The following is a 115,343-nucleotide window of genomic DNA, read 5'->3' on the forward strand; positions in this document are numbered from 1 at the left end:
TGATGTAGTCGCCATGCTCAATTTCTCCACTCTCTATCCTGTCCAACAACCCTTTTAACTGGCCGATCCGGGCGTTTGCACCACGGAATGCACTGATCCCCTTGTCGATAACGGTTTCGACCACGGGGACGCCTGTGACCTCTGTAAATGCTTGGAGTGGGGTGGTTTGACGGTCGTGGCTGTCTCGGCCTTCTTCGCCTTGCGAGGCGGTTGACCATCTGACGTATGCGTATGCCTTGGGCATTGAATCGGCTCCGGGTAGGTTCTATCTCATTTTATTAGAAAATAGCTTACCGTGGTCGGCGGGTAATCTGGACAGCATTGATGTGGTGCGTGGCGCCGGTTCGGTGCGTTACGGGCCGCAGAACGTGGGCGGTGTGATCAACTTTGTGACTCGCGCCATTCCCGAGACGTTCCAGGGTGAAGTCGGCACCACGCTTGAAACCTCCGAGCGCGGCGGTTGGAAGCACATGGAAACGGCCTTTTTGGGCGGCACGGCAGACAACGGCATCGGTGCCGCGCTGTTGTACTCCGGCGTCAAGGGCGATGGTTACCGCGCGCGCAATAATGACAACGACATTGACGACGTGTTGCTCAAAACCCACTGGGCCCCGACCGATCAAGACGATTTCAGCCTCAATTTTCACTATTACGATGCGACCGCTGACATGCCTGGCGGTCTGACGCACAAGCAATTTGATGCCGACCCGTATCAGTCAGTGCGCGACTATGACGGTTTCAGCGGACGGCGCAAGGACGTGTCCTTCAAGTACCTGCGCCAGATTGACGATCAGACCCAGTTTGAAGTGCTGACCTATTACACCGACAGTTTTCGTGGCAGCAACATTGCCGCGCGCAACCTTGAAACGCTGGCCTCGTATCCGCGCAACTATCACACCTACGGCATCGAACCGCGGCTGTCCCATGTGTTTACGCTGGGGCCGGTTACGCAGGAAGTCGGAGTCGGTTATCGCTACCTCAAAGAAGCCATGCATGAGCAGGCCAGCCAACTTCAGTTGGTCAACAACGTGCCCGTGGTGGGGCCAAAAGGCGACGGACATGTGTATCAGGACCGTACCGGTGGCACGGAGGCTAACTCGTTCTACATCGACGACAAAATTGATGTAGGTAACTGGACCGTGACCCCCGGCATTCGCTTTGAGCGCATCAGTACGCAATGGCACGACCGCCCGGTGTTGGACGCCAAAGGCAAGCCGGTGCAGGAAAAGAACCGCAGCATCGACAGCAACGAAGCGTTACCGGCGTTGAGCGTGATGTACCACCTCTCGGACGCCTGGAAGCTGTTTGCCAACTACGAAACCTCGTTTGGCAGCTTGCAGTATTTCCAGTTGGGGCAGGGCGGCACCGGCGATCAGACCGCCGCCGGTTTGCGACCTGAAAAAGCCAAGACCTATGAGTTGGGCACGCGCTATGACAATGGCGTGTGGGGCGGTGAAGTCACGTTGTTCTACATCGACTTTGCCGATGAACTGCAATACATCAGCAACGACATCGGCTGGACCAACCTGGGCGCGACCAAACACCAAGGGCTGGAAACCTCGATTCACTACGACTTGGCAAGCCTGGACCCGCGCCTTGACGGCTTGACCGCCAATGCAGGTTTTACCTACACCAAGGCCACTTCTGAAGGCGACATTTTGAACTTCAAAGGCCGTGACTTGCCGTTGTATTCGCGCCAGGTGGTCAACCTGGGGCTGCGTTACGCGGTCAATCGCTGGACCTACAACGTGGACATGTTTGCCCAGTCCAAGCAGCGCGCACCGGGAACGGGCGGAGTGTACATCACTGAGCCGACCGCAGACGGCCAGTACGGCGACATTCATGGTTATGCAACGTGGACCACGCGCGTGGGCTATGACTTCGGGCCAGAAGCGTCAAACCTGAAAGTCGGAGCGGGGATCAAAAACCTGTTCAACCAGGAGTACTTCACCCGTTCCAGCGACAACAACTCAGGGTTGTACCTGGGTGAACCGCGTACGTTCTTCGTGCAGGCCAGCGTCGGTTTTTAACCCGCCGAGTGCCGGGTAGCGCAGGCGCTGACCAGCCGTGCGCGGTAGCGATCGTCAGCGCCTACGGGGGATGTGCAGTTAAACCCGCAAAATGCGTCCGCTGATGGCCACGGCCATCAGCAGGGCGGTGATCAACAGGAACGCGGCACTCAAGCTGCTGGCATGCGCGATAAAGCCGATAGCGGCCGGGCCTGCCAGAATGCCTGCGTAACCCAGGGTCGTGATGGCTGGCACGGCAATGTGCTCGGGCATCACGGTTTGCTTGCCCACGGCGGAGTACAGCACCGGCACAATGTTTGAGCATCCCGCCCCGACCAGTGCATAACCGAGCAGCGCCACTTCCCAGCCCGGCGCCAGCGTGGCCAGCCCCATCCCCAGCGCGGCGAATAATCCGCCCATCACAATCACGCGTGTCGGCCCCAGGCGCTTGACCACAGTGTCACCGAACAAGCGCCCGGCAGTCATGGTCAAGGCAAACGCCGCGTAGCCAAGCCCGGCATAGGCATCACCCATGCTTTTTTCAGTGGTTAAAAACACCGCGCTCCAGTCGAGCATCGCGCCTTCGGCCAAAAACACGATAAAGCACAGTGCACCGATAAACAGCACCACGCCGTGGGGGATGGCAAAGGCCGGGCCGCTGCTTTCACTGCCATAAGGCAGCAGGTGCGGGGCGGCTTTGGCCAGTGCGCCGAGGATGAGCACAATCACCACTGCAATCGCCCACAGTGGCGACAAACCCAGCGCGAGCAAAGCGCTGACCCCCGCAGCACCGGCAATCCCGCCGACACTGAACAGGCCATGAAAGCCCGACATCATGTTGCGCCCACTGGCGCGCTCGACGATGACGGCTTGCAGGTTGACCGTGGAGTCGACCCCGCCCAGCCCGGCACCAAAAATAAACAGCGTGGCAATCAATAAGGGAATACTGCTGGCGGTGGCCAGCAGCGGCAAGGCCAGACAAATCAGCAGCGTGCCGCCAATGGTGACTTTGCGACAGCCAAACCGCGTGGCCAGCAGGCCCGCAATCGGCATCGCCAGAATCGAGCCTGCGCCTAGGCACAACAGCAACAGCCCAAGCGTGGCCTCATCCAGCCCGGCACGGGCTTTGGCATAAGGCACCAACGGTGCCCAGGCGGCCAGACCGAACCCGGCAATAAAGAAGGCAATGCGGGTCGAGCTCTGTTCGAGCCGGCCCGGCACAAAGGGCTTTTGGGTGTTGGCGGCAGTCATGGGCTTCCTTGTCGTTCGAGGGTGCTGTACGCGGTGATGTTCGAAGAGAATGTGCGGGGGGGAGACTCTCTGTAGTCGCTGCCGCAGGCTGCGATGGACAGTATCGCAGCCTGCGGCAGCGACTACAGATCAAGGGTTAAACCTGTAACAAGCGCTCGCGCAGTTTGCCAATTTCGTCGCGCATTTGTGCCGCCGCTTCGAACTCCAGATCGCGGGCCAGTGCGTACATCTTTTCTTCCAGCTGGCGAATGCGTTTGCTGATTTCGCTCGGTGAACGCAGTTCGTTTTCGTACTTGGCGTTTTCTTCGGCGGCCTTGGCCATGCCTTTGCGCTTCTTGCTGCGCGAACCCGGCACGGTGGCGCCTTCCATAATGTCGGCCACGTCCTTGAACACGCCTTTTGGCGTAATGCCATTGGCCAGGTTGAAGGCGATCTGTTTTTCCCGGCGTCGTTCGGTTTCGCCGATTGCGCGTTCCATCGACCCGGTGATGCGGTCCGCGTACAAAATCGCCCGGCCATTGAGGTTACGTGCGGCTCGGCCAATGGTCTGGATCAGTGAGCGTTCGGAGCGCAAGAAACCTTCCTTGTCAGCGTCAAGAATGGCTACCAGTGACACTTCTGGCATGTCCAGACCTTCGCGCAGCAAGTTGATGCCCACCAGCACGTCAAACACCCCCAGGCGCAAGTCGCGGATGATTTCGACCCGCTCCACGGTGTCGATGTCGGAGTGCAGATAGCGCACGCGCACGCCGTGGTCGGCCAGGTAATCGCTCAGGTCTTCAGACATGCGTTTGGTCAAGGTGGTGACCAATACCCGCTCGCCCAGCGCGACACGTTTACCGATCTCTGACAGCAGGTCGTCGACTTGGGTCAGCGCCGGACGGATTTCAATTTGCGGGTCTACCAGGCCGGTGGGGCGCACCACTTGTTCAACCACCCGACCCGCGTGCTCGGCCTCGTAGTTGCCGGGGGTGGCGGAGACGAAAATGGTTTGCGGGCTGATGCGTTCCCATTCGTCGAAACGCATGGGCCGGTTATCCAGCGCCGAAGGCAGGCGGAAGCCGTATTCCACCAACGTTTCCTTGCGTGAACGGTCGCCTTTATACATCGCACCGACTTGCGGCACGCTGACGTGGGATTCATCAATCACCAGCAGCGCATCGGCCGGCAGGTAGTCAAACAGGGTGGGCGGTGCGGCACCCGAGTCGCGGCCCGAGAGGTAGCGCGAGTAGTTTTCGATGCCGTTGCAGTAGCCCAGCTCCATGATCATTTCCAGATCGAAGCGGGTGCGCTGCTCCAGTCGTTGGGCTTCCACCAGTTTGTTGTTGGCGCGCAGGTAATCGAGGCGCTCCTTGAGTTCCACCTTGATGCCCTCCACCGCATCGAGCAGGGTTTCGCGCGGTGTGACGTAGTGGCTCTTGGGGTAGAAGGTGAAGCGTGGCATTTTGCGAATCACTTCGCCGGTCAGCGGGTCGAACGCACTGATGCTTTCGACTTCATCGTCGAACAGTTCGATGCGCACGGCTTCCAGGTCGGACTCGGCCGGATAGATGTCGATCACGTCGCCGCGTACACGGAAGGTGGCGCGGGCAAAATCCATGTCGTTACGGGTGTATTGCAGGTCAGCCAAACGGCGCAGCAATTCACGCTGGTCGAGTTTGTCGCCGCGATCGATGTGCAACACCATCTTTAAATACGTTTCGGGGCTGCCCAAGCCGTAGATGCACGACACCGTGGTGACGATGATCGCGTCTTTGCGCTCCAGCAGCGCTTTGGTCGCCGAAAGTCGCATCTGCTCAATATGGTCGTTGATCGACGCATCCTTCTCGATGAACGTATCGGAGGAGGGCACATAGGCTTCGGGCTGGTAGTAGTCGTAATAGGAGACGAAGTATTCGACCGCGTTATTGGGAAAGAACGACTTGAACTCGCCATACAGCTGCGCGGCCAGGGTTTTGTTTGGCGCGAGCACCAATGTGGGACGGTTTACGTGCGCGATCACATTGGCAATGCTGAAGGTCTTGCCCGACCCGGTTACCCCGAGCAGGGTCTGGTGCGACAAACCGGCCTCGATGCCTTCGATCAATTGGCGAATGGCTTCGGGTTGGTCGCCTGCCGGCTCAAAGCGGGTAACGAGCTGAAAATCGGACATATCTGACCTCTGGTTGCGCGTCTATAAAGGCATGGACCTCAGAGTCGCGAGAAAGACTGCACACGACGCAAGCCGCAGGAAAAAACAGGATACGGGTAAATATGGTGCTGGTGGCCGACTGTTTCAAGGCGTGCGTCTGACGCGGCTATTTGGATCAAGATTGCAATTAGACCAGTGGCCGGTAAATAAACTGAAATACTTGGGCAAATCCGGGAATCGGCTGTTGCCCGAATCCTGATCGCGCTTATACTTGCTCCCCGTTTGTGCACCGCTCTAGTGCAATCGGCTGGAGCGTTGTCACCCCCTCCATTCCTTATTCAGAGCCGCCGTAATAATGAGCCTGTTCTCCGCTGTCGAAATGGCACCCCGCGATCCTATCCTGGGCCTCAACGAAGCATTCAACGCCGATACCCGTACCAGCAAAGTGAATCTGGGGGTCGGTGTTTACTGCAACGAAGAGGGACGAATTCCGCTCTTGCGTGCCGTTATTGAAGCCGAGACGATTCGCGTTGCCCAGCATGCCTCGCGCGGTTACTTGCCCATTGATGGCATTGCGGCTTACGACCAGGCGGTTCAAACGCTGCTGTTTGGCGCCGAGTCGCCTTTACTGGCTGCTGGCCGTGTCATCACCACCCAAGCGGTTGGCGGCACCGGCGCGCTGAAAATCGGCGCAGACTTCCTCAAGCAACTGCAACCCGGTGCTGTGGTCGCGATCAGCGATCCAAGCTGGGAAAACCATCGCGCCCTGTTTGAAACCGCAGGCTTCCCGGTCCACAACTATCGTTATTACGATGCCGCGACCCACGATGTAAATCGTGCGGGCATGCTCGAAGACCTGAACGCGTTGCCAGCCGGTTCTATCGTTGTGCTGCACGCCTGCTGCCACAACCCGACCGGCGTTGACCTGACCCCGGCCGACTGGCAGAACGTACTGGACGTGGTAAAGGCCAAAGGGCTGATCCCGTTCCTGGACATGGCATATCAGGGCTTTGGCGATGGCATCGCAGAAGACGCCTCGGCCGTGCGTCTGTTTGCCGAATCGGGCTTGAGCTTCTTTGTATCCAGCTCGTTCTCCAAGTCGTTCTCGCTGTACGGCGAGCGTGTGGGTGCACTGTCGATCATCACGCAATCGAAAGACGAGAGCGCGCGCGTGCTGTCTCAGGTCAAGCGTGTGATCCGCACCAACTATTCCAACCCGCCCACTCACGGCGCAAGCATTGTGGCCGCGGTGCTCAACAGCCCGCAATTGCGCGCGATGTGGGAACAAGAACTGGCCGAAATGCGCCTGCGTATTCGTGGCATGCGCCTGCAAATGGTCGAGCTGCTGGCCAAAAAAGCCCCTGAGCATGATTTCAGCTTTGTAGCGCGTCAGCGCGGCATGTTCTCGTACTCGGGCCTGAGCGTTGAGCAAGTGACGCGCTTGCGTGCCGAGTTCGGTATTTACGCGCTCGACACCGGCCGAATCTGCGTGGCTTCGTTGAATCAGCGCAACATTGAAGCCGTTACCGATGCGATTGTTCAGGTCATCTGAATAATCCACAGAGAGGTCATCCAAAGTGTTGACTTCTCTTTTTATATCAGTAAGATAGACGCCATTCCGCGATAGCTCAGTTGGTAGAGCAAATGACTGTTAATCATTGGGTCCCTGGTTCGAGTCCAGGTCGTGGAGCCAGATACAAAAAAAGCCGCTAGCAATAGCGGCTTTTTTTTGCCCGCGATTTGTCGAGCGGGTGGGGTGCCTCTTCGGTTGTCTGTTCTCAAGCCTTGCTGCCGTCTGCCGATAAACCGGGCTGCGGCCCCGTGCCCAGAATAAATGGAGTGTCGCTCAGGCTTTTCTGAGCGTTAAGGAGAGCACCTTGAAACGCATAGGTTGTGTGGTTGGTTTGACCGTTCTGTTGTCAGGCTGCGGTGTTTACAGCGACGTCAAGATTTCGATGGCCCGTGATGCTTTGCGCCAGGAGTGCATGGGCAACTTCACGAACAGTTGTGTGAGTAAAACCATCGACTACAACATCATGCTGCTGGAGCAAGTCAAAGCCGGGTGGCTGGCTCAAGATGACGCCTTGGTCGAGTCGTTGGGCAAAGAGGCTGGCCCGCTCTGGACTGACCTGGTTGAGCAAAGAACCGAGCAATTGATCGACAAGCTGGAGTCGGTGCGCCCCGGGTTTTTCTCACGCTGGTTTCTGGGTGACGCCCAACCGTTTAGCGGCAAAGGCATGATGGAGTTCTCGGAGCAGGACCTTAAAGAGATGCAAGGCGCGCTGATGGCCGAGTTCGTGGCCAAGGGCAAAAAGCAGGGCCTTAGCCTGACGGAAAAAGGTGCGGCCAAGTACGCGCCAACGGCTGATGCAACTGCGCCGGTAATCGCTGCGCCCACCGTTGCCGCACCTGTCGCCGGTCAGGTCGATCATGTGCTGCAAATGGCAATCGAGGAGCTGACCTCTACGCTCACCACTCAGGACGGTGGCGCTGAGTACACCGAAGGTCGCCAGGTGATTTACATGGACCTCAATGGCGACGGCCAGCCGGATGCGGTGGTGCTGTTTACGATTGAGGGGCAAGGTGGCGGCAATGGCTCTTTCCAGAGCCTGGCGGGTTTTTACCACTCGGGTGCGGGCTGGGAGTATCAGGGGCATTCGGCAGTGTCAGGCGCTGCGACCGATATCACGCCGGGTGGTGTGCAGCGTGTCTCTGTAACGACACTGAGCAGTGGGCCGGATGACCCTCGTTGCTGCCCGAGCATTGAAACCGTTGAAAGTTACAGCTGGAATGGGCGTGGTTTTGAACTGAAGCAAGGTTAAAACACGGCCCGACCTAAACGCCGCCAAATCCACAGGGTTTGGCGGCTTTTTTTTGAACTGGGCAGTCAGTCGCTTACTGGGCTGGCGTGTCTTGCAGTGCTTTTTGCAATTGCTCAGCGCTGGTGAAGGTGTGTTGTGACACCACTGTGCTGCCTTGCAGTTGCAGCCACAGCACTTGGTCTTCTGCGCCGGGGTACTGAGCGGCAATGCTGCCATCACGGTCCAGCACTACGCGGTAGGTGTATTTTTGCATGGCTGGAATGGCAAACCATTTGCCGATCAACGAAGGCATGCCATGCACATCGGCCAGAAACACCGCATTGCGCGCTTCCAGATAGCCTTTGGGTTGGTCTTTGAGCGCCGCTTTGACCAGCTTGGCGCCATCCATGTTGCGCGCCACCAGCAGAATGCGGGTTTGCTCGTTCAGGGTGTAGGGCTGATCGTATTGGTCGTTCAGCGTCCAGGGCGTCAACGACTCACCGATGTCAGCTGCCTGGGCCAGCATGGAGAGCGCGCTTAGCAGCAGCACAAATACAATTTTCACCGTTCAATCCCTCTGTTCATCAATGTTGACTCAGATCGCTAACGGCCGATGGCCATGAGTCGCAGCGCGGCATGTTAGCCCGCAAGCCCGCGCAGTAGAACCTGAGACTCGGTCGTGTTGTGTCTAATGTGTGACAAAGAGTGAGAGCTTGCCTGATGGCTTTGTCGGGCAGTTTTTTTGTGCCTGACTTATCATCGTCGGCGATTCAACGATTAATGGCAGTAATCAGGGTAAAGGCGTTATGACTGACTGGCTTCAACACGATGGCGCAATGGTTGGGCGAATCAGACAGTATGATTGGGCCAGCACGCCGCTTGGCCCGCTGGCTGATTGGCCGGACGTGTTGAAAACCAGCGTGGCATTGATGTTGGCCTCACATTTTCCGCAGTCAATTGTGTGGGGCGAGGATTTAATCACCCTCTACAACGATGCTTTTGTGCCCATTCTTGGGAGTAAGCCTGAGGCGCTGGGCCGACCGTTCAATGAGGTCTGGAAAGAAGCCTGGAGTGAAATCAGCGCAATCGCCGACGCTGCATTTGCCGGTGAAGCGACGTATATCGAAAACTTCTCGCTGATGATTGAGCGCAGCCAGCAGCCTGAGCGGGCGTATTTCACCTTTTGCTACAGCCCGATCCGCGACTCGCATGGCGCGGTCGTCGGCATGCTGGATACGGTGACCGAAACCACTGCCACTGTGTATATGACGCAGCGTCTGGCTGTACTGGACGGCATTGGCCATGCGGTGGCCAACGCCACAGATGCGCAGGAGATCCTGGCCACGACCATGCAGATGCTGGCGCAGCATTTACACGTCACGCACTGTGCGTATGCCGAAATGGAAGCGGACCAGGATGCCTTCTTTATTCGCGACAACTGGCTGTCAGAGGGCGCCACGACCATCGTCGGCCAGTACAGTCTGGCTGATTTTGGTCAGCAGGCCGCCTCTCAATTGCAGGCGGGTAAGCCGCTGGTCATCAATGACGTGGTGAAAGAGTTTTCGGCGCAAGATGCTGCCAGTTTTACCGCGCTGGGCGTGAAAGCGACGATCTGTTTGCCTTTAATCAAGGGTGGGCGCTTAACCGCTTTAATGGCCATTCATGATCGGTCACCCCGTCAGTGGTCAGCCCATGAGTTGGCGTTGTTGCGTGAGGTGACGGAGCGTTCGTGGGCGCATATCGAGCGCGCCAGGGCTGACGCTTCGGTGCGCGAGGGGTTGCTTGAGCTGGCGCAGCTCAATACCACACTGGAGGAGCGGGTGCAGGAGCGCAGCGCGCGTTTGCTCCAGATCGAAGCGGCCCTGCATCAGTCGCAAAAGCTTGAAGCGATCGGTCAGCTCACCGGAGGCGTGGCTCACGACTTCAATAACCTGTTGACGATCATTCGCTCCTCTGTGGATTTTCTACGCATGCCGCACCTCTCGGATGAGCGCCGGGCGCGCTACGTAAATGCGGTGTCTGACACGGTTGAGCGCGCCAGTAAGCTGACCAGTCAGCTATTGGCGTTTGCCCGTCGCCAGCCGCTGAACCCGCAGGTGTTTGATGCCGGTCAGCGTATCCAGAACATCGGCGACATACTGGACACCATGACCGGCGCGCGGATCAAGGTGGTGGTCGACTTGCCGCAAGGGGCCTGTTACATCCGCGCGGACGGCAGTCAGTTTGAAACGGCGCTGATCAATATGGCGCTCAACGCGCGTGATGCCATGGCGGGGCAAGGCACGTTGGTGCTTCGTCTCACCGAAAGCGCCGCATTGCCGACGATCCGCGGGCATGCAGGCTCCAACGAGCGTTTCGTGGCCATTTCATTGGCGGACACCGGCTGCGGCATGTCGAGCCGGATGCTGAGCCAAATCTTCGAGCCGTTTTTTACCACCAAAGCAGTGGGCAAGGGCACCGGGCTGGGTTTGTCGCAGGTCTTCGGGTTTGCCAAGCAATCGGGCGGCAACGTTGACGTCACGAGCGTGATCGACCAGGGCACGGTCTTTACGCTGTACCTGCCGCTGGCCGATGCAGAGGATCGCAGCGAACGTGAGCATGAGGCGGGCGCACCTGCCTTGTTGACGCATCCCGAAAACAAGCCCCGGGTGTTGATTGTTGAAGACAACCTGGAAGTGGGGCATTTCGCGAGCCAGATCTTGCAGGATCTGGGTTACGAGACGGCTTGGGCCACCCATGCCGAAGAGGCTTTGCGCATGGTCGGGCCTGATGCGATGACATTTGATGCAGTGTTTTCTGATGTGGTGATGCCCGGCATGACGGGTGTGGCGATGGCCAAGGAGCTGCGCAAGCGGCGACAGGATCTGCCGATCATTTTGGCGTCCGGTTACAGCGAAGAGCTGGCGCTGAGTGGCTACGAGGGCTTCGAGTTTTTGCCTAAACCCTACTCAATCGAACAAATTTCACGGCTTTTAGAAAAGATAACCTTCAAAGGCTGACTCCATGTTTATCGGCGCCCCAGATGTACGAAAAGTACTTCAAACTTGTAATCCCTATCTTCATCCGTTATAGCTAAAAAGGAATCCATAACCCAATAAGAGGCTAACCAAGCCCGATGCATGAGACCACACGTATCTTTGACTCTCTAGGCCTTCATCCTGCGCAACGCAGCGATGGAACAAGGCCCTCCCGTCATTCGGCGCTGCCTGTGTTAGTGACCACTTTTTGTCATTCGCTGGCCACGCGTTTTCACCTGCCACCTACTTCGTTGCGTGACGCCCTTGTAACAGGCAAACGCTGCCGCGCGGTGCCTCCACCTTCAGTTTGATCGCCTGAATTTTTACCCTGCCAGCGCCATTTTTACGGGGCTCGCATCAGGGGTTTGCGTTGTTCAGTGTTCAATTTGTTGAGGGAATTCGATGTCTATTCGTGTCGCAATCATTGGGGCCGGCCCTGCCGGACTGGCGCAGCTGCGTGCCTTTCAATCCGCCCATGAGCAAGGCGCACCCATGCCGCATGTGGTGTGCTTTGAGAAACAGGCCGATTGGGGTGGCATGTGGAATTACACGTGGCGCACCGGGGTGGATGAGCACGGCGAGCCGGTGCACGGCAGCATGTACCGCTACCTGTGGTCCAACGGCCCCAAGGAGTGTTTAGAGTTTGCGGATTACAGCTTTGATGAGCATTTTGGGCGCCCAATTTCTTCATATCCTCCTCGCGAAGTGCTATGGGACTACATTCAAGGGCGCGTCAAAAAGGCGGGTGTGCGTGATTTAATTCGTTTCAAAACGGTGGTCAAAAGCGTCACCTTTGAACCGGCTTTGCGCCAGTTCAGCCTCACGGCGCATGACTATGCCCAAGGTCTGAGCACGACTGAGACGTTCGATTACGTGATTGTCGCCAGTGGCCATTTTTCAACGCCTCAGGTGCCCGAATTTTCTGGTTTTGAGCGTTTTTCGGGGCGCATTCTGCATGCCCACGACTTTCGCGAAGCCACTGAATTCAAAGGCAAGGATTTGCTGATCGTGGGTAGCAGTTACTCGGCCGAAGACATTGGTTCGCAGTGTTACAAATACGGTGCCCGCTCCATCACCAGTACCTACCGTTCGCAGCCTATGGGCTACACATGGCCCAAGGGTTGGGAGGAGCGCCCGTTACTGCGCAAGGTTGAGGGCAACATCGCGTATTTTGCCGACGGGTCCAGCAAGCGGGTGGATGCCATCATCCTGTGCACCGGGTATCAGCACCATTTTAGCTTTTTAGCGGATGAACTGACGCTCAAAACAGGTAATCGTCTGTGGCCGCTCGGGCTGTACAAGGGAGTGATTTGGGAGCGCAACCCGCAGTTGATTTACCTGGGCATGCAGGACTTGTGGTACAGCTTCAACTTGTTCGACGCGCAGGCCTGGTTTGTGCGCGACTGCATCCTGGGCCGCATCACGTTGCCTGAAAAAACCGAGATGCAGGCTGACAGTGCGCGCTGGCGTGAGGTTGAAGAGGGGCTGCAATCCACCGCGTCGATGTACGAGTTTCAAGGTGAGTACATCAGGCACTTGATTGAGCACACGGACTATCCCGCCTTTGATATCGACGCCGTAAATCAGATATTCCTCAAATGGAAGGCTGACAAGAAGCGGGACATCATGGGCTATCGCGATAAATCCTACCGCTCTGTCATGACGGGTACGGCAGCAGTGCCGCATCACACGCGCTGGTTACAGGCATTGGATGATTCGATGCAAGAGTACCTGCGCGAAACGTCGGGCAAAGGTGACGTTAATGCGTTGCATCAGCGCTGATTTGGGCGATTGAACGACGCGCCATCTGGCGCCTTAAAGCGCCAGGCACGGTTTAACCTTTCTTTTTTTGCAGGCTTTTCAGGCGCGCGGTGGCGCGTTGTACCGCGGCCATTTTTTCAGGCCGCTTCATGCGCCGCCAGGCCCTGATGTCTGCTTTGTTGCGCCCGCAGCTGACGCACACATCGCCGCTCAACTGGCACGTGGCCACACACGGGTTTTCAATGTCCTTGGCCACGGCTTATTTTTTCCGATTGGCGCCCTTGCGCGCCATGCGTTGCGGCCAATTACCCGAGTCGGTGCGCTGGCATTCTTCTTCTGAGTCGTAATACACGTAGGTGGCCACATTGCGCACTTTGACATCGGCGTTTTTCAGCGCCTTTTCTGTCAGGTCGACCATGTAGCCGGCGGCGCCATCAGCCAGTGCGAAGTCTTTGTTGTCTTGCGTGTCGAAAACCCACACCACTTTGAAGCCGGCAGGGAAGGTTTCGTAATCGGCCGCGTGGGTCAGCCATACAAACCCTTCGATGTGCTTTTTGGCGGTTTCACAGGCTTTGGTCAGGGCTTTAATCAGGCGCTGTTCAACCTGTGACTGATTACGTTTGTTGGGCGGCATGCAGGTTCCTGTTGGCTGGCGGTGCTTGAAAGCCGGCCATCATACGCAAACATCACGCCCGGTCACGGGAAATAATGCGTTACCACTTGCCCGTGCCGTAGGCGGCCCTGGCGGTCAGCACCACCATGGTTTCGTAATACACACGGCCATTTTTCTTCGGAATTTTGTACACAGAGCACAGCAGTGCGTTGGAGGTGGGCGGTTTTTGCGCAATGATTTTGCGTTTGCGGCTGTGGTAAGTGTCGAGCGGGGCTTGTGCCATGACGTGGCTCTGGATGCCCACGACTTCATAGGGCAGTTTTTTGTTGACCGGGCCAAAGGGGGCACTTCGCCCACCGATATAAACCAGTGTGACCTTGAAGGCAGCCATACAGGCTTTGTCCAGCTCTGCACTAAGGTTCATCGGTTTGTCGGGGTATTGGGTAAACCCTTTGCGGCTGCCGACCTGTTTGTTTTGCTCGCTTAACTCGACTTCGGGCAAATGCGTTGAATGTACGCCCTGGCCTTCAAGTATGTAGCGCCGTGTAGAGGGAAACACCCAGTTCACTTCTTTGGGGGAGTGGTGCTTCACGTACGCTTTGATGTCGTCCAGTTCATACCAGCGCGACTCTACGAACACTCTGTCTTTTTCGGCGCTCGCCACTGCGCAGGTGGCGACGAACAGCAGGGGTAATACTGCGAAGGGGCCGTTGAGGCGCACAGTTCATTCCTTGAAGGGGGCAGATAAGTGGCGCAATGCTACCGCTTGCTCGCGGGTTAAAAAAGCCCTTTGCAGACACTGCAGTTGAACAGTGGGCAGACAGTTTGATGCCGCCAAAGCATCGCGCCCAAGGTCGGGGGCGTGACTGATCAGTCATTGACGTTGAATCACGCAGGCAACCCTGCGCCAAATCACGCTCGCAATCGATTCAGCCGTGACAAAAAACGCGAAAAGATGCGTTTTCGTCTCAAGGGCTACCTGAGGTAGAATGTCGCGGTTTTGAGGCTGGCCACCCCCGGATGGATAGGTTCACGCAGGTTTCTGGGAGGAAACCGCGGGGCGGTCAGATGGCAAGGGAATCGCGAAAAGGTCAGTGGGCGTGAAGGAGCTGGGCAGATTCACTCTGCTGTTGGCCGCGTTCACTGATAGCTGACACACCACATACATGTCACCCAAGTAGCTGAAGCCAATAATTAATAAGAGATCAGCACCCAAGGTACATAAACGTGAGGTCTATAGTGTGCATAGGCCTTTATCGATCTACCCGTTCCAGGCCTGAGGGCTCGATTACAGGCAGACCGCCTGTGATGAGTCGAAATCGCTCATGAACCGCGTGCCGGGTAGATGATGTTTTATCTTAGGTACTCCAACATGTTAAAAAAAATGAACAAGGGCCTATTGGGCCTTGCGCTGACCATGGGGTTAACCTCCGTGCACGCAGCCGAGACCAAACAGGTCGATGTCTTGCTGATCGGCGGCGGCATCATGAGTGCCACATTGGGCGTATGGCTCAATGAACTGGAACCCGGCACCTCGATGGAGATGATTGAACGTCTCGACGGTGTGGCGCTGGAAAGCTCCAACGGCTGGAACAACGCGGGTACAGGTCACTCGGCGCTGGCTGAACTGAACTACACCCCGGAAGACAAGAACGGCAACGTTGAAATCCCGAAAGCCATTGAAATCAATGAAGCCTTTCAGATTTCCCGTCAGTTCTGGTCCTGGCAGGTCAAGAACGGTGTTCTGAAGAACCCGCGTTCGTTCATCAACTCCACACCGCACATGAGCTTTGTGTGGGGCGATGACAACATCAAGTTCCTGAAGAAGCGCTACGAAGCACTGCAGGCCAGCCCATTGTTCGCTGGTATGCAGTACTCCGAAGACCCGGTTCAGATCAAGAAGTGGGTACCGCTGATGATGGAAGGGCGTGACCCGAACCAGAAAATCGCAGCCACCTGGTCGCCGATCGGCACTGACGTGAACTTCGGCGAAATCACACGCCAGTTCGCCGCTCATTTGCAGGCACAGCCTAACTTTTCGTTGAAGCTGTCGAGCGAAGTCAAAGACATCAAGCGCAACGAAGATGGCAGCTGGCGCGTGGTGTACAAAAACCTCAAAGACGGTACTGAGTCCCAGACCGACGCCAAGTTCGTGTTCATCGGCGCGGGCGGCGGTGCACTGCACTTGCTGCAAAAGTCCGGCATTCCTGAAGCTCAGGAATATGCAGGCTTCCCGGTGGGTGGTTCGTTCCTGGTGACCGATAACCCGACGGTGGCCCAGCAACACTTGGCCAAAGCGTACGGTAAGGCTTCGGTTGGCGCGCCACCGATGTCGGTGCCACACCTGGACACCCGTGTGCTGGATGGCAAGCGCGTGATCCTGTTTGGCCCATTCGCGACTTTCTCGACCAAGTTCTTGAAAGAAGGCTCCTACTTCGACCTGCTGACCAGCACCACCACGCACAACTTCTGGCCAATGACCAAAGTCGGTATCGAACAATACCCGCTGGTTGAGTACCTGGCCGGTCAGCTGATGCTGTCGGACGAAGACCGTTTCAACGCCCTGAAAGAATACTTCCCGAATGCCAAGTCTGAAGACTGGCGCCTGTGGCAAGCCGGTCAGCGCGTACAGATCATCAAGCGTGACGAAGAGAAAGGCGGCGTGCTGAAACTGGGCACCGAGATCGTCAGCGCCAAAGATGGCAGCATTGCCGGCCTGTTGGGCGCTTCGCCTGGTGCATCCACCGCGGCACCGATCATGCTGACCGTGCTGGAAACCGTGTTCAAGGACAAGGTTGCCACACCTGAATGGCAAGCCAAGCTGCACCAGATCGTGCCGAGCTACGGCACCAAGCTGAACGGCTCGCCAGAGCGCGTTGCACAGGAATGGGCCTACACGGCCGAAACCCTGCAACTGACGCCGCCACCGGCTATTCCGGCGGCAACCGCAGCACCACAAGCACCTGCTCAAGCGCCGGCTACACCTGCGCCAAGCAACCCAGCGGCTGACATGGCCCTGTAAAAAAGCAGCCCCGCCCAACGATGTTGGGCGGGGCTACTGTTTTCGTTACGCCCTCGCTACACCTTCTCTTCTTTTGACCGTGCGCCCACTCACTGCGTACCGAACACGGCCGTCCAGTAAATGGCGGCATCACTTTTAGGGTCGACGGCATAGGCCGCACCCAGCTCACGAAATTGCGCGTTCATCAGGTTCGCACAATGGCCGGGGCTGGCCAGCCAACCCTCTACGACCTTGTTCGGGGTGTCTTGCCCGGCGGCAATGTTTTCACCGATCTGCTGACCGATAAAGCCCGCTAGCTCAGCGCGATCACCGGGTGTGCCGCCATTACGATCCTTGTGATCAAGGTAATTGTTATTGGCCATGTCTCGTGAGTGAGATTGGGCAGCGGTTGCCAGTGTGGCATTCCAGGTTAATGCCTCAGCGGCGGTAAATGCTTGGGTGCCGCATTGACGAGGCTGAGTGCGTGCGGTGTTGATCAGGTCCAGTACCTTTTGCCCTTCGACCTGCCAATCGCCCAGGCGAGCGGTCAGCAATGGGCGCGCCAGCACAATTCTCCATTCCCGCTGATCGCGGCTGATACCGATGTCGACAAATTGCGGGTCGAGCACCACTTTGCAGAAGCTCTCTTGCACGGCTTTCATTGCGGCCTGAGCATCTCTGGGGCCAGACAGGCTGATGGCCTGCACGTTGACCAACGGATATGCAGCGCGGCTCAGGGCTTGTTGCAGGTCGCCAAAACTGTTGGAGGGCAGGATCAGGCGTGGATCAACGGCGAGCGGTGGTAACTCCAGAGACACCTGGCCCGCGCAATTCTGACTTTGACTGCGATACGTATTGATCAACTCGGCCAGCTGCGACGTTTCACTGGCCATAGCCGGGACGGCCAGCCCCAGCCCCAGAGTGAGTACTGCCAAACGGGTAAGTGTGAAGTGAACGCGCATGAGCAATGCCTCTGAACGGAATGCGCACATGATGCGGTATGTGGCGTGGGTACAGGCAAGGGGAGATTGGCTTTTATGGCGTCACTGACGCATGAGCCAACACTCAGGCGCGATGACACGCGCCTGAGCAGGGAGCAGTTACGCGTGCCCCAGCCGTTCGGCCACGAAAGTGCGGGCTTTGAGCGTCAATAGATCGATCTGGCGATCACGCTTTTTTTCGGCCTCCACCATCGCTTTTTTACCGTTGCGATTGAGCAGGTACGTGTGAATCTGTCGCACCTCGGTAGAGCTGTAGACCGCCGACACATCCAGCACGGCCATCAGCCCGTCCGTGCAATGATCGCGGGTGTTCATCAGCACACGTGGGCCACGGGAGCCTAGTACTTGAAAGCCCATCGCTTCGTATTGCTCCACGTTGCGCACACTGCACGTGAGTTCGGTGTGCGGGTAACGTGCAATGACCTGCTGCACCATGGCTTGCGTGACGGCAGGGGTGCTGGCGGCCATGTACGCGATACCGCAGGCCTGAGGATCATCCTTGACCGGCAGGTACAGGGCGAAGCCGGTCACGGTATCCGGGGCTTGAGCATCGGTCGCGACGATCAGCTCCACACTTATTCCTTTAGTGCCGTCCAGCGCTTGCAGGTATAAGTGCACTTCGTAGCCGATGGCGTACTGGTAAAGGTTGTACAGCGGGTTGCTCGGCGTGATTTCCATCATGCTCAGCTCGGTAAGCTGGTCCACGACCCGTTGCAAAATCTGGCTACTGATCGGTTCACTGACCGGCGTATCAAAGTGAGTAAGAAGCGTCATGGGGCCTTTATCTGCGGGGCGTGAAGTGTTGGGGCACGCTGGCTCAGCCAATAGTCATGCAAGGCGCTCACCGCCGGAGCCAGTTCAGCGACCTGTTGTTGGTGAGAGGCGACGTCCAGATCGGCCGGCAGTTCAAAGTTGTCTTGTTCGGCGCAGTCAGAAATGGCGCCCAGTAATTCTGCCTGCGGGGTAGGCAGAGGCGGCCAGTTGGCAACCTGCACCCCGCGCAAGTAGCCGAAACACCACTCTTCGGCCAGGGTCACGGTGTGGCCCTGGTGTTCGGTCTGCTCGCAACGCGGCACAAACGCGTGCGGCTCTTCAGCCAGTTGGCGTGCCAGCGTGTTGATGTGGCGCACGCACAGGTCGAAGAACTGGCGGGCTTCTTCGGGGCTTTCCCAGTCAGGATGCTGCCCGCCCCAGATCGCCGGGAACCACGCCTCGATCTCTACGTGTTTGGGCCCTGAAACCAGAGCCGTGAAATAGCCGTCGAGCTCACTGGGATTGAGGACGCTATGGTCGTTGCCGTGTTTGAGCAGCGTGTCTTCGATAAGCGTGAAGTCGGCAGCGTTCAAGGGTTGAACTTGCATGGACGGTTTCCTGTGCCGGGCGCGGTGGGTTGCGCTTTGAAAGGGCGCGCAGGATGGCGCTTGAGGCAGCGTTAATCCAGTGCGCGTGCCGAATGGCTCAGTCGACTTTAACGATCGAGACCAATTCGTAATATTTGAACCTGGCTTTGGCCAAGGCTTTTTTGGCTTCCTGCTCAGCATCGAAACGGCTCAGGGATTTCGAGTCGTGAATGAACTGGGTCACTTCGCCATCGTATTCTTTGCTCACGTTCATCGTGACGCGCAATACCGGACCTCTGCGTTTTACAGGCGCGCGCTCAGCAGCCTTGACGGGCTGAGGGGCGATTTCAGGCAATTGGGGTTCAGGCTTGGATGCAGGGGTAGCAGGGGGTGTGGGTGTATCAAGGCCGAGTGCTCTGCGCATTTCGTCCTCGGTGAATCCGGTGCTCATGGGATGACTCTATTAATGTGAAAGACGGGCTTATATTTCAGCGTTGACACATAGGCAAGTTAAATCTTCCAGCACAGGGCAAATAACGGTTTTTTTGTGAATGAGTATCGAATAGCGATTTAGGTGTCGCGCAGCAAGTCGTGGTCATCGAGCAGTCTATAAGCAATCTCAGGACGTCTTTCCAGGGCACGACGGATGGCCGCGGGGATTGTTTGACGGGTTTTTCGGCACAGCCCGGGTTGATCGGCCAGCCGTATGGCGATGCCGCGCATGGTCCTCACCTCATTAAAGCCGGGTTCCAGGGTCAGCATAATCCCCAGCTGTTCTTGTAGACGGCGGCGTAAGTGTTCGAGTTCATCCAGGCTTTGCACATTTTCCAGACGCTCCAACAACTCTTTTTCAGCCTGACGGTTGAGCTTGAGAATGCGCAGGTCTGCGCCAACTTCGGCCAGCAACTGTTCGCGCTCGCAGATGCAAACACCCGGTGGGCAAGGTTGGCGGATGGCTAAAGGTGGAGTCATGCCATTGAGCATAGCCAGATTGAGGTGCTTTGCCGAGCGCCTGATTACGCGGCAGCAGTGGCCTGCGGGTCATGGCTCAGGCATCGAAACCTTCACTCAAAATCCCTGCATACAACTGCCGATCGATATTGGCACCGCTCAAAATGACAGCCACGCGCCGACCTTGTTGCTGCGACTGTTCTTTGATCAAGCCCGCCAGCGCGGCTGCTCCGGCGCCTTCTGCCGTGTTGTGGGTGGTTTGATGACAGACGCGTATCGCCTGCGCAATCTCGCGGTCAGACACCCGGATGATTCGCGCTGCGCCGCGAGCAATGATCGCCAACGCTTCAGGCAATGGCTGACGGCAGGCCAGGCCGTCGGCGAACGTGTGGGCGGTGTCGGTACACACCACCTGACCTTGCTCGACACTTTGCGCAAATGCATCGGCATGCTGGGACACCACGCCCACTATTTCGGTGTTTAGCCCCAGCAGATCGCGGGTCTGGATCAGCCCGCAAATGCCCGATCCCATGCCGATGGGCACATACACGGTGTGCAAGTCAGCCACGGCTTCAAACAGTTCCAGCGCATAGGTGGCGACACCGCGAATCAAGTCAGGGTGAAACGCCGGTACCAGATGAAGCAGATGGCGCTCAGCCAGTGCCGCGGCTTCGGCGCGGGCTTCGTCAAAGTCCTTGCCGAATTCGATCACGTTGGCCCCCAAGGCCCGCATGGCGGCGTTCTTCTCCCGCGAATTACCGTCAGGCACCACGATGCTGATGGTCAGGCCCATGTGCCGCGCCGCCAGTGCCAGGCTTTGCCCGTGATTGCCGCGTGTAGCCGTCACCAGGCCGGTCGTGGCGGGTTCGCGCGCCAGTAAACCCTGCACATACAGCAACCCGCCGCGCACTTTGAAAGCGCCGGTCGGGGTGTGATTTTCGTGTTTGACCCACACCGTTAAGCCCAACTGCTCAGCCAATAACGGCCAGGCCAGTTGTGGGGTGGGGGCAATGCTTTGGTGAACGGTATGCGCAGCGAGGCGAAGAGCATTCAAATCAAACATGGCGGGCACCGTTATCGAAGATTTGACTCGATTCTAGGCACGAAGCATTGTATGGGCCGATCCTTATATTGCATGGCCGACAATAAATGTGGATGCCCACCCTGATTGACCCCCAGCAGCCGCGTTATCTGGCGTTGGTCGATGCAATGACCCAAGCCATTGCCACTGGCGAGTTAGCCGCCGGCGAGCGTTTGCCGCCGCAACGACGTTTGGCCTGGGCATTGGGCTGGAACCCCAGCACCACCCTGCAAGCCTATCGCGAAGCGGCGCGGCGTCATCTGGTGTCGGGTGAAGTGGGGCGCGGCACTTATGTACTGGCCGGCAGCAAAGAAGCCACGTTGTTCAAATTGCAGCATGCCGACGCTCAGCCCGAGCGTCTGGACTTACGCACCAACGTGCCGGCGATCAATCACGCCAGCGAAGAGGATGCCCACGCGCTGTCATGGCTGCTCGAAACGGGTCAGGCCACGCGTTTACAAGGGTATTTGAGCGCTGACGATCTGTTGATGGCGCGAGCACAAGGTGCAGCGTGGCTCACCGCGCGCGGCCTGCAACTGCCCGTTGAGCACATCATGTTGTGTACCGGCGCGCAGCAGGGTCTGTTTACCGTGTTGCTGTCGCTGTGTCAGGCGGGCGAGCCGGTGTTGGTCGAAGCCTTTACCGCGCCGGGAATAAAAGCGGCGTGTGCGCAATTGCGCTTGCCGATGCACGGCGTACTGCTTGATCAGCAAGGCATCGTCCCGGAGGACTTTGACCGCATGATTCGCGCCACCGGAGCGCGCATTGCCGTACTCACGCCCACGCTGCAAAACCCCACCTCCGCGGTGATGAGTGTTGAACGCAAACAGGCGATTGCCCGGATTGCCCTGCATCACGGGGTCACGGTGATTGAAGATGACGTGTACGGTGCGCTGACCCACAGCCCGCCGCTGTGCCACTACTTGGCGCAACAGGGTGTATTGATTAGCAGCTTGTCCAAGACCGTTGGCGCGGGTTTGCGCTTGGGCTGGATCGCGGCCAGCCCCGATCTGCTTGCACGCATTGATCCTCACGCTCAATCGGCGCACTGGGGGCTTTCGTCCATCAATCTGGCGATTGGTTGTCACTGGATCAGCCAAGGCATCGCGCAACAGCGCGTCGCGTGGCAAACCGGCGAAGTCACGCGGCGTTGGCGGTTAGCCAAAAAACTGTTGGGCCCGATGATGGAACAAACCCACAGCCCATCGCCGCACATCTGGCTCCAGCTGGCAGACGGTGACACACCGCTGGTGCACACGTGGCGTGCGGCAGGTATAGAGGGGGTGCCCGCGCAAGTGTTTGCGGTTAAATCCACCACCGCCAATGCCGTGCGCATCAGCTTGACGGCAGCCCCCAATGCCCAAAGCCTGAGTGTGGCGCTGCATCGCGTGGCTGCACGCTTGAGTCACCGCTGAACAGCAGGGCACGCAGCGGTCGAACACCCTGTGATCTGGCGCATCTGGCACAACGCGGTCATCGGGTTTACGATCGCTTCGCAATCGAACCTTACCTTCGGCAACGGCTACGCAAGCCGTTGTCACCTTTGCAATTGATCCGTCACAAGGCCCTTATGCGCAGAGAAATTGGTTACTGGCACCGTGAAGGTCGCGAGCTGTTTTATTACCTGGAATTCAAGCCCGACACCGCTGAGTTTTACCTGACCTGCGAGCACACCCCCAGCACCGGCGAAGGCAGCGTGCGCTCGGTATTGCTCAGCGAGGCAAGAGGCGAGCGCTACTACGAAGATGCACTGCTGATCATCAAGGAAGAGTTGTTCAAGCAGTACACGTTGTGACCAAGGCTATTTGAGGGGAGCGGCCGCGGCACGTGTCATACAGCGCTGGCGCCGTTCATCGACCCGTTTGGCAAACCAGGCGGTGGTCAGGTTGCGGGTGATTTTTGGGCTTTGCAGCGTAATGCCCGGCAGCACGGCGCGGGGCAGCGGGGTGCCTTGTTGGCGGTCCGCCAGCGCAAAGACCTGCCGGTACAGAGCGGTGTCATTGAACGCTAGGCTGTCGCCTTTCTCCAGTTGACGCCGAATCGCATTGTCATTGAGGCCCAGCTGTTTACCCAGCAGCCGTACGGCCCGCTCAGTCGATCCCACGGCGTAGGACCCCGGAATGGTCAGATCACCATCCAGCGCCAGCGGTAAACCTGAAACCTGGCTCACCGCAGCCTGAAAGGCCGCATTGCGACTGGCGTACCAGCCCGCATTAAAGTCAGCAAAGCGATACAGCGACTGGGTGTAATCGACGGGGTAACCCAGCAAATGGGCGATGCCGAAATACACACCGCCGCGCCGGGTGAACACTTCGTGACGAATCGACTGTGCCACCGGGTACGGGTATTCCTGCGCGTGTTGCTCGGCAAAGGCGATGCTCACTTGCATCGGTCCGCCTGTGTGCACCGGGTTGAGGCTGCCAAACAGCGTGCTGCCCAGCGGCACCATGCCAATGAAATCATCGAAAATGGCGCTTAACTGGCCTTCGGTACGGGCCGCATCCAGGCGCTGGTTGTAGGTTTTGCCTGTCGGTGAGGTGATGTTCAGCGCGCTGCGCACCAGAAATTCGGGAATGTGCAGTTTGCTGGCGCGGCGGTTGATTTCAGTGCGGGCGATTTTCGCCAGCCCCGGTACGGGCGGATCGGCCTGAAACGTCGACTCCTGTTCGGTAACCGACAGTACCGAGCACAAGTTCTCGTCGGAAGGGGCCAGTGCTTGTGCAACAAAGGCGACCTGGATATCGGCTGCCCACCCCTGACGGTCCGGGACTGTAGACGGCATGAGTTGCACGACTCGCGCCCGCGTTTGTTCAGGCGTCAGGTGGGGGCCTGTCTGCGTGCTCTGGCTGCTACAGCCTGCAATTACAGCTAACGACATCAGTGACAAAAAATGCAGGCTAAATCGATTCACCAAGCACTATCTCCCTAAAAGGCATAAAACCTGCTGCTGCGTGTCAGTCGTCGCGCGTCAGCACTTCGAGCAGTTCGATCTCAAAGGTCAGATCAGAGTTCGGTGTGATATGCGCGCCCATGCTTCTTTCACCATAGGCCAAATGCGCAGGCACCTTCAGTGCACGCTTGCCGCCGACCTGCATGCCCATCAGTCCCAAGTCCCAGCCCTTGATTACGCGCCCCGTGCCGATGACGCATTGGAAAGGCTTGCCGCGCGAGTGGGAGGAGTCAAACACCGTGCCGTCTGCGAGCCAGCCGGTGTAATGGGTGGTGATCAGTGCACCTTTAACCACGGTTTTACCGTCGCCCACTGCGAGATCAGTGATGTGTAGTTCGTGGGTCATGCTGTTTTCTCAAAAAGTGGGAAGGGTGTATTGCCGATGTCGTGAGGAAACGCAATCAATACACAAAATGTAACAACTTTGCAGTTCGTCTTCCTTAGCGTGAGCAGGAGGGCGTTTTCTCAGACTTGGCGTGCCCCAGCAACCTTTTTTATCGGGCAAAGGTGTGAATCGAGTGAGGGCTAGGGAACTTAATAATGAGTTGCATTGTCATTCGCGCTTTACTCTCAAATGAGACTGGTTATTATTAGTGCCCTGGCAGCGCCGGGAAAAGCTCATCTGCATTAGGCCCTTTTAGAGCCTCGCGCATGCGATTCCAGTCTTACGCCTGCTGAGCACACTCCATTGTTAAGGGATCAACTGGACATGTCGTCTCGATTCAAACGCAGTCAAATGTCACTCGCTTTTGTGGCCGCTCTGGCATCACCCACGTTACTCGCCGATGTGCTGGAACGTGATCGCGATGAGGTCCCGGTACAGGCGACTGATTTACCGGTCGATGGCACAAAGCAGGCGTTGGAGCTGGAAGAAACTCGCGTTCTGGGCACCGCCGCCCAAGAGCTCAAGCAAGCCCCTGGTGTGTCCATCATTACCGCCGAAGACATCAAGAAGCGTCCGCCCGCCAATGACCTCTCCGAGATCATGCGCCGTGAGCCGGGCGTCAACCTGACCGGCAACAGCACCAGTGGCAGCCGTGGCAACAATCGCCAGATTGATCTGCGGGGCATGGGCCCTGAAAACACCTTGATCCTGATTGACGGCAAACCGTCGTCGTCGCGCAACGCGGTGCGTTATGGCTGGAGCGGCGACCGCGACACCCGTGGTGAAACCAACTGGGTGCCTGCCGAAGAAGTCGAGCGCATCGAAATCTTGCGGGGTCCAGCTGCTGCACGCTACGGCTCGGGCGCGATGGGCGGGGTGGTCAACATCATCACCAAACGCCCTACCGATAAGCTTAAAGGCTCGTTGACCGCCTACTACCTGGCCCCGGAAGACGACGCTGAAGGTATCAGCAAACGTACCAATTTCAACCTCAGCGGGCCGATCACGGACGATCTGGTGTTTCGCGTCTATGGCGGGATGAACAAAACCGACGCGGATGACGCGGCTATCAACACTGCCGAGCAGGCTTCGCGCGACAGTGTGGTTGCAGGCCGTGAAGGCGTGCGCAACAAAGACATCAATGGTTTGCTCAGCTGGCAGTTCACCCCCGAACAATCGCTGGATCTTGAAGCCAGTTACAGCCGTCAGGGCAACATCTTTGCCGGCGACACCATGCTCAACAGCGGCGGTGATTACGTAAACAGTTTGACCGGTAAAGAAACCAGCATCCTGCAACGCAGCACATTCTCGGCCACTCACAACGGCTCGTTTGACTGGGGATCGACCAAAGCCTCGTTAACCCATGACTTGACCCGTAATGCCCGTCTGAACGAAGGTCTGGCCGGGTACGGTGAAGGCGCGCCGTCCGAGAGTGCGGGTAAGTTCGAGTCACGCTTGCGCAACACGCGCGCAACGGGCGAGGTCAACGTGCCGTTGAGCGTGTTGACGGAGCAGGTGCTGACCGTAGGTGGCGAGTACTTGTATGAGTCATTGAATGATCCAGGTTCGTTGCGTCCTCAGAGCTGGGATCCGGGCAGCGATGGTACGCCAGGTATTGCGGGGCAGGACCGTACGCAAACCAAAACCACCGCCAACAGTTATGCATTTTATGTGGAAGACAACATTGAGGCCGGTGCCAAAACCATCATCACCCCAGGTGTGCGTTTCGACCATCACAGCGAATTTGGTGGTAACTGGAGTCCGAGCCTCAATGCTTCGCATCAAATTACCGACGAGCTGAGCATTAAGGGCGGCATTGCGCGCGCGTACAAAACCCCGAACTTGTATCAGTCCAACCCCAACTACCTGTTGTACAGCCGCGGAGGCGGTTGCAGCTCGGTCGAAGTCAATATCGGCGGGTGTTACCTGGTGGGTAACCCGGACTTGAAACCTGAAATCAGTGTCAATAAAGAAATTGGCCTGGCCTTCGACAAAGGCACATGGCGTACCAGCGGTACTTATTTCCGCAATGACTATCAGAACAAGATCAACGCCAGCAACGAAGCGGCTTACCGTTTGCCCAATGGTCGCCGTGTCTACCAATGGGATAACAGTGGCAAAGCCATCGTTCAGGGGATCGAAGGCAACCTGTTCGTGAATCTGCGGGAGGACCTGGACTGGAACACCAACCTGACCTACATGATCGAGAGCAAAGACAAGGAAACCGGCGATCCGTTGAGTATCATTCCCAAGTACACGGTCAACACGACGCTGGACTGGTACGCCACCGAGAAGCTGTCGTTTCAGGTCAGCGGGACGTACTACGGCAAACAGGAAGCCCCTAAACGTAATAACCGCGCCAATGAAGAACTCAACAAATCAGTTCAACAACCGATCGACCCCTACGGTCTTGTGGGGTTGAGCGGGGGCTATGAGTTCAACAAAAATCTCAGCGTGCGATTGGGCATCAATAACCTGTTCGACAAACAGCTGTACCGCAAAGGCAACTCGGATGAAGCGGGCGCCCAAACTTACAACGAGCCGGGTCGCGCTTACTTCGCATCGGTGACCACCTCGTTCTGATCATCCCAATCGCCTAACCACTGTGCTTGCGACAGTGCCGGCATTTAAAGGCGCGACACCTTTTTACGGGTGCCGCGCCGTTGTCACATCTGGCACTGGCAAAACCGTGGCTGGCGCGCAATGAAGGATTTAACACGATGAAACTCGCAACATCGGCCTGGGTACCCATTGTTTCTCGCACACTGGCAGCACTGGTGGGCGGTTATGTTTTTACCTATGCCTTTACGGCGGCGTTGGCCCGGTTATTACCACTGGACAACGTGGACGCGTTGATCGTCGCCAGTCTGTTGTCATTCGTCATTTACACCTTCGCCATCCTCTGGGCCTTTGCTGCTAAACGGCAATGGTCGGCGTGGATGGGCGCGGTGCTTGCACTGCCGTTGGCGGCCATCGGGTTTTGGCCACAACTGCTGGAGCGCCTTGCATGAAACAGACCCTGACTCAATCCATGGCCTGGCTGCACACGTGGGGCGGCCTGATCGTGGGCTGGTTGTTGTTTGTGATTTTCCTGACCGGCAGCCTGGCCGTGTTCGATCAGGAAATTGACAATTGGATGCAACCCGAACTGCCCGCGCATCACTTAACTGACGTACAAGCGGCCGAGCGCGCCTTGGGCTATTTACGTGAGCACACGCCTGACGCCAAACAGTGGGGCATCAGCTTGCCGAATGAACGCACGCCGGCCCTGCAAGCCTCGACCGGTGGGCGCCGCGACGGGGTGTCGGTGACGCTGGACCCGAGCACTGGCGAAGTGTTGCCGGTGCGTGAAACAGCAGGCGGTTTTTTCTTTTTCTTCTTTCATTTCACCTTGCACATGCCGGGCATGCTCGGGATTTATCTGGTGGGTGCGTTGGCGATGGGCATGCTGGCGGCACTGGTCAGCGGTATTGTGATTCACAAAAAATTCTTTAAGGAGTTCTTCACCTTTCGCCCGGCCAAGGGTCAACGTTCGTGGCTGGACGCTCACAATGCCAGCGCGGTGTTGTTGCTACCGTTCCACTTAATGATTACGTACAGCGGGCTGGCGATTTTCCTGGTGATCTACATGCCCGCGGCGATGGACGCGCTGTTTGATGGCAACCGCGAGGCGTTTTTCAAAGCCCAGGACCGCACGCCACCCGCGCTTGAGGTCAAGCACGCGGCGGCGATTGAGCCCGCACCTTTGGTGGCCCTGGGGCCGTTATTGAGCAAGGCCCGTGAGGTGATGGGGCCTTTGAGTAGTGTCAGCATTACTAATCCCGGGCAAAGTAACGCAGAGATTCAGATACGCCCCCTGCTGGGTAACCGCATTGCGTTGGCCAAAGGTCAGGGCATGCGGTTCGACGGGGTCAGCGGTGAGCCGTTGTCCGGCCCGACCGACATGCGTTCCAGTGTCCTCACGCACAAGGTTATTTCCGGTCTGCACTTCGCTCAATTCGGCGGCTACCCGATGCGCTGGCTGTACTTTATTTGCGGCGTGATCAGCAGTGCGATGATCGCCAGCGGACTGGTGCTGTTCACCGTCAAGCGTCGGCGCAAATACGCCAGTGAAAACCAGATCGCGCAGGTGCTGTATCGCTTGGTCGAAGCCATTAACGTCACGGTCATGGCTGGCTTGAGCCTGGCCTGTATCAGCCTGCTGTGGGGTAATCGTCTGTTACCGGTCAGCCTGGCCGAGCGCAGTGATGCTGAGCTGAATGTGTTTTTTGGCGTGTGGGCATTGAGTCTGGGCCACGCGTTGTTCAGGCCACGCATGCAGGCGTGGCGTGAGCAATTGGGGTTGGCCGGTGGGATGTGCATGGCATTACCGCTGCTGAGCCTGCTCACCGTCAATCAGCCCTGGACATTGCCCAGCCGCCTGGGTGTTGAGCTGGTGGCTGTCGTGATAGGGGCATTGTTGTTGTGGGCCTGCTGGAAAGTCGCGCAACCGGTTGTTGAGCGCGTTCCGCGCAAAAAGGCGGCGCAATTGGCCGAGGTGAATTAAGATGCTGGCGCATTACTTTGCAGCTTTCGCCTTTGCCTATATGGGCATGCTTGCCTTGTGTCAGGGGCTGGAGCGGCACTACAAACAAGTGTGGAAAAAAGTCCCTCCTGAGGGGTTGAGGCATCTGTTGCGGGCAGCAGGTTGGTGCAGCCTGGCGCTGAGCTTTTACTTCTGCGGGCTTGCCTGGGGGTGGGCGATGGGACCGATAGGGTGGTTTGGCATGCTTTCGCTCAGTGGCTTTGGCTTGCTGATGGTGCTGCCTTATCGACCGCGTTTGGCCGTTTGGCTGCCTTTGGGCTTTGTGCCGGTGTGGGCAGTAATTGTAACGGTTCTTTGATTATTGAGGGCGCCCCGTATTAATAAGATCGGGCGCCAACTTTATATAACGGTTCCAATAACCGGCGCGCAGCATAAACGGTGTGGACGATGGCTGTAGTATGTGTCTGCTGCTGAATGTGGTTTTTGTAGTAAAAGTCGGCGTTGAGTATTATTTCGTTGTTCGTATGCTTGTTTTGATACCGTGGTCTAAAAAGACTACGCAGTTATATGCGTTGTCTGCGTGATTTGAGGGGGATGTCTGCTTGAACTGAAGGTGGCCAAGTGTTGATGCAGGATTTCTGCTGGGTCGTCTTTGTTTGGTGAGTATTCAACTTGTTCTAATCTGGTGTTTATACACGCTGCGCAGTTGATGTGACGGTGTCTTTCGGTGATTTGCTGAGGGGCGGTTCTAATCAGGCAGCGTCATTCAAACATAAGGATACGGACAGGATTGAATATGGATATTAACGCAGGGCCAGAACAGGCAGAGGTATTGAATACTTCGTTTGATGAGCGCCTTCCCTCCTCGAGGGATGTCGCCCCCTCGCCAGGTCACGAACAGTGGGAGGCGGTAAAAGACTTCCAGATCATCACCGCTAACGGTGGAAACACGCTCTATGGTAATGGACGCCAGCAAGTGAAGGTGCGGGTGCTTATTCGTGTGACCAATGCACTGAATATGCCGGTTGATATTGATGAACAGAGTTTGGCTTCTCTTACGTTGGTGGACACCCACACCCATAAACCTCTGGAATGGGGTGTGGTGCAATCAAGGGATGATGAAGTCTGGGCGTTTGTGTATGACCACGATCCCCGCTTCACGCCATTCCCTTATCATGGGCCCATCAAGGGCGGGCTGGAGGGGGGGAAATTCTCCGTGCGAGAGTTTTACGTCAGCACCAATGCCTCGTCTTCTATTTCACTGTCGGCCTCTATTACACGGCACGACGGTAAAGTGTTTTATTCGGGATTAAAAACCGAGTTTGGAACCCTGACACTGAATGCCGTGTTACCTGCTGTGTATCAGGCCCATCACGTTAATATCAAACACGTGGCTCAAAGGCCCTATCGTTCGGCCAATATTGCGAAGGTGGATGTTTATGCGCTTCGGATGGTGGTGGACAATCAACGTATTGGCATCGCAAGGATATACGAAGTGTATCCCTCTACGTTTTTAAAACTGAGCGAGCACCCTGATTACTTGGGTTATTATGCGACGGCTTACTTAAATGCGAGCCCTGGTTATTATGGGCGGTACCAGAACTTCGAAATGCCACATGCGGTCGCTAAATATTATGACGTTCCCGGCGAACTGACGTTGCTGGTGAGCTATGCGAAGAAAGGTGGGCGCTCTCAAGTCAGAGAAGAACATGACCATTGGCGACTGGACCTCATTGACATATACGGCAATCTACACACGGTCCGAATTGTGTCCTCTGATGAGTCGCCACCCAGGTTAATAGTTCAAGCGTGAGCGGTTAGGCAGAGGCATGACTTTAAGGCACACGGAAGTAATCAATGAATACATCAAACAAAGGGTCGGGAACGCTGCATTCTGGTGCGTTCAATTTTTCGAGTTTTATTCAAAGCGGTGTGGACCCTCGCACCGGTTCTTATAGTTGCAACCTGGCGTTGAATGAAGTACTGGGCAATCGCTTATGCGGGCCGACCGTACCGCTAGCGCTGGTTTTCAGCGCGTTTAATAGCCGAAACTCAGGATTGGGAACGGGCTGGTCTTTGCCATTGAGTTCGTACAACCGGACGAACCACAAACTGTCTTTGTCTTCAGGGACGTGTTACCACGTACATACCCACGGCACGACGGTCAGTCTGTTAGACAAGAAGCTCGATACCGTCAAGGTTCATGTGCATGAAGACACCTGGGTCATTGAACATAAAAATGGCACGGTTGAAGAACTGACGCGCCCCAGTGAAGACGATGACGAGTGGCTGCCTTCAAGAATCTTCTCTCCCGAAGGGCGTTATATTTCTTTCTTCTACAGCATTGTTCAGGGCCAACGGGTACTGCGAGAACTTCGCGATCAACATCAGTCTTTGTTGAGGCTTGAATATGAGAGCGATAACAACTGGGATAGCCAGCCTGGCCTTACGCTGTGGCCCGACAGTCAGCCACAAAGACGTAAATTTCACTTTGTTATCCGCGATAACTGGCTGCGTCAAATATCACTGACCACGCCCCACGGCAGGGAAGCGGCCCACTGGGTATTTGACTATCAAACCAGCGAATCGGCCGCGCTGCTGATGACGCATGTGCAGACACCGGCTGGGGCTGTGGAAACGCTGAGTTATAACCTTCATGGTCATGCATTACCTTCTGGCGCGCCGGTTGAGACCGTGCCTGTTGTGACGTCCTGGCGTATTGCTCCCGGCGCCGGGCAACCCGCGGTCGTTCGTCAGTATGAGTTTTCAAGGCATAATTATTTTGGTTATGGCGCGGGATATGTCTGGAGCGACAACGAAGATTATCTTTACCAAAACGCCAGTGACTATGTGTATACGTCGACTGAAACCGTGGTTGCAGGGGCACAGTCCACGCGTATTGAGAGGTGTTATAACCGGTTTCACCTGATGATCTCGCAGGTGACAACAGTCGGCACTAAGGTGCAGCGCAAGCTGATTGATTACCACGATGCAGAAGGGAGAAGTTTTAACGAACAACCGGCTATTTTCCAACTGCAAAAAAGCCTGTCGGTTTCCTACTACGATCTTCGCAGTCCTCAAGACGTACGTACCGAGATCACCCGGACGACCTACGATTCGTCAGGTAATTTATTGGAAACTCAGAACCCGACAGGCGGCAGAGAGATCAATACCTATTACGCCGCTGCGGGAGAGGCCGGTTGCCCGGCGAACCCCGGCGGGTTTGTGCATTTCCTCAAAAGTAAATCAGTCATCCCCTCACCTGACTTCAGAGCTGCCCCCACCACGCGAATCTTGCACACCTACGCGGATCTGCCTTCTCTTCAAGGCGGTTCTAAGCGTTTTCTAGTGTTGCTCAGTGATGAGTTGTACGAAGTCGGCACGGCTGACCCCCTGGTGCGCACGACGTACCGCTATGTGAGTGATCCAACGCAACTCCAATACGGCAAAGTCAGTGCCAAGACCGACACTATGGGCGGCGCCTCAACCACCTTTACGTTCACTTACACCCAGGATCAGGACTGTGTGCGGGTCAGTCAGGGTGTGGAGGCCGATGCTCATTCATGTATCCAGCAGGTCTGGTACAACGAATTGAGCGGTCAAGAAGTCAAAGTCTGTGACCACGACCGCAGCGTGCTTGAATCGACCTACGATGGATTAGGCCGTTTGAAGTGCGAAACCGTGGCCTCGCCAACGCATCCGGCCTCCCGGCAATACGCCTATCACTTGCCAACCGATGCAGAAGGGGAGGCGCACCAAACGCTTTTAAATTCGCGTGGTGCGCAGCACATCACCACCGTTGATGGCCTGGGTCGTAAGGTGCATGTGGCGGTGCAAGACCTTGACCATGGCGGTGCTGAAAAACCAATGCGCGAGGTTTATCGCGCGGTGTACACAGAGGCGGGGCAACTCAGTGAAGAGTTCACCACAGATTGGTTTGAGGGAGTGGCGCAAACAGTGCGCACTGCGTTCAGGTATGACGAGTGGGGCAATGTTTCACAGATAACAGGCCCCGATGGCACGGTGACCCACGAAGCGCATGATCCTGTAACCCGCACCCACACTCGATGGCTGGAGGGGGCAGGTAAAACTGTCACGGTCAATAACGTCTTCGGTAAGCCTGCGAGTGTTGAACGTATTGATACCCAAGGCCGCTCGCTGGGCCAAACACGGTTCACTTATGACGGATTGGGCCGGTGTGTGGAAACGCTCAGCCCGCCAGGGCTGATCAACCAGTTCAGTTATGACGTCTTTGGGCGTTTGATTCAGTCGGTATTGCCCGAGGGAACCGTGATCACGCGGCTCTACTCGCCACGCAGTATTGGCCCTTACCCCACGCAGATAAAAGCCAATGACTATGTATTGGGCACACGCACTTACGATGCATTAATGCGCATCAGCAGAACGACAGTCGGTGGACGAACCGAGCGTTTTACTTACGAACGCGGGCGCGCAGAGCCATCGAGCAAAACCTGTGCTAGCGGGAAAATAATCCACTTCACACTTGATCCGCTTTGCAAAGGAGAGGTGGCCCGGCGTTCCGTGGAGGGGGATTCGGATTTGACCACCATCTTCAATCGAGCATCGCCGCATGGCCAATTGCTTCAAGCGTCCAACCCCTATAGCCAGGAAAATTTGTCTTACTTCGCATCGGGCAAGCTTGAGAGCAAAGAGTATGTGATCGGGGACAAGCGCTTTGAATCCTCATACACCTATTCGCTAATGGGTAAGCCGATCAGCTTCACTGATATCACGGGGAGCACTCGTCACTCTCGTTATGACCCTTTTGGGCGGTTGTCTGAAGTTGAACAAGGCCCCGTTAAAAGTGTTTATGGCTACGATGCGCGTGGGGCGCTCAAGACCTTGAGCGTCGACGACACTCAGGCAGGGCGCAGACTGGTGACCGAGCTTGTACAGGATGATTTCGCACGGGAAATTCGTCGTACGTTCATCCTGGAACACAATCGCCGGTTAGTCCTTGAGCAAGCCTTTACTGTGCAGGACAAACTCCAGCGGCGAACCTTGAGTGAAGGCCCAGCGGTGCTGCGCGATGAAACCTATGAGTATGATTTACGCGGGCGCTTGAAGAGGTACACGTGCAGCGGCCCGCAAGCTCCGGTCGACCCTTTGGGCAACGTCATTGTGTCCCAGGACTATACCTACGATTACCTCGACAACATTCGTTCGTTAACCACCTGCTTCGAGGGCGATGAGGATGTCACAACGTTTAGTTATGACTACATCGATCGAACCCAGCTCAGCCAATTGACCCACAGTCATCCTGACTACACGTTTATGAACCGTCGATTTGAATACGACGCTGACGGTCATCAGCTCACTGATGAATGGGGTCGCGTGCTGACGTATGACGCATTGGGTGGCTTGTGCTCGGTGGGGGTGGATCAATTGCCGGAATCGAGCAAGCTGGTGGAATACAGCTACAGCCCAATGGACAAACTTCAGAGTATTCAACCAGGGCAGGGCCTGATCAAGGAGTGCTTCTACCATGAGGGCTCACTGGCCAATGAGGTTCAGGGTGAGCAGACGTGCAGTTATTTTCATCAGGGGAGCCACGCGATGGCTCAGATGAGCGCAGATGATTGCGCGTTACTGGGCACCGATAGCCAGGGAAGTGTCTTGCACGTACTTTCACATCGAGGGGATGCTCACTTGGCCTACACACCTTATGGCAATAGGCCGCTTGATGATGGCATGAGTTCATTGCTTGGGTTCAATGGCGAGTTACCCGACCCGGTCACCGGCTGTTATCTGCTGGGCAATGGTTACCGTGCTTACAACCCGATACTGATGAGGTTTCACTCCCCCGACAGCTTGAGCGTATTTGATGGTGGCGGGTTCAATGCCTACGCGTATTGCCTGGGCGACCCGATAAACTTCAGCGATCCGACCGGCCATATTACGACGGCGCAAGGCGTGAAACTCGGTATCACCATCGCGCTTTTACTGGCCTCCCTGGCACTCACCCTGTATACGTTTGGCGCCGCGTCGTCCTCGCTCGTACTTTCGCTGAAGTCGATCATCAGTGTTATTTATGAGGTGGTGTCCACTAGTATTTCGATTGCTTCAGCTGTGCTCGACGAGTTGGCTCCCGATACAACCGTGGCTAAAGTCTTCTCCTACGCCAGCCTGGCCTTAGGCGGTGTATCGGGTGCCAATTGGGTGATAGGGAAAGCCTTTAACAAGGGCATCGGTGTTGCGCTGACTCAAACAATTGATCGAGTGGGCAAGGCCGCCACCCACACAACATGGTCAGGTACGATCGCGACCAGCGCTGTGCGGCCGATTGCAAACACCAGCACGGTTGTGCGGGGTAATGGGGGGCTTAAACATTTGAATAAGCTGCATAAGCAGTTGATCGCAGTTTCACACGCCAAGACCGTTGTCGATTACGCACGCTATTCGTTCACCGGATTCAAGGCTGCACATAAGCACTATGGCAATATCAGTGAGTTTGTGACGAGCCATGAGGCGCCAAGAACCTTGGGACAGTTGGGCACTTGGGTGACGGACGCGGGAGCTCATTTTTCTGGCGACAACCCGTCCGGCTCGGATAAAACGCTGCCCCTGGTGGCATTTTTTGAAGACCTTGAAGATCGGGCAGATACCATCAGGCATGCCCTTTAACGCCCGTGAATGGAGCACGCCAATGCCCTTGCGGGGTTGGCGTGCACGGCCTGTCAAGCGTGAGAAGGCTTTTTGGTGTTGACCCAGCGATTGGCGATGATGTCCAGGCTGCTGCAAAACACGAAATACACCAACGCCACAAACAGGTAAATCTCGGTCGGGTGCACCATCACCCGATTACTCACTTGAGTGGCTACGAACGACAGCTCGCCGACGCCGATGACATATGCCAGTGAGGTGTCCTTGATCAATGAGATCCATTGATTGAGGAAGGAGGGCAGCATCATGGGCAGGGCTTGCGGCAGGATAATCAGGCGCAACACCTGCCAACGGCTCAAACCCAGCGCTTTGCCCGCTGCCCACTGCCCAGCCGGCAACGCGCTGATACCGGCATAGACCGAGTGCGCCAGGTACGCGCCGCCGATCAACGACAGCGCACACACCACCGTGGCCAGCGCAGGCACATCCACCTTGAACACAATGGGCAGCAGAAAGTAGCTCCAGAAAATCAGCATCACCACCGGGATCGCGCGCAGAAACCCCAGTACGCCCAGCAACACCCAGCGCCCCCCGCCGCGCATCATCACCAGCGCTACACCCAGCACCAGCCCTAACAGCGCAGAAATAGTGCCTGACAGCGCACTCAACACCAGCGTGAGAGCGGCACCGCCCAGCGGGCCGTCGGGGTAAGCCCCGAGCAAAAAGTACGACAGATTGTCGCTAATGACCGAGAAGTCCATGACTTACACCACTCCCTGCTTGTACCACTTGCTGCGGGCGACCCTTTGGCCGATCACTTCGATCAACGCAATGCTCGCCACATACAAGAGGGTGGCAAAACCAAACGCTTGAAACGTTTTGAAGGTTTCAGTCTCGACCTGGCGCGAGGCGTAAGACAGTTCGGCCAAGCCAATCGCCATGGTCAGTGATGAGTTTTTCAGTGCATTCATGTATTGCCCCAACAAAGGCCCCAGCGCGGTGCGCAAAGCCTGTGGGAACACGATGTAACGCCACACTTGCGTGCCGGTCAAACCCAGGGCCAGCCCGGCAGCCCGCTGCTCGATGCGCACTGAACTGACCCCCGCGCGAAACTCCTCGCAGATAAAGGCCGCGGTGTAGAGCATCAACCCCCAGAACCCGGCCAGAAACTCAAACGATGGCCATTCAATCTCAAACAGCCCCACAGAAAGGCTGCGCGGCTGGTTGAGCCACATCACCAGGCCTTCGGGCAGCATCGCCGTGACGCCGAAATACCAGAAAAACAACTGCACCAGCAGCGGTGTGTTGCGAAACAGTGAGAGATAAGCACGGGCTGGCCATGACCACAGCCGTGAAGGCGAAAGGCGCGCCAGGCACAACAAAAACCCAAGGCCGGTGGCGACGATACAGGTGAGCAGTGAAAGGATCAGCGTCAGCACGAAGCCATCAAGCAGCCAATGCAGGTAATGCGGGGCAAGCAGTTCACCGAACATAAACAACGTCCATCCAGAAACAAACAAACCCGTCCGGTTGACCGTGACGGGCTTAACGATACAACGCGCAGGTTTTAGCGCTTGTCGCCGATTGTGTACAGACGGGTCAGCGGAGTTTTGGTGGTTGGGCCAAACCAGGCGTCATAAATGGTTTGCGCCTGACCTTTGCCTTCCAGTTCGAGCAGGGTTTCGTTGACCACGTTGGTCAACGCCGTTTCGCCTTTGGGGATGCCCACGCCAATCAGGTCGTTGGAAATAGTGAAGGGCGGGACTTCGTATTTGTCCTTGTCCGGCACGTTGGCCAGCAAGCCGATGAGTTTGGGGCCGTCCTGGGTAATGGCTTGCACGTTACCGTTGCGCAGCGCAGTGAACGCAAACGGGGTGTCATCGTAAGCCACCACTTTTGCGCCGGGGTACTTGGCCCGCAGCACGCCTTCGTTGACCGTGCCTTTGTCGACACCTACGCGCCAGGTGTTCAAGTCTTCGGGGGATTTGAGCGTACCTTTTTTAACGATGAACTGCTGGCCGGACGAAAAATACGGAATGCTGAAATTCACCTGCTCGGCACGCTCCGGCGTAATGGTGAAGTTGGCCAGCACCAAGTCCACTTTATTGGCCACCAACAGCGGTACACGGTTGGCCGGGTTGGTTGGCTGCAACTGCAACTTCACGCCCAGTTTGTCGGCGATGGCTTTGGCGTAATCGACGTCCAGACCTTCGATTTGCTTGCTTTTGGCATCCACAAAACCGAACGGCGGGTTGCTGTCGAACGACGCCACACGCAGCACACCGGCCTTTTTGATGTCATCCAGACGATCAGCATGGGCCAGGCCAGACAGTACAGCCAGGGTCAGAGCGGTGAGGGCAGTGATTTTCTTCATTTCGTTCTCATCATGAGTTGGAATCGTTATGAGGAGAGTGTTACAGGAAATTTATCTTTTAAAAAAGAATATAAAACGATTTGAATATTCCATTTTTGAATATGAAGATTGTGAGAAAAGCAAGCAGCAAGGCGCAACGATCATGCGGTGCTTAACACACACCGCATTTCGCAGCCTCCTGCCTCGTCAGTTACAGAGCACCTGCGGGGTATGACTCACCCCGGTGGCCAATGTCATTGGCTTCAAGCTGCTGGCCTCTAACAGCGCTTGGGTATACGGATGTTGAGGGTGGTTGAAGATCGTCCGCGCATCCCCTTGCTCCACGACTTTGCCGTCCTTGATGACGATCATGTCGTGGGCCAGCGCATGCACCACCGCCAGGTCGTGGCTGATAAACAAGTAGGTCAGGCCGTGGCGCAGTTGCAGGTCGCGCAACAAGTCCACGACTTGTTTTTGCACGGTGCGGTCCAGCGCCGAGGTCGGTTCGTCGAGCAGGATCAAGGCGGGCTCCATGATCAGTGCCCGGGCGATGGAGATGCGTTGGCGTTGCCCCCCCGAAAACTCATGGGGGTAACGATGGCGGCTTTGCGGGTCCAGCCCCACTTCTTGCAATACCCGAATCACGGCCTCTTCGCGTTCCAGGGGCGTGCCGATGCCATGCGCCAGCAAACCTTCGGCGATGATTTGCTGCACCGACATACGCGGGCTGAGGCTGCCAAACGGGTCTTGAAACACCACCTGCATTTGCCGGCGCAACGGGCGCAGCAGGTTCTGGTTCAGCAGGTTGAGCTGCTTGTTGCCAAAACGAATGTCGCCCTCGGAGTCCACGAGCCGCAGGATGGCCTGACCCAGGGTGGATTTGCCCGAACCCGACTCACCGACAATGCCCAGGGTTCTGCCTTTTTTCAGCTCGAAACTGACCCCGTCCACGGCCTTGACGTACTGACGCTCGCGGCTGAACAGCGGCGTGGGCAGCGCAAACCATACCCGCAGGTTGTCGACTTCCAGCAGGTTGTGCCGGTAGTCGCTGGGCACTGGCGTACCGCTGGGTTCGGCTTCAATCAGCATGCGGCTGTAAGGGTGCTGCGGTGCGCGAAACAGGTCTTCGCACCGGGCTTGCTCAACGATTTGGCCGCCGCGCATCACGCACACGCGCTGGGCGATTTTGCGCACCAGATTCAGGTCGTGGCTGATGAGGAGCAGGGACATGCCCAGGCGCTGTTGCAGGTCGATCAACAGTTCGAGGATTTTTTGCTGCACCGTGACGTCCAGTGCGGTGGTGGGTTCGTCGGCGATCAGCAGCTCAGGTTCATTGGCCAGCGCCATCGCAATCATCACCCGCTGGCGTTGGCCGCCCGACAGTTGGTGCGGGTAAGCTTTCAGGCGGGTTTGCGGGTCGCGGATGCCCACCAGTTGCAGTAACTCCAGGGTGCGTGCCCGTGCCGCGCGGTTTTTCAGGCCCTTGTGGGTGAGCAACACCTCGCTGATTTGCTTTTCAATGGTGTGCAGCGGGTTGAGTGAGGTCATCGGCTCCTGAAAAATCATGGCGATGCGGTTGCCGCGCAGACCGCGCAGTTGGGCGTCGCTGGCACTCACCAGGTCGATGCCGTCATAGCGGATGCTGCCTTGGGTCTGCACGTCTTTGCCCGGCAGCAAGCGTAGGATCGAGTGCGCGGTCACGGACTTGCCAGAGCCGGACTCACCCACCAGCGCCAGGCATTCGCCACGGCGGATGTCGAGGTTGACCCCGTGCACCACTTCGCGCCCGGCAAAGCCGACGCGCAGATCACGTATTTCAATCAATGTGTTGGTCATCTCAGCTCCTAGGGTCAAATGCATCGCGGCAGGCTTCGCCGATAAACACCAGCAACGACAAAATCAGCGCCAGGGTGAAGAAGGCTGTGAGTGCCAGCCAGGGCGCTTGCAGGTTGCGTTTGGCCTGGCCAATCATTTCGCCCAGCGAGGCGGTGCCGGGCGGCATGCCAAAGCCCAGGAAGTCCAGTGCGGTGAGGGTGGCGATGGCGCCCGTGAGGATGAACGGCAGGTAGGTGAGGGTTGAGGTCATGGCGTTGGGCAGGATGTGTCGGCGCATCAGGGCACCGTCGGTCAAACCCAGTGCGCGGGCTGCTTTAACGTATTCCAGGTTGCGTCCACGCAAGAACTCGGCGCGCACCACGTCCACCAGTGCCAGCCAACTGAACAGCGCCATGATCCCCAGCAACCACCAGAAGCTCGGCGCCACAAACCCCGACAAAATGATCAGCAAGTACAGCACCGGCAAACCGGCCCACACCTCTTGCACGCGCTGCCCGAAAAGGTCGACCAAGCCGCCGTAAAAACCTTGCAAAGCGCCAGCGGTGATCCCGACCACGGCACTGATGGCGGTCAGGATCAGGGCGAAGAGGATGGAAATCCGTGCCCCGAAAATCACCCGCGCCAGCACATCGCGGGCCTGATCGTCGGTGCCCAGCCAGTGGGTGGCGCTGGGTGGGCTGGGGGCGGGTTCCTTGAGGTCGTAATTGACCGTGTCGTAACTGAACGGGATGGGTGCAAAGAGCATCGAGCCGCCCTGATCAGTGATCAGCTTGCGCACATAGTCGCTGCTGTAATCCGGCTCGAAAGGCAGCTCGCCGCCAAAGTCGGTTTCGACGTAGTTGGCCACTATCGGGAAGTACCAGCTGTCTTTGTAGTGAATCGCCAAAGGTTTGTCGTTGGCCACCAGTTCCCCACCCAGGCACAGGATGAAGAGCGCGACAAACAGCCATAACGACCACCAGCCGCGGCGGTTGGCCCTGAAGTGTGCGAGACGGCGCCTGCCAATAGGAGAGAGGGTAAACATCAGACAGTCCTCGCCGAGAAGTCGATACGGGGGTCGAGCAGGGTGTAGCACAGGTCGCCGATCAGCTTGATCAACAACCCGAACAGGGTGAACAGAAACAGGGTGCCGAAGACCACGGGGTAGTCACGCGACACGGCGGCTTCGTAGCTCATGCGCCCGATGCCATCGAGGTTGAAGATGGTTTCTATCAGCAGTGAACCGGCGAAAAACACCTCGATCAGCGCCTGCGGGATACCGGCGACCACCAGCAGCATGGCGTTGCGCATCACATGACCGTAAAGCACCCGGCGCTCGGTCAGGCCCTTGGCGCGCGCCGTGACCACATACTGACGGCTGATTTCGTTGAGAAAGCTGTTTTTCGTGAGGATGGTCAGGGTGGCAAAGCCGCCAATCACCAAGGCAGAGACCGGCAGCACCATGTGCCACAGGTAGTCACCGATCTTGGCGAAAAAGCTCAGGTTATCGAAGCCGTCCGAGACCATGCCTTGCACCGGAAACCAGCTCATGTAGCTGCCGCCCGCGAACACCACGATCAACAGAATCGCAAACAGGAATGCGGGCATGGCGTAGCCAATGATGATCGCGGTGCTGGTCCACACATCGAATGCACTGCCGTTGTGAATGGCTTTGCGAATGCCCAGGGGGATTGAGATCAGGTAGGTGATTAACGTCGCCCACAACCCGAGCGAAATCGAGACCGGCAGCTTTTGCAGGATCAGGTCCGTGACCTTGGCCCCGCGAAAAAAACTGTTGCCAAAATCCAGTTGCGCGTAGTTCTTGAGCATCAACCACAGGCGTTCGTGCATGGGCTTGTCGAAGCCGTAGTGCTTGGTGATTTCTTCAACCAGCGCCGGGTCCAGGCCGCGGCTGCTCCGGCTGGCGCCACCGCTGCTGGCCGCCATGTCCCGCGCGCCGCCGCCCACTGATGCCCCGCTAAAGCCTTGCAAGCGTGCGATGGCTTGTTCCACCGGGCCACCGGGTGCGGCTTGTACGATCAGAAAGTTGACCACCAGAATGCACAGCAAGGTGGGGATGATCAGCAATAAACGTCGACTCATGTAATGCAACATTTCAATGGCCCTCCGACGACGTACTGGCGGCGCTCAAGGCGGCGTTGGTTTGCGCGGTGGTGCTGACTTGCCACCAGGTGTCCAGCCCTTCGTCATACATCGGCTCCTGTGCCGGGCGGCCGAAGCGGTTTTGGTACACGGTGGGGGTGCCGACTGAGTAGTAGTTGGGAATCATGTAGTAGCCCCATTGCAAGACCCGATCCAGCGCACGGGCGTAATGCACCATCTCTGTACGGCTGTTGGCCTGCACCAGGCCGTCGAGCAGGGTGTCTACGGCCGGGTCGCGCAGCACAAAGGCGTTAGAGGCGCCGACCTGGGTGGCGCTGCGCGAGCCGTACATGTCGTACATCTCGCGGCCTGGCGAGACGATGGGCTGGCCACTGCGCGGAAAGCCCACCACGATCATGTCGTAGTCACGCGCGTTGAGCCGGTTGATGTACTGCGCCGAGTCGATCTTGCGAATGTCCATCGTGATGCCGATCTGCGCCAGGGTGCGCTTGTACGGCAAAATCATGCGGTCAAAGCCGCCTTGGCCATCGAGGAAAGTGAAGCGCAGCGGTTCGCCCTCAGCGTTCACCAGCGTGTTGTTTTTGGCCGTCCAGCCCGCTTCTTTGAGCAGCGCCAGCGCTTGCAGTTGTTTGTCGCGGATGTAACCGCTGCCATCGGTCTTGGGGGCCTGATAGACCTGCGTGAAGACCTCATCCGGGATTTTTCCGCGCAGCGGTTCAAGGATCTCCCGTTCGCGGGCATCGGGCAGGGCGGTGGCGGCCATTTCACTTTTCGGGAAGTAGCTCTGCTGGCGCACGTAGAAGCTGCGCATCATCTGTTTGTTGGTCCACTCAAAGTCCCACAGCAGACTCAGCGCCTGACGCACGCGGCGGTCTTGAAAGAACGGGTTTTGCAGGTTGAACGCAAAGCCTTGCGCGGCCCCCGGTTTGTCTTTGGCGAACACGCCTTTTTGCAGGCGGCCATCGTTGAGCGAAGGGCTGTCATAGCCGATGCTGAAACCGGTGGCCGAGAACTCGCGGTTGTAGTCGAAAGCCCCGGCCTTGAGCAGTTCGCGGGCTACATCGGTGTCGCCGTAAAAATTCACGGTCAGGCGGTCGAAGTTATACATCCCTTTGCTGACCGGCAGGTTTGCGCCCCACCAGTGCTGATTGCGCTCAAAGGTGATGCTGCGGCCAGGGTCAACCTTTGAGACGGCATACGGGCCACTGCCCAGCGGCGGTTCGAAGCCGCCGCCATTGGTAAAGTCGCGGGTCTTCCACCAGTGTTGCGGCAGGATGCGCATGCTGGCCAAATCCAGTGCCAGCGTGCGGTTCTGGTTGTTCTTGAAGTCAAAACGCACTTGCAACGGGCCTTCGATCGCGATGTCTTTGACCTCGCCATAGAGCATGCGGTAGCTCAGGCTGCCTTGGGTCATCAGCGTGTGGTAAGTGAACGCCACGTCTTGTGCCGTGATAGGGGTGTCGTCAGCGAAACGGGCTTTGGGGTCCAGGTTGAAGCGCACCCACAGGCCATCGGGGTCGCGCTCCATGGTTTTGGCCACCAGGCCATACACCGTGTAGGGCTCGTCCAATGAACGAAAGGCCAGCGGGGCATACACCCACTGATCCACCTGCGCCACGCCGGTGCCTTGGTCAACATAGGGCGTGAGGTAATTGAACTGGCCGATTTCCATCGACGCGCGGCTCAAGGAGCCACCTTTGGGGGCGTTCGGGTTGACGAAGTCGAAGTGCTGGAAACCGGCCGGGTATTTGGGCGCCTCGCCGTAGACCGTCATGGCCTGGCTGGGCGCGGCACTGACGCCGATGCTTACGCACGCGAGTACGGGCACCAACAACGAGCGGATCAGGGGCAGGAAATATGAAGACATGTGTGGGGTTTCCTTGTACCGCGTGTAGAACCATTGAGTACCGTGAAAAATCCCCACAGCCTTGCGCGTGAAAAGGCCGTGGGGTCGCGATTTCGCAGTTATGCCGACGCAAGCTGGAGGAGGCTTGCGTCGGTGATCACTCAGAAGTGGTAGGTGGCACGGGCGAAGAAAGTACGGCCCATTGGGTCGGCATACCGTGGATCGAAACCACTCTGGAAGTTATAGGCCTGATTGGAGAACGGCGGATTGCGATCGAACATGTTTTTCATGCCCACATCCAGGTCGACGGTTTTGTTGAAGGTGTAGCCCGCAGACAAGTCCCACAGGGTGTAAGAGGCCACTTTGGCATGGGTGCTTGGGTCGTAGTCGTTGTAGCCGCTGGTGAAGCGGTTAACCAGCGAGGCACGGTATGGCCCCAGGTTCCAGGTGCCGTTGAGCACATGTTTCCAGCGTGCCACCACCCCGGTGCCTTCAAAGTCACCGACGTTATCGGTGTACGTACCGCCGATCGTGCTCTGGAAGTCATAGCGGGTGACGTAGGTGCCTTGCAGGCCCAGGCCGAATTGGCCGTATGGGGTGTTGGGGAAGCGGTAGTCCATGCTCACGTCAATGCCGCTGGTTTTGACTGCACCCAGGTTGGCGAGGCCGGTTTGCACGTAGTTAAGTGAACCGTCGGGGTTACGCACATAGCGGTCGGCATACAGCGCCGGGTCGTCAAATACGGTGGATTCCGGGAACTCGGCGATCTGGTTGGCGATGTGAATCCACCAGAAGTCCAGGCCCAGCGACAGGTCGCGCACGGGTTGATAGACGAAGCCCAGGGTCACGTTGCGGGCTTTTTCGGGCGAGAGCTGGGTGTTGCCGCCGGTGCGGTTATGGAACTGCTGGCCGCAATCGCGCCCGCTGTTGCCGCCCGGTTGCACCACGCCGCCGGCGCACAGCACCGGGTCGTTGTAGTAACCCTGGGTGTACGTGGTGTATTGGGGGTTGTACAGCTCATACAGCGACGGTGCACGGAACCCTTCGCTGTAAGCGCCACGTACCACCAGCTCTTTGACGGGCTGGTAACGGAACGAGTATTTCGGGTTGGTGGTGCTGCCAAAGTCGCTGTATTTGTCATGACGTACAGCGGCCGAGAGTTCCAGGCTGTCGAGCACCGGTACGTTCAGTTCGGTGTACACCGCCTTCACGTTACGGTCACCTTTGACGCTGCCGTCCGGGTCAACCCCCAGGCTGCTGACGTCAGCCGCATAGGCTTCGTAGCTCTGGTGGAATTTTTCCTGACGGTATTCACCGCCGATGGCCAGACCGGCCGGGCCTGCGCCGAACCAGTCACCGACCTCGCGGCTCATGCGCCCGTCGATCCCGCTTACACGGCCCACTGAGGAGGAGTATTGGCCGTGGTATTGGTTGGCGTCGATGTAGGCCTGGCCGGCCGACGTTTGTGGGCCGAAGGGGTTGATGATGCCGTCTGCGATGCCGTTGATCATGGCCGCATCACTGACATAACCCCCGGTCAGGCTGGAGATGACCTGGTTTTGGTTGTACGAGGCGCCAACGTTGTAATCCCAGCCCTTGACCATGCCGTCGAAGCTCAGCACCAGACGCTGACTGGTGTTCTGGTCTTTGGACTGACGACCGCCTGCGGCTGTTTCACGCCAGTTTAGGCCAATCGGCTGGCTGGGGTCGAAGGACGGATCGTTGGTGCCCGGCGTGATGCCGTTGCCGGGGAAGTAAGGCGAAGAGGGGTCCATCGTCAGGCCGAGCAGGGGGGCGGGCGCCACCGAGGTGGCGTTGTTATTTCGGGCCCAGAAGTATTCGAGGTTAACGTTGTCATCGTCGGTGAGCTTGCCGGTGGCCTTGCCGAAAAACGAGGTCTTTTCGGTTTCGGGCAGCAAGTCGATGTAGTCGCGGGTGTCATAGCGGCATACGCCCTGACGCAGTACCAGGTTGGCACCGCTGCAATTGCTGCCGGCCAGCGGGCTGGTGTTGATATTGCCCTGGCTCCAGTTGGCCGGGTAAGAGGTGCCGGAGGTTTGGTCCAGCCCACGGCCCGGCGCGTAGTTGGTGGTAAAGGTGCGGTCCTTACTTTGCAATGCGCGTTGTTTGTTGTAGCCCACCACGCCCATGACGTTGAAACGGTCTTTGTCCAGGTCGCCATACCCCCAACTGCCGCTGATGTCGTGGCTGCTGCCACCACCGCTGGCATCGGTCCCTTCGCCGCCCAGCGAGAGCGTGCCGTCGGTCAGGGATTTTTTGGTGATGAAGTTGATTACGCCGCCAATCGCGTCGGTGCCGTACAAAGCCGAGGCGCCGTCGCGCAACACTTCAACCCGGTCAATGGCCGCAAACGGGATGGTGTTCAAGTCAACTGCCGAGCCGTCGATGGCGTTGTTGCCCAGACGGCGACCGTTGAGCAGCACCAGGGTTTTGTTGGCACCAATGCCGCGCATGTCAGCGAAGGTCGACCCCCCGGTGGCAGAGCCAACGGAGCTGGCCGAGTTGCGGATCGACTGGTTACCGGTCACGCGTTGCATGATTTCAGCGGTGGTGGTCACGCCTTCATTGCGCAGCTGTTCGGCACGCAGAATGGTGATCGGCACAGCGGTTTCGGCATCGACCCGGCGAATCGCCGAGCCGGTCACTTCCACCCGTTGCAGTTGCGTGGTGGCGGGTGCCGCCACGGCATCTGTGCTGACTGTTGCGGTGCTCACCGCACTGCCAGAATCGTGCGCAGGGGCCGCTTCGGCTGCGTGTAACTGGCCAGCGCTCATCCCCAGAGCAACCAGATACAGCGGCACAAAACGATGGCGTTGCAGGCTCGCAACGAGCGGTTTGAGGGTAAAACCTGAACTCTTCATCTGCATGGTTATTTCCGACTTTTTCAGACGTTTATTGGAATGGCCTTGTGAGCCCTCATGACTCCAGTTGGGTTGTGTCGACCCTGGCAAAACACGTTTTTCAAGCCAGCCGCTCCCCTGCAAGGGCCAAAGAGCCCCTGCGCGACGTGGGTACTGCGTGGTTACAGCGATTGCACAGTGATCTCTGAAGTCGCTGCCAACGGCGGCGACTACAGGGGCGTTATTTGGCGGTCATCACCGAGATTTTGGTGATCCCCGAACGTTCGATTGACGCCATCGCTTTGGCCACCTGGCCGTAATTGACCCCCTCGTCTGCCTGAAGCTGCACGCGCACTTCGGGGTCCTGGTTTTTTACGTCTTGCAGGCTTTTTTCCAGCAGCTCGGGGGCCACCTCGTTTTTGGCCAGGTAGAACTTGCCGTCCTGATCGACGCTGACCACCACCGGGTCTTTCTTTTGCTGACTGGCCACCGCGTCGGTCTTGGGCAGGTTGATCTTGATCGCGTTGGTCATCATCGGGGTGGTCACGATGAACACCACCAGCAGTACCAGCATCACGTCCACCAGCGGGGTGACGTTCATTTCACTGAGTACTTCGTCGCTGTCCTGCGTTGAGAAAGACATCAGCTTGCCTCCCGCACCGGGGTGCGCTTGGTGGAAATGGCCTGGCGATCAACGGCGAAGGCGCTGCGTTGGGCGAGGGCGTCGAAGTCATGGGCAAAATCGTCCATGTTGGCCGAAGCCAGTTTCAGGCGACGCAGGAAGAAGTTGTAAATCAACACCGCCGGGACGGCGACCGCGATGCCGACGCCGGTGGCGATCAAGGCGTGGCCGATGGGGCCAGCAACGGTTTCAAGGCTGGCCGAGCCTGTAGCGCCGATGGTTTGCAGGGCTTCCATGATTCCCCAGACAGTGCCGAACAAACCGATAAAGGGCGCGGTGCTGCCGATACTGGCGAGGATGGCCTGACCGCTTTCCAGCGCGCGGCGTTCTTTCTGGATTTGCTGGCGCAGGTTGCGCTCCAGACGGTCGGAACGGTTGATGGTGTGGGCCAGCTGTTGGGTCGTGCGCGGGGTGTCATCGACAATCATGGCTTCAAAGCCGCTGTTGGCGATGCGCGCCAGTGCGCCGGGGTACTGGCTGGCGTGTTCGGCGGCGGTGAGCAAGTCCGGGGCGGCCCAAAACGCTTTGCTAAACAACTTGTTTTGTTTTTTCTGACGCAAGTACTGCGAAGACTTGATGAGCAATAGTGCCCAGCTCACCACTGAAAACAGCACCAATGCCCACAACACTCCAGGGACAATCATGGAAGACAGAGACTCGTTCATGGCTACACCTCACACGCGACTAAATGAAAGTAAATGTCGGCCCCTGAAGGGTTATGCCGGCAATTTGAAAGCGATGGTCTGGGTTGCAAAACCTTCAATGGGTGTATCCCCACGTTTGGCCGGGACAAACTTCCAGTTGCGCACGGCGGTGACGGCGGCTTCATCCAGCGCTTGCTTGCCGCTGGACTTGGTCACCTCGACCGTTCCGGCGCGGCCGTTGGGCAGCACCTTGATGCGCAACACCACCGTGCCTTCCCAACTGCGGCGCAGGGCCAGCGACGGGTATTCGGGTGGCGGGTTGCCGAGGCTGGCCAGGCCTGACACCGCGGCGGTTTCCTTGACCGGGCCAGGCGCTGCCGCAGGGGCCGCCGGCGCTGTTGGCACTGTTGGCGCAGTAGGAGCGGCAGGGGCTGGGGGCGCAGGTTTGACCGGCTGTGGTTTTGGCACAGGTTTAGGCTTGACCACCGGCTTGGGCTTTTCGATCGGCTTGGGTTTTTCTACTGGTTTGGGCGGCTCCTTGACCGCGTCTTCATCCTCCTGAGGCACTTCAGGCTCGGGCGGCGGGGGTGGCGGTGGCGGCTCTTCCACAGGCGGTGCAGGAGGGGCCGGGCTGGTAAGCTCGACGGTCATTTCCGGAATTTCGGGCGGGGTGATCACAGGTTCTGCTTGGGCTTGCTGGAACACCCACCAGGCACCGGCATGCAACAGCGCTGCCACGCCGATTAGCAGCAACACGCGCGGCGCACTCAACCCGCCGGGCGTTGAGGTGTTGGGCACATGGGGAATATGCGTCCATTGCTGCACACGCTCAGCGTCGAGTGGCGGCGCGGGCCGCGCTTTGTTCTTTACCTCGTCACTCATTAAGAGTCCCTCGACTAAAAGAAGGGCAATAAGGCTCCGTTCGCCCTTGCATGCAGGGACGACAACTGTCTTTAAAACGGTGATCTGCCAATCATGTCGATCCGTGATACTTCGCGGATCGACATGACTTAAGGGCTAATGGGATAAGACGTCATACAAACTCCTTGGTGCACGCCAACGCCAGTCATGACGCGTTATTTTTAGAACGTTAAATCCATTTCAATTTATTACTAGCAATGGCTATGCCAACAGTGAAGTTTAAGAAGGCTGGCGCCCCATTCATTGAACAATGCGCCAGCCTTTTAATAAAAAGTACAGGAGCAAACCTTAAGACTTCTGCACAACTCGCCTCGGTTTAACCCGGCGAACTGCAAAAGACATACGCACACTTAATTAACATTGTTAGACAATCATACGAGCGGCTTAAGGGGGGTTGTTTAATGCACCAAAGTGACCAGTTGCTGTATGAAATGAGTGCACTTTTATGCGCGTGATAATTACAGCGTGAGCGTCAATGCACTGAAGAGTGCGCCGGGCATTACATAACGGCTGACCTCGCGGCGTTCATAGGTGCTTGTCGTAGTGAATAACGTCTGTTCTCGGGTCAGGGTCAGCAAGTTGGAACCCGGCATGCTGTACAGCGTGACATCCCGGTGAGGCGCGCGGCGCTTTGATCCGAGGAGTTCAGGTACCACAGATTACTGATGTACAGCGCCGTGCCGAGTGCGTTCAGCACCTCGTCATCGAGTAAGTCGCCAGGTTAGATGTTCGTCGCTGATAGGGGGTGGCTCGATGATATTTCGGGTCACGGCCATGTGGTGCGTGTGCTGCTCTACCAGGCGTAACGACAAAAAATTGGAGGCGTGTGCATAGCGCTGCATGAACTGTCGTAAAGACGACTGTGCGTCAGTCATGAATCTAATGTTCTTGTAGTTAATCACCCTGCGGTACAGAGACGCGCGTAAGGAAACCGAGTACGCAGGGAGTCATTGATTAAAGGCCGGTAATAAGAAGATCGAGCAAGTCTGGCCATCTAAAAGAGCAAGATGTGCGCCAATAAGTGGTGCCTTAGTGCACGTTTCATGTGGCAAGAATCATTAAGAATGAGGGCGCTGTGCTTTCACGTGCTATCGCCTCTCGATAGCGCGTGAAATAAGAGGGCGCGAGGTTTAACGTTCATGACTCTTGAGTCACTAAGTTGTCCTGTACTTGATCGTCAGTTTCACTGAGAAGTCCATCCGTCTGGCGTTGCCATAATCCGAAATACAAGCCACGGCGTTCAAGGAGTTGCCCGTGGGTGCCGTCTTCAATGATCTGACCTTTGTCCAGTACGACAATACGGTCCAGGTGCGCGATGGTGGACAGGCGATGGGCGACAACCAGCACGGTTTTGTCCGACATGATGTCGTCGAGGCTGCCTTGAATCAGGCTCTCGGTTTCTGAATCGAGGCTTGCCGTGGCTTCGTCGAGCACCATGATCGGTGCGTTTTTCAACAGTGCGCGGGCGATGGCGATGCGCTGGCGTTGTCCTCCTGACAGTTTGACCCCGCGCTCGCCGATCAACGCGTCATAACCCTCAGGCATTTGCAGGATGAATTCGTGGGCGTGGGCGCGTTTGGCCGCGAGGATGATGTGCGACTCGCTGGCGTGCACGTCGCCATAGCCAATGTTTTCGCGCAGTGAACGGTGAAACAGGCCCGGCTCTTGGGGGATGAGCGCGATGTGTGTGTGCAGCGATTGTTGGGTCATGTGTTGAATGTCCAGACCATCGACTTCGATCTTGCCGCTCTGTGGATCGTATGAGCGCAGCAGCAGGTTGAGTAACGTCGATTTACCCGAGCCCGAAAACCCGACAATGCCCACGCGTTGCCCGGCGCGAATGTCCAGATTGAAGTGTTTGAAAATTGGTTTGTCGGGGCTGTAGCCGAAATTCACATCACGAAAGTGAATCGAGCCTTTCTCGATGCGGGCAGCTTGCGCGCCGTGCTGATCCGGCATTTCGTGGGGTTGCAGCAGCGTATTGATGCTGTTTTCGATGTTGCCGATGAACTCGAAGAAATGCATGAACTGCATGCTCAGAAAGCTGCACTGCGCCACGATCATCAAACCCAGTGTGGCGACCATCACCAGTTGCCCGACATCGATTTTGCCCAAGTGCCACAGGTACAAGGCCAAGGCGACCAAACCCACGCGCAACACGATGGACAGGCTGTCTTGCAGCAGGCGGATTTTCTCCTGATAAAAGAAGGAGCGCTGGGCTGCCTGTTTCTCTTCTGTCTGGTAACGGGTCAGGTAATCGAGTTCAAACCCCTGACGGGCGAACAGGCGGATGCTGCTCAAGTTGCCCACGGCGTCGACGATTTTGCCGGTGGTCACGCTGCGCGCTTGCGCGTGATTGCCAGCGAGCACCTGGGCTTTGCGCGACAGCACAAACGCCAGCCACGAATAAGCGCCCACCCACAGCAACAAGCCCAGGCCCAGCCACGGTGATGCCAGGGTCAGCAATACCAGGCTGGTGACCAGCACCACCAGAATCGGCAGCATTTCCACCACCAGCGACCAGGTGATTTCCAGCAAACCGATGCTGCCTTCACCGATACGGTGCGCCAGGCTGCCAGCAAAGTGCTCGCTGAAATAACGCGGCGAATGGCGCTGCAAGTAGGAAAAAAGGTCGCGGATAATGCGTATTTTTTGCTGCGGGCGAACCATGATCATGCACAGCGTAGCGCCGCGTGCGAACAGCATTTGCGCTACCGCGAGGCCAAGCAGTAAGCCCAGCGCGGGCAGGCTGGCGTGCCACACGTCAGCCTGATCCCAGGCGCCATCGCTGACGGCACCGGTAATTTGGCCGATGGCGTAGGGCATCAGTGTCGCGGTCATGGCAGCCCCAACTTGTAACAGGGCAATGCCCCAATACCAGCCGGGATACAGGCGAATGTAATGCCACACAAAGGCCCACGGCTGTTTGGGTGGAAGGGTGATAGCGTCAACTTCAGACATGACGGGCTGCCTTCTTTTTTGGAGCAAAAGGAGTCGCGTTGGCGGCGCGATAAAAGGCGCAGCCAAAAACGGGCTGAGGGTCAGCAAACAGTGAGTGCGTATCGCTGGCGCCCCGGCATAAACGCGGGCGTCAGCGCAGCGTCAGGCTAAGTGTCGGTGCCCGGACACGAATGCCATACCGGCAGACGCAAGGCGACAAACAGGGCGGGGGAAGGGGCGGTGGTTGAAACTGTGCACGCATCCGACATCGTTCATATTCCTTTATAACAGCCGCTTATTGACGTGACTTTTGGTCCGTCATTGCACCGAATGTGGACGGCGTTACCGTCCGTGTTCGCAATGGGTGCGGGTTGCGCACGCGGGAGGGGTCATTCCAGCCGAATAATTGCGAACGCGGATTTACAAGAAAAAAGTGTGCCAGTTTGTGTCAAAGGAAATGTAAAGATGCAGCGCGGCTGATCGTAGCCGCGCATGACGGTTGGCGCCGACCCGCTGTTGCAGTGTTACCCCACGCTGATCAGGCTCTGGCGGCAATGCAGGGTCAGCCGGGCACCACCGCTTTCGCGGTTATCCACCTCCAGGCTGAAACCGTGCAGGTTGACGATGGCAGCCACAATCGACAGGCCAAGGCCAAAGCCGCCATGTTTGTCGTCACTGCGGTAAAAGCGCTGGAACACCGCCTCACGTTCTGCTTCTGGAATGCCGGGGCCGGTATCGAGCACTTCAATGCGCGGGCTGGCGTCATCGTTGACCGCGCGCAGAATCACTTGACCACCCGGCGGGGTGAATTTGATCGAATTGCTGAGTAAGTTGGCCAGCGCTTCAAATAACAATGCGCGGTCGCCGGTCAGGCCGGGCAGGCTGGCAGGCACGTCCAGCAGCAGCGTCACCTGGCCTTCTTCGGCCAGCGGCAAGTAAAAGTCATACAGCTCTTGCAGCAAGGGCAGTGGGTCTAGTTGCACAAAACCTGAGCGCCGCTGATGGTCTTCCAGTTCTGAAATGCGTAACAACCCGCGAAAGCGCGCCATCAACGTATCGGTTTCAGCGATCACCTGATCCATTTGCAACGCTTGGGGTGAGCCTTCGGGCGCCTGCTGTTGAATGCGGTACAGTTGCGCACGCAGCCGGGTCAGCGGGGTGCGCAAATCATGCGCGATGTTGTCACACACCCCTTTGACTTCATGCATCAGCCGCTCAATGCGGTCGAGCATGGCGTTGACGATGGCCGCCAGCATGTCCAGCTCGTCACGCCGGTTCGACAGCGGCAACCGATAAGTCAGATCACCCGCCACGATGGCTTCGGCACTGGCCTGGATGGCTCGGATGCGTTGCAAGGGCCGACGCCTGAGCAAATGCCAGCCCGCGATGCCGGGCAGAATGGTCAGTGACAATCCCCAAAACAAGGCATGCAAAATGATCCGCGTCACCGCGAACAATGAGCCGTTGTCGCGCACCAGCACCAGCCAGCGGCCATCGTTGGTCTGGGTGGCGACGGCGTCGCAGCTGTCTTGCGGCAGGTTGGGATCGTCGGCGTCGATGCAGGTGCGCAGCTCGTGGATCTGGCCATCGAGCGGCAGGTCATCAGGGATGACTTGAATCGGACCGCTGAGGGGGCGGTGTTGCGCATCGAACAGTCCATAGGCATCAACTGTTCGCATATCGAACGTCAGGCTGGTGGCCAGCGCTTCATCCAGTTGCTCACCTTCAAAGCGCGAGAACAGGTGCTGGCGCTGCATCAAGGAGTGCTTGGCCAGATTAGCGAGGTAGTGCGACACCTCGTAATACAGCACGCCCATCAGGATGCAGCTCCAGGCCACGAACAGAAAACTGTACAGCGCCAGCAAGCGACTGCTGGAAGAACGCCAGCCCTTAGAGGGGTTCGGCAATGACATAACCCGAGCCTCGAACGGTGCGAATCAGGGGCACCTGGCCCGGCGGATCGATTTTTTTGCGCAGACGGCCAATGTGCACGTCGATCAGGTTGGTGCCGGGATCAAAGTGATAACCCCACACTTCTTCGAAAATCATCATGCGCGAGAGGATTTGCCCGGTGTTGCGCATCAAAAACTCAAGCAGTTTGTATTCCGTGGGCAGCAGGCTGAGTTGTTGCTCGGCGCGGCTGGCTTCACGGGTGATCAGGTTGAGTTCCAGATCGGCGACGCGCAGGGACGTTTCGTATTTGTCGGCCGGGCTTTTGCGTCGCAACAACACTTCAACCCTGGCGGCCATTTCGTCGCTGGCGAACGGTTTGGTCAGGTAATCGTCGCCACCGGCCCGCAACCCGCGCACACGTTCGTCGACATCGGACAGGGCGCTGATCATCAAGATTGGGGTGCTGACACCAATGGTGCGCAAGGTGGTGACAATCGCCAACCCGTCCAGCTCGGGAAGCATACGGTCGAGGGTGATCAGGTCGTAATCGCCACTTACAGCGCGCACCAGGCCTTCACGGCCGTTGTCGACCCAATCGACCTCCAGGCCGTGGCTGCTCAGTTCAGCCACGATTTCTTTCGCCGTTACGGCATCGTCTTCAATGGTCAAAATGCGGGTCATACCGTCACCTGATAAGCCTTCACAGCGGTGAGCACATTTTGCCCACAAAAAGCTGAAACGTTTCTTAATAATTCTTCATGTTCAGCTTCGCGGCAGGTATGTCGGCGCGATGGTTGACCCGCACAGCGTCTTTTAAAGCGGGCGCGTGATCAGCGTCATCTGTGGAATCGGCTTGCGCATCAGGGTGCCTACCACCAGCGCGCCGAGCAATCCCAGCCAACCGGCGACCCACAACACCACGCTGAACCCGCTGACAAACGCCTGCGTCGCCAGCGTCTGAACCTGTGGCTGCACAGCATCGGGCAGTTGGCTCAAGGCCCCGGTCATGTCCCCGGCAGCGACTCGCGAGGCAATAAAGTGGGTTTGCCCCACCCATTGCGACGCGTCCACTTTCAAGCTGGCATGCAGGTTTTGCTCGGTGTGTCCGCCCAGTAATGCCCCCAACACGCCGATCGCCAACACGATGGCGCTGAAGCGCATGGTGGTGCTCATGCCTGACGCCATGCCCACCCGGTCGCGCGGTACACAGGCCATGATGTTTTTTTGCGTATCGCCATTGAGTAGGCCTGCTCCGGCGCCAGTCACCGCGGTGGTCAGCGCGAAACTCAAATACCCGCCGTGCTCCACCGCCCAGGCGCTCAGCAGGTTGCCGCAGCCCACCAGCGTCAAACCCGCTGCCATCATCGTGGCGGGGCTGTAACGTGAGGCCAGGCGGGCGCCAATGCGCGGGCAAATCAACATGGTCAGGGCAAAGGGCAGCATGCCCAAGCCTGACAGGACGGCACTGAACCCCAAGCCGTTTTGCAGGTAGAACGGCAGCAGGGTCATCATCACTTGGGCACAACCGGCGTAGGCGAACATGCCAAGCAAAGCGCCGATAAAGCGCGGATGACGGAACAGTTGCAGGTCAATCATCGGGCGCTTTTGCAGGGACTCAACCAACACAAAGACGCCCAGTAGCATCAGCCCGCCGAACATCCGGGCGTAGGTCAGCGGGCTGTTCCAGCCAATGCGGTTGGCTTCAATCAGGCCCCAGATCAGGCACACCAGGCTGGCGCTGAAAGCCAGGCTGCCCCACGGGTCGAGGCGCGCAGACTGCGGGTCGCGGGACTCGGCAATCGCATGGGTAACCAGTGCCATGAGCAACAGGCCCACCGGCAGGTTGAGGTAGAAGATCCAGCGCCACCCCAGGTACTGGGTGATCAGGCCGCCCAATGTCGGGGCGGCGGTCATGGCCACGCCCATGCAGGCGCCCCAGAATGCCCAGGCTTTGGCCCGCTCCACCTCGTCATGGAACGCATGACCAATTGAGGCCAGTGCCGAGGTCAGCAGCAGTGCCGCGCCCACGCCTTTTACCGCACGGGCGATGTCCAGCAGCAGCGTGGTCGGCGCCGCCCCGCAGCCGATGGAGGCGAGGATGAAAATGCTTAAGCCCCAGAGCAGGGTCTTTTTGCGACCGAAACGATCGGCAATGCTGCCCGCAGGCAGTAGCAGTGCCGCAAAGGCCAGCATGTAGGCGCTGACCACCCACTCGATATCGACGAAATTGGCGCCTAAATCCTGAGCAATGCTGGGCAGGGTGACGGCGACGATGTTGGTGTCGAGCACGATCAGTGAACACACCCCTGATGCGGCCAGCAGGGTAAGACGTGGGCTGACGGCTTTCATGGCTGTTGCTCCCGGGGGGTGCGGCTCATTGCGTTGCAGGCAATGCACTGCACACGGGCTGGGGCATGCGCCCCGGCTAACTCACTGCACGGCAATAAAACAGGGGATTTGACGGACATGTGAAGGACTCTCTAGTGTGACTGTCGGCACAGGGTATCGCTGTGTAACAGAGTGTTTGTTAGCGAATGTGCTGGACTTCATTACCTTTGAGCTAATACGGCTATGGATATACGTCATTTCCGCTACTTTCTGGCGGTTGCGCATCAACGCAATTTCACTCGCGCCGCCGAAGTGCTCGGCATCGCGCCGCCGACGTTGAGTCGCCAAGTGCAAGACCTTGAAACCGAACTGGGGGTTCGCTTGTTCGTCCGCGAGCAGCGCCAGGTCAGCCTCACGCAAGCCGGGCAGGCCTTATTGCCCGAAGCACAGGCCACGGTGCGCCAATTTGAGCTGGCGCAACGCAACGCCCAGCGTGCAGGGCGCGGCGAGTTGGGGCATATCGAGTTGGGGTATGTGGCGTCGGCGGTGTATTCGGGGGTTTTGCAGCGTCAGGTTCAGGGTTTCAGTCGCGAATGCGCCGACGTGAGCCTTACCGTGCGCGAAGCACTGATGCCCGATTTGCCACTGATGGTGGTCGAAGGTCGTTTCGATGTTGGCTACATACGTTCACCGATGGCGCTGCCAGAAGGTCTGCAAGCCCTGCGCTTGAACGCAGAAGGCTTTGTACTGGCGCTGGCGGCGGACTCGTGGCTGGCGCGCCTTAAAAGCATCAGCCCCGAACATCTGCAAAACGAGACGTTCGTGCTGCCGGAGCAAATCAGCGGCACCTTGCAAGTGGCCGCGCAAGGTGGCTATGCCCCCAAGTTGGGGCCGCAACCCGGCGGGTTGGTCGCGGTCATTGCACTGGTATCGTTGCGCCAGGGCGTGGCGGTGGTGCCAGCGTCCGTGGTGGGGCATATCAGTTTGCCGAGTGTGATTTATCGTCCCATCGACGGCTGTGAAGTGACTTCATGGCTATCCTTGATTCATCGGCGCTTTGAAAAGTCGGCGGTCGTGGCGCGTTACATTGAGCACGCCAAGCACGACTTCCGGGTAAACGAGGCCGCGTTAAGCCGCTGATGACGGATCGATCAAAAAGACCTGATTAGGTACTGGCACATAGCCAATGTCTTTGCGTGCGTTTGCTATGGGAACCAGTACAATCGCGCACTTTTCACCGAGCATGGAAGCAGTTCGGCAAACGCTCACGAGAAGGCCCATGGTTTCTGCAAGTTACTCCCCCGCGTTGGTTTTGATTTCACTGTGTGTCGCCATGCTGGCGTCGTACACGGCCCTTGATCTGGCAGGCCGGATCGCCACGGCGCGTGGTCGTGCCGTTTACCTATGGATGGGTGGCGGCTCGCTGGCGATGGGCTTCGGCATCTGGTCGATGCACTTTATCGGCATGTTGGCGCTGTCCTTGCCCATTGAGCTGGGTTACGACGTGGGCCTGACCCTGTGGTCGTTGCTGGTGGCCATCCTGTCCTCAGGTTTTGCCTTGTGGATGGTCAGCCAGCCGCGTTTGCCGGCGCTGCAATTATTATTTGGCGCCTTGATCATGGGAGCGGGCATCAGCGCCATGCACTACAGCGGCATGGCCGCGTTGCGCATGCAGCCAGGCATCGATTACGACCCGGCACTGTTTGGCTTGTCTTTGGTGATTGCGGTGGGCGCTTCGGCCGCCGCGCTGTCGATTGCCTTTCGCTTGCGTCAGCAAACGCCGTATGTGCGTCTGGCCAGGGCGGGCGCGTCGGTGATCATGGGGTTGGCGATTGTCGGCATGCACTACACCGGCATGGCGGCTGCGAGTTTTCCGGCGGGCAGCTTTTGCGGTGCGGCGCTCGATGGTTTGAGTGGCAAAGGCTTGGACGACCTGGTGTTGGTCGCCAGCCTGGCGGTGTTGATTATCGCGTTGCTGACGTCGATTTTTGATGCCAGGCTCGATGCGCGCACGGCGGCGCTGGCAGACTCGCTGACGCTGGCCAATCAAGAGCTGACGCAACTGGCGCTGCACGACAACCTGACCGGGTTGCCCAACCGTATTTTGCTGGCCGACCGTATTGGTCAGGCCCAGCGCAAAGTCGCGGAGCAGGGTGGCTGTTTCTCGTTGATGTTTATCGACCTGGATGGCTTTAAGCCGGTGAATGATGCGTTCGGCCACCATTTAGGTGATCGCTTGCTGCGTGAAGTCGCGCTGCGCCTGCGTGAGCAGTTGCGCGGGCAAGACACCCTGGCGCGCATTGGCGGCGATGAGTTTGTGCTGCTGGTGCGCTTGAATGAAGCCGATGATGCGCCACAGGTGGCGGCGCGCCAGGTCAGCCTGTTGTCCAGAACGTTTCAAGTGGACGAGCATCAGTTGCAAATCTCCGCAAGCATCGGCATTGCGCTCTACCCCGGCAATGGTGAAAGCGCCGAGGAGTTGTTGATGAACGCCGACGCGGCGATGTACCACGCCAAAGGCGCGGGCAAAAATGGGTACAGCTTTTTTGATGTGTCCATGAACACCAATGCGCGCAAGCAATTGCAACTGCTCCAGGACCTGCGTCATGCCTTAGAGCATCAGCAGTTCTGCCTGCACTATCAGCCCAAATTCGACGCTAGCAATGGCCAGGCGGTGGGGGCCGAAGCGCTGTTGCGCTGGGAGCATCCACAGCAAGGGCTGCTGATGCCGGACGCGTTTATCGACCTGGCGGAAAAGACCGGGTTGATCATTTCGATAGGCGAATGGGTACTCAACGAAGCGTGTCGCCAGATGCGCCTGTGGAGTGATCAGGGTTACAGCCACTGGCGCATGGCGGTGAACCTGTCGGCCTTGCAGTTTTGTCACAAAGGGCTGGTGGACAGCGTTGCGTCGGCCCTGGCGCGTCATCAATTGCCGGCCAACAGCCTGACCCTGGAAATTACCGAAACCACCGCCATGAGCGATGCGGATGCCAGCATGAACGTGCTGCAACAGCTGTCACTGATGGGGGTCGACCTGTCCATTGATGACTTCGGTACCGGTTATTCGAGCTTGATGTACCTCAAGCGTTTGCCGGCCAACGAGCTGAAAATTGACCGTGGTTTTGTGCGTGACCTGGAGCACGACAGTGACGACGCGGCCATCGTCTCGGCCATCGTTGCGCTGGGGCAGGCGCTGGGGTTGCGCATTGTGGCCGAGGGGGTTGAGACCGATACCCAGCAAAGCTTTTTGACCACCCTTGGCTGCGACGCGTTGCAGGGGTTCTTGCTGGGCCACCCCAAACCTGCGCAACAGTTCATGGCCGATATCCACCAAGGCCAACAAGCGCTTGTGCAGAAAAACACGGCGCACTGACAAACACCCTGCTGCCAGTTATTCTGCCCGCAGGTTTACACCGTGAATGGGGAACGCGTATTTATGGATAAAGTCATCGTGATCACCGGTGGCAGCCGTGGCATTGGGGCGGCAACAGCACTGTTGGCAGCCCGGCAAGGCTATAAAATCTGCATCAACTACCTGGCTGACGACGCGGCGGCGCACGAGGTGCTGGAGCACGTCCGGGCCTTGGGCGCACAGGCGATCAGCGTGCGCGCCGACATCAGCAATGAGGACGAAGTCATCAGCCTGTTCCTTCGGGTTGATCAGGAACTGGGGCCGGTGACTGCCCTGGTCAACAATGCCGGGACCGTGGGGCACAAGTCGCGGGTTGAAGACATGTCCGAGTTCCGCATTCTGCACACCCTTAAAACCAATGTGCTGGGCCCGATTCTGTGTGCCAAGCATGCTGTGCTGCGCATGTCCCCCCGTTATGGCGGGCAGGGCGGCAACATCGTAAACGTCTCGTCGGTGGCGGCGCGCTTGGGCTCGCCGGGTGAGTACGTTGATTACGCCGCGTCCAAAGGGGCGCTGGACACCTTCACCGTCGGCCTGTCCAAAGAGTTGGCGGGTGAGGGGATCAGAGTCAACGCGGTGCGGCCGGGTTACATCTTCACCGACTTTCATGCCTTGAGCGGGGACCCGGGGCGTGTCAGCAAGCTGGAGTCCATCATCCCGATGGGCCGAGGTGGTCGCCCTGAAGAAGTTGCTGAGGCTATTGTGTGGTTGTTATCGGACAAAGCCTCGTATGCCACAGGCACATTCGTCGACATGGGCGGCGGACGCTGAACAGCGCACAAGTGTTGATGTGCTTTAGATGGGCGTGCCCTACCATCCGGCCGCCTCGCCAAGTCTCGGCGGTGGCTTCGCTTCGGCACCGTTGCGGGGGCACGCCGCGACGGGCCATCCTAGGCCCAACACGGCTGTCTGGGCATTCTCGCAACAGTCACTGCGCTCAGCCTTCTGTGAGGGGCCTTTGCGTTGTTCGATCGATGTGGGTGGCAACAGGAAGAGATTGAAAAGCAAAGAGCAAAAAGCAACCCGCGCGAGGGTCTTGCAATTGAAGTCAATAAGTCGATAATGCGACTTATTACTATTTGAGTCTGGTTGTTTTTTATGAATTGTTCGAGTGGCGCAGTCCCTATGAGCAAAAGCAGCGTTGACCCCATTACCCGTGCGGCTGTTGACTGGATGTTGCTGCTTGAGTCCGGCCACGCATGTCCTTCCCAACGTCAGGTGTTCAAAGCCTGGCTGGCGCAAAACCCGGAACACCTGGCTGCCTGGCAGCGCGTCGCCGATGTTTTAAGTTTTAAATCCCGTCAAACCGCAGACCCTGATCAACTCAAAGAAGTGCGCCGGGTGCTGAGCGCCGGTACTTCGTTCTCGCGCCACAAGGCCATTCAACACGCATGGCTTGCGTTTTTAATCGGGGTGGGGGTTCTGGCCTCGGGCCTGCTGCTCCAGGGCTGATGCCAGGCTGAACGCCAACGGCAGGCGGGGCAGTAGCGTGGCCTGGTAGGCATGGTAGAGGTCAGGTTTGCCAGGCCAAATGCGCGCCGAAGGTTGATTGTCCGGGTTCAGTTCGTGATGCCAGCTGCCGTGTTGGCGGTCGATCAGGTGCAGGTCGATGTAGTCCCAAAACTGCGTGTACCACGTTTGATACTGCGCCTCGCCTGTGCGCTGCCACAGCGCCGCCGCCGCGGCTGAGGCCTCGGCCAGCGTCCAGTGCAGGCGCTCACGCACCACCGGCCGGTTGTCCTCATCGAGTGTGTAAACAATGCCGCTGCTGCCATCGACATTCCAGCCGTAGCGGCACGCGCTGTGAAACAGCTGGCGGGCATCTTCGAGTAACCACGCGGGCGTCGACAGGCTGCGCTGCGTGCGTGCAGCTTCCAGATGCAGCAACAGCCGCGCCCACTCAAAGGCATGGCCTGGGGTCTTGCCAAAAGGGCGGAATTGATCGGCCGGGTTATCGCGGTTGTAATCGGGCAAGGGCTGCCAGTTGCCATCAAAGTGCTCAACCGGCAGGTAGTCCGATTGCGCGGCATGTTGATGGATCACCCGTTCTGCAATGCGCAGGGCGCGGTCGAGCCATACGTCTTCATCGAGCACATCGGCCAACGCCAGAAAAGCCTCGGTGGCGTGCATGTTGCTGTTCGCCCCGCGATACGCCTCGCAGTCACTCCAATCGTTGGCAAAGGACTCCAGCAATGCCCCCTCGTCTTCAGACCAAAACGTATCTTCAAGGATTTGGACCGCATCGCCCAGCAGTTCGGCCGAACCTTGCCGACCGGCCATGACCGCCGAACTGAAAGCCAGCGCAACAAAGGCATGCAGGTAGGCTTGTTTGCGAGCAGTACCCGCGTGTGCGGTCGAGGTGGCGAACCAGCCGCCGTGTTTGGCATCACGCAAAGGCCCGGCCAACGCGGCTAACCCGTGATCAATCAGTTGCACACAATCGGGCAGGCCCTTGAGGTGGGCGAGCGCAAAACTGTGCACCATGCGTGCGGTGGTAACGGTGTCTGCGTCAGCCTCATCGGGGCGGCGACCAAAGCGGTCCAGACAGGCAAAACCCTGTGGCACTCGCGCAGCTTTGGCGAATTCAATCAGCGTTCGGCCCTGCTCATCAAGCCATTGATGGTGCGCAACAGAAGCCATCGAACCAGCGTGCGTGCGAGTGAGATCAATCATGGGCCACCTATGTTTTTGGGCATGATCCAGCGCGTGCAGCCTAAGGGATTGATCACCCGTTGAACAGCTGAAAGGTTTCACTGCGCCGCGTCACACGTGCTGTGGATTCAGCGCCGTTGATTGCTCAGACCTCCGGTCCCCAGCGTTGCGACCAGTCGCTGTCTTGTTTGACGATGTCGCGCAATAGCTCAAGCGCCTGTTGCAGCGCCGCGCAATCACGTTCGCGCGAATACACCAGATAGGTGGGGTAGCTGAATTCTGGCGCTTTGGGCACCCGCTCCAGCGCACCGCTGTTGAGGTAGCTTTGCACCACCCGCGTGCGAAAGTAGCCACTGCCGCCGTTTTCAAGAATGTAGTGCAGCGCCACAGGTCCCAGGTTGAAGCTGAGCGCGGCGCGCGCTTTATCGGGCAGCGCAGCATCATGCTGACGCCGAAAATCTTCGCCCCAATCCACGTACACATAAGGCTCTGGTAAGGCGGGGCGGCGGATTTGAATCAGCTTTTCTTCCAGCAATTGCTCCACCTGCACCCCAGGCCAATACGCGGGCCGGTAAACCAGAGCGGCATCCAGCAAGCCCATTTCCACTTGACGCAACAACTGCTCGCCATCGCGAATTTGCACGCGCACGGCGTGGGAGGTGAGGTGTTGGCGCAGGGCTTTGGTCCAGCTCAGGATCAGCGGGTTGCACAGGCTGACTTCCCCCGCGATATGCAGCACTTGATTGAGCCCTTCAGGGCGCGGCAAATCGCGCCGTGCCGCTTCCCAGGTTTGCAGCAGTTGATTGGCATACACCACAAAGGCTTCACCTTCGGGGGTTAACCTGGCCCCGGCGCGGTTGCGAATGAACAGCGTCACGCCCAGCAGGCTTTCAAGTTTCTGCACCCGTGCCGTGACGGCGGTCTGGGTCACATGCAGGTTCTGGGCTGCGCTGGCAAGGCTGCCGTAGCGAACAATTTCAAGAAAGGTTCGAGCCAGATCCAGGTCCATAGAGGGCCGCCGCAGTGCAAAGGGCATTTAGTGTAAGTGCATTAGGTCGAAAACTCGAAAAATCAGGTGAATCTATTGGCTTATATCAATGCTTATTTTTGCGAATCGTCTAACGTTCATGGACTTGGTATTTAAACGCCAAGACCTCTGGCTGCCCAAAAAATCCAGAGGCCCGCATGAAGCGGTGCGGCACCTGCGGGTGTGCCGCACAAGACACATTAAAAGGACAACATAAAAAAATGGATGATTTGAACCGGCAGTACGACATTCAACCTTTAATGCAGGCGGACATGACCATCCTCATCAATGGTCAGGCGGTGAATGCTGCGCAAGGGGAAACCGTACTCAGCGTCTTGAATTCAGTGGGTGTGCGCCAGGTGTCAGCCAATGATCACGGACAGATCAGCGGTGCATATTGCGGCATGGGCGTGTGCTACTGCTGCCTGGTCAATATTGACGGTCGGCACAAGCGTCGCGCCTGTCAGACCGTGGTACACCCCGGTATGAAAGTCGAAACCGGACACAACCGGGTCGCCGAACAGGAGAAAGTGCTATGAGCCTGAATCCTGTCATCGTTGGGGGTGGCCCGGCGGGTATGTCAGCCGCGATCGAGCTGGCGCAGCATGGCGTAGCCAGCACCTTGCTCGAAGAGGCGTCGCGCCTGGGCGGTGTGGTGTATCGCGGCCCGTTGCGCGAAGGCGTTGAGCTGGACTATTTGGGTGAGCGCTATAAAGACGCGCTGCATAAATTGCACGCTGAATTCGCCGAGTTTGGCCATCTGGTCGATGTGCGGCTCAATCATCGCGTGATTGGTGGTCAGGGCGAACAGCGGTTACAAATGCTCGATGCCCATGAACAGGTGCAAGAGATTCAATTCCCGCAACTGGTGTTGTCGGCCGGCTGCCATGAGCGCAGCGTGCCTTTTCCGGGCTGGACCACGCCGGGAGTCATCATGCTCGGCGGCCTGCAATTGCAGATCAAAAGTGGTGTAGTCAAGCCTAAAGGCCCGGTACTCATCGCGGGCACTGGGCCTCTGTTGATGCTGGTTGCCTGCCAGTTGCATGCGGCGGGTGTCGAAATAGCCGGTGTTTATGAAGCGTGTGAATTGGGCCGTATCGCCAAAGAAAGCTTGGCGCTGCTCAATCAGCCGCAGTTGTTCCTCGATGGCCTGAGCATGCTGGTGTACCTCAAGCGCCACGGCATCACAGTGCGTTACGGTTGGGGCGTGGTCGAGGCCCGTGGTGAAGGTGAGGTGCAAGAAGTGATTGTTGCGCCGTATTCCAGCGCCTGGCAGGCCGACATGAGCAAGGCGCAGCCGGTTGTCGCACGCACGCTGGCGGTGGGCTACGGGTTTATTCCGCGCACCCAGCTCACCCAGCAAATGGGGCTTGAGCACGCCTATAACGTTGATGGCTATCTGGCAGCAACGGCGAACAGCTGGCAGCAAAGCAGTGACCCGAGTATCCATCTGGCCGGTGATGTCACCGGGTTGCGTGGTGGCGAAGCGGCGATGCTCACAGGGCGTATCGCGGCCCTGTCGATATTGATGCAGCGCGGGGTCCTGAGTGAAAAACAGGCCCTTGAAGAGCGCCGCGCTTACATGAGTAAACTCAACACCATCATGCGGTTCCGTGGTGGGATTGACCGCTACACCCAACGCGGCACCCGCCAGATTGACCTGCCCCAGGCCGACACCGTGGTCTGTCGTTGCGAGCACGTGACGCGCGCTGATATCGACGTGGCGCTTAGCCAGGGCGTGCAAGACATGGCCGGGCTGAAAATGCGCACCCGCGTTAGCATGGGCGATTGCCAGGGCCGGATGTGCGTCGGCTATTGCAGCGATCGCTTGCGTGATGCCACCGGGCGCAAGGATGTCGGCTGGTTACGCCCGCGCTTCCCGCTGGAGCCTGTGCCTTTTTCTGCCTTCACCAATGCCTGCAAGGATGCCTGACATGATCAAGACCTATGACGTTGTAATTGCTGGCGGCGGGGTGATCGGTGCCTCAATCGCCTATCACCTGTCACGCCGCAAAGATTTGAAAATTGCCATGATCGACTGCAAACGCCCTGGCAACGCCAGCCGTGCTTCGGCAGGCGGTTTGTGGGCCATCGGGGAGTCGGTGGGCCTTGGCTGCGGGGTGATTTTCTTTCGCATGATGTCGGCTGAGCGCAAACGCGAAGCCCAGGGCAGCGCAGTGGTGGTGGACTCCAGTACGCCGCACATTCTGCCCGACTGTTTCTTCGACTTTGCCTTGCAGTCCAATGCGCTGTACCCCGGCCTGCATCAAGAACTCAAAGAAAAGCACGGTATGGATTTCAAGTTCGAACGCACGGGCCTCAAGTACGTGATTTACGACGATGAAGACCGCCTGTACGCAGAGCACATCGTGGCCAATATTCCGCATTTGGCCCATGAAGTGCGCTGGCTCGACCAGGCCGCCCTGCGTGAGTCCGAACCCAGTGTCAGCCACGATGCCAAGGGTGCGCTGGAATTTCTGTGCGATCACCAGGTCAGCCCGTTCCGCCTGACGGACGCCTACACCGAAGGTGCACGTCAAAATGGCGTTGACCTGTTCTTCAACACCAACGTCACCGGTGTACTGCGCCAAGGCGCCAAAGTGTTGGGTGTGCGCACTGACAACGAAGGCGTCTTCCACAGTAAAACCCTGATTAACGCGGCAGGCGCATGGGCCGCAGAGCTGAGCGTGATGGCCACCGACTTGAGCATTCCTGTGGCGCCAGTCAAAGGCCAGATCGTGCTGACCGAGCGCATGCCCAAGCTGCTCAACGGCTGCCTGACCACCAGTGATTGTTATCTGGCGCAGAAAGACAACGGTGAAATCCTGATTGGCAGCACCACGGAAGACAAAGGCTTCGACGTCACCACCACCTTCCCGGAAATCAGCGGTCTGGTACAAGGCGCCATGCGTTGCATCCCGCAGCTGAAAGACGTGAACCTCAAGCGCACCTGGGCCGGTTTGCGACCGGGGTCGCCGGATGAACTGCCGATCCTGGGACCCATGAAAGGGGTGGAAGGTTACTTGAACGCGTGCGGTCACTTCCGTACCGGCATCCTGACGTCGGCTATCACTGGCGTCATGCTTGATGCTCTGGTGCGCAATGAACCTTTGCCGTTGGACGTGACGCCATTCTTGGCGGATCGCTTTGATCTGCAGCCCGTAGGATTGCCACAAGTGATGGGCGCGTAAGCACTGCTTTTACGGTAGGAGTTGAGCTTGCCTGGTGAACACGGAGTGTCAGTCAACCTTAAGGTTGAATGCCAAGTCGTGATTGCAAGGCAAGCGCGATCCTTGTTTGTTGTAACAACCCTTGCCCGTAATGATGACCAGAGCCTGTGCGGTAGTGACTAGAGCCCTTGATATTACGTGTAGAGACAGGCTGTTCAGAGAGTATTCACGCCACCCACCATTTAAGTTTTAACACATCGAGTTCCCTCTAGACGGAACCCCGACAAGTGATAGATGCACCTATGGGAGCCTGATTGGAGGAGCCTGGAAACTCTGACTGACAGGCATAAACCCCAAGCTCGTCTGATAGGGTATCTAGCCAATGTCTACCTTCACCATCCCGTTTTTATCACTCGTCACGTCCCAACTGCCCGCGATGCCTAACAACAAGCAATCGCGCGTTGCGCAAGGCAACCCGTTATCAGTAACCCATCCGGCCCTGCCTGTGCAAAAGCCCGCTCCATTGCGCGAGAGCACTCAAAATAGCTCAAACCGTGAAACCGGGGCTCCTGCGCAGAGAGTGGGGGCGAATGGCAACTCGTTATCACTGCATTCTTCGTCGCCCCAACTGGATGACAACACGCACACTATTTATGGATCAAGTACGGTTTCACCGCCCACGGTGAGCTATAGCCTTAATGAGCGAAAGCAGCGTCTCGATGCTTATGCTGATCGGGTAAAGGCGCAGATTGGCAACATAGAACAGGGACGCGAGGGCGAAAGAAACATCAAGTTCCAGAACGCACGCCAGTTCTTGGAGCCATCAGGATTCTTCAGCGCAGGCTTATTGGCTGCGGGGTATGACCCACATGAAAAAATCACGGTGACGTTCGACGCCTACAGAAAAGAAATAATAGGGAATAAAACAAATCATGTAAGCACTGAAAAAAGAACGTACTTAGCCTGGGAGTTAGCAGCCGGTGCGCTGGCACACGACAAAGTGGCACCGGGTGGTCCGATCAATTTTCAATACATGAGCATTCAGCCAAAAGACCGGAGCAAAGTCGACGCGCTAGAAGGGCTAGGGAAAAATCTTCAAGATCATTGGGAGAAAGAAATCGCTACGCCCATGCGCGATGCATCGGGGGGGATGGCGCAGCGCTCCGGGAAAGCAGATGCCTATCTTGTAAAGGGCACTTTGCAAAGCCTGGTTAACGATAAGACGGGTTTTGAGTCGTTAAGCCCAGCAGGTCAAGCCGCTGTAAAACGCACCCTGGCGCACAATGGTCAGGTCATCATTCCCAATGTGTACGGTTACCCACTGGCCGGCTATGCATTTATTCCTAATACCCCTTATGACGCAAATTATGAGCACCGGCCAAATCAGGGGTTGATGATTGATTTGCGCAAAGGCAGTGCTCATGAAATTCAGGGGGATGAAGGCTTTGCCAACTGGGCTACCACCCATCGGGATGATCTGCTCAAACGTTTTAATGCCCGTGACAGACAAGGGGGTAAAGATGCCCATTGGCCAAAGGCAGGTGAAGTGCTTGATAGCCTGATCGCCGGCAATGATGTGAGCTACGAGGGCTATTTTAATCTCGTTTCGGATCAGACCATACCGGTGCGGGAGACCTTCAATTACACCCGTTCACGAAACCGTGATTATTCATTAAGAGAGGGGAGTCTGGAGCAAGGCCTTGCTTCTCAGTATCAAGCCGTGAACACCAAGAACTCAGTGTGGGCCGACCAGACGCAGGTGTTTGGTGCCTCACAGCAAAGTTGGAAGAGTGTGAAAGAGGCGTGGGGTAATACCTTCGGTTATTTACCGGTTGTTGGCAACGCTGGCAATATTGTCTTCGGTATTCATGACGGTATTTATGGCAAAACGGCTGATGATCGACTTCAAGGTAATGCCGCCGCGGTGATTTCGGGCCTGCAATTAGCGCATGAACTACTGCCCGGGGCCGTAGAGACGGGATTAGGTGATACACCTTCACTCAACACGTCTGCCGTCAAAGACTACAGTTGGACACCTAACGGGCAGACGCATGATCTTGAATTACGTCGACCTGCGAAAGCACTCGATAGGCCAGTTGAAGGAAATGTTCCCGTTCAGGGTGAGCCCCCCACCCAAGCAACATCGGTAACCGGGGCAGTTAACAAAAGGGTTTCAAACGACCCCGATATCAACCGCCTGCGTCCTGGCCAAGCGGGAAGCATTAGCGACTATGCAGTGCCAAACGGTGAAGCATTAATTGAAAACACCTTGCCGAATGGCCAAGGCATTTATCAGCTAAAAAACGCGAGCGGAGTGGATCAGTGGTTCATCCGTCATACCGATACCCGCGGTGCTCCCAAGGTCTACGAGATCAGGTCCGACTTTAAAATCGGTGATAACCGGGTACAGATTATTGACCCCGCTACCCGTAAACCTTTAGTGACGGTCAGTCATACAAACAACGGTGATTGGATTCGCACTGAGGGGCAAGGAGGAAGTTGGCCATGGCGCAGGAGCAGTTCGCCGACTACGCCAGTTGCTGAAGAGAGGCCTGCTTCACCCTTGGCAGCCAAGTTTGAGGTGGAAGGGCTGGACACCACGGGCGCCGAAAAGCTTGATGAATATTTAAAGTTCGATAAAAACATCGAATACGATTACGGGGTTAAAAATACACGGCAAGAAAACGGAGTAGTAACGCAAAAGCAATTCCAGCTTTCTTGGCAGGTTGAAGAGGATAATTTTATGGTTACGGAAGGGGAAAGAGCCAGACCCAACCAGTTGTCAGACACCGACTATTCGCACAACTTTTTATTAGACCTTGATCGCAATTACTACTCGGTCATCAATCGAGAAAAACCTGAGCTCAATATGATGCCTGACGCTGAAATTCTGACGGGAGATGAAGTTACCTTACTAAAACTTCGTCAGTTTGAGGCCGCTATTCCTGATCCGTTAATGCGTACGCGCATTTCCGAAGTGGCGCATCAAGGTGCGACGGTGCACGGATTTAGTAATGTAACGAGCGGGGACGCCGGATTAAAAGGCGGTCTGCTGCCCAGTGGCAGGGGCTTGAGTTTTATAATTGATTATGATCCTGTACATAAGGCAGCTAATGTCAATGTCGTTGCCAAAAATATCGTCTTTGACGTCGGTGATGAAATACGGCAAGTTCCGGATGTAGACTTTACGGTAAAACGCACTTATACCATAAGGGAGGGCAATGAGATCGGCGTGGACAGTAATCCTTACGTAATCGATAAACATGCGCCTTCCACCATAGAGTTTTCGCTGACCACGGATGTTTAAAACGGGCTGCTGACAACGTTGTGCATCGCGGATAACTCTCCCGGCTTGAGAGTCAGCCTCTTAGGTCGGTTTAAACGATGCCATGTTGCAGTGCAATTACGCCGCATCAGAACGCGAGTAAGCGCGTTCGGATGAAGTGTTGTCTTGGTGAGTAATTAACGCTCGCCTATCGGTATCCGCTGGTAATGCATCTCGGACAGGATAAAAAACTCCTTGTCCAGCAACGTACGCACATCAATCAGGGGCATCCCCCGTAAGTCGGGGGCCAGCCTTATCCCATAATCCTCAATGTTCTTGATCGTCTGCGCTCCTCGCCAGATCACGTGGTACGCCAGGTAATACACCGACTGGCCAGGTCGCAGCCCAATGTTTCGCTGCGCCAGTTTGTCGATGAGCAATGGCTCATCAAACACATCGACCAAGCCTTGCGTTACACGCTCCAATACGTGCTCCAGGCGCAGCAGCACAGACTGCTTCTCGGTTTCGCTGTACCCGTTCCACCCTACGATTTCGTGATGAAAGCGTTTGCAGCCACGGCATACAAGGTCGCCAAAAACCGTTGAGCATAATCCCACGCAGGGCGTTTTAATTTTCTGGCTACACATAAGCATCAGTTTGTAAGGGGGAAGGGTGAATGAGGCAGCGGGCTCAATCCCAGCTCAATGCGCCGCCAGTCTGGTACTCGATGACGCGGGTTTCGAAGAAGTTCTTTTCTTTCTTCAAATCCATGATTTCACTCATCCACGGGAAGGGGTTGGTGGTACCCGGGAACTCTTCCTTCAAACCGATCTGCGACAGGCGGCGGTTGGCAATGAACTTCAAATAGTCTTCCATCATCGCCGCGTTCATCCCCAATACACCGCGGGGCATGGTGTCGCGGGCGTATTCGATTTCCAGCTGGGTGCCCTGCAAAATCATTTGCGCCGCTTCATCCTTTAAATCGGCATCCCACAAGTGCGGGTTTTCCAGTTTGATCTGGTTAATCACATCAATGCCAAAATTCAGGTGCATGGACTCGTCGCGCAATATGTATTGGAACTGTTCAGCCACGCCATTCATTTTATTGCGCCGTCCCATGGACAGGATCTGAGTAAAACCGCAGTAGAAGAATATGCCTTCCAGAACGCAGTAGTACGCGATCAGGTTTTTCAGCAGTTCTTTGTCGTTTTCGACGGTGCCGGTTTCAAATGTCGGGTCGCTGATTGAACGGGTGTACTTCAATCCCCACGCGGCCTTTTTAGCCACCGACGGGATCTCGTGATACATGTTGAAAATTTCGCCCTCATCCATGCCCAGCGACTCAATGCAGTATTGATACGCGTGGGTGTGAATAGCCTCTTCAAAGGCCTGGCGCAAAATATATTGGCGGCACTCCGGGTTGGTGATCAGTCGATAGACGGCCAGTACCAAATTGTTGGCCACCAATGAATCGGCCGTAGAGAAGAACCCCAAATTGCGCATGACAATGCGGCGCTCATCATCGGTCAGTCCTTCAGGATTTTTCCAGAGGCTGATGTCGGCAGTCATGTTGATTTCTTGCGGCATCCAATGATTCGCGCAACCGTCCAGGTACTTCTGCCACGCCCAGTCGTACTTGAACGGCACCAACTGGTTAAGATCGGCGCGGCAATTGATCATGCGTTTTTCATCCACCGCCACCCGTGCCGAAGCGCCCTCCAGCTCAGCCATGCCCTCAGCGATGTCCAGCGAATTCAGGGCCGCCTTGGCCCGAATGATGGCCGGGGTGTCACCTGCGGTGACTTGGCGTGCTTTGGCGGCCTCTTGATCGCCAGCGTTGTTGAGTGCGTCCAGTGCAGCCGGTGCGGGTTGCGCGGCACGCAAATCAAGGTCTTCGTTGTCAGAGCTGTCCCAATTCAACATAGGAGTTTCCTTTCGCAGGAGGCGGGTTTGACCAGGGTGTGTGGTCTTGGACGGGCGTAAAAATGTTCAAGCATTAACAAAAACACACCAGGAGTGAGCTGGCCTCGCGATCTTGCGGGTGCGACCTCTCGCGAGTAATCGCGCTCCTGACGGTCGTGTTGATAGCGTAGCTTCTCAGGCTAAAAACACACTATGTGGTGTTTTTCGCTCTTTGGTGACACACCATATAGTCGACGGGGAGGGTGGTCAACCCAGATTTCCTGTTCGTGACCACGCCAGCGCAGTGATCAATCTGATAGCCTTTGGCAACTTTTCTTTCGTGCGGACTCGCCATGGACTATTTCGCAGCGCTGAATGCTTTTGTCGAAGCGGCGCACGCCAACAACTTTTCCAGGGCCGCCGAAAAACTGTCGATCAAAGCCTCAACGGTGTCGCGTTACATCAAGGATCTGGAACACGATCTGGGCATCGCCTTGTTCAATCGCTCAACCCGTACCTTGCGCTTGACCGAGGGGGGCGAGACGTTCCTGCACCATGCGGTGCGGGTACTGGATGAACTGGAGCAGGCCAAGCACGCGACGGCGTCGCTCAACCAGCACCCGCGTGGCCTGCTGAAACTCAATCTGCCCCCCGCATTCGCCCGGCATCACGTTCTGCCACTCCTCGGTGAGTTCATGGCGCAGCATCCCGAAGTCCGCCTGGAACTGATGCTGGACGATCAACATGTGAACTTGATCAATGCCGGCGTCGATCTGGCCTTGCGCATTGGTGTCTTGCCCGACTCCACCCTCAAAGCGCGCCAGCTGGCCAGCGAACGCACGCTGGTCTGTGTCAGTCAGGCGTTCGCCCGTCAACACCCGGCCCCTTCAAACCCGCAGGCGCTTGGCGCGGTGTTGTTGAACGGCAATTTGCCCGACGATGTTTTCTTTGTGCCGGCTGACGGTTTTATTCACCCCGTGCAGCGGGTGCAAGTGGCAGGCGGGCTGCGCATCAACGATCTGGAGGCGCAATTGCTGGCGGTTGAGCAGGGCTTGGGGGCGGCCTGTTTACCGGACTGGCTGGTAGCGCACAAGCTGGCTTCGGGCGCTTTGGTGCGTTGGTTGCCTGAATGGCAGGTGCAAGCGACGCAGGTGCCTGCGTCGCTGTGGTTGGTGTACCCACCCAAACGCACGGTGTCGTCGAAGGTGCGTTGTTTCATCGACTTTATGGTCGAGCGTGTCGGCAGCCCCGCGTATTGGCAGTCTTGAGGGGTTAGCTGAAGCGGATATCCAGCGCCCGCAGATACGTTTGCAAACCTGCGTCCTGGATCGGGATCAAAAACGCTTCGCTCTGCGACTCATTGAAGTGCGCATGCCAATAACCCGGCGGCGTGACAAACGCCAGCCCCGGCGCCCAGTCGACTCGGGTCGGATTACGGATCTGGCCGTTTTCATCGATGTCCGTGCCGACCAGGGTGTAGCAACCCGCAGGGCAGTCAATGATGAAGTCCAGCGCAATGGATTGATGGCGGTGTGGTTTTTGCACCGAACCTGCGGGCAAAATCCCGTACATCGCCCATAACACGTGAGTCACCGTGCGGGTTTGAGGAAAATGCCGATTGCCCAGCAAGATACTGATACGGCTGCGATCCTGCGCTCGCGGGTCATCGGCGGCTTCGCGCAGCTTGGCATTGGCGGTGTGAGCGGGATACAGCGTGGCGCTGAACTGTTGTTGCGCAGGCACCACCCCCAAGTAGCGCAGCAGCGGCTCGTCATGTACGTAATAGAACCGCGCATCTTCACTGGCGCTCAGCTGAACCGCTTCTATTCCGGGCATGGCGATAAAACAGCCTTTCTCCCATTCAAAACGCGTGCTGCCCTGCACCAATTGCCCACGCCCGGCGATCACATACACCACCTGAGAGGTCGTGACAGGCGCCAGCGTCAGGCTGTCACCGGCATTCAGACGAATGAAGTTCGCCAGCAACCCCGGCCCGGTTGCGGGTCCCGGACAGCCCAGTGCCTCGCTCAAGTCCAGCGGGACCACGCGACTTGGGCCTGTGTCATACAGCGATGAAGGGAAATTTTGATAAGGAATACGGGAAATCAACCCTGCACTGATCGGGTTGGCGGCTTTGCTGTACTCAAAGTATTGCGCGTCGTGTTCGGCATCCAGCACATCAAGGTGTTGCAATGGGGCATTCAGGCTACTCATGGAAACCTCTTCTTATCAGTCGCATCACGGCTGCACGGAGTCGCCACTATAAGAGGCGTTCACGCCCGGATTAAAGCCTCAAACGGAACAGCAGTTGTGCCGAAAGGGGTGTCCAGGACAACGCTTTACCCCCGACAGGCGTTAGGGGGGTAAGTGGTTAAAAGTGGACAGTTACCCTGGCTGGTGTGCGTTATCGATCATCAAGTTCCAAAAGTCACCGAAATAATAGGGACTGGTCTTGACTCAATACTCTTTGTCGGTCGCAGAAAGGGCGTATGACGATGCGTGACGGTGTATGAAGCCAAACGCAGTGCTCACATTAAGCAGCGTATTCATTGCCCGTGGCGCAAGCCCAAGATGATTGCTTAATGAGGTGACACTCCATTCGCCCGGTTGATGGAGTGTTTCAAACAGGCCCAACGTGTGTGCGATTAAAACTGCGGGGTAGGTAAATAAATTCAGGGTGGTATCAAAAACGTGGGTGTCTTGAGTCTTTGGGGGCGTTAAGCGCATGTGTTTACCTGCGAAATGATGGCAGCGCTTTAGGAGGGAAGGTGCGGTACGTCTGGGTTTGAGCGCTGCAACGCGAAAGTCTAGTTCAGGCATGCGCGCCCCCCCGTACAGCCGCTGGCAACCCTCAAACGCAAAAGCCCCGGCACGTGAGCACCGGGGCTTTTTGGGTGGGGCGGGTGACGCTTAGAACGTGTATTTGGTGGTCAGCATCACGCTGCGTGGCTCACCGTAGTACGTGGTGTTGAAGTTGCCCAGGCCGGACAGGTACTTCTTGTCGAATACGTTGTTGGCGTTGAGGTTGAACGTCAGGTGTTCGTTGTACTCGTAACGGGTCATCAGGTTAACCAGCGCGTAGCTGTGCTGTTCGATGATGTCGTAGTCTTCTTTGGCATCGTTGTAGATCTGGCCGTAGAACGGGCTTTGCCAGTTCACGCCACCGCCTACAGTCACTTTGTTCAACACACCGGGCAAGCGATACGTGGTGAACAGTCGCGCCACGTTTTCAGGCTTGGTGGTTTGCAATGGATAGCCATACACGCGCTTGCCATCTTCGGAGCGGGTTTGAGCATAGGTGTAACCGGCGATCAGGTTCCAGTCCGGCATGATTTCGCCGGTCAGCTCCAGTTCAACGCCCTTGGTGGTGGCACCGTCCAGAGACTCATAAATGCCTTCGTTAGTGATCGGGTTGGTGCCCACGTTGATGGGTACCTTTTTCTGCTCGGTACGGAACGCCGCGATACTGGCGTTCAGGCGACCATCGAAATACTCGCTTTTCAAACCGATTTCGTAACTGTTGCCTTCAGTCGGCGCCAGGGTGGTGCCTGAAGCGCTTCTGTCCGTGACCGGTTTGTAAATGGAGGTGTAGCTGGCATAGACCGAGTAGGTGTCGTTGATGTCATACACGGCACCGGCGTAAGGCGTCACACGGCCGTGTTGCTTGGACGTGGTTTTGTTGTCTTCGAAGTTCGGTGGTGCTTGTACGTAGTATTTGTAAGTACTGTTGTATTGGAAGTCGCTCACACGACTGCCCAGGATCAACGACAAATCGTCGGTAGGCTTGAAGCGTGCCGCTATGTAAGCGCTGTTCTGGTTTTGATTGGTCTCGTACTTGCCGTTTTTCGGGAAGTCAGGCTCCGGGTATTTGCCCTTCCAGTCAAAAATGCTGCCCGGTACTTTGGTGAACTGGCTGCCGTCAAACGTGGCCCCTGTTTGTCTGGATTCCTGAGAGGTGTAGCCCACCACCAATTCATGCTCACGACCGAACAGGCTGAATGGGCCGGTTGCGTTGAGATCGAAGGTGTTTTGAACGCGATGGCCTTCCCATTTACCCCAGTAGAAGAACATGCCATCGCCGGTCACCGGGTCAGGCTTGTCGCCACTGGCAGAGCCTAGCTGTGTGTCGTGATCGTTGACCTGCTGGTTGATCGTGCCTTTGATTTTCCAGTCGTTGGCAAAGCGGTGCTCAAGGGACGCGAAAGTGGAGCGCGCTTGCACGTCACGGCGGCTCCAGTCGGTGGCCGGGTTGAACGAGCGGCTGAAATCGGTCTTGGTGTAGTTGGAGAAGTAGTACGGGTTACCGGTCCAGGATGAGCCGCGCGGCTTGATGTCCTGGTAATCCATGCCAAAGGTGAACAGGGTGTCCGGGGTGATGTCGGCTTCAATAATCCCGTAGAACACTTGGTTCTTTTTTGTGTAGTGGTCGCGGTAGGAGTCGGCATCCTGAAACGCCGTCACAAAACGCCCACGCACACTGCCGTCGTCATTCAGCGGGCCGGAAATATCACCTTCGGTCCGGTAGTCGTCCCACGAACCGGCACTGGCGGTAATCGAAGCCTTGAATTCGCGGGTCGGTTTTTTGCGGATCAGGTTAACGGTCGCGGAGGGATCGCCGGAACCGGACAACAGGCCCGTTGCGCCCTTGACGATGTCTACGCGGTCGTACAACGCCATGTCGACCTTGGTCGCGCCTTCGTCGAATACCCCGTCGTATAACGAGTTGACGCCGTCGTACTGGAAGTTGGTGATGGCGTAACCGCGTGCCGAATACTCCATGCGGTCACTGTCGTACGCCTGGGTGCTGATCCCCGGCGCGTTACGCAACACATCACCAATACTTTGCGCGCCTTGGTCGTCCATGTTCTGACGGGTGATCACGGTCACGGTTTGCGGCGTTTCACGAATCGACAGCGGCAGCTTGGTCGAGCTGCTGGTGGCGCCGGTAGTATAGGAACCGGTGTCTTCGGTCGTCAGCGAGTTGCCCAGACCTTGGCCGGAAATGGTGGTTGCGCCCAGCTCTAGCCCTTTGCCTTGCGGGGCGTTGAGGATCACGGTATCGCCATTGAGCTGGTAGGAAATGCCGCTGCCTTGCAGCAGGGTTTCCAGGGCTTTAACGGGTTCCAGTGAGCCGGACACGGAATGCGACTTGATCCCTTGAACTTGATCGGCGCTGTACAGGATCTGCAAGTTGGCTTGCTTGCCCAGCTCATTCAGCGCGTTGGCCAGCGACTGCGCCGGGATGTTCAAGGCTACCGGGGCTGCCTGAGCAACCGATGAACCCAGCAGCACCGAAGCGACAAAAGCACTGGACAACAGCGTGCGGCGAACGGTCTGGCGCTGGGTAGCGATCGAAAGCGGGGTCCGTCTCAAGTTTGGTCGTTGCATGGCGTGCCGAGGCTCCGAAGGAGGGGGAATTATTGTTTGTTAATGGGAATAGTTATTAGACGCAGCGCGATTAATAAACCGGAAAGAAGTTCCTCATTTAGTTGGAATTTATTTTTTCTGAGCAAGAAATCACCGTAGGAGCGAGCAAACTCGCTCCTACTTGGCGGGGATCAGGCAGGTTCCAGCGCGGTGCTGACCTTGCCGCTGTCCATGCGCACCAGTTGGTCTGCGACATCGAAGTAACGGTCGTCGTGGGAGATGACGATGATGGTTTTGCCCAGGCGTTTGAGGTCCGGCAACAGCTCGGTGTAGAAAATGCGGCGGAAGGTCGGGTCTTGATCGGCCGCCCATTCGTCAAACACCAGAACCGGGCGTTCTTCGAGCCACGCGTTGACCAGGGCCAGACGTTTGCGTTGGCCGGTCGACAGGTCGGTGGTGCTGAACTGACCGTCGTTGATGCTGACCTTGTGCGAAATCTCCAGACGTTTGAGGTACTGCTCGGCGTCCTGCGGGATTTTCATGTCGCCCTGCACCACGTCGTCGAACAGGTAGTAGTCGGCAAAGATGGTGGTGAACAGCTGGCGGTAGTCATCGCGGGTTTGAGCGCTGACGGCCTGGCCATTGAGACGGATTTCGCCCTGTTGCGGTGCGTACAGACCCAGCAGCAACTTGATAAGGGTGGTTTTGCCACAGCCGTTTTCGCCGACGATAAACACGATATCGCCTTGATTGATTTTCAGGTTCACCGGTCCCAGGCGGAAGGGCGCGCTGCCCTCTACGGCCGGGAAGCTGTAGTTCACGTTCACCAGTTCGAGGCTGTTAACGGTTTTGTCTTGCGCGCCATCTTCGCTCAACAGCAGATGTGGCTCTGGCGAGTTGAATTGCTCGGAGAGGTCGGCAATGCGGCGGAACGCAATTTGCGCGCGGCTGATGATCGGCAGGGTGCTGATCAAGTGCTCAAGCGGACCTTTCATGTACAACAGCACCAGCACAAACCCGCTTATTACGCCAGGGTTGGCGCTTGGCCACAGCGATTGCATGGCCAGCGCCAGGCCGATGACCACGAAAAACAGCATCGACCCCAGGCTTTTGGCGATAACGAAGGTGTTGATCGAGCGCACCTGAATGTCACAGATTTTTTGTGCGGTGCGCGCGATGCCTGACACAAACATGCGCTGACGACGCGGGCGGTGAATGCGCAATTCCTTGGCGCCTTCGGCAATCGCGTTGTAATGCTTTTGCAGCTCATCTTCAGCTTCGCGGGCCTGGGTAAAACCGTTCAGGCCGTAGCCGCGCGCGATGTACTGAATCACCGTGCCGATCACAATGGCCACCAGCATCATCAAAAACATCGGCCACGAGAGCATGGCCAAATAGCCCATGCAACCTAGCGTCACCGTCAGGGAAATCGCCAGCGGGGCAAAGGCAAACGCGAAATCGCTGATGGTGTCGACGTCGTGGGTCAGCACCGGGATCAGTCGGTGGCTGCGGTAGCGTTCGATTTGCGAAATGGGCGCCGAGAGCACTTTTTCGCCCAGCTCTTTGCGCAATTTGGCAATGATGTGCTGGCCTACATAGTTGCTGCCAATGTCTGAGCAAATGGTGCTGATCAGCGCCAATACGCACAGCCCGGCGAACAGGGCGACCACATGGTTGGTGAGGCCGCTTTCGCTGTGCAACGCATTATTGATGGTGGCCAGCAGCACCGTCACGCTCAAGCCGCCGACCATGCCCAACAGGACGGACAGGCTGACAATGAGCCGGAACGGCTTGAGCAGTTGGAACAGTTCTCGAAGAACCCCGGGGTTGTGTCGGGGCGTGGCGGGCTGGCTCATAAACAAGAGTTCCTTGAATCAAGGTAAGGGCAGTCTCTTGAGAACGAGCGATTGGGGTGGGGATTTAGTGTGAGGCGGCCCAGGTCTACATCCCTTGGGCTGCGGTCTTTTTTATCAACATAAAAGCCCGCAGCCTTCTCCAGCGCCTACACAGTGGGGTTAAAGTTCGCGCTGCACGCGAAAGCCCACCCAGTCGCCACGGGTTTGCGGGTAAATATCGTTGCGGTTGCCGGAGCGGGAGAACACCGGCGCTTCACCCCAGTCGTTGCCGCGGATCTGGCGCAGTTCGCATGTGCTGTCGGTTACCCAGGCACTGCCATCAGTCGGCGCGCCGACGTAGTCATGGTGCTTGCAGTCTTCCAGCCATTCGTAAACGTTACCGTGCATGTCATACACCCCAAACGCATTGGCCGGGTAGCTGCCTGCGGGCGAGGTATAGCTGTAACCATCGGTCGGGCCGTAGGTGTTGGCATGTTTGGCGATGCTGTACTCCTTGCCTTCGTCCATCGGGAACGGGAATGGGCCGGTCGAGCCTGCACGCGCTGCATATTCGCGGGAGGCTTCGCTGACCATGCGATAAGGCTTACCGGTTTTTTTCGCAATCCAGCTGACGTAGTTTTTGACGTCGTCGAAGTCCATGCACACAGCCGGCTGGCGCGGGCCTTGCGGGTAGCGCGGTTTGCTGGCAATGCACTCGCGTCCCGGGCGGTCATCGCCATCAGCAATCTTGACCCCGGTTTCCTTGATATAGGCGTCAAACTCGGCAGCAGTGACCTGGAAGCGGCTGATGGCCAGCGGCTTGCTGAAGGTCACTTTATGCAGCGGACCTTCATCGGGCTCACGCCCGACTTCATCCTCTGGCGTGCCCATCATGAAGCTGCCCGTCGGCAGGACGACCATTTCAGGGCAGTCTTTACAGTCTTTGAACACCGTGCCCGGCTTGGCAGGTTCGGCTGCCTGAGCCAGTGCAGGCACCAGGCTGGCAAGCAATGTGGCCAGCGATAAACGGTAAAGCGGTTTCAACGTAAGCATGGTCGGCAAGTTCACTTATAGAGTTGATGTGGGTTTGGCAGCTTTTTGCACGGTGTCCCACACGCGCAGGAAATTGCCACCCCACAATTTGGCGATATCAGCCTCCGAGTAGCCGCGTTGCAGCAGTTCGGCGGTGACGTTGCGGGTTTCGCTCACATCCTTCCAGCCGTCTAGCCCGCCGCCGTCATTGAAGTCAGAGCTGATGCCTACGTGGTCGATGCCGATTTTTTTCACCGCGTAATCAATGGCGTCGCCGTAATCCTTGAGCGTGGCTTTGGGTTCTTCTTCGACGATGCCGTACAGACCGGCCGCGTACTGGCCAAAGCGTTGCTCGGGCCATACGGTGATAATTGCGTCGCCGGGCATCAGGGCCATTTCCAGGCTGTGCAACGGCGGCAAGTCAAACTGGCTGCGCAGGGTGTTGAGTTTGTCCTGGCTGGCAGTGCTCAACGGGCGCAAGTAGGTCGCAAAACCCACAATCTGCACCACGCCGCCACTGTCTTTGATCAGTTGCATTTCTTTGTCGCTGAGGTTGCGCGGGATGTCCACCAGCGCCCGTGGGGCTGAGTGCGACGCGATCATCGGGGTACGGCTCAGTTGGCTGACTTGCTCCAGTGCCTTGGTCGACATCTGTGACACGTCAATGATCACGCCCAGATCGTTCAGGCGTTGCACGGCTTGCTTGCCCGTATCGGACAGGCCGCCGAGGGCATCCGGGGTGTCGTTGAAAAAGGGCAGGGGGCGCGAGGAGTCGGCCCAGTCGTTGTTGCCGACATAACTGAAGCCGAACATGCGCATGCCGCGCGCCGCCCATTTGTCCAGTTGGTTGAGGTCGTTGCCCAGCGGGTAAGCGTTGAGCATGCTGATAAACACCGCGAACTTGCCTTCGCCATGCAAGCGACGCAAATCATCCGGGGTATAGGCAATGCCGACCTGATTGGGAAAGTCGCGCACCATGCCCGTGATGATCTGATAGCGCGCCTCTTGCTCGTTGCGCGCCGCCTCGACAAACCCTGCGGTGGGGCGGTGCGGTGCGTTGGGTCCGTTCCAGATTTCCGGCCAGCCGAAAACCGTCAGTGCTGCACCGGACAGCCGTCCCTTGGCGGCCTTGGCCAGGTCGAATTGGCCAGGGCCGTCCTTGTCGGCTTCATTGCCCGCTGTGCCGAACTCCAGCGGCACCGTGATGTGGCTGTCAAAAGACAGCACGCGGTCCTGTAGCTCGTCGGCTTGCTTGATGATCTTGAGCGGGTAGCCCGGGTTACCGTTGTAAAACGTGTCCCACACCAGAAAACCACCGCCGATGGCTGCGGCCAGGGCCAATGGGATACCGATTAACAGGGCTTTTTTTGAACGTGATTGAGTCATTGCCATCTCAGTAGAAATCCGCCGTCAAGGGGCCGGCGCACGGCCTTTGCTATCTGGAGAGAACGATGGGCAAGACAAATAATTTAGCGTCACGCAGGCCAGTCACGGCCGCAGACGCCACTTGGGTATGAATCAGATGACATCGCTGTGGCTGAATTCCTCGGCCAGAAAGTCAATCAGCGTACGCACCGACGGCAGTAGCCCCCGGCGAGAAGGGAAGACTGCGTGCACGATCCCACTTTTGGGTGCCCATTGCGGCAACACGTTGATTAACTGCCCGCTGGCGATGTGATCGCGGACCACCACATTGGGGACATGCACCACGCCGAGGCCGGCCACAGCGGCCTGGCACAGTGCTGGCAGGTCATCGGTAATGAGTTTGGGGGTGTGCGAGATGAGTGCGGTGGCTCCGTCGGGTCCGAACAGCTCCCAGGCATAGTCGCGCTGGGCCGACCCCCAATACAAACTGGGCAGGCCACTCAAGTCGGCGGGCGTGGGCGGCGTTGAAAAACGCGGCAGGAACGCAGGGCTGGCGACCAGACTTTGAACGCTGTTGCCCAGCACTTTCATCACCAGATCGCTGTCTTCCAACGGCGGAAAACGCACCCGGATAGCCATGTCGAAGCCTTCTTCAATCACGTCTACCCGGCGATTGGTGCTTTCAACATGCAATTGCACCAAGGGGTAAGTGAGCATGTAGCGCGCCAGCATGGCACTGACCCACGAGTTGAGCAGCGAGGTGGGGCAACTGAGACGCACAATGCCCTGCGGTTCTGAGCGATTTCGTTCAATGACTTCCGCCGCTGCCTGCGCCTCAATACACATGGCCCGACACCGCTGGTAGTACTCCTGTCCGATTTCAGTCAGGGAGCAGTGGCGGCTACTACGCTGTATCAACCGCACGCCAAGGCGCTCTTCGAGTTGGGCAATACGCCGGCTGAGTTTGGACTTGGGCATGTCCAGCGCTCGGCCCGCTGCAGCGAAGCCACGATGCTCGACCACTTGGGTGAAGTAATAGAGGGTGTTGAGGTCTTCCACCATCGTTCTCCAAATAGAACGCAACGGTTCAAAAACGCAGTCTAGTCGACAAAACAGATCAAACCTATGCTGTTGCCATGAATTACAGGAGGTGCAGGATGAAAAAAATTCTTGGCGTTTACACCGCTCCACGTCCCCATTGGGTGGGTGATGGCTTTCCGGTTCGCACGCTGTTTTCCTACGACAGCATGGGGAAACACGTCAGCCCGTTCTTGTTGCTTGATTACGCAGGGCCAGCCGAATTTACACCGACCACTGAGCGTCGTGGTGTAGGCCAGCACCCGCACCGCGGTTTTGAAACGGTGACCATTGTCTATAAAGGCGAAGTGGAACATCGCGACTCCACGGGCAATGGCGGCGTGATCGGGCCTGGGGATGTGCAGTGGATGACTGCGGCATCAGGGATTTTGCATGAGGAGTTCCACTCCGAGGCTTTTGCCCGCAGTGGCGGCACCCTGGAGATGGTCCAACTGTGGGTCAACCTGCCCGCCAAAGACAAAATGGCCGAGCCGGGTTACCAGGGCATTTTGGATCGGGACATTCCTGAGGTGGCGCTCAAAGACAATGCCGGGCGTTTACGCCTGATTGCCGGTGAGTTTGACGGTCATCGCGGTCCGGCACACACGTTTACTGACATCGAAGTGTGGGACATCCGTTTGAACGCGGGCAAGTCGACTGCACTCGACGTGCATCAGGGTCGCAACACCGCCTTGGTGGTGCTGCACGGTGCGGTTGAGGTCAATGGCAAGGAGGTGGTGCGCGAAGGACAGCTGGCGTTGTTCGAGCGTGACGGTCAGCGGGTGCAGCTCGAAGCCAATAACGACGCGGTGCTGCTGATCCTCAGCGGTGAACCCATCGACGAGCCGATTGTGGGTCACGGGCCGTTTGTGATGAACACCGAGGCTGAAATCCATCAGGCGTTTGCGGATTTTCAGTCGGGTCGTTTTGGCCGCATGCCGGCCTGACGCATCCGCTAACCCGCACACCCGGGCCGTGAACGGTCATGGCCCGGGCTTATCATTTCATCCCAAGAGAGGAACATCCTGTGACAACTTCTTACAAGCGCTTGGACAAGGACAATGCCGCCGTTTTGTTGGTGGATCATCAGGCCGGTTTGCTGTCGTTGGTGAGGGACATCGAACCGGACAAGTTCAAAAATAACGTGCTGGCACTGGCCGATCTGGCCAAATACTTCAACTTGCCGACCATTTTGACCACCAGTTTTGAAACAGGCCCCAATGGCCCGTTGGTGCCGGAATTGAAAGCGCTGTTCCCGGATGCGCCCTACATTGCGCGCCCTGGGCAGATTAATGCATGGGACAACGAAGATTTCGTCAAGGCGGTCAAGGCTACCGGCAAGAAACAACTGATTATTGCTGGCGTGGTGACTGAAGTTTGCGTGGCTTTTCCGGCGCTGTCTGCCTTGGCTGAGGGCTATGAAGTGTTTGTTGTGACCGATGCATCGGGCACGTTCAACGACATCACCCGTCACTCAGCCTGGGATCGCATGTCGGCCTCTGGGGCGCAGTTAATGACCTGGTTTGGTCTGGCCTGTGAGCTGCATCGCGATTGGCGCAACGACGTGGAAGGTTTGGGGGCGCTGTTTTCCAACCACATCCCGGACTACCGCAACTTGATCACCAGTTACACCACCCTGACGGCGGGTAAGTAAGCTGACAGGCAACTGGCGCTTTTCGCGTCAGTTGCCTGCATCTTTAACCTGAGTTCCGCGCTTAATATCCTGCTCAATACGTTCAAGCAAATACCCATAGAAGGGGTTTGAAGTGACGCGCATCAGTGTGTCCATCGGCACCATTAATACGCCGCGCTCACCGCGTGCCGCGAGTGTGCCCAGGTGTACGCCAAAATCTTCGTCTTTGTCCGGTTGCTGACCATAGAGCGCATCGCTTTGTGGGAAGGGCAGCGCGACATGTGACAGCGAATAAATGTCTTTCGGGTAGTCCAGCCCTAAGGGTGTTTGTGTGGCTATTTCAGACCGCGCCGGTGTGTTACGTACAACCATTTCGCTGCTTTCAGCGGACAGGTGGGTGACCAGGCTGGTTTGATAATTACGCGGTGGCGGTGGCAGCATCTGCTCGATTGAAGCGCTGGCGGCGGGTGTCAATAAACCACCGAATTCGCGGCTGCGATTAATGTCGAACAGCACCAGCTCGCTGCCATTGTCAGGCAATAAACGGAACAAGCCGTTGACCACAGCGGGTGTGCTGACCGTGTGGTCCATGAGTGATTGAAAGGCAAGAATCGGCGGTAAGTCGCGCAGGGCATCTTGCTTTGACAGTAGCAACAGCTGGCTTTGCAACGCGTCAGTCAAAAGCCACGATTGGCGAGCACCGTTGACTGGAAATGAGTTGTATTTGAACGGATTGAACTCCGGCAAGCGGCCTAGCCAGGCGGCTTTACTGAACGCCGGCAGCACCGCAGGCAGTCCGGCCAGCCCGGCATAGCGGGCGAAACTGTTCACCCCGATCATGGGCGAGATGAGGATCAGTTGGTCGGCCCGCGCCAGTTGCGGATCGCTCAGGCTGTCGAGGGCATATTTCACCGCCAATGCGCCGCCGTTGGAAAACCCCACGAGGTGCAAAGGCGCAGGTGCGGGCACTTGTTGGCGGGCTTCGCGCACCGCCAGGCGAGTGGCGGCCATCCAGTCTGGCCAGTCAGCGTCGGTCAGGCCCGCGGGGACGGTGCCGTGACCGGGCATGCGAATACCGATGGCCACAAACCCCGATTCACAATAGCGACGGGCGATGTGCCTGAGGCTGTAGGGAGAGTCGGTAAGGCCGTGCAACAGCACCACCACACCTTTGGCCACACCCTCGGGTTCGAGCACGTAGGAACGGTTCCAGTCTTGAGTGAAGCGGGCAGGATAGACGCGGCTCTGTGGCTGATAGCGGTTGATGGCCGGGGTGTCTTCTACGGCGAGTTTGTCGCTGACCTCGCGACGTACTTCGTCAAACACTCGCTGCTCCGCCGCCTGCCATTGCGCCCAGTCGGCCTTGTCGATCTGCTGTGCACTGAGTTCGTGAGGCACCACGGTGTGCCAGAGCTCCAGCGGCGGCCCAAGCTCAGTGTCATAGACACGCCAGGCGAGTAGCGTCACGGCCGCCACGCCAGCGATCAGGGCACTGCGTTTTAACCAGAATTTAAGCGGCGCAAGCATCGTGGCAAAAACTCCGGCAATGAAGGAGGCGAGCAGGTTCGGGTAAAGCAGGCGTTTCGTCAAATCCGTTCTAGGCTTGTGCCCGGGCGCGAAGGACGCTGCCTCAGTATGGCTCGCTACTCACATGGAGACGTGGACATGAACAACTATTATCAGGAAATGGATTACATGCTGACCGCCGATCCGGCGACCTTGGCGTTGGACCGCTTTGACGTCAGTCATCCAGGGTTGGTGCAAAACGACACCCTGGGCCCTTTTTTCGCACGCATGCGCCGCGAAGCCCCGGTGCATTACTGCGCGCACAGCCCTTATGGCGCTTACTGGTCCGTCACCAAATTCAAGGACATAGCTGCTGTCAGCACCAACCACGCGGTGTTTTCTTCGGACGCGGCCTTGGGCGGGGTCACCCTTCACGATCAACCCAAGGACTTTCACCTGCCGATGTTTATCTCGATGGACCCGCCTCTGCATACCCAGCGGCGCAAGGTCATCAGCCCGTTCACCACCCCTGAAAACCTGGCCAAGCTGGCGGGCACTATCCGCTGTGTGGCCGGACGCATTCTGGACGACTTGCCGCGCAACGAAACCTTCGATTGGGTCGAGCGGGTCTCCGTCGAGCTGACGATCCATATGCTGGCGGTGTTGTTTGACGTGCCTCAGGCGGACCGGCACAAGTTGATGCGCTGGTCGCAAGTGGCCACTTCGATCCCAGGTTCAGGTGTGGTGAAGAACAAGGCGCAACTGCGCACAGAACTGCTGGAGTGCCTGAGTTACTTCACTGACTTGTGGAATGAACGGGTTAACCGTGAGCCGCGCAATGACCTGATTTCGATGATGGCCCATGCCGATGTGATGCGTGAGATGCAGCCTATGGAGTACCTGGCGCATGTGCTGCTGTTGATCGTGGGCGGTAATGACACCACCCGTAACTCGATCACGGGCGGGGTGATGTTCTTGCACCAAAACCCTGAGCAGCAGCGCAAACTGCACGCCAATCCGGCACTGGTCGAGGGCATGGTGCCTGAAATCATTCGTTATCAAACCCCGGCCACGCACATGCGTCGCACGGCTTTGCAGGACATTGAGCTGGGAGGCAAGTTGATTCGTAAGGGTGATCGCGTGGTGATGTGGTACTTATCCGGCAACCGTGACGAAGAGGTGTTTGAGCAGCCCGATGCGTTCATCATCGACCGGCCCAATGCGCGGCGGCACCTGTCGTTTGGGCAAGGCATTCACTACTGTGTGGGCAACCGGGTGGCCGAGATGCAGCTGAAAATCCTGTGGGAAGAAATCCTCAAACGTTTTCCGGCCATTGAGGTGATTGAACCGCCACGGCGGATCTTCTCCAGCATGTTGCGTGGTTTTGACCGCATGCAGGTGCGCATCCCCGGTTGAAGCACGGGTAGCACCGCGCTCTGGCGGCGTAGCCGTTGCCGAATTGTCGTGAACCCAGGATTTTCGACGACGTTGTCGCCAGACGCAGCCTGCGCAAGCTAAGGGGTTGAGAGGTTGTTGACGGGCACGTGTCGTTGCTGCCCAAGGCTGCGTCCGATTGCGCAGCGATCGCAAAACCGGAGGACACGGTTTAGCAGGCGGACTCAATACGCGGGTTCAACGACGGCTACGCCCCAGCACACAGCGTTACACCCGTTCGAAAATCACGGCAATCCCCTGGCCGCCTCCGATGCACAGGGTGGCGAGCGCGTAACGGCCTTGAATGCGCTGCAACTCGTGTATGGCTTTGGTCGCGATAATCGCGCCGGTTGCACCCACCGGATGGCCCAAGGCTATCCCCGAGCCGTTGGGGTTGACCTTGGCCGGGTCCATGTCCAGTTCCTGCATCACGGCGCACGCTTGCGCTGCGAAGGCGATGTTGGTTTCGATCACGTCCATGTCGCCGATGTGTAGCCCGGCCCGCTGGAGCGCAAGACGGGTGGCAGGGATTGGTCCCAGCCCCATCAGCTCAGGCTCGACGCCTGCATGGGCATAAGCCACTAATCGGGCCATCGGCTTCAGGTTGCCCGCCAGCACGGCGTCAGCACTGGCCAGTACCAGCGCGGCAGCGCCATCGTTCAGCCCTGACGCGTTGCCTGCGGTCACGGTGCCGTCTTTTTTGAACGCAGGCTTCATGCCCGCCAATTGTTCAAGGGACGTTGCACGCGGGTGTTCATCGGTGCTGAACAACGAAGTGCCTTTACGCGTCTGGACCTCGACCGGGGTAATTTGCCGCTCAAAGTAGCCATGTGCGATCGCGTGGGCGGCACGCTGCTGGTCGGTATGGGCCAGCCTGTCCTGTGTCTCGCGGCTGATGCTATTGCGCTCGGCGATGTTCTCGGCGGTGATGCCCATGTGAATGCCATGAAAAGGGTCGTGCAGCACACCGAGCAGGTAGTCCTGCACCTGTGCATTGCCCATGCGCGCCCCCCAGCGGGCCGACGGCAGCACATAGGGGCCACGGCTCATGGACTCGACACCCGCGCCAATGGCGAAGTCAGCATCACCGAGCATCAGGGTGTGGGCCGCCGAGATAAGTGCTTGCAAACCCGAGCCGCACAGGCGGTTAACGTTGTAGGCCGGGGTGTGCAGGGGAATGCCGGCGTTGATGGCCGCGACCCGCCCTACATAGGCATCCTGCGGCTCAGTGGGTATCACATTGCCCATCACCACATGCCCGATGCGCTCAGGTTCGACCTGGCTGTTGAGCAGCGCCGCCTTGACCGCAGTGGTGGCCAGGTCACACATGGGCACGTCTTTGAGTGCGCCACCAAAGGTGCCAATGGCGGTGCGCTGGGCACTGAGGATGAAAATGTCAGGGGTAGGCATCACGCGTCCTTGTGGTTGTCTGGTTGGCCGTTGTGCAGTATTCCACAGCGGGCACGCTGGCAGAGTAGTCCGTTTGAGGGGGAATTGGATCAGTTGTAGTGCCAGTGGGTGGTTGTCTGTGTCTGTGTGGCTAAGCTGTTCCGGTGCTGAGAAGTGTTATCCCCTTCGTGTTTTCATCCCCCCCATGCAAAGGGTAGGCATGCCATGACAAACATAGTACGCAACGCGCTGATTGGCGCATGGAAGCTGGTCAGTTTTGTAGAACGTGATCCTCGCACTGGTATAGAAACGTACCCGATGGGCACACAACCCGAGGGCATCATCATGTACACGCCCGATGGCTATATGTCTGCGCAGTTCTGCCCGCCCGGTCGACGTGAACTGGCCGGCAATGACCCGTTCACAGCCAGTGAGCGTGAATATAAAGACGCTGCACAAACCTATTTTGCCTACAGCGGGCCGTTCTATCTGGATGAGTCACGCGGGTTGCTGGAACACGAAATGTTCGTCAGTTTCTTTCCTAATTGGCGCGGACAACGCCAGGTCCGTACCTGTCGTATCGAGGGCGACATGCTCTACCTGTCCCCTGAAGACCCGGTCAGGTTCAACGGCTCGATGAAAATCGCCCATCTAGCGTGGCAGCGCGTCCCGCCAAACATCTAACACCGCAGGCAAGCGAGCGCCTCTCACGCCAGCAGCAAGGTTTTGAACTCGGCCAAGGGCACGGGTCGACTGTGCAGATAACCTTGGTACACATGGCAGTCCAGGCTTTGCAAAAATTGCAATTGCTGCATCCGCTCGACGCCTTCTGCCACCACGTTGAGTTTCAGACTGCGGGCCATCGCCACAATGGCGCGGATGATTTCCGCGTCATTGGGGTCGTTGATGGCATCGCGCACGAACGATTGATCGATTTTCAGCGTGTCGACGGGCAAGCGCTTGAGGTGGGTCAATGAGGAGTAGCCGGTGCCAAAGTCATCCATCGCGAAACTGACACCCAAGGCTGTCAGTTGGTGCATTTTAGCGATGGTGTCTTCCAGGTTTTGAATCACGATGCCTTCGGTGATTTCCAGTTTGAGCATGGAGCTGGGCAGGTGGTGAGCCAGCAGGCTGCGCTGCACGCGTTCGACGAAGTTGCTTTGGCGAAATTGCCGGGGGCTGATGTTGACGCACAGGCTGAAATCGCGTGAATCAATCAAACCGTCACTCAGCAGCGTGCCAAACGCGCGGCAGGCTTCATCCAGAATCCAGGTGCCGACTTCGAGGATCAGTCCGCTGTCTTCCAGAATCTTGATGAACTCGGCGGGCGACTGAGGCCCCAGCAGCGGGTGTTGCCAGCGCACCAAGGCTTCGGCACCGACGATACGGTTTTGGCGGGCGTCGATCTGAGGCTGGAAGTGCAAGCTGAATTCGTTGCGCGCAAGCGCAGTGCGCAAGTCACTTTCCATGCGCATGCGTTCACTGGCGGCTGCCTGCATGTCGTGATGAAACAGTTGCGTGGTATTACGCCCCGAGTCCTTGGCGCGGTACAGCGCGATGTCGGCGCGCTTGAGCAAGTCCGCCGGGTTCGAGCCGTGGTCGGGCATCAGGGCAATGCCAATGCTGGGCGTGACTTGCAGGCGTTGACCGTCGAGAAACATCGGCTCGGCGAGCAACTCGCGCAAGGTGTCGGCGGTGGCGCGCACGTGCTGGGTGACGTCATCGAGCGAGCCTTGAAGGCCGGTGAGTAACACCACGAATTCGTCGCCGCCCAGTCGCGCGACGGTGTCTTCAATGCGCACGCTGGCCTCCAGGCGCGCCGTGATGATTTTCAGCACCGCATCGCCCACCGGATGGCCCAGCGAATCGTTGATGTGCTTGAAGTGGTCAAGGTCCAGAAACAGCAAGGCGCCGCGCAAGTGTTGCCGGGTGAGCAAGGCACTTTGCTGGCTCAAGCGGTCCATGAGCAAGGCGCGGTTGGGCAAGTTGGTTAGCGGGTCGTGGTAGGCCAGGTGGCGGACTTGCGCCTGGGCGGTTTTAAGCTGGCTGATGTCGCGGGCCGTGAGCAGCAAGCACGCAGTGCCGTTGAGGGTAATGGGCTCAATCGAGAGCTCAACGTTAAGCAGGTCGCCGCGCCGCGAGCGTCCAAGCACTTCGCGGTTGCTGATACGGCCCTTGGCCTTCAGCTCATCCAGTAACTCCTGACGTTTGGAGCTGTCGCCCCAAATCCCCAGCTCGTAGGGGCTGCGGCCCATCACCTCGGCGCTGGTGTAGCCCGTGAGGCGGGTGAAACCGTCGTTGACCTCCAAATAACAGCCGGTGGCGTAATCGCTGATGGTGATTGCATCCGGGCTTGAGTGAAATGCCTTGGCGAATTTCTCTTCACTGGATTTCAAGGCGGCTTCGGCGCGCTGTTGCTGGGTGATGTCGCGCAAGGTGATGACGATGCAGGGCTGGCCGTCCACTTCAATCGGACGGCTGGACAGCACGCAGGTCAGCGGTTCTGCGCTCTTGTGGTGCAAGGTCAGTGTGGCGTTGTTTTGGATCGGGGCGCGAAGCGTACTCAGCAGTTGCTGTAAATGCGGTTGGTCGTGAGCCGGCTCGCACTGCAAATCCACCATGTGCCAGCCGAAGGCTTGACTGAAGCTGGTGTTGATTTCGATCACTTGCCCGCTTGGCGTCTGTATCACGCAGATCGGGTCAGGGCTGGTCTGAAACACGCTGGCAAACTTTTCTTCAGAGGCGCTCAGGCGTTGCTCGCGCTCCACTTGTTCAGTGATGTCGAGCAGGGTACCGGCCATGCGCAACGGCTGGTCGTCAGGCCCGCGATAGAGGCGGGCGCGGCTCTCCAGGTAACGCGAAGTGCCGTTTTCGAGCTGTACGCGGTAAGTCAGTTGGTAATTGCCAGCCGGGCCTTCGCGCAGGGAGCGGTAGGCATTGCGCATGTTGTGGCGCTCCTCGTCCGGCACGCCTGCAAAAAACGCATCGAATGATTCATTGAACGCCACGGCGTCCAGGCCGTGTAACTGCGCTGCACGGGCCGAGCCGTAGAGGCGGCCGCTGGGAATATGCCAATCCCAGGTGCCCAGTTGGGCAGAGTCCAGTGCCAGATCCAGGCGTTCCTGGCTGTCTTTGAGGGCCTGCTCGTTTTTTTTACGTTCGCTGGTGTCCAGAAAGGTGCTGACCAGATAGGCCTCGCCCTCCAGCTCGACGCGTTGTGCACTGAGAATGCCGTCGTGCAACTGGCCATGACGGTCGCGCAGTTGCACTTCCATATCGACCGGCGCGTGCTTGCTGCGTATCGCCTCGATGAAGGCTTCGCGCTGTTGCGGGTCCGGCCACAGCCCTAATTCCACCGTTGTGCGACCAATCGCGTGTTTGACCGGCCAGCCCAGCAAGCTTTCAAAGCAGTGGTTGGCTTCACTGATCAAGCCGTCTTCGAGGCGTACCAGCAGCACCATGTTGGGCGACAGATGAAACAGCGTGGCGAAGCGTTTTTCTGAACTGTTGAGGGCTTGCTGGCGTTGGCGCTGTTGAGTGACTTCGCGGATGACGCCCATCATCCGCGGTTGCTCATCCGGGCGGGAGACTACACTGCCGCGTATTTCCAGCCAGTGCAGGCTGCCATCGGCCCAGCGGATGCGGTGATGCAGGCTTTGCTCCAGAGGAGCGCCCTTGCTCACCGCCTCGAAGGCGCACTGGGCTTTGGGCCAGTCGTCAAATGGCAGTTCAGACAATTGCTCAAGGTTGCCAGGCAGCGGGTGATGCGGGTCAAGCCCAAATAACGCTTGCGAGCCGTGGGACCAGCGAATGTCGCCGCTGTCCATGTCCCAGCACCACGCGCCCAGTTGCGCAGCGTTCAAGGCCGCCAGCAATGGGGGGCCTTCATGCCAGTGTTGTTCCACGCCTGGCATGTCTATATCTGTCAAACCACCAAGAAATGGCACAGGGTCAGCGGGGTTTGGCATTGACGGCAATCCTTGAACTGAAAAGCTTTAGGGCTGGCTGGCGGGTTGCGCAGTGTGCCGCGTGTCCACCTGACCATCCAGCAGTGTCATGAAGGCATGTGCGGCATTCGACAAAGTTCGTTCTGTATGAACGATATAGCCTAGCTGGCGTGTCAGTTGTATGCCCGGCAAGGTGATGGATGCCACTTGTTCATCGAGCATGGTGCGCGGCAATACGCTCCAGGCCAGGCCAATGGACACCATCATTTTGATGGTTTCAAGGTAGTTGGTGCTCATGGCGATATTGGGTGTCAGCCCTTGGGCTTCAAACAAACGCTGCACGATGTGGTGTGTAAACGTGTTGCCGCCGGGGAAAACTGCCGGGTGATGGGCGATGTCCGCCAGGCTGATCGGGCCTTTATGGGTCAGCGAGTGCTCGGGCGCGACGACGAAATCCAGCGGGTCATCCCACACCGGTACCGCGCGGATCAAGGAATGCGGCTCGGGCGCCAATGTGATGACTGCCAGTTCGGCCCGGCCGTGCAGGATTTCTTCGTAGGCCACTTCTGAATCGAGAAACTGAATGTCCAGCGCGACCTTGGGGTAGGTGCGGGTAAATTCGCGCAGCAACGGCGGCAAACGATGCAGGCCAATATGGTGGCTGGTGGCCAGGGTCAGGCGACCGCTGACTTCTCCATTGAGGTTGTTGAGGGCGCGACGGGTGTCGTCCAGCACGTTGAGAATCTGATAAGCGCGTGGCAGTAAGGCGCGGCCTGCCTCGGTCAAGCTCACCTCGCGGCCCAGGCGGTCAAACAGCCTGAGCTGGAGTTGTTGCTCAATGCTGGCGATGCGTTTGCTGATTGCAGGCTGGGTCAGAAACAGCCGTTCGGCGGCGCCCGAGAAGCTGCCGGTTTCAGCAATCGCAATAAAAGCATTGAGATTGGCGAGGTCCATGTTTCGAATTCCTTTTGGTTATCCAAACTATGAAAATTATGAATTTGAGTTATTGACTGTAACGCCCTAGCATCGACCTCACAAGCCAAGTGGTTATTGGCACAGAAAGTAGCTGATGAGGAACCGTGTGATGGCCGGCAAAACGCTCTACGACAAGCTCTGGGATTCGCATTTGGTCAAGCAGCGCGACGATGGTTCGGCGCTGATCTATATCGACCGTCACATCATCCATGAAGTGACTTCGCCGCAAGCCTTTGAAGGGCTGCGTCTGGCAGGGCGCAAGCCTTGGCGCATCGATGCCAACATCGCGACCCCGGATCACAACGTACCGACCACGCCAGAGCGCAAAGGCGGGATCGAAGCGATTGCTGACCAGGTTTCACGTTTGCAAGTGCAAACCCTTGATGACAACTGTGACGAATACGGCATCACCGAATTCAAGATGAATGACGTGCGTCAGGGCATCGTGCACGTTATCGGCCCCGAGCAAGGCGCCACATTGCCAGGCATGACCGTGGTCTGCGGCGACTCGCACACCTCGACTCACGGCGCGTTTGGTGCATTGGCCCACGGCATCGGGACCTCCGAAGTCGAACACGTGCTGGCCACCCAGTGCCTTGTTGCAAAAAAAATGAAGAACATGCAGGTGTTGGTAGAAGGCCAGTTGCCATTTGGCGTCACCGCCAAGGACATCGTCCTCGCGGTGATCGGCAAAATCGGCACGGCCGGTGGCAATGGTCATGCGATTGAGTTCGCTGGCAGCGCAATTCGCGAGTTGTCGGTAGAAGGGCGCATGACCATCTGCAACATGTCCATCGAAGCGGGCGCGCGCGTCGGTCTGGTGGCTGCGGATCAGAAGACCGTTGACTACGTAAAGGGCCGTCCGTTTGCACCTCAAGGAGCCGAATGGGCCTTGGCGGTAGAAGCATGGAAAGACTTGGTCTCGGATGCAGACGCACGCTTTGACAGCGTCATCGAGCTGGATGCGACGCAGATCAAGCCACAAGTGAGCTGGGGCACGTCCCCGGAAATGGTCTTGGCGGTGGATCAGAACGTGCCGGACCCCGCGCAGGAAGCTGACTTGGTCAAGCGTGGCTCAATTGAGCGTGCCTTGAAGTACATGGGCTTGAGCGCCAATCAGGCGATCACCGACATCCAGTTGGACCGCGTGTTCATTGGCTCATGCACCAACTCGCGCATCGAAGATTTGCGTGCGGCCGCGGTCATCGCCAAAGGCCGTAAAGTGGCTTCGACCATCAAGCAAGCGATTGTGGTTCCGGGCTCCGGTTTGGTGAAGGCTCAGGCCGAGGCTGAAGGGCTGGACAAAATCTTCCTTGAAGCCGGTTTTGAATGGCGTGAGCCGGGTTGCTCGATGTGTTTGGCCATGAACCCGGACCGTCTGGAGTCGGGTGAGCATTGTGCATCCACCTCCAACCGTAACTTCGAAGGCCGTCAGGGCGCCGGGGGACGCACCCACTTGGTCAGCCCGGCGATGGCTGCCGCCGCCGCTGTCAACGGTCGTTTCATCGACGTCCGCGAATTGATTTAAGGAGCGCAGCATGAAAGCTTTCACCCAGCACACCGGTCTTGTTGCCCCTTTGGATCGAGCCAACGTTGACACCGACCAGATCATTCCCAAGCAGTTCTTGAAGTCCATCAAGCGCACCGGTTTTGGTCCTAACCTGTTCGACGAATGGCGTTATCTGGACGTGGGGCAGCCGTATCAGGACAACTCCAAGCGCCCATTGAACACAGACTTCGTGCTCAACGCCGAGCGCTATCAAGGGGCGAGCGTGTTGCTGGCCCGCGAGAACTTCGGGTGTGGCTCCAGCCGTGAGCACGCGCCGTGGGCGCTGGAGGAATATGGCTTTCGCAGCATCATCGCGCCGAGTTATGCCGACATCTTCTTCAATAACAGCTTTAAAAACGGCTTGTTGCCGATCATCTTGAGTGACGCCGAAGTCGACGAGCTGTTTGCGCAAGTTGAGGCGACACCGGGTTATCAGCTCAATATCGACCTGCAAGCCCAAACCGTGACCCGCCCGGATGGCAAGGTATTGAGCTTCGAGATTGATGCGTTTCGCAAACACTGCTTGCTCAACGGCCTGGATGACATCGGCTTGACCTTGCAGGACGACGACGCGATTGCGGCGTTCGAAAGCAAGCACCGAGCCAGCCAGCCGTGGTTGTTTCGTGACGCCTGACCCCCGCAGGTGCTAGCGCAGGCGGTGATGTTTTTAAACGTTCAACACATCGCAGCCCACGCCAGCCCTAACGATGAGCCATTGGCCTGAAGGACATCAGCATGACCAACGCCCAGCACAGTCAGGTCGTACAAAAACAGTTCGGTGAACAGGCGGCGGCCTATCTGAGCAGCGCCGTGCATGCGCAAGGGGCCGAGTTCGGGCTGCTGCAAGCTGAGTTGGCAGGCAAGTCAGGTGCGCGCGTGCTGGACCTGGGGTGTGGCGCGGGGCATGTCAGTTTTCACGTCGCGGCACGGGTCAAAGACGTCGTGGCCTACGACCTGTCGCAGCAAATGCTCGATGTGGTGCAGGCGGCGGCTTCAGAGCGTGGCCTTAACAACATCAGCACTGTGTGTGGTGCTGCCGAACGCTTGCCCTTTGCCGACGGTGAATTCGATTACGTGTTCAGCCGCTATTCGGCGCATCACTGGAGTGATCTGGGCCAGGCCTTGCGCGAAGTGCGACGGGTGCTCAAACCGGGCGGGGTAGCGGCCTTTATTGACGTGATCTCGCCGGGTAGCCCGTTGTTCGACACCTACTTGCAGAGTGTCGAGGTGCTGCGCGACACCAGCCATGTGCGTGATTACTCGGCAGGCGAATGGCTGCGTCAGGTCAGCGAAGCCGGTTTACACACCCGCAGTACGTTGCGTCAGCGTTTGCGTTTAGAGTTCGGGTCCTGGATTGCACGCATGCGCACACCGGTCACCATGAGCGTGGCAATACGGGCGTTGCAGCAATCAATGGGCAGTGAAGTGCGCGAGTATTTTGAAATTGAAGCCGACGGATCGTTCAGCACCGACGTGCTGGTGCTGTGGGCTGAGAAGTAACCCTACCTATTTCAAGGTGCGCCTGCGGGGGCACTAACAGACAAAAAAGAGGAACCCATGAGCAAGCAGATTCTGATTCTCCCAGGTGACGGTATTGGCCCAGAAATCATGGCTCAGGCGGTCAAGGTGCTGGAGGTAGCCAACGACAAGTTCCAGCTCGACTTTGAACTGACCCATGACGTGATCGGCGGCGCTGCTATCGACAAACATGGCGTGCCGCTGGCGGATGAAACTTTGGCGCGTGCGCGTGAAGCTGACGCCGTGCTGCTCGGCGCGGTGGGTGGGCCTAAATGGGACACCATCGAGCGTGACATCCGTCCTGAACGCGGCTTGTTGAAAATCCGCGCTCAATTGGGCCTGTTCGGCAACCTGCGTCCGGCGATCCTTTATCCGCAGTTGGCGGATGCTTCCAGCCTCAAGCCCGAGATCGTTGCGGGCCTGGATATTCTGATCGTCCGTGAGTTGACCGGCGGCATTTACTTCGGCGCCCCGCGTGGTGTCCGCGAGCTGGAAAACGGCGAGCGTCAGGCCTATGACACGCTGCCGTACAGCGAAAGCGAAATCCGCCGTATCGCCCGCGTCGGTTTTGACATGGCGCGTGTGCGCGGTAAAAAACTGTGTTCGGTCGACAAGGCCAACGTGCTGGCCTCCAGCCAGTTGTGGCGTGAAATCGTCGAACAGGTGGCCAAAGACTACCCGGACGTTGAACTGAGCCACATGTACGTTGACAATGCCGCGATGCAGTTGGTGCGCGCGCCCAAGCAATTTGACGTGATCGTGACCGACAACCTGTTCGGCGACATCCTGTCTGATGAAGCGTCCATGTTGACCGGTTCCATCGGCATGCTGCCATCGGCTTCGCTGGATGCCAACAACAAAGGCATGTACGAGCCGTGTCATGGCTCGGCGCCGGACATCGCGGGGCAGGGCATTGCCAACCCGCTGGCGACCATTTTGTCGGTCTCGATGATGCTGCGTTACAGCTTCAATCAGCACACGGCGGCAGACGCCATCGAGCAAGCGGTGAGCCGGGTTCTGGATCAGGGCTTGCGCACCGGTGACATCTGGTCGGCGGGTTGCACCCAGGTCGGCACACAGGAAATGGGCGATGCAGTAGTCGCCGCGCTACAGAATCTGTAATCTCTCGGGCCCGTTACTTCCTGTTGGTGGAAGTAACGACCCCACTTTTTGTTAAAGGTGTAGTTGCGATGAAACGTGTAGGTCTGGTCGGTTGGCGCGGTATGGTCGGTTCCGTGCTCATGCAGCGGATGCTGGAAGAGCAGGATTTCGATCTTATTGAGCCGGTGTTTTTCACCACTTCCAATGTCGGTGGACAAGGTCCGTCCGTGGGCAAAGATATTGCCCCGCTGAAGGATGCTTACAACATTGAAGAGTTGAAAACCCTCGATGTGATCCTGACCTGCCAGGGCGGCGACTACACCACTGAGGTGTTCCCCAAGCTGCGTGAGGCAGGCTGGCAAGGTTACTGGATCGACGCAGCGTCGAGCCTGCGCATGCAGGATGACGCGGTGATTATTCTGGATCCGGTCAACCGCAAGGTGATCGACCAGCAGTTGGATGCGGGCACTAAAAACTACGTGGGCGGTAACTGCACCGTCAGCTTGATGCTGATGGGCCTGGGCGGCCTGTTTGAAGCCGGTCTGGTTGAATGGATGAGCGCCATGACCTACCAGGCAGCCTCCGGTGCCGGTGCGCAGAACATGCGCGAGCTGATCAAGCAAATGGGCGCAACCCACGCCGCAGTGGCCGATGAACTGGCTAACCCGGCCAGCGCCATTTTGGACATCGACCGTAAGGTTGCAGCCGCCATGCGCAGCGATGCGTACCCGACCGAGAACTTTGGTGTGCCACTGGCTGGCAGCTTGATCCCCTGGATCGACAAAGAGCTGCCTAATGGCCAGAGCCGTGAAGAATGGAAAGCGCAAGCAGAAACCAACAAGATTTTGGGTCGCTTCAAAAACCCGATTCCTGTGGATGGTATTTGCGTGCGCATCGGCGCCATGCGCTGCCACAGCCAGGCGTTGACCATCAAGCTGAACAAAGATGTGCCGATTGCCGACATTGAAGGCTTGATCAGCCAGCACAACCCTTGGGTCAAGCTGGTGCCCAATCAACGCGAAATCAGCATGCAGGAACTGAGCCCGACCAAAGTCACGGGCACCCTGAATGTACCGGTAGGGCGTTTGCGCAAGCTGAACATGGGCTCGCAGTTCCTCGGGGCTTTCACGGTCGGCGACCAACTGCTGTGGGGCGCAGCTGAACCGTTGCGTCGCATGCTGCGGATCTTGCTGGAGCGTTAATTCGCGCTGCTCGCTCTCAAGCCCGCGTCTCGCAAGAGTCGCGGGCTTTTTAGTGGGTGTAATGTTTGTCTGATTGTTGAACGGCGCCACCGTGCGTTGCCTACCGGGGTTGTGCCCGGTAAAGTGCCGCTCCCAATGTTTCGCCTGAGGTAGCTACATGAACCAGTCCTTTGATATCGCCGTCGTTGGCGCCACCGGCACTGTCGGCGAAACCCTTGTTCAAATTCTCGAAGAGCGTGATTTTCCGATCACTGCATTGCATTTGCTGGCCAGTATCGAATCGGCCGGAAGCTCGGTGCCTTACCGCGGTAAAAATGTGCGAGTGCGTGAAGTCGACGCGTTTGATTTCAGTACCGTGCAGTTGGTGTTTTTTGCCGCCGGGCCCGCCGTGACGCTAAGTTATGCCGCCAAAGCCAGTGCCGCTGGTTGCACAATCATCGACTTGTCCGGTGCATTGCCCGCCGTGCAGGCGCCGCAGATCGTGCCCGAAGCCAATTCGCACGTACTCAAGGGGCTGGCCAAGCCGGTGCAAGTCAGCAGCCCAAGTGCCTCTGCCACCGCATTGGCGGTGGTATTGGCGCCTTTGCGCGGCGTGCTCGATATTCAGCGGGTGAACGTGACGGCGTGCCTGGCTGTTTCGGCCCAAGGTCGCGAAGCGGTATCAGAGCTGGCGCGTCAAACGGCCGAATTGCTCAATCTACGGCCGCTGGAATCGACGTTTTTTGACCGTCAAATGGCCTTCAACTTGCTGGCTCAAGTCGGCAAACCCGACGCTCAGGGCCATGTGCCGCTAGAAAAGCGCCTGGTCAGTGAGTTGCGTGAAGTGCTCGGCCTGCCTGCCCTCAAAGTGGCGGTGACGTGCGTTCAAGCGCCGGTGTTTTTTGGCGATAGCTTCAGTGTCTCGGTGCAACTGGCCGGGCCGGTAGACCTGGATGCCGTTAATGCATTGCTTGAAGCGGCCGATAGTATCGAGTTGGTCGAGGCGGGCGACTATCCGACTGCGGTGGGTGATGCAGTGGGCCAGGATGTAGTGTATGTAGGTCGTGTTCGCCACGGCGTGGACGATACTTCTGAACTTAATCTGTGGTTAACGTCAGATAACGTACGTAAAGGCGCTGCATTGAATGCCGTGCAAGTGGCCGAGTTGTTGATAAAAGCCCCACTGTAAAAGATACTTGGCGTCAATTTGCAGAATGATTCTAGCCAGACGGCCAATCGTTGCAGTTCAGCTGCTGTCAGGGCTCGTAAAGCGTAATGGGATGATTGCCGGGCACCTGAGCAGTGCGGGCATCGTCTTAAGGCAGCAGCTACACAGAGCTCGCAGGACGGGTTCTGTATCAATAAGGAAGAGGCTATGGTTCAAGTTCGCAAATTAGTGTTAGCAATAGCCGCCGCTTCGGCGCTGTCATCCGGTATGGCACAGGCGCTTGGGCTCGGGGAACTGACGCTGAAGTCGACTCAGAACCAGCCACTGCTTGCCGAAATAGAATTGCTGGATATCAAGGATCTAACTGCGGCAGAGGTGGTGCCAAGCCTGGCGCCGCCTGAAGAGTTCACCAAGGCAGGCGTTCAGCGCCCAGCATTCCTCAATGACTTGCGCTTTACCTCCGTGATCAACCCTGAGGGCAAAAGCGTACTGCGTGTGACGTCCACCCAGCCGTTGTCCGAACCCTTCGTAAAGTTTCTGGTGCAAGTGATGTGGCCCAACGGCCGTTTACTGCGCGACTACAGCGTCTTGCTTGATCCGGCCAAGTTCTCGCCACAAACCGCAGCTGCCGCGTCAGCGTCTGCACAGCCTGCAGCGGCTGGCGCGTCAACGCAATACACTACCTCGGCGCGTGACACCTTGTGGGAAATCGCTGCCAAGGCGCGTAACGGCGGCTCCGTCCAGCAAACCATGCTGGCGATTCAAGCGCTCAACCCTGACGCCTTCATCAATGGCAACATCAACCGCTTGAAAACCGGCCAAGTGTTGCGTTTGCCCGATGCGGCGCAAAGCACGCAGTTGCCGCACGCCAAGGCGATGGCGCAGGTGGCCGCGCAGAATGCTGACTGGCGCAACGGTCGCCGTACTGCTCCGCAAGCGCAGCAAGTCGATGCGACGGGGCGTAAAGCAGCACCGCTCGCGCCTGCAAAGGCCGCTGCTGGCGATAACCTGAGCCTGGTCTCTGCGCAAGCGGCCAAAGCATCGGGTAAAGGCGCTGCCGGCGACGCACAGAATTTGAGCGATAAACTGGCGACGACCCAAGAGGGTCTGGATGCCAGTCGTCGTGAAAATGCCGAGCTTAAAAGCCGCATGCAGGACTTGCAAAGCCAGCTGGACAAGCTGCAACGCCTGATCGAATTGAAAAACGACCAGTTGGCCAAGCTGCAAGCGGGCAATGCGCCGGGCACTGAGGCCGTGGCGGCTGCGCCTGCGCAGTTAGTCGCTCAGGCGCCTGATTCGCCAGAAGCCGATATCGAACCGGCCACCGAAGGCACGCCAGCCACAGCAGTCCCTCCTGCACCGGTTGAAGGCGATGCGAGCACCGAGGAGCGCAGCATCCAGGACCTGCTGAGCAGCCCGCTGTTGCTGGGTTTGATTGGCGGTGGCGCGGTCTTGCTGTTGTTAATGCTTATGTTGCTGCTGGCGCGTCGGCGTAAAGCGCAGCAAGCGGCTGAAAAACATCTGCGCATGGCGCGTGCTCTTGAAGAAGAGTCAGAGTTTGCAGCGGACCTGGAAATGCCCGAAAGCAGCTTCGAAGGGCTTGAGGTTGCGCCGCCCAGCGTCAAACTCGAACCTGCACCTGCACCTGCACCTGCACCTGCACCTGCACCTGCACCTGCACCTGCTCCGGTCGTTGAGTCTGTGGCGCCGGTGGTGGCTGCTGCGGCCGTGGCTGCGGCGGCCGTCGCCGCAGCTGCGACCCAAGCCAAACCGGACGCCGATGTATTGGTTGAAGCTGAGCATTTGATCACCCGCCGCCAATTCAAAGAAGCTGAAGAACTGCTCAAGTCCGCGCTTGAACAAGCGCCGCAACGCAGTGATTTACGTCTCAAGCTGATGCAGGTGCATGGCGAGTTGGGCGAGCGTGATGCGTTTGTCGCGCAAGAGCGCCAATTGGTTGCCAATGGCAAGAACCACGCTGAAGTTGAGCAGCTCAAAAGCCGTTATCCAGCCATGGTCGCGGTAGCGGCTGGCGGTATTGCCTCGGCTGCTGTTGCCGCTGAACTTGAGGCGCAGTTTGTCAAAGACATGCTTAAGGATGAGCCGGTTAGCGAACCCAAGGTCGAGCCTGCGCCAGAAGCACCGCTGGCTGCTGATGAGTTCGAACATGATTTCGACTTGAGCCTGGATGATCTCGAAGCCGCTTCGCCTGCGGACCTGGCACTGGAGCCAAGCCTGGAGACCACACCTGTTGCGGTAGATGAAGCGCTGAGTTTTGAGGCTGTGATGGCACAGCAAGCCGAGGCCCAAGCGTCAAGCGAAGACCTGTCGGGCTTTGATTTGGACTTGTCGGCCGATGAGCAGGTCGCACCGACACTGGCTGACGATGACCTTTTGGGGCTGGAGGACGAGCTTAAAGGCTTGTCTGACGTTGAATCGCCCTTGTTCGATGTCGAGGGTCACGATGATCTGGATATGCCTGCCGACTTTGACCTGTCGCTGGCCGATGAAGATGTCACGGCTGCTCCCGACAGTTTTTCTGTCGAACTGGACGAAGTGAATGCCGAGCTGGAGCGCTTGTCGCAAAGTCTTGAACATCCACCTCTTGCTGACCCGCTGGCCAATAAAGCCAAGTTCGAGGCGGATGATGCCGTGGAGCAAGGTGGGGAGCCTGAATTCGACTTCCTCTCAGGCACCGATGAAACCGCCACCAAGCTCGATTTGGCGCAAGCCTATGTCGATATGGGGGACGTTGATGGTGCGCGGGATATTCTGACCGAGGTACTGGGCGAAGGCAGTGTTGATCAGCGCAATGAAGCCAAGGAAATGTTGGCTAACCTCCGTTGAAATGAACGTACGCAACACATGACGGCAGCCTTGAGGGCTGCCGTTGTTGTTTGGTGCAGTGCTCGCGCCACTTACAATCGTCGCCGGGCTGCATTTGTTTCATGGCGTCTTGGCGGGTGCGCCTTATAATGCCCGCCTTTGCGTTCATGAGCAGGCTGTAAGTCCTTGGCAAATTTAGATAACGCCGCCGCTGAAATGGCGGCTGAAGGTTTTTCCCGCATTGCGTTGGGGGTGGAGTACAAAGGCTCGCGTTACAGCGGCTGGCAGCGTCAGACCAATGGAGTGCTGACGGTGCAGGAAACCCTGGAAAACGCCCTGTCCAAAGTCGCCGCATCCCCCGTGTCATTGTTGTGCGCAGGCCGCACCGATGCAGGTGTACATGCGTGCGGGCAGGTGGTGCATTTTGATACTCAGGCCGAGCGCTCGCTGAAAGCCTGGGTCATGGGGGCCAATATCAATTTGCCCCATGACATCAGCGTGAGTTGGGCTCAGGTCATGCCTGCGCATTTTCATGCGCGATTCAAGGCGGTTGCCCGGCGTTATCGTTATGTCATCTACAACGATCAAATACGCCCGGCGCACTTGAACCAGGAAGTGACCTGGAACCATCGTCCGCTGGATGTCGAGCGTATGGCGCAGGCTGCTCAATATTTGCTGGGCGTGCATGACTTTAGCGCCTTCCGGGCGGGTCAATGCCAGGCCAAATCACCGATCAAGCACATGCATCACCTGCGAGTGACCCGGCACGGGCAGATGATTGTGCTGGATATTCGTGCCAGTGCTTTTTTGCATCACATGGTGCGCAACATCGCCGGGGTTCTGATGACCATTGGCAGTGGTGAGCGCCCGGTCGAGTGGATAAAAGAGGTGCTGGAAAGTCGTGAGCGTCGTTCAGGCGGCGTGACGGCGCATCCTTACGGCCTGTATCTGGTCCAGGTTGAATACCACGATGAGTTCGCACTGCCTCAACGTTACATTGGTCCGCATTTCCTGACCGGTTTTAGCGAACTGGACGGCTGACGCCTGCAAAACCATTTGTTACCATCCGGCACTTTCGCGCGCAAAGCCTTGGGGTGAACTCGATATGTCAGTCGTTCGAAGCAAGATCTGCGGTATTACCCGCATAGACGATGCGCTGGCAGCCGTTGCCGCTGGGGCTGACGCGATAGGTTTTGTGTTTTATGCCAAAAGCCCGCGTGCTGTCAGTGTCACGCAGGCACAGGCGATCATTGCGGCCTTGCCGCCGTTCGTGACGACCGTTGGCTTGTTCGTCAATGCGAGCGCATGCGAACTGAACGAAACCCTGGATGCCGTACCGCTGGATTTACTGCAATTTCACGGTGACGAAACCCCTGAGCAATGTGAGGGCTTCCATCGGCCTTACATTAAGGCGCTGCGGGTGAAGGCGGGTGATGACATCGCACAGGCGTGCAGGGTTTATCAAAGTGCCAGCGGTATTTTGCTGGATGCTTACGTAGAAGGTGTGCCGGGGGGAACCGGTGAGGTCTTTGACTGGTCTTTGATACCTCAAGGGCTGAGCAAGCCGATTATTCTGGCGGGCGGCCTGATGCCGGGCAATGTGGCTCAAGCCATTGCTCAGGTGCGCCCGTATGCTGTGGATGTCAGCGGCGGCGTAGAAATCAGTAAAGGCATCAAGGACCACGACAGGATTCGTGCCTTCATGCAGGTTGTTCGCGCAACAGCCTGATGCACGATGTGACGGCTGGCTGTCTGCCACCGTCCATGATTACCGCTGCTGTAAAGCAGACGGGCCCGGTGGTTAGACGGGCAGAAATTAAAGTGGCAGCCGCTCTGTAGTGTGTTGTCGGGAAGGCTGAGGGTTGCAAGGTCGATGCTGGTTTGCCGAGTGCCGACCGCAGGGGTTTGCAACCATCGCCACACACCTAATGAATTAGCTCAAGGGCATACACGGGGCCTGAACCCAGCGTTCGGGTCGCCGGTACTGGAGAAAAAAAGCATGAGCAACTGGTTGGTAGACAAGCTGATTCCTTCGATCATGCGTTCCGAAGTCAAAAAGAGTTCGGTACCTGAAGGCCTGTGGCACAAATGCCCGTCCTGCGATGCAGTGCTTTATCGCCCAGAGCTGGAAAAAACCCTGGACGTTTGCCCTAAATGCAATCACCACATGCGCATTGGCGCACGTGCGCGCATTGATATCTTCCTGGATGCCGAAGGCCGTGCCGAGCTGGGTGCAGACCTGGAGCCGGTTGACCGCCTGAAGTTCCGTGACAGCAAAAAGTACAAGGACCGCCTGGTCGGTGCGCAGAAACAAACGGGTGAGAAAGACGCGCTGATTTCCATGAGCGGCACGCTGTTGGGCATGCCGGTTGTGGTGTCAGCGTTTGAGTTCTCGTTTATGGGCGGCTCGATGGGCGCCATCGTGGGCGAGCGTTTTGTCCGTGCGGCCAACTACGCACTGGAAAACCGTTGCCCGATGATTTGCTTCGCCGCCTCCGGCGGTGCGCGCATGCAAGAAGCGTTGATCTCCCTGATGCAAATGGCCAAGACCTCGGCGGTATTGGCGCGTCTGCGCGAAGAAGGCATTCCGTTTATCTCGGTGCTCACTGACCCGGTTTACGGTGGTGTTTCGGCCAGTCTGGCGATGTTGGGTGATGTGATTGTTGCCGAGCCTAAAGCGCTGATCGGTTTTGCCGGTCCGCGTGTGATTGAGCAAACCGTGCGTGAAAAGTTGCCAGAAGGCTTCCAGCGCAGCGAGTTCCTGCTGGAGCACGGCGCAATCGACCTGATCATTTCGCGTCAGGAGCTGCGCCCACGCCTGGGCAACCTGCTTGCACAAATGATGGGCCTGCCAACGCCTGTGTTCGTGGCACCGCCTGTTGAAACCATCGTTGTACCTCCGGCTCCAGCGAATCTATGACCCAGCGCACCCTTGGCGAGTGGCTCGCCTATCTTGAACAGTTGCATCCATCGGCCATCGACATGGGCCTGGAGCGCTCGCGAGAGGTAGCGAACCGCATGGGGCTACTCAAGCCTGCGCCTCGGGTGATAACGGTGACCGGCACCAACGGCAAAGGCTCGACCTGTGCGTTTGTGGCCTCATTACTCCAGGCGCAAGGGCTTAACGTCGGGGTTTACAGTTCCCCACACCTGTTGCGCTACAACGAGCGCGTGCAAATCTGCGGCGTTGAAGCGTCAGATGAACTGCTGTGCGAGGCCTTTGCGGCCGTTGAAGCAGGCCGCGGCGAGATTTCCCTGACTTACTTTGAGGTGGGCACGCTGGCCGCTTTGTGGCTGTTTGAGCGTGCCGCGCTTGATGCCGTGGTGCTGGAAGTCGGGCTAGGCGGGCGACTGGATACCGTCAATCTGGTGGATGCTGATCTGGCGCTGGTCACCAGTATTGGTGTCGACCATGTCGAATACCTGGGTAACACCCGCGAATCCGTGGCGTTTGAAAAGGCCGGCATATTTCGGCCGGGCAGGCCCGCGCTGTGTGGTGACCTCAATCCCCCGCACACATTACTGGACAAAGCCAATGAGCTGGGTTGCCCGCTGTTTGTGCGCGGTCGTGACTTCGACCTGGCCACCACCGATCAGGTCTGGCATTGGCGCGGTCTGAACGGGCAGGGCGGGGTTGTCGAGCTGCGTGATCTGCCGCTTCTGGATTTGCCGATGGAAAACGCAGCGCTGGCCGTGCAAGCCTACGCGCTGATGGATTTGCCCTGGCAGCCGGAGCGTATTGTTCAGGCACTCAAAGCCACGCGTGTGACCGGGCGGCTTGATCGTCGCCAGTTTAATTGGCACGGTAAAACCTTGAATGTGCTGCTGGATGTGGGTCACAACCCCCATGCAGCGCACTATTTGGTGCAGCGTCTGGCTCAGCGTCCCATAACCGGCAAGCGCTTCGCGGTGTTTGGTTTGCTGGCCGACAAGGACCTGGATGGCGTAGTGTCGCAATTCACCGCACCGATCGAGCATTGGGCGGTTGCACCGCTTGATACAAGTCGCACGCGGCCCGTGATGCAAGTCCAGGCCGCGTTGCAGCGTCACGGTGCATCCGTAACCGCCCATGACAGCGTCATTGCTGCGTTGCAAGCTCAATGCGAACGGGCATCCCCGGCCGATGAAATTCTGTTGTTCGGTTCTTTCTATTGTGTCGCCGAAGCCCTTGAGTGGCTGGAGCGGCATGCGACGCAGGAGGCAGCACATGGCTTTGCTGGATAAGGCATACAAGCAACGCATGGTGGGCGCGCTGGTGCTGGTGGCATTGGCGGTGATCTTTTTACCGATGCTGTTTTCGCGTCAGGACGAGCAGCGCCAGATTCAGGTCGATGCGCCCACCGCGCCTCAGGTGCCGGTGCTGCCGCAGGTTCAGGTCGAACCGGTCGCTGTGCCACAGCCGCAGGTGATTGCCCAAGAGCCGATGCCTGTTGAGGAAGAGGTTGCAACCCCGCCCGCTCCGACGCCTGTCCCGGTGACTCCGGCAGTCGCAAAACCGCCGGCCCCGGCGCCAAAAGCGCCTGCGGTCACTCCGGCCCAGACGGTGGCTCAGGCCCCCGCCAAGCTGGACACCACGCAAAAACGCATCGATGCCAATGGCTTGCCTATCAGTTGGTCCGTGCAATTGGTCAGCCTGTCCAATCGGGCGAGCGCTGATAACCTGCAAAAAACCCTTCGAAATCAAGGTTATAACGCTTACGTTCGCACGTCAGGTGGAATGAACCGGGTGTTTGTGGGGCCGCTGCTTGAGCGTGCAGAAGCCGATCGCTTGCGTGATTTGCTGGGTAAACAGCAAAACCTCAAAGGTTTTGTGGTTCGCTTCCAGCCGGAACGTGGCTAAGCGTGAAAAAAGGTTTCATCGGATCGCGAATGCACCGCTAAATCGCCTTACCTGAGCGGCGGCGCTCTGCTAAAATGCGCCGCCTTATCTGTCCGTAGGCTGCACTGTGCCATTTACTTGGGTTGACTGGGCGATCGTTGCAACGATTGCCATTTCCGCACTGATCAGTTTGAAGCGCGGCTTCGTTAAAGAGGCGTTGTCGCTGTGCACCTGGATCATTGCCGGGGTCGTCGCCTGGATGTTCGGTGGTTCGCTGTCGGAATATCTCAGCGGATACATCGAAACACCTTCCGCCCGCGTCATCGTCGGGTGCACCATCATGTTTGTCGCCACCTTGCTGGTCGGCGCAATGATCAATTTTCTTATCGGCGAACTGATTCGCGTCACCGGGTTGTCCGGGACCGACCGGTTCCTTGGCATGGCCTTCGGCGCAGCGCGTGGCGCGTTGCTGGTGGTCGTGGCAGTCGGGTTGTTAAGCCTGGGGCCGGTACAGCAGGACTCGTGGTGGCAAGAGTCACGGCTCTTGCCACAATTTCTATTGGTTGCCGACTGGTCAAAAAATCTCATTTTGGGATTGAGCAGTCAGTGGCTCGCCAGCGGTATCAGCGTACCCGCTGATATTCCGTTCAAGGAGCATCTCTTGCCGGCTATCCAGCCCAAGTGAGTGATGTTCAGTTCAGATCCATAAAGTAGGGGTTGCGTCGCATGTGTGGCATCGTCGGTATCGTCGGTAAGTCGAACGTCAATCAGGCGCTGTATGACGCGCTAACCGTCCTCCAGCACCGCGGCCAGGATGCTGCCGGTATTGTAACCAGCCATAACGGCCGGTTATTTCTGCGCAAGGACAACGGGCTGGTACGTGACGTGTTTCATCAGCGTCACATGCAGCGTCTGGTCGGCAACGTGGGCATTGGCCACGTGCGCTATCCAACCGCAGGCAGCTCGACTTCAGCTGAAGCTCAACCGTTTTATGTCAACTCGCCTTACGGCATCACCCTGGCGCATAACGGTAACCTGACCAACGTTGAGCAACTGGCCAAGGAGATCTACGAATCTGACTTGCGCCACGTCAACACCAACTCCGATTCGGAAGTGCTGCTCAACGTGTTTGCACACGAACTGGCCCAGCGCGGCAAGTTGCAGCCCACCGAAGAAGACGTCTTCGCGGCTGTCACCGACGTGCACAATCGCTGCCGCGGCGGTTATGCCGTGGTTGCGATGATCACCGGTTATGGCATCGTCGGTTTCCGTGACCCTAACGGCATCCGTCCGATCGTGTTCGGTCAGCGTCACACCGACGAAGGCGTCGAGTACATGATCGCCTCCGAAAGCGTGTCCCTGGACGTGCTCGGCTTTACCCTGATCCGCGACCTCGCGCCGGGCGAAGCGGTGTACATCACCGAAGATGGCAAATTGCATACCCGTCAGTGCGCGGCTAACCCGCAACTTACGCCGTGTATCTTTGAACACGTGTACCTGGCGCGCCCGGACTCGATCATCGACGGCGTGTCGGTGTACAAGGCACGCCTGCGCATGGGTGAGAAGCTGGCCGAGAAAATCCTGCGTGAACGCCCAGAGCACGACATCGACGTGGTCATCCCGATTCCAGACACCAGCCGTACCGCTGCACTGGAGCTGGCGAACCATTTGGGCGTCAAGTTCCGCGAAGGCTTTGTCAAAAACCGTTACATCGGCCGTACCTTCATCATGCCGGGCCAGGCTGCACGCAAAAAATCCGTGCGCCAGAAACTCAATGCCATCGAGCTTGAATTTCGTGGCAAGAACGTGATGCTGGTCGACGATTCGATCGTGCGTGGCACCACCTGCAAGCAGATCATCCAGATGGCGCGCGAAGCGGGTGCCAAGAACGTTTACTTCTGCTCGGCGGCGCCGGCGGTGCGTTACCCCAACGTGTACGGCATTGACATGCCAAGCGCTCACGAGTTGATTGCACACAATCGCAGCACCCAGGACGTTGCCGACCTGATCGGCGCAGACTGGCTAATTTATCAAGACTTGCCAGACCTGATCGACGCGGTCGGCGGCGGCAAAATCAAGATCGAGAAGTTCGATTGCGCGGTCTTTGACGGCAAGTACGTGACCGGCGACATCGATGACAACTACCTGGAGCGTATCGAGCGTGCACGCAACGATGCCTCCAAGGTGATAGCGCAAGGTGTGGGCGCCACCATCGGCATCTACAACAACTAAGGCTTCACCGAACCGGCCCTGATGGGCCGGTTTGCATTGGTGCGATATACAGCAAGGAGTGGTCAGTATGAGTCAGGATTGGGATGCCGGTCGGCTGGATAGCGACCTTGAGGGCGTAGCGTTCGACACCTTGGCGGTGCGTGCGGGTCAACACCGCACACCTGAGGGCGAACACGGTGACGCCATGTTCCTGACCTCCAGCTACGTGTTCCGTACGGCTGCTGATGCGGCTGCGCGGTTCTCGGGCGAGGCAGCAGGCAACGTTTACTCGCGTTACACCAACCCGACGGTGCGCGCCTTTGAAGAGCGCCTTGCTGCACTCGAAGGTGCCGAGCAAGCAGTGGCCACGGCCACGGGCATGGCCGCTATTTTGTCGGTAGTGATGAGCCTGTGCAGCGCCGGTGACCACATTCTGGTCTCGCGCAGCGTCTTTGGTTCGACCATCAGTCTGTTCGAAAAGTATTTCAAGCGCTTTGGTGTGCAGGTCGACTATGTGCCGCTGGCCGAGTTGTCGGGCTGGGACGCCGCCATCAAACCCAATACCAAATTGCTGTTCGTAGAATCGCCTTCCAACCCGCTGGCCGAGCTGGTCGACATTGCGGCCCTGGCCGAAGTGGCCCATGCCAAAGGCGCGATGCTGGTAGTAGATAACTGTTTCTGCACGCCGGCACTGCAACAGCCGCTCAAACTGGGCGCCGACATCGTGGTGCATTCAGCGACCAAGTTCATCGACGGCCAAGGTCGTTGCATGGGCGGTGTTGTTGCAGGGCGCAGCGAGCAGATGAAAGAAGTGGTGGGTTTTTTACGCACGGCCGGGCCGACCTTGAGCCCCTTCAATGCGTGGATTTTCCTCAAGGGTCTGGAAACCCTCAACTTGCGTATGCGTGCTCATTGCGCCAGTGCGTTGGCCCTGGCCGAATGGCTGGAGCAGCAAGACGGCATCGAAAAAGTGCATTACGCGGGCCTCAAGAGTCACCCGCAACACGCACTGGCTCAGCGTCAGCAGCGTGGTTTTGGTGCCGTGGTCAGTTTTGAAGTCAAAGGTGGCAAAGAGGGCGCCTGGCGCTTTATCGACGCCACACGCCTGATTTCGATCACCGCCAACCTGGGCGACAGCAAAACCACCATTACCCACCCGGGCACCACGTCCCATGGTCGCCTGGCGCCGCAGGAGCGTGAAGCAGCGGGTATTCGTGACAGCTTGATCCGCATTGCAGTTGGCCTGGAAGACGTCTCCGACCTGCAAGCCGATCTGGCGCGAGGTCTCGCCGCACTGTGACCGACATGATTCTAGAAGCGCACGCGGCCGGTAACGGGCGTGTAGCGCTGGTGACCGGCGCAGCGCGCGGTATTGGCCTGGGCATTGCCGCGTGGCTGGTGAGTGAAGGCTGGCAAGTGGTGCTGACTGACATTGACCGTGTGCGCGGCTCAAAAGTGGCCAAGGTGCTGGGCGAAAATGCCTGGTTTGTGGCGATGGATGTGGCGCTTGAGTCGGACGTTATCCAGTGCGTGGCTCAAGTGCTTGGGCAGTTTGGCCGTCTGGATGCACTGGTGAGCAATGCTGCCATTGCCGATCCGCACAACATGACCCTCGAAAGTCTCGACCTTGAGCACTGGAACCGGGTGTTGGCGGTCAACCTGACCGGGCCGATGCTGTTGGCCAAGCATTGTGCGCCTTACTTGCGTGCGCACTGCGGCGCCATCGTCAACCTGGCTTCAACCCGCGCCCGCCAATCCGAGCCTGATACCGAGGCTTACGTGGCGAGTAAAGGCGGGCTGCTGGCGTTGACGCACGCATTGGCCATCAGCCTTGGGCCGGAGATCCGGGTCAATGCGGTCAGCCCCGGCTGGATTGATGCTCGCGACCCCTCGGTGCGTCGTGCGCAGCCGCTCACTGACGCCGACCACACCCAACATCCGACAGGGCGTGTCGGCACTGTCGAAGATGTGGCGTCGATGGTGGCGTGGTTGTTGTCGCGCAATGCCGGTTTTGTGACGGGGCAGGAATTTGTGGTTGACGGCGGCATGAGCAAGAAAATGGTCTACGAAGCGTAGGGCGTAGCTGTCGTGGGTAATAGTCGAGGTTTATCGGTTTTAGCTTTTTTAAAAAAAAGTTCAATCTTGTCCTTGACTTAGCTTCGATAGATGCGTAAATTTCGCGGCCTCAACGAAGCAAAGGGTGATTAGCTCAGCTGGGAGAGCATCTGCCTTACAAGCAGAGGGTCGGCGGTTCGATCCCGTCATCACCCACCACTTCTTGAGTTTCCCGCAAGGGAAGGTCGTTCTGAAAAGAACCACCAACCGACGCGCAGCGGTAGTTCAGTCGGTTAGAATACCGGCCTGTCACGCCGGGGGTCGCGGGTTCGAGTCCCGTCCGCTGCGCCATATTTGTACAAATCAGGCTTGCCTGGTTTGCGATTGAAAAGCACCGAAGCTTTCAGTCAACGGTTTCAAAGTTTCAAACGGACGCAAGTCCGAGCGATACGCAGCGGTAGTTCAGTCGGTTAGAATACCGGCCTGTCACGCCGGGGGTCGCGGGTTCGAGTCCCGTCCGCTGCGCCATATTTGCTACAGAGCCCTTGAACTCTCTGTAGCTACAAAGAAAGCGACCTCAGGGTCGCTTTTTTTGTGCCTGCGATTTGACCCGGCCTCCCGCTCGGTCTTGGTTCACTCGCCAACCTCTGATGTCGTCTGCATTCAGCGACGCGTGCAGCCAGGTTGTTTACCGATGTCACCCGGATGCTCTATATCGGGCCTCTTAAAGGTGTGTCATTTTTCCAGCGCTTACGATTCTGTCTTGTAAGTCAGTGTTGGGTCGTCAAAAAACCGCCGCTTATTGCTTGCCGAGATAAAAAATCAAATTGGACGGTGCAGGCATGGATCCATAGGCTTGCTCGCAATTGGTGCGCAGTGCTGTGGCCGATTGAATTGAGCCGCAGGATCAACCAAGGCCACGTGAGGGTGGGTGGCCAGGTCGTTCAACGGCTGATCAAACGCATCCTGCAAGGACTCCAATCGTGTCAGCACTGCAATAACCGCTTTGTACTCGGTCATTAAGGTCAAACATTATTTATGGAGTTCAAGTTTCGCAGGAGGCGTGCGTTGACTGTCGCTTTGCGTCTGTTTGCCGCGTTGTCACTCTCGGTCGGGGCAACGGCCAGCCATGCTGCGCAAGCGGCGCCTGAGAGCGTTGCGTTCTGGTACGCCGATAATCCACCTCTTCAGGAACTCGCTCAGTTTGATTGGGCGGTGGTTGAATCGGGCCACCTGTCCACCGCCGACGTCGCCCGTATTCGACAACTGGGCAGTCAACCGTTTGCGTATCTCTCCGTCGGGGAGTTTGACGGCGACCGTGCCACGCTGATTGAGTTGGGGCTGGATCAAGGCGCCAGTTCAAAGCGCAACAAAGCCTGGAACAGCCAAGTCATGGATTTGACCTCGCCGCAATGGCGCGATCACCTGTTCAAGCGCGCCCATGCGTTACAAGCCCAAGGCTATGCCGGGTTGTTTCTCGACACGCTGGACAGTTTCCAACTGCTGCCGCCCTCCGAGTGGCCGAGCCAACAAACGGCCCTGGCCAGCTTTCTGCGCGAGCTTCACACCCGCGAGCCGACCCTGAAACTGTTTTTCAATCGCGGCTTTGAAGTGCTGCCGCAGTTGGACGGTGTTGCCGCGGCCGTGGCGGTCGAGTCGATCCATGCCGGTTGGGATGCAGGCGCCAAGCGTTATCGTCCGGTGCCCGAAGCTGACCGTGAATGGCTCGACATCCATTTAAAGCCCTTGCGTGAAAAGGGCATCCCGCTGGTCGCCATTGACTATCTGCCGCCCAGCCAGCGAGAGCAGGCCAGGAAGCTGGCCCGGCAACTGCGTCAGGAAGGCTTCATCCCCTTTGTCACCACGCCGGACCTCGATTACCTGGGCGTCAGTACGGTCGAGGTGCAGCCGCGGCGCATCGCCCTGTTGTTTGACCCGCGTGAAGGGGACCTGACCACCAACGCGGGCCACGTCATGCTCGGCGGTCTGCTCGAATACCTCGGCTACCGGATTGATTATTTTGCTGTGGATCAACCGCTGCCCATGCATCGCTTCAGCGGTTTATACGCAGGCGTAGTGAGCTGGATGAACACCGGGCCGCCGCAGGATTCGCAGCACTTCAATGCCTGGATCAACCAACGCCTGGATGAGCAAGTGCCGCTGGTGTTTTTGGCCGGTATGCCGATTGAGAACACGGTGCTGCTCAAGCGTCTGGGCTTGCAGCAGGGCACGTTCAGTGGCCCGGGCGCCTTAAAACTGCTGAGCCATGACCCGCATTTGATTGGCAGTTTTGAAGCCCCGCTGGTGCTGCGCTCGCGTGAGCTAACCCCCCTGTCAGTTTTGCCGGACGGCCCTAAGCCTGGCTTGCTACTGGCGGATGAAAAAGGTAACTCATTCGCACCTGTCGCCATCGGCGCGTGGGGCGGTATCGCCTTGGCACCTTACTTGATTGAGACCAACGGTGAGGCCAGTCGCTGGATCATTGACCCGTTCACCTTCGTGCAGCGGGCCTTGCGCTTGCCGCTGCAACCGCACCCGGACACCACCACCGAGAACGGTCGGCGCATCGCCACGGTACACATTGACGGTGATGGTTTTCCGTCCCGGGCGGAGATTCGCGGTACGCCTTACGCGGGTCAGTCGGTGTTGGACCTGTTTATCAAACCGTATCCCTTCCTGACCTCAGTCTCGATCATCGAGGGCGAGATTTCGCCGCGCGGCATGTTCCCGTTTCTGGCCAAGGAGCTGGAGCCTATCGCACGCACGATCTTCGCCGACCCCAAGGTCGAAGTTGCCACTCATACGTTCAGCCACCCGTTCTTCATGCAGCCTGAAAAGTCCATGAAAGAAGAAGGCTTCGATCCGCAATACGGCCTGAACATGAAAATTCCCGGCTACAACAAGATCGACTTCCGGCGTGAAGTGTTTGGGTCCCGCGATTACATCAACAATCACCTGACCACGCCGCAAAAGCCGGTAAAGATGATTTTCTGGCCGGGGGATGCGTTGCCAGACGAGGCAACTATTCAGTACGCCTATGACGCGGGTTTGCAGAACGTGAATGGCGGCACCACGGTCATCACGCATGCCAACCCTTCGCTGACGGGCCTGTCGCCGCTGCTGCGCCCCACCTCGGGCGGCTTGCAGATCTACGCGCCGATCATTAACGAAAACATGTACACCAACCTGTGGAAGGGGCCGTTCTACGGCTTTCGCGATGTCATCGACACTTTCGAACTGACCAACAGCCCGCGTCGTTTGCGCGGGCTGCACCTCTACTACCACTTTTACTCCGGCACCAAGCAGGCTTCGATCAAAGTCATGGACGACATCTATGCCTTCATGATCAAGCAGCAGCCAATCTCGTTGTGGATGAGTGATTACCTGCCACGGGTGCGCGGTTTATATGAGTCGAGCCTTGCACGCACGGCCAGCGGTGACTGGCAAGTGCGTGGCCTGAATGCATTGCGCACCTTGCGCATCGACCCGCAGATGGGCTGGCCTGATATGACCCGCTCGCAAGGGGTGGCCGGTGTGCGCGATCTGCCCGAAGGGCGTTATGTGCATTTGAGCAGCGACCACGCGCTACTCGCCTTGCGCCCTGAGCGCGACCCGCGTCCGGCGCTGGAGGAGGCCAACGTGCCATTGCAACAGTGGCGTTATCGGGATGATCGGCGGGTGAGCTTTTCGTTTGCCGGTGAATTCGACATCCAGTTTTCAGTACGCGCGGCAGGGCCATGCAGCGTTGATGTCAAAGGGCAGCGTTTTACCGCTCGTGCGGATAACGGCCTGTGGGTGTTCCAATTGCCAATCAAGCAGGTGAGTGATGCCCAACTCCTCTGCCATTAAGAAAACCCGGCTGCTCAACCCGTGGGCATTGGGTGTGGTCGCCACCGCCGTGGGTGGCTTGTTGTGGATGACTTTCCAACAGGAAAGCGTGTTCCGTCCCGATGAACGCCAGCCGGATGAGGTCTCGGCCAACTACGCTGAGCTGCTGCTCACCGCGCACCCGCAAGACGACGCGTTGCGCATCAAGCTGCTGGACTTGCTGATGACCCTGGGCGATTACCCCAGGG

General features: G+C 57.7%; 90 protein-coding genes, 4 tRNA genes and 1 pseudogene (1 of these 95 running past the window's edge). 49 read left to right on the forward strand and 46 right to left on the reverse strand.

The window, feature by feature from the left end; all coding sequences use genetic code 11:
• Nucleotides 1–244 (reverse strand): recombinase family protein (locus tag TU86_RS16235; protein ID WP_048365350.1); only part of this gene is annotated, 244 nt, incomplete at its 3' end.
• Nucleotides 245–290: 46 nt separating this feature from the next.
• On the opposite strand from TU86_RS16235, the pseudogene TU86_RS16240 reads away from it, so the two are divergent.
• Nucleotides 291–2,030, forward strand: a pseudogene (locus tag TU86_RS16240) (TonB-dependent receptor family protein); the annotation flags it as partial.
• A gap of 78 nt (nucleotides 2,031–2,108) precedes the next feature.
• Here the strand turns inward: TU86_RS16240 and TU86_RS16245 are convergent.
• Both TU86_RS16245 and uvrB read right to left on the reverse strand, forming a co-directional pair.
• Entirely contained in the window at nucleotides 2,109–3,260 is a 1,152-nt protein-coding gene (locus tag TU86_RS16245; protein WP_048365351.1) for an MFS transporter, read from the reverse strand.
• 136 nt (nucleotides 3,261–3,396) lie between these two features.
• Nucleotides 3,397–5,412 (reverse strand): excinuclease ABC subunit UvrB, encoded by a 2,016-nt coding sequence (gene uvrB, locus TU86_RS16250; RefSeq protein WP_048365352.1) that lies wholly within the window; start codon nucleotides 5,410–5,412, stop codon nucleotides 3,397–3,399.
• A gap of 334 nt (nucleotides 5,413–5,746) precedes the next feature.
• On the opposite strand from uvrB, the gene TU86_RS16255 reads away from it, so the two are divergent.
• The 3 genes from TU86_RS16255 (at nucleotide 5,747) to TU86_RS16265 (ending at nucleotide 8,213) form a co-directional block, all read left to right on the forward strand.
• Entirely contained in the window at nucleotides 5,747–6,943 is a 1,197-nt protein-coding gene (locus TU86_RS16255; RefSeq protein ID WP_048365353.1) for an amino acid aminotransferase, read from the forward strand.
• 65 nt (nucleotides 6,944–7,008) lie between these two features.
• Nucleotides 7,009–7,084 (forward strand) — tRNA-Asn (locus tag TU86_RS16260).
• A gap of 184 nt (nucleotides 7,085–7,268) precedes the next feature.
• Nucleotides 7,269–8,213, forward strand: coding sequence for a hypothetical protein (locus tag TU86_RS16265; protein ID WP_048365354.1), 945 nt, complete (start codon nucleotides 7,269–7,271; stop codon nucleotides 8,211–8,213).
• Between the two features lie 73 nt (nucleotides 8,214–8,286).
• On the opposite strand, the gene TU86_RS16270 is transcribed toward TU86_RS16265, so the two are convergent.
• On the reverse strand, nucleotides 8,287–8,757 hold the full coding sequence (locus TU86_RS16270) for a hypothetical protein (protein WP_048365355.1): 471 nt from the start codon (nucleotides 8,755–8,757) through the stop codon (nucleotides 8,287–8,289).
• Between the two features lie 241 nt (nucleotides 8,758–8,998).
• Between TU86_RS16270 and TU86_RS16275 the strand changes: the two genes are divergently transcribed.
• Both TU86_RS16275 and TU86_RS16280 read left to right on the forward strand, forming a co-directional pair.
• A complete protein-coding gene (locus TU86_RS16275) occupies nucleotides 8,999–11,191 on the forward strand; it encodes a GAF domain-containing protein (RefSeq protein ID WP_048365356.1) in 2,193 nt (730 codons plus the stop codon).
• Between the two features lie 420 nt (nucleotides 11,192–11,611).
• Entirely contained in the window at nucleotides 11,612–12,991 is a 1,380-nt protein-coding gene (locus tag TU86_RS16280; RefSeq protein ID WP_048365357.1) for an NAD(P)-binding domain-containing protein, read from the forward strand.
• A gap of 52 nt (nucleotides 12,992–13,043) precedes the next feature.
• Here TU86_RS16280 and TU86_RS16285 read toward each other — a convergent pair whose 3' ends face one another.
• The 3 genes from TU86_RS16285 to TU86_RS16295 form a co-directional block, all read right to left on the reverse strand.
• Complete coding sequence (locus tag TU86_RS16285) at nucleotides 13,044–13,226, reverse strand: DUF1289 domain-containing protein (protein ID WP_048365358.1); 183 nt, start codon at nucleotides 13,224–13,226, stop codon at nucleotides 13,044–13,046.
• Between the two features lie 3 nt (nucleotides 13,227–13,229).
• Entirely contained in the window at nucleotides 13,230–13,604 is a 375-nt protein-coding gene (locus tag TU86_RS16290) for a hypothetical protein (protein WP_048365359.1), read from the reverse strand.
• A 79-nt stretch (nucleotides 13,605–13,683) separates the two neighbouring features.
• Nucleotides 13,684–14,304 carry a hypothetical protein gene (locus TU86_RS16295; protein WP_048365360.1) on the reverse strand — a complete coding sequence of 207 codons (621 nt, stop codon included), beginning with the start codon at nucleotides 14,302–14,304 and terminating at the stop codon, nucleotides 13,684–13,686.
• A gap of 651 nt (nucleotides 14,305–14,955) precedes the next feature.
• On the opposite strand from TU86_RS16295, the gene mqo reads away from it, so the two are divergent.
• Nucleotides 14,956–16,605: a malate dehydrogenase (quinone) gene (mqo, locus tag TU86_RS16300; RefSeq protein WP_048365361.1), complete on the forward strand. Its 1,650-nt coding sequence runs from the start codon at nucleotides 14,956–14,958 to the stop codon at nucleotides 16,603–16,605.
• A gap of 89 nt (nucleotides 16,606–16,694) precedes the next feature.
• Here the strand turns inward: mqo and TU86_RS16305 are convergent, their stop codons facing one another.
• The 6 genes from TU86_RS16305 to TU86_RS16330 all read right to left on the reverse strand — a co-directional run bounded on the left by TU86_RS16305 (nucleotide 16,695) and on the right by TU86_RS16330 (nucleotide 20,939).
• A complete protein-coding gene (locus TU86_RS16305) occupies nucleotides 16,695–17,546 on the reverse strand; it encodes a CAP domain-containing protein (protein WP_048365362.1) in 852 nt (283 codons plus the stop codon).
• Nucleotides 17,547–17,684: 138 nt separating this feature from the next.
• A complete protein-coding gene (locus tag TU86_RS16310) occupies nucleotides 17,685–18,359 on the reverse strand; it encodes a hypothetical protein (protein WP_048365363.1) in 675 nt (224 codons plus the stop codon).
• On the reverse strand, nucleotides 18,356–18,946 hold the full coding sequence (locus TU86_RS16315; protein ID WP_048365364.1) for a UPF0149 family protein: 591 nt from the start codon (nucleotides 18,944–18,946) through the stop codon (nucleotides 18,356–18,358). Before TU86_RS16315 ends, TU86_RS16310 begins: the two co-directional genes overlap by 4 nt.
• A 97-nt stretch (nucleotides 18,947–19,043) precedes the next feature.
• Nucleotides 19,044–19,376, reverse strand: coding sequence for a hypothetical protein (locus tag TU86_RS16320; RefSeq protein ID WP_048365365.1), 333 nt, complete (start codon nucleotides 19,374–19,376; stop codon nucleotides 19,044–19,046).
• A 119-nt stretch (nucleotides 19,377–19,495) separates the two neighbouring features.
• Nucleotides 19,496–19,897 (reverse strand): hypothetical protein, encoded by a 402-nt coding sequence (locus tag TU86_RS16325; protein WP_048365538.1) that lies wholly within the window; start codon nucleotides 19,895–19,897, stop codon nucleotides 19,496–19,498.
• A gap of 76 nt (nucleotides 19,898–19,973) precedes the next feature.
• Complete coding sequence (locus tag TU86_RS16330; protein ID WP_048365366.1) at nucleotides 19,974–20,939, reverse strand: threonine dehydratase; 966 nt, start codon at nucleotides 20,937–20,939, stop codon at nucleotides 19,974–19,976.
• A gap of 86 nt (nucleotides 20,940–21,025) precedes the next feature.
• Here TU86_RS16330 and TU86_RS16335 point away from each other — a divergent pair, with 86 nt between their 5' ends.
• Entirely contained in the window at nucleotides 21,026–22,372 is a 1,347-nt protein-coding gene (locus TU86_RS16335; RefSeq protein WP_048365367.1) for an aminotransferase-like domain-containing protein, read from the forward strand.
• A gap of 155 nt (nucleotides 22,373–22,527) precedes the next feature.
• Nucleotides 22,528–22,752 carry a hypothetical protein gene (locus TU86_RS16340; protein ID WP_048365368.1) on the forward strand — a complete coding sequence of 75 codons (225 nt, stop codon included), beginning with the start codon at nucleotides 22,528–22,530 and terminating at the stop codon, nucleotides 22,750–22,752.
• A 6-nt stretch (nucleotides 22,753–22,758) separates the two neighbouring features.
• On the opposite strand, the gene TU86_RS16345 is transcribed toward TU86_RS16340, so the two are convergent.
• Both TU86_RS16345 and TU86_RS16350 read right to left on the reverse strand, forming a co-directional pair.
• Nucleotides 22,759–23,835: a DUF1615 domain-containing protein gene (locus tag TU86_RS16345; RefSeq protein ID WP_048365539.1), complete on the reverse strand. Its 1,077-nt coding sequence runs from the start codon at nucleotides 23,833–23,835 to the stop codon at nucleotides 22,759–22,761.
• A gap of 76 nt (nucleotides 23,836–23,911) precedes the next feature.
• The gene (locus TU86_RS16350; protein WP_048365369.1) at nucleotides 23,912–24,253 is read right to left on the reverse strand and encodes an FKBP-type peptidyl-prolyl cis-trans isomerase; all 342 of its coding nucleotides are present in this window, start codon (nucleotides 24,251–24,253) and stop codon (nucleotides 23,912–23,914) included.
• 363 nt (nucleotides 24,254–24,616) lie between these two features.
• On the opposite strand from TU86_RS16350, the gene TU86_RS16355 reads away from it, so the two are divergent.
• The 6 genes from TU86_RS16355 to TU86_RS16380 all read left to right on the forward strand — a co-directional run bounded on the left by TU86_RS16355 (nucleotide 24,617) and on the right by TU86_RS16380 (nucleotide 35,462).
• Nucleotides 24,617–26,875 carry a FepA family TonB-dependent siderophore receptor gene (locus TU86_RS16355; protein ID WP_048365370.1) on the forward strand — a complete coding sequence of 753 codons (2,259 nt, stop codon included), beginning with the start codon at nucleotides 24,617–24,619 and terminating at the stop codon, nucleotides 26,873–26,875.
• A gap of 137 nt (nucleotides 26,876–27,012) precedes the next feature.
• A complete protein-coding gene (locus TU86_RS16360) occupies nucleotides 27,013–27,303 on the forward strand; it encodes a hypothetical protein (protein WP_048365371.1) in 291 nt (96 codons plus the stop codon).
• The gene (locus tag TU86_RS16365) at nucleotides 27,300–28,838 is read left to right on the forward strand and encodes a PepSY-associated TM helix domain-containing protein (RefSeq protein ID WP_048365372.1); all 1,539 of its coding nucleotides are present in this window, start codon (nucleotides 27,300–27,302) and stop codon (nucleotides 28,836–28,838) included. Before TU86_RS16360 ends, TU86_RS16365 begins: the two co-directional genes overlap by 4 nt.
• Nucleotide 28,839: 1 nt before the next feature.
• Nucleotides 28,840–29,175: a DUF3325 domain-containing protein gene (locus TU86_RS16370; protein ID WP_048365373.1), complete on the forward strand. Its 336-nt coding sequence runs from the start codon at nucleotides 28,840–28,842 to the stop codon at nucleotides 29,173–29,175.
• Between the two features lie 438 nt (nucleotides 29,176–29,613).
• Nucleotides 29,614–30,630, forward strand: coding sequence for a hypothetical protein (locus TU86_RS16375; protein ID WP_048365374.1), 1,017 nt, complete (start codon nucleotides 29,614–29,616; stop codon nucleotides 30,628–30,630).
• A 44-nt stretch (nucleotides 30,631–30,674) separates the two neighbouring features.
• Nucleotides 30,675–35,462 (forward strand): RHS repeat-associated core domain-containing protein, encoded by a 4,788-nt coding sequence (locus TU86_RS16380; RefSeq protein ID WP_082152904.1) that lies wholly within the window; start codon nucleotides 30,675–30,677, stop codon nucleotides 35,460–35,462.
• 53 nt (nucleotides 35,463–35,515) lie between these two features.
• Here TU86_RS16380 and TU86_RS16385 read toward each other — a convergent pair whose 3' ends face one another.
• The 16 genes from TU86_RS16385 to TU86_RS16455 form a co-directional block, all read right to left on the reverse strand.
• Nucleotides 35,516–36,202, reverse strand: a complete 687-nt coding sequence (locus TU86_RS16385) for an amino acid ABC transporter permease (RefSeq protein ID WP_048365375.1) — start codon at nucleotides 36,200–36,202, stop codon at nucleotides 35,516–35,518.
• A 3-nt stretch (nucleotides 36,203–36,205) separates the two neighbouring features.
• Nucleotides 36,206–36,934, reverse strand: a complete 729-nt coding sequence (locus tag TU86_RS16390; RefSeq protein WP_048365376.1) for an amino acid ABC transporter permease — start codon at nucleotides 36,932–36,934, stop codon at nucleotides 36,206–36,208.
• Between the two features lie 74 nt (nucleotides 36,935–37,008).
• The gene (locus TU86_RS16395; protein ID WP_048365377.1) at nucleotides 37,009–37,815 is read right to left on the reverse strand and encodes an ABC transporter substrate-binding protein; all 807 of its coding nucleotides are present in this window, start codon (nucleotides 37,813–37,815) and stop codon (nucleotides 37,009–37,011) included.
• 186 nt (nucleotides 37,816–38,001) lie between these two features.
• Complete coding sequence (locus TU86_RS16400; protein WP_048365378.1) at nucleotides 38,002–39,630, reverse strand: ABC transporter ATP-binding protein; 1,629 nt, start codon at nucleotides 39,628–39,630, stop codon at nucleotides 38,002–38,004.
• A 1-nt stretch (nucleotide 39,631) separates the two neighbouring features.
• Nucleotides 39,632–40,654, reverse strand: coding sequence for an ABC transporter permease (locus tag TU86_RS16405; RefSeq protein ID WP_048365379.1), 1,023 nt, complete (start codon nucleotides 40,652–40,654; stop codon nucleotides 39,632–39,634).
• The gene (locus TU86_RS16410; protein WP_048365380.1) at nucleotides 40,654–41,724 is read right to left on the reverse strand and encodes a microcin C ABC transporter permease YejB; all 1,071 of its coding nucleotides are present in this window, start codon (nucleotides 41,722–41,724) and stop codon (nucleotides 40,654–40,656) included. Before TU86_RS16410 ends, TU86_RS16405 begins: the two co-directional genes overlap by 1 nt.
• A 1-nt stretch (nucleotide 41,725) precedes the next feature.
• The gene (locus TU86_RS16415; RefSeq protein ID WP_082149323.1) at nucleotides 41,726–43,600 is read right to left on the reverse strand and encodes an extracellular solute-binding protein; all 1,875 of its coding nucleotides are present in this window, start codon (nucleotides 43,598–43,600) and stop codon (nucleotides 41,726–41,728) included.
• 140 nt (nucleotides 43,601–43,740) lie between these two features.
• Entirely contained in the window at nucleotides 43,741–46,467 is a 2,727-nt protein-coding gene (locus TU86_RS16420) for a TonB-dependent receptor (protein WP_048365381.1), read from the reverse strand.
• A gap of 214 nt (nucleotides 46,468–46,681) precedes the next feature.
• Nucleotides 46,682–47,083 carry an ExbD/TolR family protein gene (locus tag TU86_RS16425; RefSeq protein ID WP_048365382.1) on the reverse strand — a complete coding sequence of 134 codons (402 nt, stop codon included), beginning with the start codon at nucleotides 47,081–47,083 and terminating at the stop codon, nucleotides 46,682–46,684.
• Nucleotides 47,083–47,787 (reverse strand): MotA/TolQ/ExbB proton channel family protein, encoded by a 705-nt coding sequence (locus TU86_RS16430; protein WP_088500071.1) that lies wholly within the window; start codon nucleotides 47,785–47,787, stop codon nucleotides 47,083–47,085. Before TU86_RS16430 ends, TU86_RS16425 begins: the two co-directional genes overlap by 1 nt.
• Nucleotides 47,788–47,838: 51 nt before the next feature.
• Entirely contained in the window at nucleotides 47,839–48,648 is an 810-nt protein-coding gene (locus TU86_RS16435) for an energy transducer TonB (RefSeq protein WP_048365384.1), read from the reverse strand.
• A 497-nt stretch (nucleotides 48,649–49,145) separates the two neighbouring features.
• Nucleotides 49,146–49,280, reverse strand: a complete 135-nt coding sequence (locus tag TU86_RS23725) for a hypothetical protein (protein WP_420876378.1) — start codon at nucleotides 49,278–49,280, stop codon at nucleotides 49,146–49,148.
• A 544-nt stretch (nucleotides 49,281–49,824) separates the two neighbouring features.
• On the reverse strand, nucleotides 49,825–51,648 hold the full coding sequence (locus TU86_RS16440; protein ID WP_048365385.1) for an ABC transporter ATP-binding protein: 1,824 nt from the start codon (nucleotides 51,646–51,648) through the stop codon (nucleotides 49,825–49,827).
• Between the two features lie 503 nt (nucleotides 51,649–52,151).
• Nucleotides 52,152–53,540 carry a sensor histidine kinase gene (locus TU86_RS16445; RefSeq protein ID WP_048365386.1) on the reverse strand — a complete coding sequence of 463 codons (1,389 nt, stop codon included), beginning with the start codon at nucleotides 53,538–53,540 and terminating at the stop codon, nucleotides 52,152–52,154.
• Nucleotides 53,518–54,201, reverse strand: a complete 684-nt coding sequence (locus TU86_RS16450) for a response regulator transcription factor (RefSeq protein ID WP_048365387.1) — start codon at nucleotides 54,199–54,201, stop codon at nucleotides 53,518–53,520. Before TU86_RS16450 ends, TU86_RS16445 begins: the two co-directional genes overlap by 23 nt.
• Before the next feature lie 132 nt (nucleotides 54,202–54,333).
• Nucleotides 54,334–55,869: an MFS transporter gene (locus TU86_RS16455; protein ID WP_048365388.1), complete on the reverse strand. Its 1,536-nt coding sequence runs from the start codon at nucleotides 55,867–55,869 to the stop codon at nucleotides 54,334–54,336.
• Nucleotides 55,870–56,091: 222 nt separating this feature from the next.
• Between TU86_RS16455 and TU86_RS16460 the strand changes: the two genes are divergently transcribed.
• From TU86_RS16460 to TU86_RS16475, 4 genes are all read left to right on the forward strand, one after another.
• A complete protein-coding gene (locus TU86_RS16460; RefSeq protein ID WP_048365389.1) occupies nucleotides 56,092–56,988 on the forward strand; it encodes a LysR family transcriptional regulator in 897 nt (298 codons plus the stop codon).
• Between the two features lie 139 nt (nucleotides 56,989–57,127).
• Nucleotides 57,128–59,224 carry a putative bifunctional diguanylate cyclase/phosphodiesterase gene (locus tag TU86_RS16465; protein ID WP_048365390.1) on the forward strand — a complete coding sequence of 699 codons (2,097 nt, stop codon included), beginning with the start codon at nucleotides 57,128–57,130 and terminating at the stop codon, nucleotides 59,222–59,224.
• 63 nt (nucleotides 59,225–59,287) lie between these two features.
• Entirely contained in the window at nucleotides 59,288–60,034 is a 747-nt protein-coding gene (locus tag TU86_RS16470) for an SDR family oxidoreductase (protein WP_048365391.1), read from the forward strand.
• A 354-nt stretch (nucleotides 60,035–60,388) separates the two neighbouring features.
• Nucleotides 60,389–60,715 (forward strand): FecR/PupR family sigma factor regulator, encoded by a 327-nt coding sequence (locus TU86_RS16475; RefSeq protein ID WP_048365392.1) that lies wholly within the window; start codon nucleotides 60,389–60,391, stop codon nucleotides 60,713–60,715.
• Here the strand turns inward: TU86_RS16475 and TU86_RS16480 are convergent.
• Nucleotides 60,668–61,936, reverse strand: a complete 1,269-nt coding sequence (locus TU86_RS16480) for a D-mannose isomerase (RefSeq protein ID WP_048365393.1) — start codon at nucleotides 61,934–61,936, stop codon at nucleotides 60,668–60,670. The genes TU86_RS16475 and TU86_RS16480 overlap by 48 nt on opposite strands.
• A 124-nt stretch (nucleotides 61,937–62,060) precedes the next feature.
• Nucleotides 62,061–62,924 (reverse strand): LysR family transcriptional regulator, encoded by an 864-nt coding sequence (locus tag TU86_RS16485; protein WP_048365394.1) that lies wholly within the window; start codon nucleotides 62,922–62,924, stop codon nucleotides 62,061–62,063.
• A gap of 239 nt (nucleotides 62,925–63,163) precedes the next feature.
• On the opposite strand from TU86_RS16485, the gene hcnA reads away from it, so the two are divergent.
• The 4 genes from hcnA to TU86_RS16505 all read left to right on the forward strand — a co-directional run bounded on the left by hcnA (nucleotide 63,164) and on the right by TU86_RS16505 (nucleotide 69,419).
• Nucleotides 63,164–63,481, forward strand: a complete 318-nt coding sequence (hcnA, locus tag TU86_RS16490; RefSeq protein WP_048365395.1) for a cyanide-forming glycine dehydrogenase subunit HcnA — start codon at nucleotides 63,164–63,166, stop codon at nucleotides 63,479–63,481.
• Nucleotides 63,478–64,875 carry a cyanide-forming glycine dehydrogenase subunit HcnB gene (gene hcnB, locus TU86_RS16495; protein WP_048365396.1) on the forward strand — a complete coding sequence of 466 codons (1,398 nt, stop codon included), beginning with the start codon at nucleotides 63,478–63,480 and terminating at the stop codon, nucleotides 64,873–64,875. The genes hcnA and hcnB overlap by 4 nt, the downstream gene beginning before the upstream one ends.
• Nucleotide 64,876: 1 nt before the next feature.
• Nucleotides 64,877–66,133, forward strand: a complete 1,257-nt coding sequence (gene hcnC / locus TU86_RS16500; RefSeq protein ID WP_048365397.1) for a cyanide-forming glycine dehydrogenase subunit HcnC — start codon at nucleotides 64,877–64,879, stop codon at nucleotides 66,131–66,133.
• 361 nt (nucleotides 66,134–66,494) lie between these two features.
• Nucleotides 66,495–69,419: a hypothetical protein gene (locus TU86_RS16505; RefSeq protein ID WP_239658804.1), complete on the forward strand. Its 2,925-nt coding sequence runs from the start codon at nucleotides 66,495–66,497 to the stop codon at nucleotides 69,417–69,419.
• Nucleotides 69,420–69,574: 155 nt separating this feature from the next.
• Here TU86_RS16505 and TU86_RS16510 read toward each other — a convergent pair whose 3' ends face one another.
• Both TU86_RS16510 and TU86_RS16515 read right to left on the reverse strand, forming a co-directional pair.
• Complete coding sequence (locus tag TU86_RS16510) at nucleotides 69,575–70,030, reverse strand: DUF1289 domain-containing protein (RefSeq protein WP_338053668.1); 456 nt, start codon at nucleotides 70,028–70,030, stop codon at nucleotides 69,575–69,577.
• A 37-nt stretch (nucleotides 70,031–70,067) separates the two neighbouring features.
• On the reverse strand, nucleotides 70,068–71,300 hold the full coding sequence (locus TU86_RS16515; protein WP_048365399.1) for a ribonucleotide-diphosphate reductase subunit beta: 1,233 nt from the start codon (nucleotides 71,298–71,300) through the stop codon (nucleotides 70,068–70,070).
• Between the two features lie 332 nt (nucleotides 71,301–71,632).
• On the opposite strand from TU86_RS16515, the gene TU86_RS16520 reads away from it, so the two are divergent.
• Entirely contained in the window at nucleotides 71,633–72,547 is a 915-nt protein-coding gene (locus tag TU86_RS16520; protein WP_048365400.1) for a LysR family transcriptional regulator, read from the forward strand.
• A gap of 4 nt (nucleotides 72,548–72,551) precedes the next feature.
• On the opposite strand, the gene TU86_RS16525 is transcribed toward TU86_RS16520, so the two are convergent.
• The 7 genes from TU86_RS16525 to TU86_RS16550 all read right to left on the reverse strand — a co-directional run bounded on the left by TU86_RS16525 (nucleotide 72,552) and on the right by TU86_RS16550 (nucleotide 81,940).
• Nucleotides 72,552–73,493 (reverse strand): cupin domain-containing protein, encoded by a 942-nt coding sequence (locus TU86_RS16525; protein ID WP_048365401.1) that lies wholly within the window; start codon nucleotides 73,491–73,493, stop codon nucleotides 72,552–72,554.
• Between the two features lie 243 nt (nucleotides 73,494–73,736).
• A complete protein-coding gene (locus tag TU86_RS22930; RefSeq protein WP_157395914.1) occupies nucleotides 73,737–74,099 on the reverse strand; it encodes a hypothetical protein in 363 nt (120 codons plus the stop codon).
• 90 nt (nucleotides 74,100–74,189) lie between these two features.
• Entirely contained in the window at nucleotides 74,190–76,667 is a 2,478-nt protein-coding gene (locus tag TU86_RS16530; RefSeq protein ID WP_048365402.1) for a TonB-dependent siderophore receptor, read from the reverse strand.
• Between the two features lie 170 nt (nucleotides 76,668–76,837).
• Nucleotides 76,838–78,502 (reverse strand): cyclic peptide export ABC transporter, encoded by a 1,665-nt coding sequence (locus TU86_RS16535; RefSeq protein ID WP_048365403.1) that lies wholly within the window; start codon nucleotides 78,500–78,502, stop codon nucleotides 76,838–76,840.
• A 159-nt stretch (nucleotides 78,503–78,661) separates the two neighbouring features.
• Nucleotides 78,662–79,534, reverse strand: coding sequence for a dihydropyoverdine dehydrogenase (pvdO, locus tag TU86_RS16540; protein ID WP_048365543.1), 873 nt, complete (start codon nucleotides 79,532–79,534; stop codon nucleotides 78,662–78,664).
• A gap of 15 nt (nucleotides 79,535–79,549) precedes the next feature.
• Complete coding sequence (pvdM, locus tag TU86_RS16545) at nucleotides 79,550–80,899, reverse strand: pyoverdine-tailoring dipeptidase-like protein PvdM (protein WP_048365404.1); 1,350 nt, start codon at nucleotides 80,897–80,899, stop codon at nucleotides 79,550–79,552.
• A 132-nt stretch (nucleotides 80,900–81,031) separates the two neighbouring features.
• A complete protein-coding gene (locus tag TU86_RS16550; RefSeq protein ID WP_048365405.1) occupies nucleotides 81,032–81,940 on the reverse strand; it encodes a LysR family transcriptional regulator in 909 nt (302 codons plus the stop codon).
• 95 nt (nucleotides 81,941–82,035) lie between these two features.
• On the opposite strand from TU86_RS16550, the gene TU86_RS16555 reads away from it, so the two are divergent.
• Nucleotides 82,036–82,902: a pirin family protein gene (locus TU86_RS16555; RefSeq protein ID WP_048365406.1), complete on the forward strand. Its 867-nt coding sequence runs from the start codon at nucleotides 82,036–82,038 to the stop codon at nucleotides 82,900–82,902.
• Between the two features lie 80 nt (nucleotides 82,903–82,982).
• Complete coding sequence (gene ycaC / locus TU86_RS16560) at nucleotides 82,983–83,609, forward strand: isochorismate family cysteine hydrolase YcaC (RefSeq protein ID WP_048365407.1); 627 nt, start codon at nucleotides 82,983–82,985, stop codon at nucleotides 83,607–83,609.
• 27 nt (nucleotides 83,610–83,636) lie between these two features.
• Here the strand turns inward: ycaC and TU86_RS16565 are convergent, their stop codons facing one another.
• The gene (locus tag TU86_RS16565; RefSeq protein ID WP_048365544.1) at nucleotides 83,637–85,115 is read right to left on the reverse strand and encodes an alpha/beta hydrolase; all 1,479 of its coding nucleotides are present in this window, start codon (nucleotides 85,113–85,115) and stop codon (nucleotides 83,637–83,639) included.
• Between the two features lie 138 nt (nucleotides 85,116–85,253).
• Here TU86_RS16565 and TU86_RS16570 point away from each other — a divergent pair, with 138 nt between their 5' ends.
• Nucleotides 85,254–86,510 carry a cytochrome P450 gene (locus tag TU86_RS16570; RefSeq protein WP_048365408.1) on the forward strand — a complete coding sequence of 419 codons (1,257 nt, stop codon included), beginning with the start codon at nucleotides 85,254–85,256 and terminating at the stop codon, nucleotides 86,508–86,510.
• 246 nt (nucleotides 86,511–86,756) lie between these two features.
• Here the strand turns inward: TU86_RS16570 and TU86_RS16575 are convergent, their stop codons facing one another.
• Complete coding sequence (locus TU86_RS16575) at nucleotides 86,757–87,938, reverse strand: acetyl-CoA C-acyltransferase family protein (RefSeq protein WP_048365409.1); 1,182 nt, start codon at nucleotides 87,936–87,938, stop codon at nucleotides 86,757–86,759.
• Between the two features lie 204 nt (nucleotides 87,939–88,142).
• Here TU86_RS16575 and TU86_RS16580 point away from each other — a divergent pair, with 204 nt between their 5' ends.
• On the forward strand, nucleotides 88,143–88,601 hold the full coding sequence (locus TU86_RS16580; protein ID WP_048365410.1) for a lipocalin-like domain-containing protein: 459 nt from the start codon (nucleotides 88,143–88,145) through the stop codon (nucleotides 88,599–88,601).
• A gap of 23 nt (nucleotides 88,602–88,624) precedes the next feature.
• Here the strand turns inward: TU86_RS16580 and TU86_RS16585 are convergent, their stop codons facing one another.
• On the reverse strand, nucleotides 88,625–91,831 hold the full coding sequence (locus TU86_RS16585; protein WP_239658817.1) for an EAL domain-containing protein: 3,207 nt from the start codon (nucleotides 91,829–91,831) through the stop codon (nucleotides 88,625–88,627).
• 81 nt (nucleotides 91,832–91,912) lie between these two features.
• Nucleotides 91,913–92,818 (reverse strand): LysR family transcriptional regulator, encoded by a 906-nt coding sequence (locus TU86_RS16590; RefSeq protein WP_048365412.1) that lies wholly within the window; start codon nucleotides 92,816–92,818, stop codon nucleotides 91,913–91,915.
• A 130-nt stretch (nucleotides 92,819–92,948) separates the two neighbouring features.
• On the opposite strand from TU86_RS16590, the gene leuC reads away from it, so the two are divergent.
• The 21 genes from leuC to TU86_RS16700 all read left to right on the forward strand — a co-directional run.
• Nucleotides 92,949–94,367, forward strand: coding sequence for a 3-isopropylmalate dehydratase large subunit (gene leuC, locus TU86_RS16595; protein ID WP_048365413.1), 1,419 nt, complete (start codon nucleotides 92,949–92,951; stop codon nucleotides 94,365–94,367).
• 10 nt (nucleotides 94,368–94,377) lie between these two features.
• Entirely contained in the window at nucleotides 94,378–95,022 is a 645-nt protein-coding gene (gene leuD, locus TU86_RS16600; RefSeq protein WP_048365414.1) for a 3-isopropylmalate dehydratase small subunit, read from the forward strand.
• A gap of 101 nt (nucleotides 95,023–95,123) precedes the next feature.
• On the forward strand, nucleotides 95,124–95,888 hold the full coding sequence (locus TU86_RS16605; RefSeq protein WP_048365415.1) for a class I SAM-dependent methyltransferase: 765 nt from the start codon (nucleotides 95,124–95,126) through the stop codon (nucleotides 95,886–95,888).
• Between the two features lie 57 nt (nucleotides 95,889–95,945).
• Nucleotides 95,946–97,028 (forward strand): 3-isopropylmalate dehydrogenase, encoded by a 1,083-nt coding sequence (gene leuB, locus TU86_RS16610; RefSeq protein WP_048365416.1) that lies wholly within the window; start codon nucleotides 95,946–95,948, stop codon nucleotides 97,026–97,028.
• A gap of 68 nt (nucleotides 97,029–97,096) precedes the next feature.
• Nucleotides 97,097–98,209: an aspartate-semialdehyde dehydrogenase gene (gene asd, locus TU86_RS16615; protein ID WP_048365417.1), complete on the forward strand. Its 1,113-nt coding sequence runs from the start codon at nucleotides 97,097–97,099 to the stop codon at nucleotides 98,207–98,209.
• Nucleotides 98,210–98,366: 157 nt separating this feature from the next.
• Nucleotides 98,367–99,377, forward strand: coding sequence for an aspartate-semialdehyde dehydrogenase (locus tag TU86_RS16620; protein ID WP_048365418.1), 1,011 nt, complete (start codon nucleotides 98,367–98,369; stop codon nucleotides 99,375–99,377).
• A gap of 186 nt (nucleotides 99,378–99,563) precedes the next feature.
• Nucleotides 99,564–102,203 carry a motility hub landmark protein FimV gene (locus TU86_RS16625; protein WP_048365419.1) on the forward strand — a complete coding sequence of 880 codons (2,640 nt, stop codon included), beginning with the start codon at nucleotides 99,564–99,566 and terminating at the stop codon, nucleotides 102,201–102,203.
• A 195-nt stretch (nucleotides 102,204–102,398) separates the two neighbouring features.
• The gene (truA, locus tag TU86_RS16630; RefSeq protein ID WP_048365545.1) at nucleotides 102,399–103,223 is read left to right on the forward strand and encodes a tRNA pseudouridine(38-40) synthase TruA; all 825 of its coding nucleotides are present in this window, start codon (nucleotides 102,399–102,401) and stop codon (nucleotides 103,221–103,223) included.
• Between the two features lie 64 nt (nucleotides 103,224–103,287).
• On the forward strand, nucleotides 103,288–103,911 hold the full coding sequence (locus TU86_RS16635) for a phosphoribosylanthranilate isomerase (protein WP_048365420.1): 624 nt from the start codon (nucleotides 103,288–103,290) through the stop codon (nucleotides 103,909–103,911).
• A gap of 270 nt (nucleotides 103,912–104,181) precedes the next feature.
• A complete protein-coding gene (accD, locus tag TU86_RS16640; protein ID WP_048365421.1) occupies nucleotides 104,182–105,102 on the forward strand; it encodes an acetyl-CoA carboxylase, carboxyltransferase subunit beta in 921 nt (306 codons plus the stop codon).
• The gene (gene folC, locus TU86_RS16645) at nucleotides 105,099–106,406 is read left to right on the forward strand and encodes a bifunctional tetrahydrofolate synthase/dihydrofolate synthase (protein ID WP_048365422.1); all 1,308 of its coding nucleotides are present in this window, start codon (nucleotides 105,099–105,101) and stop codon (nucleotides 106,404–106,406) included. Before accD ends, folC begins: the two co-directional genes overlap by 4 nt.
• Nucleotides 106,390–107,022, forward strand: a complete 633-nt coding sequence (locus TU86_RS16650; RefSeq protein ID WP_048365423.1) for an SPOR domain-containing protein — start codon at nucleotides 106,390–106,392, stop codon at nucleotides 107,020–107,022. The genes folC and TU86_RS16650 overlap by 17 nt, the downstream gene beginning before the upstream one ends.
• A 106-nt stretch (nucleotides 107,023–107,128) precedes the next feature.
• Nucleotides 107,129–107,686 (forward strand): CvpA family protein, encoded by a 558-nt coding sequence (locus tag TU86_RS16655; protein ID WP_048365424.1) that lies wholly within the window; start codon nucleotides 107,129–107,131, stop codon nucleotides 107,684–107,686.
• A 41-nt stretch (nucleotides 107,687–107,727) separates the two neighbouring features.
• Nucleotides 107,728–109,233, forward strand: coding sequence for an amidophosphoribosyltransferase (purF, locus tag TU86_RS16660; protein WP_048365425.1), 1,506 nt, complete (start codon nucleotides 107,728–107,730; stop codon nucleotides 109,231–109,233).
• 67 nt (nucleotides 109,234–109,300) lie between these two features.
• Nucleotides 109,301–110,512 carry an O-succinylhomoserine sulfhydrylase gene (locus TU86_RS16665; RefSeq protein ID WP_048365426.1) on the forward strand — a complete coding sequence of 404 codons (1,212 nt, stop codon included), beginning with the start codon at nucleotides 109,301–109,303 and terminating at the stop codon, nucleotides 110,510–110,512.
• 5 nt (nucleotides 110,513–110,517) lie between these two features.
• On the forward strand, nucleotides 110,518–111,288 hold the full coding sequence (locus TU86_RS16670) for an SDR family oxidoreductase (RefSeq protein WP_177332341.1): 771 nt from the start codon (nucleotides 110,518–110,520) through the stop codon (nucleotides 111,286–111,288).
• Between the two features lie 122 nt (nucleotides 111,289–111,410).
• Nucleotides 111,411–111,486: transfer RNA gene (locus tag TU86_RS16675), tRNA-Val, on the forward strand.
• 55 nt (nucleotides 111,487–111,541) lie between these two features.
• Nucleotides 111,542–111,618, forward strand: a tRNA-Asp gene (locus TU86_RS16680).
• Nucleotides 111,619–111,718: 100 nt separating this feature from the next.
• Nucleotides 111,719–111,795, forward strand: a tRNA-Asp gene (locus tag TU86_RS16685).
• Between the two features lie 510 nt (nucleotides 111,796–112,305).
• Complete coding sequence (locus TU86_RS16695) at nucleotides 112,306–115,116, forward strand: bifunctional glycoside hydrolase/polysaccharide deacetylase family protein (RefSeq protein ID WP_048365429.1); 2,811 nt, start codon at nucleotides 112,306–112,308, stop codon at nucleotides 115,114–115,116.
• A protein-coding gene (locus TU86_RS16700) for a tetratricopeptide repeat protein (protein WP_048365430.1) crosses the window boundary here: on the forward strand, nucleotides 115,094–115,343 show its 5' portion. It continues 3,362 nt past the right edge of the window; only the first 250 of its 3,612 coding nucleotides appear in the window; the start codon lies at nucleotides 115,094–115,096; the stop codon falls past the right edge of the window. The genes TU86_RS16695 and TU86_RS16700 overlap by 23 nt, the downstream gene beginning before the upstream one ends.

Source organism: Pseudomonas weihenstephanensis (assembly GCF_001043055.1).
Classification (GTDB): domain Bacteria; phylum Pseudomonadota; class Gammaproteobacteria; order Pseudomonadales; family Pseudomonadaceae; genus Aquipseudomonas; species Aquipseudomonas weihenstephanensis.

What these genes read in the sequence shown, in the direction of transcription:
- TU86_RS16335 (WP_048365367.1), top strand. Translation starts at nt 21,026, where the DNA reads ATGTGGATGCCCACCCTGATTGACCCCCAGCAGCCGCGTTATCTGGCG.
- TU86_RS16315 (WP_048365364.1), bottom strand. Translation starts at nt 18,946, where the DNA reads ATGCAAGTTCAACCCTTGAACGCTGCCGACTTCACGCTTATCGAAGAC.
- TU86_RS16390 (WP_048365376.1), bottom strand. Translation starts at nt 36,934, where the DNA reads ATGTTCGGTGAACTGCTTGCCCCGCATTACCTGCATTGGCTGCTTGAT.
- TU86_RS16530 (WP_048365402.1), bottom strand. Translation starts at nt 76,667, where the DNA reads ATGCAACGACCAAACTTGAGACGGACCCCGCTTTCGATCGCTACCCAG.
- TU86_RS16245 (WP_048365351.1), bottom strand. Translation starts at nt 3,260, where the DNA reads ATGACTGCCGCCAACACCCAAAAGCCCTTTGTGCCGGGCCGGCTCGAA.
- TU86_RS16550 (WP_048365405.1), bottom strand. Translation starts at nt 81,940, where the DNA reads ATGGTGGAAGACCTCAACACCCTCTATTACTTCACCCAAGTGGTCGAG.
- TU86_RS16290 (WP_048365359.1), bottom strand. Translation starts at nt 13,604, where the DNA reads ATGCCGCCCAACAAACGTAATCAGTCACAGGTTGAACAGCGCCTGATT.
- TU86_RS16460 (WP_048365389.1), top strand. Translation starts at nt 56,092, where the DNA reads ATGGATATACGTCATTTCCGCTACTTTCTGGCGGTTGCGCATCAACGC.
- TU86_RS16415 (WP_082149323.1), bottom strand. Translation starts at nt 43,600, where the DNA reads ATGTCTTCATATTTCCTGCCCCTGATCCGCTCGTTGTTGGTGCCCGTA.
- TU86_RS16330 (WP_048365366.1), bottom strand. Translation starts at nt 20,939, where the DNA reads ATGTTTGATTTGAATGCTCTTCGCCTCGCTGCGCATACCGTTCACCAA.
- TU86_RS16435 (WP_048365384.1), bottom strand. Translation starts at nt 48,648, where the DNA reads ATGAGTGACGAGGTAAAGAACAAAGCGCGGCCCGCGCCGCCACTCGAC.
- TU86_RS16380 (WP_082152904.1), top strand. Translation starts at nt 30,675, where the DNA reads ATGAATACATCAAACAAAGGGTCGGGAACGCTGCATTCTGGTGCGTTC.
- TU86_RS16340 (WP_048365368.1), top strand. Translation starts at nt 22,528, where the DNA reads ATGCGCAGAGAAATTGGTTACTGGCACCGTGAAGGTCGCGAGCTGTTT.
- TU86_RS16590 (WP_048365412.1), bottom strand. Translation starts at nt 92,818, where the DNA reads ATGGACCTCGCCAATCTCAATGCTTTTATTGCGATTGCTGAAACCGGC.
- TU86_RS16405 (WP_048365379.1), bottom strand. Translation starts at nt 40,654, where the DNA reads ATGTTTACCCTCTCTCCTATTGGCAGGCGCCGTCTCGCACACTTCAGG.
- TU86_RS16410 (WP_048365380.1), bottom strand. Translation starts at nt 41,724, where the DNA reads ATGTTGCATTACATGAGTCGACGTTTATTGCTGATCATCCCCACCTTG.
- TU86_RS16650 (WP_048365423.1), top strand. Translation starts at nt 106,390, where the DNA reads ATGGCTTTGCTGGATAAGGCATACAAGCAACGCATGGTGGGCGCGCTG.
- TU86_RS16440 (WP_048365385.1), bottom strand. Translation starts at nt 51,648, where the DNA reads ATGTCTGAAGTTGACGCTATCACCCTTCCACCCAAACAGCCGTGGGCC.
- TU86_RS16605 (WP_048365415.1), top strand. Translation starts at nt 95,124, where the DNA reads ATGACCAACGCCCAGCACAGTCAGGTCGTACAAAAACAGTTCGGTGAA.
- leuC (WP_048365413.1), top strand. Translation starts at nt 92,949, where the DNA reads ATGGCCGGCAAAACGCTCTACGACAAGCTCTGGGATTCGCATTTGGTC.
- TU86_RS16535 (WP_048365403.1), bottom strand. Translation starts at nt 78,502, where the DNA reads ATGAGCCAGCCCGCCACGCCCCGACACAACCCCGGGGTTCTTCGAGAA.
- TU86_RS16580 (WP_048365410.1), top strand. Translation starts at nt 88,143, where the DNA reads ATGACAAACATAGTACGCAACGCGCTGATTGGCGCATGGAAGCTGGTC.
- pvdM (WP_048365404.1), bottom strand. Translation starts at nt 80,899, where the DNA reads ATGACTCAATCACGTTCAAAAAAAGCCCTGTTAATCGGTATCCCATTG.
- TU86_RS16310 (WP_048365363.1), bottom strand. Translation starts at nt 18,359, where the DNA reads ATGACGCTTCTTACTCACTTTGATACGCCGGTCAGTGAACCGATCAGT.
- asd (WP_048365417.1), top strand. Translation starts at nt 97,097, where the DNA reads ATGAAACGTGTAGGTCTGGTCGGTTGGCGCGGTATGGTCGGTTCCGTG.
- TU86_RS16325 (WP_048365538.1), bottom strand. Translation starts at nt 19,897, where the DNA reads ATGACTCCACCTTTAGCCATCCGCCAACCTTGCCCACCGGGTGTTTGC.
- TU86_RS16400 (WP_048365378.1), bottom strand. Translation starts at nt 39,630, where the DNA reads ATGACCAACACATTGATTGAAATACGTGATCTGCGCGTCGGCTTTGCC.
- TU86_RS16585 (WP_239658817.1), bottom strand. Translation starts at nt 91,831, where the DNA reads ATGCCAGGCGTGGAACAACACTGGCATGAAGGCCCCCCATTGCTGGCG.
- TU86_RS16375 (WP_048365374.1), top strand. Translation starts at nt 29,614, where the DNA reads ATGGATATTAACGCAGGGCCAGAACAGGCAGAGGTATTGAATACTTCG.
- TU86_RS16465 (WP_048365390.1), top strand. Translation starts at nt 57,128, where the DNA reads ATGGTTTCTGCAAGTTACTCCCCCGCGTTGGTTTTGATTTCACTGTGT.
- TU86_RS16275 (WP_048365356.1), top strand. Translation starts at nt 8,999, where the DNA reads ATGACTGACTGGCTTCAACACGATGGCGCAATGGTTGGGCGAATCAGA.
- TU86_RS16450 (WP_048365387.1), bottom strand. Translation starts at nt 54,201, where the DNA reads ATGACCCGCATTTTGACCATTGAAGACGATGCCGTAACGGCGAAAGAA.
- TU86_RS16485 (WP_048365394.1), bottom strand. Translation starts at nt 62,924, where the DNA reads ATGGACCTGGATCTGGCTCGAACCTTTCTTGAAATTGTTCGCTACGGC.
- pvdO (WP_048365543.1), bottom strand. Translation starts at nt 79,534, where the DNA reads ATGCTTACGTTGAAACCGCTTTACCGTTTATCGCTGGCCACATTGCTT.
- TU86_RS16370 (WP_048365373.1), top strand. Translation starts at nt 28,840, where the DNA reads ATGCTGGCGCATTACTTTGCAGCTTTCGCCTTTGCCTATATGGGCATG.
- TU86_RS16255 (WP_048365353.1), top strand. Translation starts at nt 5,747, where the DNA reads ATGAGCCTGTTCTCCGCTGTCGAAATGGCACCCCGCGATCCTATCCTG.
- hcnC (WP_048365397.1), top strand. Translation starts at nt 64,877, where the DNA reads ATGATCAAGACCTATGACGTTGTAATTGCTGGCGGCGGGGTGATCGGT.
- TU86_RS16455 (WP_048365388.1), bottom strand. Translation starts at nt 55,869, where the DNA reads ATGAAAGCCGTCAGCCCACGTCTTACCCTGCTGGCCGCATCAGGGGTG.
- TU86_RS16575 (WP_048365409.1), bottom strand. Translation starts at nt 87,938, where the DNA reads ATGCCTACCCCTGACATTTTCATCCTCAGTGCCCAGCGCACCGCCATT.
- purF (WP_048365425.1), top strand. Translation starts at nt 107,728, where the DNA reads ATGTGTGGCATCGTCGGTATCGTCGGTAAGTCGAACGTCAATCAGGCG.
- TU86_RS16520 (WP_048365400.1), top strand. Translation starts at nt 71,633, where the DNA reads ATGGACTATTTCGCAGCGCTGAATGCTTTTGTCGAAGCGGCGCACGCC.
- leuD (WP_048365414.1), top strand. Translation starts at nt 94,378, where the DNA reads ATGAAAGCTTTCACCCAGCACACCGGTCTTGTTGCCCCTTTGGATCGA.
- TU86_RS16360 (WP_048365371.1), top strand. Translation starts at nt 27,013, where the DNA reads ATGAAACTCGCAACATCGGCCTGGGTACCCATTGTTTCTCGCACACTG.
- TU86_RS16625 (WP_048365419.1), top strand. Translation starts at nt 99,564, where the DNA reads ATGGTTCAAGTTCGCAAATTAGTGTTAGCAATAGCCGCCGCTTCGGCG.
- accD (WP_048365421.1), top strand. Translation starts at nt 104,182, where the DNA reads ATGAGCAACTGGTTGGTAGACAAGCTGATTCCTTCGATCATGCGTTCC.
- TU86_RS16565 (WP_048365544.1), bottom strand. Translation starts at nt 85,115, where the DNA reads ATGCTTGCGCCGCTTAAATTCTGGTTAAAACGCAGTGCCCTGATCGCT.
- TU86_RS16385 (WP_048365375.1), bottom strand. Translation starts at nt 36,202, where the DNA reads ATGGACTTCTCGGTCATTAGCGACAATCTGTCGTACTTTTTGCTCGGG.
- TU86_RS16525 (WP_048365401.1), bottom strand. Translation starts at nt 73,493, where the DNA reads ATGAGTAGCCTGAATGCCCCATTGCAACACCTTGATGTGCTGGATGCC.
- TU86_RS16355 (WP_048365370.1), top strand. Translation starts at nt 24,617, where the DNA reads ATGTCGTCTCGATTCAAACGCAGTCAAATGTCACTCGCTTTTGTGGCC.
- TU86_RS16515 (WP_048365399.1), bottom strand. Translation starts at nt 71,300, where the DNA reads ATGTTGAATTGGGACAGCTCTGACAACGAAGACCTTGATTTGCGTGCC.
- TU86_RS16280 (WP_048365357.1), top strand. Translation starts at nt 11,612, where the DNA reads ATGTCTATTCGTGTCGCAATCATTGGGGCCGGCCCTGCCGGACTGGCG.
- TU86_RS16620 (WP_048365418.1), top strand. Translation starts at nt 98,367, where the DNA reads ATGAACCAGTCCTTTGATATCGCCGTCGTTGGCGCCACCGGCACTGTC.
- TU86_RS16475 (WP_048365392.1), top strand. Translation starts at nt 60,389, where the DNA reads ATGAGCAAAAGCAGCGTTGACCCCATTACCCGTGCGGCTGTTGACTGG.
- TU86_RS16430 (WP_088500071.1), bottom strand. Translation starts at nt 47,787, where the DNA reads ATGAACGAGTCTCTGTCTTCCATGATTGTCCCTGGAGTGTTGTGGGCA.
- TU86_RS23725 (WP_420876378.1), bottom strand. Translation starts at nt 49,280, where the DNA reads ATGCCGGGTTCCAACTTGCTGACCCTGACCCGAGAACAGACGTTATTC.
- TU86_RS16505 (WP_239658804.1), top strand. Translation starts at nt 66,495, where the DNA reads ATGTCTACCTTCACCATCCCGTTTTTATCACTCGTCACGTCCCAACTG.
- TU86_RS16395 (WP_048365377.1), bottom strand. Translation starts at nt 37,815, where the DNA reads ATGAAGAAAATCACTGCCCTCACCGCTCTGACCCTGGCTGTACTGTCT.
- TU86_RS16425 (WP_048365382.1), bottom strand. Translation starts at nt 47,083, where the DNA reads ATGTCTTTCTCAACGCAGGACAGCGACGAAGTACTCAGTGAAATGAAC.
- TU86_RS16510 (WP_338053668.1), bottom strand. Translation starts at nt 70,030, where the DNA reads ATGCTTATGTGTAGCCAGAAAATTAAAACGCCCTGCGTGGGATTATGC.
- TU86_RS16665 (WP_048365426.1), top strand. Translation starts at nt 109,301, where the DNA reads ATGAGTCAGGATTGGGATGCCGGTCGGCTGGATAGCGACCTTGAGGGC.
- TU86_RS16345 (WP_048365539.1), bottom strand. Translation starts at nt 23,835, where the DNA reads ATGTCGTTAGCTGTAATTGCAGGCTGTAGCAGCCAGAGCACGCAGACA.
- hcnB (WP_048365396.1), top strand. Translation starts at nt 63,478, where the DNA reads ATGAGCCTGAATCCTGTCATCGTTGGGGGTGGCCCGGCGGGTATGTCA.
- TU86_RS16445 (WP_048365386.1), bottom strand. Translation starts at nt 53,540, where the DNA reads ATGTCATTGCCGAACCCCTCTAAGGGCTGGCGTTCTTCCAGCAGTCGC.
- TU86_RS16670 (WP_177332341.1), top strand. Translation starts at nt 110,518, where the DNA reads ATGATTCTAGAAGCGCACGCGGCCGGTAACGGGCGTGTAGCGCTGGTG.
- TU86_RS22930 (WP_157395914.1), bottom strand. Translation starts at nt 74,099, where the DNA reads ATGCCTGAACTAGACTTTCGCGTTGCAGCGCTCAAACCCAGACGTACC.
- TU86_RS16635 (WP_048365420.1), top strand. Translation starts at nt 103,288, where the DNA reads ATGTCAGTCGTTCGAAGCAAGATCTGCGGTATTACCCGCATAGACGAT.
- TU86_RS16470 (WP_048365391.1), top strand. Translation starts at nt 59,288, where the DNA reads ATGGATAAAGTCATCGTGATCACCGGTGGCAGCCGTGGCATTGGGGCG.
- TU86_RS16365 (WP_048365372.1), top strand. Translation starts at nt 27,300, where the DNA reads ATGAAACAGACCCTGACTCAATCCATGGCCTGGCTGCACACGTGGGGC.
- uvrB (WP_048365352.1), bottom strand. Translation starts at nt 5,412, where the DNA reads ATGTCCGATTTTCAGCTCGTTACCCGCTTTGAGCCGGCAGGCGACCAA.
- TU86_RS16570 (WP_048365408.1), top strand. Translation starts at nt 85,254, where the DNA reads ATGAACAACTATTATCAGGAAATGGATTACATGCTGACCGCCGATCCG.
- TU86_RS16350 (WP_048365369.1), bottom strand. Translation starts at nt 24,253, where the DNA reads ATGACCCACGAACTACACATCACTGATCTCGCAGTGGGCGACGGTAAA.
- TU86_RS16480 (WP_048365393.1), bottom strand. Translation starts at nt 61,936, where the DNA reads ATGATTGATCTCACTCGCACGCACGCTGGTTCGATGGCTTCTGTTGCG.
- hcnA (WP_048365395.1), top strand. Translation starts at nt 63,164, where the DNA reads ATGGATGATTTGAACCGGCAGTACGACATTCAACCTTTAATGCAGGCG.
- mqo (WP_048365361.1), top strand. Translation starts at nt 14,956, where the DNA reads ATGTTAAAAAAAATGAACAAGGGCCTATTGGGCCTTGCGCTGACCATG.
- truA (WP_048365545.1), top strand. Translation starts at nt 102,399, where the DNA reads ATGGCGGCTGAAGGTTTTTCCCGCATTGCGTTGGGGGTGGAGTACAAA.
- TU86_RS16420 (WP_048365381.1), bottom strand. Translation starts at nt 46,467, where the DNA reads ATGCAGATGAAGAGTTCAGGTTTTACCCTCAAACCGCTCGTTGCGAGC.
- TU86_RS16695 (WP_048365429.1), top strand. Translation starts at nt 112,306, where the DNA reads ATGGAGTTCAAGTTTCGCAGGAGGCGTGCGTTGACTGTCGCTTTGCGT.
- leuB (WP_048365416.1), top strand. Translation starts at nt 95,946, where the DNA reads ATGAGCAAGCAGATTCTGATTCTCCCAGGTGACGGTATTGGCCCAGAA.
- TU86_RS16320 (WP_048365365.1), bottom strand. Translation starts at nt 19,376, where the DNA reads ATGAGCACCGGATTCACCGAGGACGAAATGCGCAGAGCACTCGGCCTT.
- TU86_RS16555 (WP_048365406.1), top strand. Translation starts at nt 82,036, where the DNA reads ATGAAAAAAATTCTTGGCGTTTACACCGCTCCACGTCCCCATTGGGTG.
- TU86_RS16305 (WP_048365362.1), bottom strand. Translation starts at nt 17,546, where the DNA reads ATGCGCGTTCACTTCACACTTACCCGTTTGGCAGTACTCACTCTGGGG.
- folC (WP_048365422.1), top strand. Translation starts at nt 105,099, where the DNA reads ATGACCCAGCGCACCCTTGGCGAGTGGCTCGCCTATCTTGAACAGTTG.